Below are 115,343 nucleotides of genomic sequence, written 5' to 3'. Positions count from 1 at the left end.
GTAGGAAATCCTTTTTCTTCATATATAAGACTTTCAGATTTCTTGGCAGATAATAATAGTGAATTTAGTATTTTCAATTCAGGAGTTTATGGATATGATGGTGCAGCTTTAGATGGGTTTACGATTTGGAATCAAGCCTATTCAGATGCCAACCCAACTGCAAAGATTGCTCCAGGACAAGGTTTCCTTTTAGCTTCCAAAGCTGGAGGCGGTACAATTACTTTTGACGCAAATTCTAGAACTACAGGTACAACAGACGATTTTATTGTTGGGCGTAATGCACTAGACAATCTTGCTCACCTTAAATTGCAACTTTCTCGAGAGAATGCACTTTACAAAACAGATGTTTATTTTAATGACAATGCCACTTTAGGTATGGATCCAGGATACGATTCTGGTTTAGTTGGAGGTCAAGCACCTGCATTTGCCATTTATTCTCATTTAGTAGAAAACAACTCTGGTATGGATCTAGGAGTGCAATCTGTACAATATGATGCTGTTAATAATGTTATTATTCCTTTAGGTGTTAATGCCAATCAAGGAGAGCAATTAACAATTAGCATTTTAGAGAATGATGTACCAGATAACGTAGATGTGTATTTAGAAGATACCGTTGACAATACGTTTACATTGTTAAACACATCAGATTTTGTAATTACACCAAGTACTAATCTATCAGGAACAGGACGATTCTTTTTAAGATTTTCTTCGGAAGCGTTATCAACTCAAGAAGCAACTTTCGAAACAGTTCAAATATACACAACAAAGTCTCCTAAATCTTTATTTATAAAAGGTTTACTTGATCAAAATACCACGTTGGAAATTTATGACATTCAAGGTCGAATGATCTTAAAATCTAAATTAGATACCAGAAGCAATTCTAATGAAGTTGATATTTCAGAATTTACAACTGGAGTTTATATTGTGAAACTTAATAATGGTTCACAACAAAAATCTCAAAAAGTGATTATCAACTAAATTACGTTTTAAAATAAATTTGAAAACGCACTATTTCTATAGTGCGTTTTTTTGTTTATATAATGAACATAAGTAAGTCTAATGACAATTTTATTTATTCTAATGAGCTAGAATTTGATTTAAGATTATTGGTTTTAAGCTCTACATTATAAAACCAAATACACGAATATTTCGTTAGTATTATAAGAGCATCTAATTTTTAAAGTGTTGGATTTCATTACTTTTCGACGAAACACCTTAATATTAGTTGTAATAAAATCTCAATATTTCTATGTAATAAATAAATTTTTAGCTTTGCAACCTTATTTTATTTTTTTTTAAAAGCATTAAATAAAAAAAGTGATTTTGATAACCTAAACCTACTACCATATGAAAAAACTATACTTTACAGTGTTATTAACACTTATAACCATTGGCTCAGTACTAAGCCAAACAACATTATACTCTGAAACTTTTACGGGACAAAATGGAAAAGGTGTCATAGGAGGTTTTTTTGGTAGCACAACAGATCTTTCAGGAGTGGACTGGACAGTTGATGTATCTGCTGCCAATTTTAGTGATAGTTTCTTTGGAGGCAACGCAGATTATTTTTTAGTCCTAAACGAAATATTTCAATCTAAAGATACCGATGGTAATGCCTTTTGGATTTCACCATCAATTCCAATATCTGGATATACAAATGTCACTTTTTCACTTGATGCTATTGCTGAAGGCAATGAAACTGGTGATACCTTTGTTACTCAATATAGAGTAAACGGTGGCACATGGACGACTGCTTCAACCAATGGCAATCTAAATGGTAATTTTAATTTGACAGTTAGTCAAGTTGGACTTACGGGAAATAATTTGCAAATTAGAGTAAGAATTAATAGTAGTGCAGATAATGATCTTCATGCTTTTGACAACGTACTGGTAGTGGGCACATTTCCCTGTACGACTACACCTGCTGAAGTTCAAGATTTAACTGCTACTCCAAATTCTCAAGAAGTAGAATTAAACTGGACAAACAGTACTTGTTTTGATGAAGTATTAGTTGTCGCAAAAGAAGGATCTGCGGTTACAGCAATACCTACAGGTGACGGTTCTTCATACAGTGCTAATGCTACTTTTGGTTTTGGTACAACAATAGCAGCAAACGAGTTTGTGGTATATAAAGGAATTGGAAACACTGAAACAGTTACCAATTTACTAAATGGCACACCTTATCATTTTAAAGTATTTACCAGAAAGGGTCCTAACTGGAGCAATGGTGTTTCTATTAGTACAATACCTTTAATAAATGGTTATTGTGATTCTAACAGTGGAGATTCTACTTTTGAGCATATTTCTAGAGTACGTCTTAATACAATTGATAACGCTCCTAGCGATACAGGAGCAAGTTTCTATTCAGATTTTACAATAATTTCGACAGATTTAACAAAACAAACTGAATACACCATAACGATAGATATAGTAAAACAATTTGGAGGTGATCTCGAGTTTTTCTCGGTTTGGATTGATTTTAACGGTGATGCAGATTTTTTAGATCCTGGAGAACAAGTGCTTTTAGAGAGTACAAATGCAACCCAAGTGACTGAAAATTTCACTGTTCCTACTAATTCCATTATAGGAGCTACTAGAATGAGGGTTTCTGTAAAATATAACGAGGCTCCAACGCCTTGTGAAACTGGCTTTGATACTGGCGAAGTTGAAGATTACACAGTTAACATCAATGGATCGGTAATTTACACTTACGATAATGGATGGGATAATGACCCCAATGGTGTTGCAACATCCTTAGATGCTATCAACGTTGTCAATGGAGAAGCGACAATTAACTTGAACACCAAAGGGAATACACTTACAGTTAATCCCTCAGGTTCACTAAGATTAAATAGTGGCACTACATTGCAATTGAGCGAGAGCCTTAATATGGAGTCTGTTTCTAACCAATATTCGAGCCTCATTTCCGAAGGGACCATTTTAGGAACTGTCAATTACCAAAGACATGTTAATACGTTTGCTACAAACGCAACGACCGGGAATAACGACTTAATTTCACCACCCTTAACTAATGCAACCCAAACTTTTGAAGTGTTTAGAAGTAGACCAGAAAACGCAAATATTCCGTCAGGAACTATTGGAGGTGTTCCTTCGTTTTTGTTTGGTCCATTTAACAACAACACCAATGCCTATGTAAATTTTAATGCTACATACGATGCTACTATACTTCAAGCAGGAATTGGTTACCGTACAGCATCAACTGTTGTTAATGGTTCTCCATTAGTGTTTACGGGAGACGTGCTCAGTAATGTGGTTCCCGTGCCTGTTTCCGTAGGTACATTGAGCCAATGGAACTTGATAGGAAATCCATATCCTTCTTATCTCGATAACGAAGCGTTCTTGAACGAGAACATCACTCTTTTTGATCCTTTTGCTGTTGGTATTTATGGTTATGACGGTACTGCACAAAACGGTTGGACCATCATTAATTTAGCTAATGTGGCTTTTGCTAACAATATGGCTCCAGGTCAAGGATTTCTATTTGCTGCTGGAGATTCTGGCACTGTAAACTTTACACCAGCCATGAGACTAAATTCAGGTACTGATGATTTTATAGAAGGAAGATCCAGCAGCAGCAACCATTATCTTAAACTAAAGGTCCAGAATGCGAGCTCAAGCTTTCATACCGATTTCTATTTTAACGACAGCTCTACGCGAAGTCTGGATGTTGGTTATGATGCCAAGTTATTTGATGTCTCTTTACCAAACCTCTATATGTATTCCCATCTTGTGGAAGACAATGACGGTCAAAAAATGGCAATCCAGTCTTTAGCGACTTCAGATTTAAATGATGTAATCATCCCATTAGGGATCAAAGCCAACCAAGGCGAACAAATTACAATCAGTATCCAGGACACAAATATTCCAGAAAGCGTTGATGTGTATTTAGAAGACACAGTGAATAACACATTCACTTTATTGAACACTTCAGATTTTGTAATTACGCCAAGCACCAATCTTTCGGGAACAGGACGTTTCTTTTTAAGATTTTCTTCGGAAGCTCTATCAACTCAAGAGGAAACTTTGGAAACAATTCAAATCTATACAACAAAATCCCCTAAATCTTTATTTATAAAAGGGTTACTGGACCAAAACACAACGTTGGAAATTTACGACATTCAAGGTCGAATAATCTTAAAATCTAAATTAGATAACAGAAGCAACTCAAATGAAGTTGATGTTTCAGGATTTACAACTGGAGTTTATATGGTAAAACTCAATAACGGTTCACAACAAAAATCACAAAAAGTGATTATTAACTAAGAAATTTAATAAGTATTGAAAACAAAAGCACACTTTCACGAGTGTGCTTTTTCTGTTTTATATGTAACGTTTTTGAATTATATAACGTTTAAATAATATTATAAAATACTCTAATTGTTATGTTTTCTTATATTTGCGATCCCTTATTCTATAAGGGCTTAATGGATTTTACGGTTTAACAGATTAATATAACATTTTATCGATATATGAAACATTTATACACATTACTACTATTTATTTTAATTGGAAATTTTGGATTTGGACAAGTGATTGATGACAACTTTGAAGATGGCAATTTAGATGGATGGGGACAAGGGTCCGCTTTTAATTGGATCGTTTCCGATGCTAATCCAATAACTGGAATTAGATCTATGAAGCATAATCTTAATAACACCGCGGGATCAAGTTATATTGGTTTCAATACTTCAGCTTTAGATATTACAACTCAAGATACCTCTTGGCAATTTAATTTGCAAAATGGTGATTGGGATCCGTCGGGCGGAAATAAATTTTGGGTGTATCTAACAGCTAATGAATTTAACATAAACTCGAATGCAGTAGATGGATATGCAGTAGGCGTAAATTTTTCGGGAACTAGTGATTTGATTACTCTCTGGAAAGTTACAAATGGGTCTGTTGACGAAGCAATTGTAACTTCTTCAATCAATTGGAATGCCAATGAAACTATTGGAATAAGAGTAGAAAGAACTGCAATGGGTAATTGGGAGCTATTTGTTGATACTAATGGTGGTTTTGATAATTTAGTATCTGAGGGTACTGGAGTAAATAATGATTACACTTTCAATAATTTTTTTGGTTTAAGTTTTACTTTTAGTAGTACTAGAGCTGGTCTGTTATGGATGGATGATGTTTTGGTCCAAAATGAAGCACCAGCTTCAACCGAAACTCCAGATTTCTGCAACCTACAGTTTCCAGGTTCAGCAACCATAACACAAGGCTCAACATTTACAGCATTTGCTCGAGTATTTGAGCCTGGAGTAACACCAGGAGATGGAGCAGGCGCTACTATTACTGCAGAGTTTGGAATTAGTGCTGTTGATGCTAATAATGTTTCAGATTTTTCATCTTCAGATTGGACATGGACAACCGCTCCTTACTTTGGGGAAGCTGGTAATGACGACGAATATTCTGATGCTTTAGGAGCTACATTGACACCTGGTAATTACTTTTACGTAAGTCGTTTTAGTGTAGATGGTGGTCCTTTTGTTTATGGCGGTATAGATGCAACCGATGGTGATGGAGGTAATTTTTGGGATGGATCCAGCTTTGTCTCTGGAGAATTAACTGTAGAGGTACAAATACCTACAACTGTTGCAACTTTTAATATTAATGGTTGTGGAGATTCAGATACTTATAACGCAGCTTATGATGCAAATACACAAGCTGTAATTTGGATAGAACTTATTTATGATGGCAACTGTTCAGAAATAACATTAGATACAGAATTAACGACTGGAATAGATACTGAAATTGGCCTTTACTCTGCTTTTGGAAACTTAATAAGTAACGATGATGACGGTGGTACAGATACCTTAAGTCTATTGACTGAACAAAACTTACCTGCAGGCACATATTATATTGCAGCAGGTGGGTTTGATACTGCTTTTGGAAATACAGAATTTAATGTAACCTCAACAAACACAACTAATACGGGAACATTATATATCAATGCAAGTACACCAAATATAGTAGATTTTTGTAATCTACAATCTCCAGGTAGTGGTACGATTACACAAGGCAATCCTTTTGATGTTTTTGCTCAAGTTTTTGAAAATGGTGTGACAAATCCTGCTGGACAAGGTGCAAATATTCAAGCATGGATTGGAGTAAGCGAAACAAATGCAGAAACTATTACAGATTTTGAGTCTTTAGACTGGACATGGATTCCTGCATCTTATAATACCGACATTGGTAATAACGATGAATACCAAGCAGAAATTGGATCTGAAAGAGAAATTGGCAATTATTTTTATGTAAGTCGCTTTTCTATAGATAATGGTCCATTTTCTTATGGAGGAATTGATGTCACAGATGGTGATGGAGGTAATTTTTGGGATGGTAACGACTTTGTTTCTGGACAATTAACCGTTAACCCAAAACCAGAACCAACTAATCACGTATTAAATTTCTCAGCAGTTGCCGATTCTAATACTGCAGTGACATTAACATGGAATGATAATGATGGAACGCAAGCTGCAGATGGTTTCTTAATTGTTGGTAAAACTGCTACAGGAGCTTATTTTACACCTGTTGACGGAACAGAACCTGCTGATGATACAGATTTTTCTGATAATGATTTTGAAGTTAATGTTAGCTCTGGAATAGAAACTTATACAGTTACCGGATTAATATCGAGTACACAATACGATTTTCAAATATATCCATATACAAATACTGGTACAGATGTCGATTTTAAAACCGATGGAACGATACCAGAAGTTAGCGCAACGACTTTAGATGGACCTGTCGTGATTGCCATACAAGATTTTGAAACGACTCCTCAAACACCCGTATTCAACTTTAATAATACAAATGGTACTTTCTCAACAGGAACTGGTCCTGTGCCAAATGATAATAATTTTGTCTCAGGTATTAGAGGATGGGAAGCAAATAATCAAACTTCAACACTTACTTTTGAATCCATAAATGTATCGAACTATGAAAATATACGTCTAGACTTTAGATTGGCATCATTCTCCGGAACATCAGGTAATGGTAGTGATGGTCCAGACAATGTACTTGTTGAAGTAAGTACAGATAATGGAGCTACTTATTCAAACGAAATAGAAATTAACGGTAATAATAATGCAAGATGGTCTTTTGATACAGGAACCGGATTGGCGACAACAATCTATGATGGAGATAATAATCAAACCAATTTCGCACCATCTTCTGGAGGAAACATAACTACAGAAGGCTTATCCTTTATATCTATTACTGATTTACCAAATTCTAGTGAATTAGTCATTCGTGTTTCAATGGCTAATAATAGTTCTAACGAATATTGGATCATCGATGACGTTATACTTACAGGAACATTATTACCTGTAACAGATACAGATTCTCAAGCTTACGATTCTGGCTCACAACCAGAAGCTGCGTTTATCAGCTCTCTAGTTGATACAGAATTTGAAGCGGTCGAAGTTTTTGATATTGATCTGGAAGATTTAGGAACTAGTGATGGTCTGGACACTCAAGTTACTAAAATTAGATTATTCCCTCATACAACAAATACAGCAGATTGGACAGACAACATTCAAGGATTGACAGTTGCTGATAATAGTGATGAAATTACAATTACAAGTTTAAATATTACGGATGCGTTTATTGATGTTAATTTTGGAATAGGTGACTTGACTATTGCTGATGGTACCAACAAACCAATTACATTTTCTGTTTATTTAAATACTTCAAATATCGCAGATGGCGAAATATTGTCATTTGCAGTAGATGCAGACAACAATGGTTTTGAAACTGATAGTAGTGGAAGTGCTTTTTCTTCGGATTTTCTTTTAGGAGATTTTAACTCGAATGATTTCACTATTGATGTGGAAACTTCAGAAATAATATTTGCACAACAACCAACAAATACACTATTTAATGTTGCCATGTCACCTCCTGTGACAGTCATCGGTACAGATGAAAATGGGAATGTTGATTTAGATTACGACTTAGACGTAAGCATTACTTCGACAGGTACTTTAGATACAAGTCCTATAACTGTTACTGCAGTTTCTGGCGTTGCTACTTTTAATAACATTGTTCATACTGCTGCTGGTACTGGATTAACACTAACAGCTTCAGATGGCTTATTTACAGATATAATAAGTGATCCTTTTGATATTTCAGCAATTGAAACCATAGTTTTTCAGAGCTTTGGTGTAGATGGTGGTGATTGGAATTATACCACAGAGCCTGAAACATATAATATAAATGATGATACTTGGGATGTTGTTGACGCTTCATTTATAACGTTTTCAAACATGCCTTCTGAAGGTGTTGAATTCTTCGGAATAAGGGATTTAACAAACGATAATGGAGGAGTAGCAACTGTAAGTACTGATAATGATATCATTTTTGAGACCATTGAAGTTGATAATTATGAAAATATCGAAATTTCATTTGATTATCAAGTTGAGGGTTTTGATAATGCAGATAACATAAGCTATGAATTATTTGAGGATGGCATATCCTTAGGGAGAGAAATTTTTGTTGACGGTGAGTTAGCTGGAACTATAGATGGCTCTATAACTATATCTATAACAGATGGTGTGGATGAAATTGGATTAATCATTCATGCTAGACAAAATGGCGGAGACGATTATGCAGGTCTTGATAACTTTAAAATCACAGGTTCAATAAGAGCAATTACAAATTATGTTTTTGATGAATCTAACGGTGGTTGGTCTCCTGCAAACCCTAGTGGTATTTCTAACAGTAACGATAATATTACTATTTTAAATGGAGATGCCAGCGATGACATCGAGAATATTGGAGCAGATACTAGAATTAATAACGTAAGTATAAGCACCGGTTCAAAATTAGTAATTGATAAAAGCGCTTCTTTAATAATGGCGGGCACATTAGATAACGCTGGTGAATTAACAGTTCTATCAGACTCTAACGAGTTTGGAAGTTTAATTGCCAACACTGTTAATAATACTGGAAACCTAATATACTTAAGATACACTAATGGATATACAGGAGATGGTGGTAATGATTTAATTTCAGCGCCATTTACAGGTGACACGTTCGGTAATTTTGCGAATTACCAATTAAATATTGATAATCTTTACTCAAATCCTAGTAATACAGATGTAAAATTATTTGGACCTTTTGACAAAGCAACTGGATCATATTTAACGTTTGACATCACTGTCGATGCTGGAGAAGTAATAAGAGAAGCAGTTGGTTATAGAGCAGCAACTGAAAATACGAATCTTCTTGAATTTAGAGGAGAGATGAATACCGGAGTAGTACCTACGGAAATTGTTAGAACCGAAACCAATTTCCCTGAATGGAATTTAATCGGAAACCCTTACCCTTCCTATATTACTTTATCAGACTTTTTAGCAGAAAATAGCTCTAAATTTGATTCCAATTCATCTGGTGTATATGGTTACACTAACACATCAACTACTTTTACCATTTGGAATCAAGCTTACTCAGATGCTAACCCAGATGCGCTTATTGCTCCAGGACAGGGATTTTTAGTTGCAGCAGGTTCGGCAAGCGAAATTGTAAATTTCACTCCAGTAATGAGATCCCGAGGTAATACAGATGACTTTATTGCAGGTCGTTCATCAAACAGTATAAATACAACAAATGCTTCTGGCAATAATTTAGGATACTTAAAATTACAAGCTACAACTAGTTCTAATTCATATTCGACAAGTTTCTATTTTAACACTAACGCATCCCAAGGTTTGGATAACGGTTATGACAGTAGCGAATTTGGAGATGTAGCACCTAGTAACTTTGCTATATATTCACATTTAGTTCAAGATAACGAAGGTAAGGATTTTGCTATCCAATCACTTGGCTCAACAGATTTAACAAATGTTATAGTGCCAATAGGCATTAATGCAGAAGAAGGTCAACAAATTACTGTAAGCATTCTTGAAAATTCTTTACCAAGTAATACAAAGGTTTTTCTTGATGATACGGTTGAAAACATATCTACACTGCTAAATACAACAGATTATAACTTTACTGCTAATACAACTTTAGAAGGCACCGGTCGTTTCTTCTTACGTTATACTGAAGATGCACTTTCAACTCCAGAAAACAACTTAAACACTTTAGAAGTATATACTACTGCAAACCCTAAAGCTATTTTTGTAAAAGGAGAAATAACAAAAGGCTCAATGATTAATCTTTATGACATACAAGGGCGTGCTATTTTTTCTTCGGAATTGGACTCGACCAAAATATCTAATCAAATTGATGTGTCAAGTATAGCTTCTGGGATTTACATTGTAGAAATAAATTCTAACAATGCCTCTCATTCAGAAAAAGTTATTCTAAAATAAACTATTAATTCTTAATATAAATAAAAGCACATTTTTATAGATGTGCTTTTTTTATTGTCTTCTATTAATGTTATTTATCAACACGAAAACGTTTTCGCTGTTATACCTATCAAAACTTAACATATCTTTACAATTAGATTTTTAGATTCTTTAAATTATTTCTGTCATGATAAAAAAATACACTCTTTTAGCTTTAATATTAAGTATCTTATTTGGCTTAATTTTTACAAGTTCTTCGGAAGCTCAGAGTACTCCTTATACAGTGAGCATGGATGGTGGCACAAATAACGCAGCTGCTTTTGGTGGAGAAGGCACTATAGCTACGTCAGTGACAACATTCTATACACATTGGGACGCAACTTATTTATATATTGGCTGGACTGAGGGTATGACAAATTATTCATCAGACTTATATTATGTTGCAATTGACACAAACCCAAATGTATCTGGAGGCACAAGCAGTACAATAGAAGGTGTAGGTTTTCAAACTGGAAATCGATTACCAGATTATTATATAGTTTTTGAAAATAATTCATCCTTTTACGGAATACCAACATCTAATGGAAATGCCATTGAAGTGTACAATGGTACATCTGGTTCTTGGAATTTTCAATCTAGAACGAATGGAAATGATAACGTAGATTCTAGAGTCAACTTTCAAAATTCTCCTAATGGAGAAGTGCGTATAAGGATAGCATGGTCCCAGTTAAACTTTACTCCTGGAAATGACAAACCTATTGGTTTGACTTATTGGAATAATAATAGTAGTGGTAATTTTATGTTCGCTAGATTTCCGAATGAAAATCCTGAAACTGGGCCAATAACTAAAACATTAACGCATCAAGTGATTTTTAATGCTACTGGTTCAGGTATAAATCCATCTGCTATTGCTTATTCAAATCCATTTTCAGAAAACACAAAATACATATCTAGTAATGATGGTAATTGGAATACTGAAAACAACTGGTTAAATAGAGGAATCCCAACTAATGGTGGTGACGTTACAATTAATAATAATTTAGATTTAAATATCAATGCATCTGTTAATAAAGTCACAGTAAATGCTGGATCTAGCTTAACAGTAAATTCTGGAAGTACTTTATCAACGTCGAATACGATTGATGGTTTAACTTTAGAATCTGTATCAAATAGCTATTCGAGTTTGATTTCTGATGGTATAATTGTTGGAACGGTAAACTATAACCGTCACGTTAATAATGCTGCTGGAACTGGTACATCAACAACTGGAAATGATCTAATAAGTCCGCCATTGGCAGGAATGACTTTTGGAGACTTAAGAAGTACAAATGGCAACATTCTATCGGGAACCATTATGGGAGAGGGACCATTTTATCTTTACGGACCTTTTGACAATAGTGAGAGTGAATACGTGCTTTTTGAAGAAACTGTTGATGACGGAATTATTTTAGATACTGGAGTTGGATACCGCACAGGTTCTACAGATGGAGGGACATTCACGTTTACAGGTACCGCAGAAACCGGTCCTATAATGGAAACTATTACTTTCCCAGGAGGTGGTAGCAAATTTAACTTAATAGGTAACCCTTACCCATCTTATATAAATGCCTCTGCCTTTTTAATGGAAAATTCTAGTGCTCTAGAAAATAGCGCTGTTGCTATTTACGGATATAGCGATGATACCGATACGAACTCCGCAGGAATTTATACTATCATAAATCTTTTTAGCTCTTATAATATTGCTCCTGGTCAAGGCTTCTTTGTAGCATCAAATTCTGCTTCTGAGACAGTCAGTTTTTTACCTAGCATGCGTAACACAAATGGTACAGATGACTTTATTTTAGGTCGTGATACAAATGCTGTAACGAATCTAAAATTAAATTTAACTACTGCAAACAATGAGTTCTTAACAGACATTTACTTTAGTGAATTTTCTACGCTGGGCTTAGACCCTGGTTATGATGCAAGTCTTTTTGGAGGAACTGCACCATCGTTTTCAATTTATTCACATTTAGTCGAAGAAAATAATAACGTCCCTTTTGGTATACAAGCTCTTGGTGAGACAGATTACAATGATGTAACCATACCTATTGGTGTTAATGCGAGCCAAGGTGTGCAATTGACGTTCAGCTTAAGCGATTCCAACATACCAAGCACTATAGATGTTTATTTAGACGATACTGTTGCTAATACATCTACTTTATTAACGAATTCTAATTACGTCTTAACACCTATTATGGCTCTATCTGGAGTTGGGAGATTCTATTTGAGATTCACAGATAATTCATTGAATACTCAAGAAAATAATTTTGAGGATTTAGATATTTATATGTCCTCTAAATCAAAAGAAATTGTAATCAATGGTCAGCTTTTAGAATCCACAAACTGTGATATTTATGATATTCAGGGTAGATTAATTTCTTCAAATAGTCTTAATATTAATAATTTACAAAACCGAATTGATGTATCTAACGTAAGTAATGGTATATATATAATTAATTTAAGGGGAAATCAGCAAAAAACATCTATAAAGGTGATTATTGAATAATATAAGACTAAAATTAAACCAATAACATTTACAAATAATAATTTTTTACTTACTTTTGACCTCTATATATTTAAATTACAATGAAAAGAAATAGTTCTCAAGATCAAATTACTCGTAAGGAAGCCATGAAAAAGATGGGTAAGTACGCTGCGCTTACAGCGATGGGTACATTTCTTATCCTCAATCCTAAGCAGGCTCATGCCTCTTCTCCTCCTGATCCAGGTGGAAATCCTTTTGATTAAAAGCAAAAATTTATATTGAAGGCGAATTTCGCTCCAAAGTACATTCAAAGCATTGGAAATAGTTTTATACTATGGTTTCAAAGCTCAAACACGTATGCTGTAATTTCTGCGGAAGCTTACCGTATTTTAAAAATTTATCTACAATCTAAATCAGTTAAAGAGTTTGGTGAAAGTCTCTGTATTCAAGATCATAACCAAAAAGATAGATATCAAGAACTGTATATAGAATTAACAACTTTTTTAAAGACATCAAATACCGAGGATGAACTTCTAACCGAAGAACATTTTGATGACATTAAGATCCCTGATAAATTAATCTCTCGATCTTATGACTTCGGAAATAAAAAAATTAAATTACTTTTTGGATCTCCAAAAATAGAACAACTCTTCCACCCGCAATTAGCGCATTGTTCAGAAACCAGTGAAACTTCAGAAGGTATCATATTTAGTATTTTTGAGGTTGACGGGTACCTATTACTGTATAAAGATCAAACCTGTATATATAGCTGTCCTGTTAAAGATTATTATTTATTACAAGGGAGATTTGCATTAGAATTAACATCTGTAATTCATAATAAGGATAGTGATAAGTGGCTAGCTACCTTTCATGCTTCTACAGTTTGCAATTCAAATGAGGCTGTAATGTTAATTGGTGATTCAGGAAATGGAAAAAGCACATTATCTGCAATCTTGATGGCTAATGGTTTTGATTTACTTTCAGATGATTTTACACCTTTTTACTTCGAAGATTTGAGCGTTTATAGATATCCAGCTGCGATATCTATTAAAGAAGGGGCTTTCCTTCCTGTTGAAAATAATATCAAAGGTTTTAAATCCCTGCCCACCTACTACAACGGACCAAAAAGAATTAATATTAAATATGTTCCACCCTCAAAGGATTTTAAATCTTCAATAAAAAAATTGCCTTGTAATAAAATTGTATCTGTAAAATATTCTAAAGATTGCCATTCTACTTTTAAAAAAGTTTCCGAAGAAAACATTTTAAGGATTCTTATTCCAGACTCATGGATTTCTCCTAAACAAGAGCATGCTAAACAATTTTTAAATTGGCTTAGTACTATTGAGTTTTATGAACTTAATTACAGTGACAATGATTTTGCCATACAAAGTTTAAGGAGTTTGATGAGTGATTAGAATTTATTGGTGATATTTGTCTAAACTAAGTCTAATTACAATTGCTCAAAAATTCAAACATAGAAACGCATCAACTAATTGCTGATATTTTAAGCTTTGATAATGACAATTCTATCTTAAAAAAGAAGTTAGAAACTTCAAAAATTGATTGGGAGAATATCGTGCAAACTGCTAGTCGCCACCTCGTTCTCACGACTCTATATTGCAGGTTAAACCAAAAAAACCTATTGCATCTTTTACCTCAAGACCTTTCAGACTATTTAAAAGACATCACTTCAATTAATAGAAACAGAAATAAAAAATTAATTGAGGAAGCACAATCACTAACAGCTATGTTACAAAAGCATAATATTGAATTTGTTTTTATTAAAGGGATGGCATTACTTATTGGAGGCTATTTCAAGGATATTGGTGAAAGAATGATTGGAGATATTGATATTTTAGTCTTAGAAAAAGATGCTGAAAGCGCCTTTGATATCCTAAAAAAAGAAGGATATAGTAAGCTTGTAGAATTTAATTATGATAAGTCTAACTTCAGGCATCTCCCAAGGCAAATCAACGAAAAAAAATTAGCAGCAGTAGAAATACATACGCACGTCCTAAACCCGTCACATAGGTATTTGTTGCCCATAGATACTATTTTTGAAAGTAGATTATCTTCTAGTGACTACAGAACACCAAATAGTTATCACCTCAATCTCATCAATATCTTAACATCTCAACTTAATGATAAAAACTATTATTATAATACACTCAACTTTAAGAACTCCTACGACAGTCTCGTATTACGAATATTAAATCACATTGAAAATACTGATTTTAATAAATCTAAATTTGTTTTACACTTTATTAACTTAAATAGTGTTTGGTTTAGAGAACTTAATCTGATCAATGTATCTGGTCATAACACTCTAAGAATGAGAAGCTATGTACTAAAAATAAAATATAAAGAATTTGAAAAGAGCTTAAAATTAATAAAATTTGCAAGTTTTACTGTCATAAACAGACTGAACCTCTTCTTTATGAACAAAAGCTATCGCAATTATTTGTTTAACTCAATAATCTTTAGAAAAAGTTAGAGCCTTTTTACTTTTATTATTTGAACTAATTAGCTATTTTTGACCAAATTTTATATATGAAAAATTTAGTAGTAATTATATTAATGTTTTCTTGCGTTTTTAGTTTTGGTCAATCAAAATCTATGACCAAACGAGATTATAGAAACAGTAGAGATAACTGGGTATTAAGCGCTGGTGTAAATGCACTTGGTAATTTAGGAACCAGAAATCCTTTTGAGAGATTGGACGAATTTTCTCTTAAGCAACCCCTTGCTGTTGCCATAGAGCATAGATGGTCAAGATTTCTTTCTATTGAGCAAGATTTCACCTTTAATGGTTATGATAGTGGTACAACTATAGATAGAGGAACTTTAACGGAAGATGTATTATATTTTTCTACAAGTACAAATCTTAAATATTATTATTCAGATTATTTACTTGACGCAAACTGGTTAGATTTATACGTTGGTGGTGGGTTAGGTGTTTTTTCAATTGATGAGTTAAATACTTCTGCCAATCTTACGCTTGGAGCCTTGTTCTGGGTTAACGCTAATAGAACTATAGGAATCAGAATTCAAGGAGTTGGTAAATTTGCATTTAATGCTGATGACAAAGTTTTTGATAACAATCACTGGCAACACTCTTTACAAATGACCTTTAGATTGTAATTAATATCCCATAAAATTAAAATTCAACATTTCCCTAGTTTTATCATAAATTCTAGGGAATTGCTTTTTAAAGTCACTTGGTGTTTCTATAAATGTCTCAACAATAACCGCTATAAACTCAAACTGATTCGTAAAAGCATAATCCCTTAAAAAATTTGAAGCCACTAGTTTGGATTTCAGGTTGTCATCATCTTCCAGCATATTACTCAACTCCACAAAAGCATCTAAAAAAATTGCTGCACTAGTACTTCTTCTCCTCACTTTTAAATAGTAAAAATGAATGGCATGTGTAAATTCATGTATTGCCAAATTAAGATTATCATCCTCAATTTCATAACCATGTAAAACATCTTTCCAAGAAAACACTAAAGCTTTCAATCCCAAATTGAATTCACCTTTATGATATGCTTTATTAGTTTGAGAATAAAACTCATCTGGATAGATTATAACACGCTCTAAAGACTCTATTTGGTAATCCCTTAACCCAAATGTAAGTTTAACTAAGGTGGCAGAAATGATCACTCTCATCCGATCTGTAATCGCAATATCGTTTCCAATGAATTCAACTCTATCAATAAACTTATACAATCTATGCTCGAAAAAAGACTGGTGCTTTTTCGAGAGTTGTTGATAGAATTTAACCTCGTTTTGAAGAATTTGTTTTTGCGAACGTGATAACCTTTTTCTTCTTATATAAATATGATTAAAAAATAATTGTTTTTTGACATACTCCACATAAGCCATCTCAAAAAAGTAAAAAAGTACTTTAGCTCCAAATACAGCAATTATTACAAGTAAAATTATGGTTAGAATAGCACTAACCCACATCTCAACTAACTTATCTTCTTGCGAATCTAAAAATGTCAATATCAAATACATTATTATCATTCTAAAACTTTATTTTTTTTCTTCGGAAATTTTAATTGCTAAAAAGTCATCGCTTAAAAATACTAAAATCTCAAAATAGCAAAACAATCAAGCTTGACTACATACCCATTACATAAAATAATCAGTAAAGAGCTCTATACATTCTCAGCGGGTTTCTCCCGATTGCTTTTGGGATTAAAAACACTTTATAACGTTTACATTACATTAAGATTTAATTTTACGATATCAAGGGAAAGCTTTACAGGATTGCTAGGTATCTTATAAAACTCCTCTCTAAAAATCAAAAACCTAAGCTTATAAATTCAAGCGAGCTTGATTTAACGCTTAGGTTTTTTTGATTTATTCGTGACCTCGAGAGGATTCGAACCTCCAACCCTCAGAGCCGAAATCTGATATTCTATCCAGTTGAACTACGAGGCCAATTACATCTGCAAAAGCAGGTATCTTATGTTAAGATAATTTCGCTTTTACTATATTAGAAATCGTCTTCCCATCAGCCTGTCCTGCTAATTTTGAATTCACAATGCCCATAACCTTACCCATGTCTTTCATACCTTCTGCACCTGTAGATGCAATAGTTTTCATGACTTCAACAGTTATCTCTTCTTCAGTAAGTTGTGCAGGTAAAAACTTGCTAATAACTTCTGCTTGTGCCAGTTCTGGCTCAGATAAATCCTCACGATTCTGTTCAGCAAAAATAGCAGCACTATCTTTACGCTGCTTTACTAATTTGGATAAAATCTTAATTTCCTGCTCTTCGTTCAATTCTCCTTCTCCAGAGGTTTGAGCAAGCAATAGTTCAGATTTTACTGCTCTTAGAGCAGCCAATGCTGTTTGATCTTTAGCTTTCATGGCTTCTTTCATAGCAGCCATTATGTCCGTTTGTAAACTCATGTTAGATTCTGTTTTATTTAACTGCGAAGATAACAAAACTCAACTTATAATCTGGTGCTAAAATTTCAGTATAAAACATAAAAAACCCAAAAATTATATTTCAAATTTTTGGGTTTAACAAAGTGTGAAACACTAAACTAAATTTGCTACTAATCTACGTTGTCGTGTAAAAATGAATTGTTACTTCTTAATTGAATATCGTCGTTCTCATCACTGGAAACAGAAGTTCTTGAAGCGTTGGTTTCTGATGAATGCTGGGCATCCTGTAAATTCACACCTTGTCTTTTATATGCAGGTTCTTTCTCAATTTCATCAATTTTGGCAGTATTGAACTTGTAGTTGAAATCTTTCATTTTACGTCGTCTCTCATCTGCTCTTTCTTTTAATAAATCTGAAATTGGACTGTTCATAGGATCAATTTCCTCTCCAACATATTCTTCAGTAACTTCAGGCTTTACGGTCTTTTTCTCAAAGACAATCTCTTCTTCAACTTCTGGCTGCTTTTTAGTTTTAGTTTCATTCATTGCAGACTCATAGGTCATAAAATCATCTAGCGCATAACGTTTTTCACCTTCTTCATTAGCTTCAGTAACAGGTATGATCTCTACATGTTCTTTTACTTCTAGATCTTTTACGTCGTCTTCTAAGGTAAAAATTGTTGTATCGTCTTCCTCTTCCTTCGGTTCTTCTGTTTTTTCTTCCGAAGCGCCAAAAGATAATGGTAAGTCGAACGTGAGGGTAATTTGCTCTTCCTCTACTTCCTCTACTACATCTTGCTTTACTTCTTGGACTGGAGTGATGACAAAATCTTCTTCTTTTATTTTATGGTCTAAAACCTCATCATAGACCACGCTCATATTTTTAATAATATCTGTGGTGGTGATCAAATCGGTTTCTACCTTATTGGTAAAAAATTGATTATCCTCATCCTCATCTGTTAAGGTATGAACAACTACTTCTGGAGCTTTTTTCTCTTCCTTTTCAAGAATGATGTCTGGTCGTATAATTGCTGGATCATTATCTTTCACTCTAACATCATCATTTCTATCATCTTCTAAAGCATGAATCACTTTCTTTTGCTCTGTATTGGAAATCTCATGTTGTTGATCTAAATCAAAACCCGTTGCTATGATGGTAACAGAAATTGATTCCTGTAAAGATTCATCTTCTCCAACACCCATAATAATATTAGCTCCATGGCCTGCTTCAACTTGAATATGATCATTTATTTCCCCAATCTCATCAATGGTAATCTCTTGTGAACCAGAAACGATAAGCAACAATACGTTTTTAGCTCCAGTAATTTTATTGTCATTTAGCAACGGAGAGTCTAATGCCTTCATAATCGCTTCCTGCGCTCTTGTTTTGCCAGATGCAGTTGAAGATCCCATAATTGCAGTACCACTGTTACTAAGTACGGTTTTAGCATCACGTAAATCTATATTTTGTGTGTAGTGATGCGTGATTACTTCTGCAATACCGCGAGATGCTGTAGAAAGTACTTCGTCTGCTTTTGAGAAGCCTGCCTTGAAACCTAGATTTCCATAAACTTCACGAAGTTTGTTGTTATTGATAACTACCAATGAGTCTACGTGAGAACGTAATGTTTCTATACCCTTGGCTGCTTGTTCATTTCTTGTCTTACCTTCAAACTGAAATGGCATCGTCACGATACCTACAGTTAAAATATCCAGTTCTTTTGCTAGTTTAGCGATGATTGGTGCTGCTCCAGTTCCTGTTCCGCCACCCATACCCGCAGTAATAAACACCATTTTTGTATTGGTATCTAACATGCGACGTAAATCTTCTAAACTCTCTAGGGCTGCCTGCTCACCTACTTCTGGATTTGCGCCTGCTCCTAAACCTTCGGTCAAGTTAACTCCTAATTGGATTTTGTTTGGTACACCACTATTTTGTAGTGCTTGGGAATCTGTATTACAAATTACAAAATCAACTCCTTTAATCCCTTGTAGAAACATGTGATTAATGGCGTTGCTTCCGCCTCCACCAACTCCAATCACTTTAATGACGTTAGATTGGTTTTTTGGTAAATCAAATGCAATGTTGCCTAATTCATTGTTGTTGCTCATAAACCTACTTTTTTGATTGTATGGTTAAATCTTGACTTTAACCACAACTATTTTTTACTTTATTTGATGGACAAGCCCCAACCTGTCCCTAATTTTAATAATTATTTATTGACGATTCTCGCAATTATTCTGCGTTATCCAAAAAATCCTTAACGCGTTCTGTTAGTTTATCCAAAAATGACTTACGCTCTTTTTTTGGAATCTCTATAACTTCTTCTTCTTGCACAATATTTTCTTCGGAATTTTCTACTGTTACGGTAGACATTTCCTCAACTTCTTTCTCGATACGTTTGCGCTCTTGACGCTTTAAACCATCCATCACCAATCCTACTGCAGTTGCATAAAGCGGACTCGCAATATCCTCGTCACTTCCGCCTGCTAGATGCTCGTTAGGATAGCCTATTCTTGTATCCATACCAGTGATGTATTCAACCAACTGCTTTAAATGTTTTAATTGGCTGCCTCCTCCAGTTAAAACAATACCAGCTATTAACTTTTTCTTCTGCTCCTCGTGACCATAGTTTTTGATCTCAACATAAACTTGCTCTATAATTTCTACAACGCGAGCATGAATAATTTTAGAGAGATTTTTTAAAGTAATCTCTTTTGGCTCGCGACCTCTTAAACCAGGAATAGAAACGATCTCATTGTCTTTATTCTCGCCTGGCCAAGCAGATCCAAATTTTATTTTCAGTAATTCGGCTTGCTTTTCTATAATTGAGCAACCTTCTTTGATATCTTCTGTTACCACATTTCCTCCAAAAGGAATTACAGCAGTATGGCGAATAATACCATCTTTAAAAACCGCTAAATCTGTTGTACCACCACCAATATCAATTAATGCAACACCTGCTTCTTTTTCTTCTTGGCTCAAAACTGCATTGGCAGATGCTAATGGCTCTAATGTAATGCCTTCTAGCTCTAAACCTGAGCTTTTTACACAGCGCCCAATATTTCTAATAGACGATACTTGACCAACTACCACGTGAAAATTCGCCTCAAGTCTTCCACCATACATCCCGATTGGTTCTTTAATCTCTGCCTGACCATCAATTTTATATTCTTGAGGTAACACATGAATAATTTCTTCGCCTGGGAGCATTACCAATTTGTGAACTTGATTGATTAAGCGATCAATATCCTCTTCATCGATAACCACTTCAGAATTTGCTCTTGTGATATAATCACTATGCTGTAAACTTCTAATATGTTGACCTGCTATACCAACAGTAACATCCTCGATTTTCAAACCTGCTTCTGCTTCTGCCTCTTGAACAGCTTGCTGTATAGATTGAATGGTTTGTGTTATATTATTAACCACACCTCTATGCACGCCTAAACTTTTGGATTTTCCTATCCCTAAAATTTCGGCTTTGCCATATTCATTCTTTCGCCCAATCATTGCCACTATCTTGGTGGTTCCGATATCCAGTCCTACTGAAATTTTATTATTCTCCATCTCTTACTTTTTGGTGCAAATTACTTGCTTATCAAACTTTAGATTAACCCGTTTGTAATCATCTAATATGTTGTCTTTCATCGCTTTTTTATAAAAAGCTTTTAAATTGTTAATTTTCTTATCTAGCAACTCTATGGTTCCTAGATGGATATTAAAATCATGATTCCTAAATTTTAAATCAATCGTTTTATCCTCATTTTGATGTATTGCCACAACCCGCTTCACCAAAAAATCATCCTCTTGAATTTTTTTAGCAATAGCGTGTACATTTGCCAAATCATTCTTCTCAATGAACCCAATAATTAGAGGCACGCGTGCAGTATAATTCGTTGACAAAGGCATAAAGGAGCCTGTTTCATCAATGTAATATGATGCATTTGTGCTTACTCTTGCAATAGGTTTTTTTTGTTCAATTTCAGCAGTGACTAAGCCATCTACACTCATAAACACCTGTGCTTGCTTAATCATTGGATTAGAGTTTAGGGCAGATTCTAATTCGTTCAAATCTATAATTTCTTTAGGCTTATCCGTAACACTCTGTTGATTTTGTATTAACAATTTACTAACAGTCCCATGAGTTACGAAAAGGTTATCATCTCCAATAAATTTTATATATGGCGCTTCAACTTTTCTCGTTGCATTTCTTACATTGGAAAACGCATACAGAAAGCCCACTAAAACTAGCAGTAAAACAACTTTTATGTAGTTATAATTAACTCGCAAAACTCAGTGCTTTTTTAATATGTTTGACTTCTTCTCCAATATCGCCAGCTCCAATAGTTAAAATAATGGGTATGTTTTCGTTTTTTATAGCCTCAATCAAATTTGATTTATGAACCAGCCTTTTATTTTTATTTTGTATTTTATCTAATAACCATTGCGATGTTATACCTTCAATAGGCAATTCGCGAGCTGGATAAATATCCAATAGAAAAATGGCATCAAATTGCGAAAGACTTTTAGCAAAATCATCAGCAAAGTCTTTAGTCCTACTGAACAAATGTGGCTGAAAAACCGCCAATACCTCTTTATCTGGATACATTTCCCTTACCGCTTGGTGTACCGCATTGATTTCTTCGGGATGGTGAGCATAATCATCGATATACACTAAATCATCGGTTTTGATCTGGTAGGTAAACCTGCGTTTCACACCTTTGTAAGACGCTAAAGCTTTGGCGAGCTGTGGCTGAGGGAGGCCATATTCTACAGACATCGCCAAGGCTATTAATGCATTAGACAGATTGTGTCTGCCTGGTAGGCTAAATTTAAAATCTTTAAGTAGCTCTTTTGGTGTCTTTACATCAAAAACATAGCTACCATCTATAATTTTTATATTTTCTACGGAATAATCGCTGTCATCCTCGATACCATAGGTAATCCCTTTAATTGGCAATCCGTTTTTGACAAACAGCTTTCCGTTTGGTTGTATTCTTTCTGAAAAATCCTTAAATGATTTTATTAATTCTGAAGCATCGCCATAAATATCCAAATGATCTGCATCCATTGATGTGATACACGCAAAGTCTGGAGACAATGTTAAGAACGAGCGATCAAACTCATCTGCCTCAACCACGGTTACTTCTGTTCCGTTTAATATCAAATTTGAATTATAGTTCTCACTTATTCCGCCAAGAAATGCAGTAACCTCAACATCACACTGCTTCAATAAATGGCCTAAAATGCTTGTTGTGGTTGTTTTTCCGTGGGTACCAGCAACTGCGAGACAAAAGGTTTGCTTTGTAATCTCTCCCAAAACTTGAGATCGTTTCATCACCCCATAACCATTTGAAATAAAATAGTTGAGCTCACTGTGGGTTTTTGGGATAGCTGGTGTGTAAATAATCTGGGTTGTTTTTATATCTAAAAAAGCGTTCTCAATTAGTTCAATATCATCTTCAAAATGAATTGAAACCCCTAAATCTTCCAGCGCATCTGTATTATCACTTTTCGTTTTGTCATAACCACCAACAGTCAATCCTTTAGCTACAAAATAACGAGCCAATGCAGACATACCGATGCCTCCAATACCTATAAAATAAATGTTATTTGCTTTATCTAAATTCATTTGGCTTTCAATAGTTTTTCAACCTGGTCTGCGATATCCTTTGTTGCATTTACCAATGCTAATTTTTTTATGTTGTTACTTAATTCCTCTCTTTTTTCCGAAGAGATCATTAAAGCATCAAATTGAGTTTCAAACTCTGTATTCAATTCGCTTTCTTTTATTAAAATTGCTGCGTTTTTATTTGTAATAGCTTTTGCATTTTTAGTTTGATGGTCTTCTGCTACGTTTGGCGATGGAATAAAAATAACTGGTTTTCCTACCACACACAACTCTGAAACCGAGCTCGCTCCTGCTCTGGAAATAATGATATCTGCAGCTGCATACGCCATGTCCATATTATTTAAAAACGCATGTACTTGTACGTTTTCCATTTCATTGTGGTGTTTATATTGCTGATAATACAATTTGCCACATTGCCAAATTATTTGAATGTTCTGCGATTGAAAATAGTCTAGTTTTTCTTCAATGAGCTGGTTTACGCGTCTAGCGCCTAAACTTCCGCCCAAAACCAAAAGTGTATGTTTGCTGTGGATTAATCCAAAAGCATCTTTACCTTCTATATGTTTGTTTTCTATTCCCAATAGATCTTTACGAATAGGATTACCGGTTAAAATGATTTTTTTCTTCGGAAAAAACTGCTCTAAACCTTCATAAGCCACACAAATTTTATCGACTTCCTTTGACAACAATTTATTGGTAATTCCCGGATAAGAATTTTGTTCTTGTATCAAGCTAGGGATTCCTTTTGAGGTCGCAGATTTTAATAATGGTCCGCTTGCAAATCCGCCAGTTCCAATAGCTACGTCTGGTTTAAATGTGTTTATAATTTTTCTAGATTTTAAAAGACTTGAAATGAGCTTAAAAGGGAACGCTAGGTTTCTTAACGTTAATTTTCTTTGAATTCCCGAAATCCAAAGTCCTTCAATTTGATAACCTGCTTGTGGTACTTTCTCCATTTCCATACGATCTAATGCGCCTACGAATAAAAACTCTGCGTCGGGAAAACGAGATTTCAATTCGTCTGCGATAGCGATTGCAGGATAGATATGTCCTCCTGTTCCGCCTCCAGATAATATGATTTTATAGTTACTCATTACAATGCTTCACTTAAAATTTCTAACGGGTTATCTTCATTAATTTCTTGTTCTTTTATTTGCTCTCGTTTGGCACTTACACTTAAAATAATGCCAACTGCGAGACAGGTCATCCAAATGGATGTTCCTCCACTACTTATTAATGGCAATGTTTGACCAGTAACAGGAAATAATTCTACTGCAACTGCCATGTTTATTAATGCTTGAAATATAATTGGAAGACCTACTCCTAATACGAGCAATTTTCCGAAGATAGTACCCGATTTTTGAGACACAATTACAATTCTAAATAGCAACCAAGAGTACATCACCAATAACACCAAACCGCCTATCAAACCGTATTCCTCAATAATAATTGCGAAAATAAAATCTGACGAGGATTGTGGCAAAATATTCTTTTGAGTACTTTTTCCCGGTCCTTTCCCTTGAATTCCTCCAGAGGCAATCGCAATTTTTGCGTTTTCAATCTGGTAATCTGCTTCGGTATCTTCACCATTTGCAAAATTTTCTATACGACTCATCCAGGTATCGATACGATTTGGCATAACCTCGGGAAATGCTTTCGCAATCAACACAAAAAGAGCCAATGCTAATATTCCAGTACCAATTATGACCGCTATATATTTTATGGGATAACCACCAATAAACGTCAACATCATCACCATTAAAAACATAATGGCAGTTGTAGAAAAATTTGCGGGCAAAATGAGAATGAGTATTATAAAGACCGGAGCCCAAAGTGGCAATAATGTTTCTACGAATTTAACCTCTCTTTCTTGAATTTTTGACAAGTATCTTGCCACGTAGACCATTAATACAACTGCTGCAAGAGTAGAGGTTTGAAATGACATTCCAACAAACGGTATTTGAATCCATCTACTTGCGTTTGCCCCATCAATTGTTGTACCCTGAAGCATAGTAACAATCAACAAAACGATCACAATTGGAATCATTACCATAGATAAACCCCGAAAATAGCGATATGGTATTTTATGAACTCCATACATGATAGCAAAGCCCAAAAACAAGTGCATAAAATGCTTTACAAAAAAGCTGAACGTACTTCCAGAACCTCCAACATATGCTAAATTACTGGCAGCACTATACACAGGAAGAAATGAGAAAATTGCCAGTAATGCAGCAATTGCCCAAATTAACCGATCTCCTTTTATGTTTTTGAATAGTGTTTGCATTTTTTGTCAATCTATCTTACGATGCAGAGGTTATTTTATTGTTATTAATAAGATTTCTGCTTTCGTTTTAATTACTTACAAATTTCTAACTGCATCTTTGAATTGACGACCTCTATCTTCATAGTTTTCGAACAAATCAAAACTTGCACAAGCTGGCGATAATAGTACGTTTTCTCCTGCTTCTGCTATTTTATAAGCAATTTTAACTGCCTCGCTCATATATTCAGTTTCAACAATAATATCTACCATATTACCAAAACTGTCCATCAACTTTTTATTATCAACGCCCAAGCAAATGATTGCTTTTACTTTTTCATTTACAAATTGAAATAACTCTTGATAATCATTCCCTTTGTCAACGCCTCCCACAATCCAAACCGTTGGCGCATCCATACTTTCTAAGGCATAATAGGTTGCATTTACATTTGTTGCTTTTGAGTCATTGATATATTGTACTTTGTTTATCTTAAGTACGTTTTCCAAGCGATGCTCAACACCTTGAAAATTCTCTAAGCTTTCTCTTATGGTTTGCTTTCTAATTTTAAGCAAGTGCGCCACAGTTGAGGCAGCCATTGCATTTTTAATATTGTGTTTACCCTCTAAAGCTAAATTTTTTGTTGGCATAATTATCTGGTTATTATCTATTGTTATTTTTATATTTTCTTTGTCTAAATACGCTCCATTTTCAATGGTTTTTGTCAATGAAAATGGCAATAATGTGGATTGTACAGGATGTGCTTTCAACCACTTTTCAATCACTTCATCATCTGCATCATAAATGAAATAATCTTCTTTGGTCTGGTTTTCGGCAATCCTGAATTTTGAGGCGATATAGTTTTCAAATTGATATTCATATCTATCTAAATGATCTGGAGTGATATTTGTCAAAACCGCAATATGCGGTCTAAAACCTTTGATATCATCCAACTGAAAACTGCTAATCTCCAACACATAGTTTGGATGGTTTTTTTCTAAAATCTGTTTAGCAAAACTATCTCCAATATTGCCTGCCAAACCAACATTCAGCTCCTGTTTTAAGAGATGGTGCGTTAGTGCTGCAGTTGTTGTTTTACCATTGCTACCTGTGATTCCCACAAGCGTTGCATTAGTAAATTTTGATGCAAATTCAATTTCTGAAACAATTTCAATCCCGTTAGCTCTAATCTGTTTTACAAGCGGTGCTTTGTCTGGAATTCCCGGACTTTTCATCACCATCTTAGCAGTTAGAATCTTTTCTTCGGAATGTTTCCCACCCTCAAATTCAATCTCATTATGTATAAGAACTTCTTTGTACTTTTCTTTTATTATTCCTTGATCTGAAACAAAAACATCATAACCCTTTGCCTTTCCTAAAAGCGCAGTTCCCACTCCACTTTCTCCTCCTCCCAGTATAACTAATCTCTCTTTCTTCATTTATATTCCCATTTTGCTCAACTACACAAAATTTATTTTTCTTTTATTTCCGTATCAACTGCGGATTAAAAATTTATCTCAACTTCAATGTCACTATTGATAGAATGGCGAGAAAAATACCCACGATCCAAAAACGTGTCACTATTTTACTTTCATGATATCCAGACTTTTGATAATGGTGATGTAATGGTGACATTTTGAAAATACGTCGTCCTTCACCAAACTTTTTTCTTGTGTACTTAAACCAACTTACCTGTAAAATGACCGATAGGGATTCAGCGAAAAATATTCCGCAGAGCAAAGGAATTAGCAACTCTTTACGTACCGCGATAGCTATTACAGCGATGATACCACCAATTGTTAAACTTCCTGTATCTCCCATAAATACTTGAGCTGGAAAGGTATTGTACCATAAAAACCCAATGAGAGCTCCCACAAATGCTGCTATAAAAACCACCAGTTCTCCCAAACTTGGAATGAACATGACATTGAGATAATCTGAAAAAACGATATTACCTGAGATAAAAGCGAAAATAGCTAGTGCAAAAACGATTATTGCAGAACTTCCTGCTGCGAGACCATCAATACCATCGGTTAAGTTGGCACCATTTGAAACTGCTGTAATAATGAAAATCACAATTGGTATAAAGATGAGCCAGGCATAATTTTGGTAACCATCACCCATCCAGGACATAAGTTTTGAATAATCAAATTCGTTATCCTTTACAAACGGGATTGTTGTTTTTAGAGACCTATTTTCTTCCGCATAAAATTCTCCCGGAGAGTTTTGAGTAATCATCTCGTTAGAAAATTCTGGATTAATTTTTTCTTGTTTAATAGTAACTCCAGGATGAAAATACATCACTGCGCCTACAAAAACACCAAGACCAACTTGACCTAATACTTTAAACTTACCACTAAGGCCTTCTTTATTTTTCTTAAAAACCTTTATGTAATCATCAATGAAACCTATAAGTCCCATCCACAATGTTGTCACTATTAACATCACTACATAAATGTTATCTAATTTTGAAAATAAAAGCACAGGCACCAAGGTCGCGAAAATGATGATAATCCCACCCATTGTTGGTGTACCAGCTTTTTCAACTTGACCAGCTAAGCCTAAATCCCTAACTGTTTCGCCAACTTGTTGACGTTGTAAGAATGCTATGATTTTTCTTCCGAAGATTGTAGAAAGCAACAATGAAAATATGATTGCCAATGACGCTCTAAATGTGATATATTGAAACACACCTGCCCCTGGCAATTGATACTGTTGTTCTAAATATTCGAATAGATAATATAACATTGGTTACTTATTTCTGTAATTGTTTTAAAAACGCTTTAACTATTTTGAAATCGTCAAAATCAAAACGTTCTCCTTTTATTTCTTGATAGGTCTCATGCCCTTTCCCAGCTATTAAAATGATATCATTCGGACTTGCTAATTGACAAGCTGTTTTAATGGCTTGTTTTCTATCCACAATAGACATTGTTTTTTTAAAATTTTGAGGCTCTACTCCTTTTTCAATATCTTCAATTATGGTCTCAGGAACTTCGCTTCTCGGGTTATCACTCGTAAAAATGACCTTTGTACTCATTGCAGATGCGATATGTCCCATTTTTGGACGTTTGGTTTTATCTCTATCACCACCGCAACCCACAACTGTAATTAATTGTTCATTTTTTGTGCGAATACTATTTATGGTTTCCAGTACGTTTTTTAATGCATCTGGTGTATGTGCATAATCAACGATTGCTGTTATTTTTTCTTCGGAAATAAGATACTCAAAGCGACCGCTCACACTTTCTAACTCGCTAATAAGCCTAAGAATCTCCACTTTTTCAAGCCCTAATAAATCTGCTGTACCGTAAATAGCGCTAATGTTATAAGCATTGAAATGACCTATAAGCCTGGTCCATAATTCACTTTCATTTAATTTTAACAACAAGCCACTAAATTCACTTTCCAGTACCTGAGCTTTATAGTCGGCATAGGTTTTTAAAGCATAAGTGTATTTTTTTGCTTCTGTATTTTGAAGCATCACCAATCCATTCTTGTCATCAATGTTAACCAGAGCAAAAGCTTTTTTAGGTAGATTGTCAAAAAATGATTTTTTCACATCTCTATATTCAGCAAAAGTGTCGTGATAATCTAAATGGTCGTGAGAAAGATTTGTAAAAATGCCACCCTCAAATTTTAAACCTTCTGTACGGAATTGGTGAATACCATGAGAACTTACTTCCATAAAACAAAACTCAACGCCTGCTTGATTCATTAACCTTAAATACTTATTTATCGTTAAAGAATCTGGTGTGGTATGTGTTGCTTTATATTCGGTATTATCAACCATAATTCTAACTGTTGATAACAATCCAACTTTGTAGCCTGCCTTTTTAAAGAGCTGGTACAATAGTGTAGCAATGGTTGTCTTTCCGTTAGTTCCTGTCACTCCAACCAAACGTAAGTTTTCCGAAGGATTTCCGAAGACATTTGAAGCCATAAAGGCTAAAGCTTGACTGGTGTTTTCAACTTCTATATAGGTGATTCCATCCTTTAACTCTGCTGGTAAGGTTTCACAAACCACAGCGATAGCACCTTTGTCTAGAGCTGTATCAATAAATTTATGACCATCTACGGTAGCTCCTTTAATAGCAATAAAAACATCGTTCTCTGCTATTTGACGAGAATCAAAATGCAAGTTGTTTACAGTGATGCTGGTACTCCCAGCAACTGCATTAATGGTAACCTTGTACAATATGTCTTTTAACAGTATCACTACGTTCCTAAAACTATGATTTGGTTTGGTTTTACTTTGACGCCTTTATCTATTGATTGCGTCGTCACATTTCCAGCACCTCGAATTTTGACTTTTAAACCCATATTTTCTAATAACGCCAATGCATCCATAGCAGGAAGACCGACGACGTCTGGCATTATCGTTTTGTAGGTTCGAGCTATATCGTAGAATGACTCGTAAGCTTCATCATTTTTTGAATTGACAATTTCTAATGTTTGCACTTCATCGATTAGTGGTGTCTCGGTATAAATTTTTTGAGCTATCCTCTTAAAAACAGGTCCAGAAACATCGGCTCCATAAAAACCAACTTTTGTACTTGGCTCATGGATAACTACTATGCAAGAATATTTTGGATTATCTGCTGGAAAGTAACCTGCAAAAGATGACACGTACTTTCTGTCTTTTTTCCATTCTTCAAAATCGGCGTAGTCTGTTCTTGCGGTACCTGTTTTACCTGCCATGGAAAAATTTTCAGAATACATGCGACTTCCTGTGCCTCTAACCACGACATTCTTTAGTACTTCCTTAATTTCTGCCAACGTTTTATCAGAACACATCTTTTGATTGATCACTTCTTTATCAAAAACCTCAATCTCTCTATCAAACTCTTTTACTGATTTGATGAACCTTGGTCTTACAATTTCGCCACCATTAGCAATACCATTATAAAATGTTAATGTTTGCAATGGTGTCATCCTCAAATTATACCCATAAGCCATAGAAGGCAATGCATTTCTACTCCAGTTTGATTTGCCAGGCTCAGGAATATCTGGAATACCTTCCCCAATTAAAGACACACCTAACGTATCGTTAAGTTTCCATGCCTTAAGACGATTGATAAATTTTTTAGGTTGGCTAGAATAATTATCATCGATTATAGTGGCCAAACCAATATTGGAGGACACTTCTAAAGCTCGTGCTGCAGAAATTTTACCATGACCCTTAGAGTCTCTAATTGTTCTTCCGTAAAAACGTTTAGAACCATTTTGTGTATCTACAACAGTGGAGGTATCAATCATTTTATCCTCTAGAGCAGCCATAAATGCCATAACCTTAAATGTAGATCCAGGTTCGTGACTTTCACCAACTGCATAGTTGAGACGTTCATAATATTTTCCGTTAGTATTGCGTCCCAAATTAGAAATGGCTTTAATCTCACCTGTTTCAACATCCATTACGACTGCACAACCATGATCTGCCTCGTATAACTCTAACTGCCCTAAAAGGGAATGGTGAGCAATATCCTGGATATTAACATCAATTGTCGTGTAAATATCATAGCCATCTTTAGGCTCTACTTGATCGTAATCAACGATAGGCTTCCATTTACCGTTACCTATTTTTTGTTTAAGACGTTTTCCGTTTTTACCTCTCAAATATTTCTTTCCGAAGTAACCATCTATTCCTGGTCTGGTTACATTTCCGTCGTCATCAATTTTCTCATAACCAATGGTACGCTCTGCAATGCCTCCCATTGGATGATCTCTTTTCTCTTCTTGTTGCACTATCAATCCACCACGAATGGCACCAAGGTTCAACATTGGGAAATTTCGAATTCTTATATAATCTGAATAACTAATATCCCTTGCCAATAAAAAGTAACGATTCTTGTCAAGCCTGGCTTGTTTGATCCTTTTTAGATGATAGCTGGATGGCTTGCCCGAAAATTTGGAAAGTGAATCTGCAAGCGATTTTACAAGTTCATTGAAGACCGTTTGCTTAGGTTGGATGGCATCAATTCTAATATCGTACTTTGGGATTGAGGTTGCGAGTAGACTACCATCGGCAGAATATACATTACCTCTGTTTGCAGGAATCTCAACATTTTGGATTGTTCGTTCTTGAGCCATATTTCTATACTCATCCCCTTGAACGAACTGAATGGTGCACAATTTGAAAACCACAGCAAGAGCGAAGACAAACATACTGCCAGCTACGAAATACAATCTGTTTAATATGTTAGTTTCGGTTATTGCCACGTTATCAATTCTGTTTTTTAACTTTTATTTTTTGCGGAGGATTTTCTGAAATAACAATCCCCTTTTCTTTCATTACATTTTCTATATGAGACTCTTTTTTCATTCTCATCAATTTTCCCCTTCCATCAACAAAAGCAGACCTTAACTCTTTTGCTTCATTTTTAAGTCTTGCAATTTCATAGACTTTTTGATCTGCACTATGTGAGCTTGCAATCATTACTATTGCCAAAACCGAAATAAAAATGATCACTCTCCAATTCTTAAAAGAGTCATCACTCACCAAAAATTTACCTCTTAAAATGCTGTAAATATTCTTTTTCATTGTTTCTCTGCAATACGAAGTTTTGCACTTCTTGCTCTGTTATTTATTTTTATTTCTTCGGAAGTTGGAACAACCAAACCACCAACTTTTTTTAGTGGTACTTCAAAATTCCCGAAGACATCTCGCTCTGGTTCTCCTTCAAACAAACCATTTCTTATAAATCTTTTAACCAATCTATCTTCTAAAGAGTGGTAGGAGATCAAACTCAACCTGCCTCCTTTTACCAAAACCTCTGGCGTTTGCTGCAAAAATTCTTTTAGAGCCTCAATTTCTTGATTTACCTCAATTCTAATAGCCTGATAGATTTGCGCCAACACTTTATTTTCTTTCTGGTGATTCAAAAACTTTTTGAGTGCTGTTTTTAGCTGCTCACTAGTTTTAATAATCTCATCTCGACGCGCAGTTACAATTGCACTTGCCATTGCTGGCGCTTGTCTTAATTCTCCATATTGAAAAAGCACTCGTCTTATTTCCTCTTCTTCATAATCGTTGATAACATGGTAGGCAGATAGTTTATCATCTTGATTCATTCTCATATCCAAATCTGCCTCAAAACGTGTTGAAAACCCACGTTCTGCAACATCAAATTGGTGAGATGAGACTCCAAAGTCTGCCAGTATCCCGTCAACTTCTTTCACGCCATAAAATCTGAGAAATCGTTTTACATATCTAAAATTTTCATTTATTAATGTGAAACGATCATCATCAATAGTATTTAAAAGAGCGTCTTTATCCTGATCGAAAGCAAATAGTTTTCCGTTAGGGCCTAAATGCTTTAAAATTTCCTTACTGTGACCACCTCCACCAAAGGTGACATCTACATAAACACCATCAGGCTTAATATTTAAGCCTTCAACCGTTTCTACCAATAAAACCGGGTTATGATATTCCATCGTCATCGTCTTGTCCCATTACTTCTTCTGCTAAATCGGCAAAATCTCCAGTAGCATCATCAATGGCTTTTTCATACTTGTCTTTATCCCAAATCTCAATGATATTTATCGCAGAAGAAACCACGATATCTTTAGAGATTCCTGAAAATGCAACAAGATCTTTTGGTATTAATAATCGTCCAGCAGAATCAACCTCAACTTGTTTTAAACCAGCAGTAAAACGACGAATAAAATCATTGTTTTTCTTTTTAAAACGGTTAAGTTTATTCACTTTCTGCATCAAAACCTCCCATTCACTCATTGGATACAATTCCAAACATGGCTGGAAAACAGCACGCTTAAGCACGAACCCATTTTGGAGCACAGGTAGCAACTGCTTCTTTATGGCAGCAGGCAACATGAGCCTTCCTTTGGCATCCACTTTGCATTCGTATGTTCCTATTAAAGGGTTCAAAATGATTGATTTACTTACACTAACGATTATGAATCAAATATATTGAAAATTTTACCACAATTTACCACTCTACTCCACTTTTGTTGATAAATTTATTTTCCAACGCTAAGTTTTAGGATTGATCTTACATTTTAAGACCTCTAAAAAGTTTAATTTCAAGGAGGTATACAACCTATTTGAAATCCCAAATTGATTGTTAACATCTTAGCATTTGTAAAATCTTTTGATTAGAAATATTATGTTAATATTTTAATTGATTTACCTATATTTGTTTTTAAGCAAAACCCTAACCATTAATGGCGCACCGATTAAAGAAAGAGAAAGACTACAGGTATATTGAAGTTGGAGAAGGCACACCAATTATCGTGCTTCATGGTTTAATGGGAGGATTAAGTAATTTTGATGCAGTAACTAGCTATTTTAGCAATAAAGGCTATAAAGTCTTAATTCCAGAATTACCAATCTACAGCATGTCTCTACTCAAGACAAACGTAAAAAGTTTTGCAAAGTATCTTCATGATTTTATAGAGTACAAAGGATTGAATGATGTTATTTTACTCGGAAATTCGCTGGGAGGACATATTGGTCTCTACCATACAAAATTATACCCAAAAAAAGTTAAGGCATTAATCATTACCGGAAGTTCAGGTTTGTACGAAAGTGCAATGGGTGGAGGCTACACAAAACGTGGCGACTATGAGGTGATCAAGAAAAAAGCACAAGATGTCTTTTACGATCCTGCTGTTGCTACAAAAGAAATTGTGGATGAAGTTTATGAAACTGTAAACGACAGAAACAAGCTTATTAAAACTCTTGCGATCGCTAAAAGTGCTATTCGTCACAACATGGCGAAAGATCTACCAAAAATGACATTGCCTGTTTGCATTATCTGGGGAAAGAATGATACTGTTACACCTCCAGAAGTCGCAGAAGAGTTCAATGAACTGCTGCCAAATTCTGAATTATTTTGGATTGATAAGTGCGGTCATGCTGCTATGATGGAACATCCTCAAGAATTTAACAACATTCTTAACACGTGGTTAGAATCCAATAAATTATAATTTTATTCCTATTTTAAATTAATACCATTATGGTTATTAAAACTGCTGAATTTATTGTAAGTAACTCCGAAGTGGACAAATGTCCAAAAAACGAGATACCAGAGTATGCATTTATTGGCAGAAGTAATGTTGGTAAATCATCTTTAATTAATATGATTACCAATCATAAAAATTTAGCAAAGACTTCTGGAAGACCAGGAAAGACACAACTTATTAATCATTTTTTAATCAATAAAGAATGGTTTCTGGTTGATTTACCAGGCTACGGTTATGCTAAGGTTTCGAAATCTGCAAAAAAGAAATTTCAGAAATTTATAACCAATTATTTTGAAAAACGCCGGCAATTAGTTTCGGCTTTCGTTCTTGTAGATATTAGACATGAGCCACAACCTATTGATTTGGAATTCATGGAATACTTGGGAGTTAGCCAAATACCGTTTACTATAATTTTCACTAAAGCAGATAAGCTTAAACCAAAAGCTATTGAGAGACATGTAGAGGATTATTGCAATAAAATGCTTGAAACCTGGGAAGAAGTCCCCAATCATTTTGTGACCTCATCATCAAAAGCTATTGGACGGGAAGACGTTTTACAATTTATTGATGATACAAATACCGAAATCGGAGCTTTACGATAAACCTTAAATCTTGAAAGTCAATTTTCTTATTATTGGTGCTGCTAAATCAGCCACAACTAGCTTAAGCAATGCTTTAGCTTTACATCCTGAAATTTGCTTTAGCCAACCTAAAGAACCTCAATTTTTCAGTAAGTTAGAATGGAGAGATCATATCGATGAATATCACAAGTTATTTAATTGCGATTCCAAACTTTACGGAGAAGGCTCAACCAATTACACTAAATTTCCTAATTTCAATAAAAACGTTTCTGCAGATATTTTTGAATACAATCCCAACATGAAACTTATCTATATGATGCGAAATCCTATTGATCGCATTATTTCCCACTACACACATACGTACAATAGAGGTTATCAAAAAAATAGTGATATTGATCATGTAATTACTTCTGAAATACAACATATAAATGTTTCAAGGTATGCCATGCAAATTGAACCTTATCTAAACGTATTTGGTAAAGAACAAGTTCTATTATTATTTTTTGAAGATTTTGTGTCGCAACCACAAAAGGTATTAGATACAGTTTACGAATTTTTGAATGTTGGCTCTTTTGAAGTGGATACTTCTAAATTAAACAGTAATAAAAGTTTCAATAGATGGGTGTTGCATTATAAATATGACAACCCTAAAACACTTTGGCAAAAAATTAAAAAAATTGGTTTAATTGCTAAAAATTACTTCAATGCAGACTTTATAGACTCCAAACCTAAAATTTCCGAAGAAACTAAAAAATATATTGTTGATAGTCTCACTGGTGATATTAAAAAAATCGAAAAACTTACCAATCGAGATCTTTCACATTGGTTAAAGTATTAAGATTTCACATCCAAAGCATCTCTCAAAGCATTACCAATGAGCATGAAAGCCATGACCAAAAGCATGATGCATAAACCAGGAATTATGGCTAGATATGGTTTTCCTAAAATGATATAATTATAATGGTCCTTGATCATTGCTCCCCAACTTGCCATTGGAGGTTGTGCTCCTATACCTAGAAAACTTAAACCACTTTCAATTAGAATTGCTGCTGCAAAATTTGCTGCGGAAATAACTATGATTGGTGCCATTATATTTGGTAAAATGTGTTTTGTAATGATTCTAAAATCATTAAATCCCAATGCTCTAGCTGCAGTGACATATTGCATTTCTTTTGCGCTTATTATTTGTCCGCGAACAACTCTAGCGACTTCAACCCACATCGTTAATCCTACTGCAATAAAGACTTGCCAAAAACCTTTGCCCAATGCCAAAGTTATGGCTATTACTAGTAAAAGTGTTGGGATTGACCAGGTAACATTAATGATCCACATGATGAATGCATCAATTTTTCCACCGTAATATCCTGCAATGCTTCCGAAGAAAATACCGATGATCAATGATATAAATACCGCGATAAACCCTATTGAAAATGAAATACGTGAGCCTATCAAGACTCTGCTCAACAAATCTCTTCCGTATTTATCTGTTCCAAAAAAAAAGGTTTTATTTTTGATGAAAGCTTTGTAATCCCTGTCTGGAAAGGCACTTAGATCTATTGTTTTTTCTGCGCCTATTAATCCATCTGAGGCATATTCAGTATATAATAATTGATTGTTCTCTATTTTATATTCTGAAATTGGAATTTCTAGATCGCTATTTTGTTTTCCATAGAACAATTTGGATAACCATGTTTGTTGATTTTGAATTTCCGAAGGTATATTAAGCATTTGCACTTCAAATCCTGGACGTTGAGAATGGATTGAGAGATGCATTTGATTGGCATTTTGTGAATTGTCTGGAGCAATCACATAAGCGAACAATGACATGAGACCGATGGCCACAACGATCCAAAAACTCAAAACGCCCCAAAAGTTTTTTTTGAACTTTCGGAGCGCTAATTGTGATAATGAGTCGCTTGTTTTACTCATTTTAGTTTTTTACTGAAGTCGCAACGTTTTTAATTTTATATGTCATTTTAAGGTCGTTAAGAACATTAATCGCTTCTTCAATGTAAACGTCTTTGCTTAAACTGGTATGCCAACGATCACGTTTTTCTCTTAGAACAGAATCTTTATCCATCAACTTGATTTCGTAAGGTAAGGACTGGAATGAAAGATTCGTTTTGTAATCTGAAATCTTCTCAAAACGCTTAGATTCTTCTTCATTGTTTGCTAACGTCTTTCTGTAATCGTCATAATTAAGTGAATACATTTCTCTATCTCTAATTCTCTTAACCCATTGTGCATTGGCATCGATCAACTTTAATTGTTCATTATTTGCCATACGCTCTTTACTTTTTGAGATTGTCGTATCGTAATCGTAGTAACTTTCCCAAACTTTATAATCTACAGCATCAATTTTATCCCATTCTAAAGGGTTTTCTTGGTCTTTTTCACCAATGTTAATGTAACTGTACCTGTCTGGAACAACCACATCACTCTTAACACCTTCTAATTGCGTAGAACCTCCATTAATTCTATAGAATTTTTGAGTGGTGAATTTTAAGGCTCCCATGTCGCCTTCGCTATTTTGTCTCACCATACGGTTAAGATCTAATACGTTTTGAACAGTACCTTTTCCATAAGTTTGTTTGCTACCTATAACAATTGCTCTTTTGTAATCTTGCATTGCAGCAGCTAAAATCTCTGATGCTGATGCTGACAATTCGTTCACAAGAATCACCAATGGACCATCCCAAACAATAGACTTATCTCTATCCTTTAAAACTTCTTTTGGTTCACCTGCATTTTTAACTTGTACGATAGGACCATCTTCAATAAATAATCCACCCATATCGACCACAGTTTGTAGAGATCCACCGCCATTATTTCTTAAATCTAGGATGATGCCTTCAACACCTTCCGCTTTTAAACGCTCTAATTCGAGTTTAATATCAGACGCTGCATTACGCTTGTTATAATCTTCAAAATCAACATAAAATTTAGGCAGGTTAATCACACCAAATTTCTTATCATCTTTAATGACAGTAGATGATTTTGCATATGTTTCTTCTAATTCAACAATATCTCTTTTTATGGTAATATCTTCAATAGTACCGTCCACTTTTTTCAAAGTCAAGGTTACATTTGTTCCTTTTGGTCCTTTTATAAATTTGATCGCATCGTCTAAACGCATACCAACAATATTTATAGCTTCTTCTTCATCCTCTTGGCGTACTTTCATGATCTGGTCACCAACTTCAAGCTCATTCTGCCTCCAAGCTGGACCTCCACTAATAATCTCGTTCACGATTGTAGCATCCATTTTTTTCTGAAGTCTAGCTCCAATACCTTCAAAATTTCCAGACATAGCGACGTCAAAACGATCTTTATCCTCTGGAGCGAAATAAAATGTATGTGGATCAAATTCTTCAACAATAGCATTGATATAAACCGCAAACCAATCTTTACGTTGTCTATCATCTATAAAATCGTAAAGCTCATCAAGAGATCTTTGAGTTGCACCTCTAGCCTCTTCCTCTAATTCTATATTAGATTTATTTTCTTTTTGTGAATCACTAATACCATCTTCTGAAATATCTGTTTTAGCTATCGTTTCTTGATCTGACACTAAATCATCGTAATTCGCAATTGTTGAAAATTTAAGTTGCTGTCTCCAACGTTCTTTCATTTCCTTTTTCGAGTTTACATAATCTAATTTCTCATAATCTGTTGAAAACTCTTCAGCAGAAGAAAAATCAAAAGGTCTTGAAAGCACATCCTTGTAAATCTCTTTAGATTCTGAAATACGCTTCAATAAACGCTCGTGGGTTAAATTAAAAAATGAAACATCATAAGCCCTAATTTGATCATCTAACTGATCTTTATAGGCTTCAAACTCTTTAATATCAGAAGCATAAAAATAACGTTTAAATGGATCTAGTTGTTCTAAATAATCTGTAAATACTGCTTCGGAAAACCCATCATTAATTTCCTGAGGATTAAAATGTCCCTGCTCTAAAACATAAGTAATAAGCTGAATTAACAACTTATCTTTATTTGGGTCCTGAAATTTTTTCGTCGTAAAACTGCAAGAGGCAAACGCTAATAGCAATACTAAAAGCAGCAGTTTATAATTCCTTTTCATCATATTTTTCATATTTTTCTGTAGTTATAAAACGCATTTTATCAAAACTTAATATTTTGGTAAGGTAAAAAAAACGCAAGATTTTATAATTTTTACTAAAGTAAAAGAAAAAACCATGCCAATAAAATGCCAAGCTAATAAATTTTTGTTAAACCTTTATTTATAGGATATTCAAGGCTCTTTGTGTATTTTTGCAAGTGTACTAAAAAACAAAAACAATAGGTTTATATGTCTAAAAAACCCTTAATATTAGTTACAAATGACGATGGAATTACTGCTCCAGGTATAAGAACCTTAATAGATGTGATGAATACCATTGGAGATGTAGTGGTTGTTGCACCAGACAGTCCTCAAAGTGGGATGGGTCATGCCATAACCATAAACTCAACATTACATATAGAAAAAATAGCAATAGATAACGGTAAACAAGAAGAGTACAGTTGTTCTGGCACACCTGCAGATTGCGTAAAAATAGGTGTTAAACAAATTTTGGATAGACGACCAGATTTGTGCGTATCTGGCATTAACCATGGCTCCAACTCATCAATCAATGTGATTTACTCAGGTACTATGAGTGCTGCCATTGAAGCTGGTGTGGAAGGCATTCCATCAATAGGTTTTTCACTATGCGATTATAATTGGGGCGCAAATTTTGAACATTGTAAAACCTTCGTAAAAACCATAGCAGAAAATGTTTTGAAACATGGTTTGGATAGTGGTACAATTTTAAATGTCAACTTCCCCAACTTAGAGAAAAAAGACATTAAAGGCATAAAAATTTGCAGACAAGCACATGCCAATTGGGAAGAAGAATTTGACAAGCGTCAAAACCCTTTCGGGAAAGATTATTACTGGCTTACAGGCAAATTTGTAAACTTAGACAATGGAGAAGATACCGATGAATGGGCACTTGCAAATGGGTATGTTTCCGTTGTACCTGTTCAGTTCGACTTAACAGCACACCATAGCATCCAGGAATTAAATACGTGGGATTTTAATGAAAAATAAAGACATAATAAAAGGTGTAATCGTAGGCTTAATTTGCAGTATTGTAGGGTTGGTTTTGGCTCTTCTTTTCTTCGGAAAAGGAAACTCCATAAATGATTCATTTCAAATCGCGCTGAGTCAAGGTGTTTTCACTAAATTGGTAAGTATGGGAGCTATTTTAAACCTTGGTGCCTTTTTTCTTTTCTTAAAAAAACAACAAGATTCAAAAGCTCAAGGCGTTTTAATTGCAACAGTAATTGTAGCCATCATAACATTAATTATCAGGTTTATTTAAATGAAATACTACATCATAGCTGGCGAAGCCTCTGGAGATCTTCATGGTTCAAACCTAATGAAAGCATTGCTGCAACAAGACGCAGATGCTAACATTAGATTTTGGGGAGGCGATTTAATGCAAGCTGTTGGTGGCACATTGGTAAAACATTATAAAGAACGCCAATTTATGGGTTTTGCTGAAGTTATTTTTAATCTTCGGAAAATACTCGGACTCATAAAATTCTGTAAAAAGGATATTGAAAAATTTCAGCCAGACGTCATTATTTTTATAGATAACTCTGGCTTCAATCTTAGAATTGCCAAATGGGCAAAAGAGCAAAATTTCAAAACCCATTATTACATCTCTCCCCAGGTTTGGGCATCAAGAGCCAGTCGAGTTGAAAAAATAAAACGGGATATTGATCAAATGTACGTGATACTTCCTTTTGAAAAAGAGTTTTATGCTAAATATGATTATGATGTGCACTTTGTTGGCCACCCTCTAATTGATGGTATTGCAGATAGAACACAGGTAAGCGAATTTGAATTCAGAAAAAAACATAAGTTATCTAAAAAACCAATAATAGCCCTACTTCCCGGAAGCCGAAAACAAGAGATTACAAAAATGCTCAGCGTTATGTTGAGTGTAGTTGATGATTTTCCAGATTATCAATTTGTTATTGCTGGTGCTCCAAGTCAAGATTATGAATTTTATGCACCTTTTATAAAGCAAACTAATGTGGCGTTTATTTCTAATAAAACCTATGATCTATTGAGTGTTTCTAATGCAGCATTAGTCACCTCTGGCACTGCAACTCTAGAAACTGCACTTTTTAAAGTTCCGCAGGTTGTATGCTATAAAGCAAATGCCATTTCTTACCAAATAGCAAAACGCATCATCACATTAAAGTTCATATCTCTCGTTAATTTAATAATGGATCGTGAAGTTGTCACAGAACTCATTCAAGGTGATTTAAATACAAAGAGACTTAAAAAAGAATTAACCCACATTTTGGATGAAGATGAGCGGGTTCAATTTTTTATAGACTATTACGATCTAGAAAAAAAGCTTGGTGGAAAAGGAGCAAGCCAGAAGACTGCTCAACTAATTTTTGAAAGTTGTAAATAACATTGTTAATAACCCAAACGTTATATGCACACTAAACTATCTATAATTTTTAATTTTAGGCTCCAATAGCCCACTTCTTGATGAAAAAAATTATTCTTATTCTTATTTTATGTGTTTGTTTTACAAGTTGTAAATCTTCAAAAGGTGTTGTCACCAAAAAATCGAGGACTACTAAAACCACTAACAACACACCTTCATCACCTTCTGCATCTACTCCTAAAACCGTTGTAAATATTATTGATTATGCCAAAACCTTTGAAGGTACACGTTACAAATATGGTGGCACTACAAAAAAAGGTATGGATTGTTCTGGTTTGGTAGTAACCGCATTTGAAAAGGAAGATATTTCTCTTCCAAGAACTACTGGTGACTTATCAAAGCGTGGTGATTGGATTGATGTTAAAGAAGTTAAAGAGGGTGATCTATTGTTTTTTGCCACTAAGAAAAATAGTCGTCATGTCAATCATGTTGGTATCGTTACCGCTACTAGACCAGGTCATGTAGAATTTATACACTCTACAACAAGCAGAGGTGTTATTGTATCAAATCTTGCCGAAAAATACTGGTTTCTAGCTTACGTTCAAGCAAGAAGAGTGCTGTAACATATTTTTGTTGTAACTTTTGAAAATGAAGTTACTCAACTTTACGATTATAAAGCTTACCATTTGTCTAATCGTGGGCATTTTATTTGCTGAATATTTTAAAATTGCACTACTGTTCTCTGCAGTTTTGTGCTTAGTACTTCTTTTCATTTTAAGTGTATCTTTTATTATTGCTAAACACCAGGATGAACCTTCAGTTTGGTTTGGTATCCTCGCGATTACAACTACTTTTTGCTTGGGGATATTTGTTTACAATATACACGACCAACAAAATTTTGACAATCATTATAGTTTGGAAATTTCCGAAGAAACAATAAAAGAACCCGTTATTTTTAAAGTTAGGGAGCGATTAAAGTCTGGAAATTATTATGATAAATACGTTGTTAATATTCTTAAAATTGGCAATAGAGATGTAAAAGGAAAAGTTTTACTAAATATTAAGAAAGACAGCGTTGTTGATCGTTTTAAAAATGATGCTGTGTTAATGACATTTACGGACTTTCAGGTTTTGACAACACCTCAAAATCCCAATCAATTTGATTACAGGAATTATTTGAAAAAACAATACATCCACCATCAAATTTATACGCAAAACTCGACGCTATTACCTATACAGTATGAAGCGAATACCGTTTTTGGTTTTGCAGATAATATAAGAAGACAAATCAATCTTAAACTTGAAAACTACAATTTTAGACCAGAGGAACTAGCTATCATCAACGCCCTTATTTTAGGGCAACGACAAGATATGAGCAAAGCTATTTATGATAGCTATACAGATGCAGGTGCAATACATATTTTAGCAGTTTCGGGTTTACATGTTGGCTTGATCTTATTGCTTTTAAATTTTTCTTTAAAACCAATTGAGCGCATAAAAAACGGAAAATTAATTAAGGTCATCCTCATCTTATTTTTGCTATGGAGCTTTGCCATTATCGCAGGATTATCTGCTTCTGTGACGAGAGCTGTGACGATGTTTAGTATTGTAGCCATTGCCATGCATCACAAAAAACCAACAAATATTTATAATACACTTGCCATTTCAATGTTTGTATTGTTGCTATTTAAGCCTATGTTTTTATTTGATGTCGGGTTTCAATTGAGCTACATTGCGGTTATAGCCATTGTCACAATACAGCCACTCCTCTACAAACTATGGCGTCCCAAATGGAAAGTGACCGATTATTTCTGGCAGATATTTACAGTTACTGTTGCAGCACAGTTTGGCGTTGTACCGTTGAGTTTGTATTATTTCCATCAGTTCCCAAGTCTGTTTTTTATCTCTAATTTGGCGATAATTCCGTTTTTGGGAGTAATTCTCGCTTTTAGTATTTTGATCATTATCTTGGCGCTTTTAAATGCACTTCCGCAATTTTTAGCAGATTTCTACGGAAATATCATTAGCCTGATGAATTGGATCGTTTCATGGGTATCACAGCAAGAAACCTTTTTGTTCAAGAATGTTTCCTTTAACGAACTTCAGGTATTTGCTTGTTACCTTTTTATTATAAGTCTAACCATTTGGTATCAAAAACCAAACTATAGAAAATTAATTTTTGTAGGCATTGCTATTTTGGGCTTACAAGCCACATGGGTGTCCATATCGTATAAAAATACCAATACTGAGTTCGTGATATTTCATAAAAGCAGAAAGACATTAATTGCTCAAAAAACAAACAGTTCTCTTGTTACAGCTCATAATTTTGATAGTATTTCCTGGTCGAGAGACCGGATTATTAAGAATTATAACGTCGGAAATTTTATAACTTCAAATTCCGTAGACACATTGAAAGCTGTTTATGTTTTTCAGAATAAAACGATTTTACTGATTGATAGTTTAGGAATTTATAACGTAAAGAGCTTTACTCCAGATTACGTTTTGCTCAGAAATTCTCCAAAAATAAACATGGATAGAATGATTGATTCCATACAGCCAAAATTTATCATTGCAGATGGCAGCAACTATAAATCCTACATAAAACGTTGGGAAGAAACTTGCCTAAAACGAAAACTCCCTTTTCACCAAACTAGTGAAAAGGGAGCTTTTATAATCAAGTAAATTTACTCTTGAAATTCTGCTTTGAACGCTTCGTAATACGCGTTAAATTGATCTTGGGTTTTAATGTTCTTGTAATCGTTAGATTGGAACAACTTTAAATATAATTCTAATTGCTGTGGTTTCATATAACCGCTAATGGGCTGTATGACGCTTCCATTCTCATCAAAATAAACGATAGTTGGGTAAGCTCTTATACCTAAATGTCGTGAAAGTTCGTGCACGCTATTTCTTCGGTTTTTTAGTTCTTCCTTGTAACCTGGGTTACTAAATTTTGCACCTTGATAATTTACTGTAGAGTTACCTTCAGCATTGAATTTAACTGCGTAAAAGTTCTTGTTTACATAGTCTACGACATCCTTATTATGGAAGGTGTTTTTATCTAGCATTTTACATGGTCCGCACCAGTTGGTATATACGTCCATCATGATTTTTTTGGGTTTTTTCTTCTGAAGCTCTAGTGCTTCTTCAAAAGTAACCCAATTAATTTCTAAAGATTGCGCTATTGCAGCACTTGACGATATCAAGGCAATTGCAAATAAGATAAGTACTTTTTTCATTTGAGGTTCTAATTATTTTTATTGTCAAAAGGAATGCTCCAAAGAGAAATTTGAAAATTTCAAAATCCAATAAATATGGCTCATTTCGTGATTTGATTTTTTGCAAAAGTTGTTCCGAACTTACAAAAAATGCTCCAAAGCAGGAGCATTTTAGGTTATTTTAACGGATTTTCTCGTTTATCGCACACCGTGCATTAGTTTTTTTAGTAGTGGGTTTAATATTATTGAAATTACTCCAACACTAATTGGAACAAGTGTAAATATTAAAAAGAAAGTACTAATAGAATACTGTTCGCTAATAGAGTCAATCATTCCACCCATTTTACCTGCAGCCTTTTGGCCAACTGCGATAGCCAAGTACCAAATACCAAACATAAAACCGATCATGCGACCAGGAACTAATTTACTTAAGTAAGACAAACCTACTGGAGAAATACATAATTCTCCCATGGTATGAAATAAGAACGCCATAATTAAAAATATCATGCTTACAGAAGCTGTTTTAGCACCTTGAGGCACGTCACCGGTTCCATAAGATAGAAATGCAAATCCAAGACCTAAAAGAACTAAACCGATTCCATATTTCATAGCTGCACTAGGATTGTATTTGCTTTCCCACCATTTAGAGAATAAAGGAGCCAATGTTATTATAAAGAAAGAATTAAGAATTCCAAACCAAGAAGCATCAACCTCATTACCATCTTGAGAAAATTTATCTATCAATCTAAAAATTACTAAAATCCATAAACCAATAAATGCAATAGCGAGAACTAGGTTAGACATCCCTATTTTTTTGTAAGTTTTTTTAGATAATAAAATTAGAACCCAAGTAATAATAACCAATGGCACAGTAGTTAATAATAAATCTACAATTTTAAAAATCATTGCAGAATTTCCTACCAAACTTCTATCTGTATAATCTCTTGCGAACAAAGTCATTGAGCCCAGTGCTTGTTCAAAGAACGCAAAGAAAAACACTGTAAATACACCAAATATAGATACCGCAATAATACGATCTCTAACTATTGGCAAGTAACGTGAAATTCTAGTTACCAATAAAATTAGAAATAAAATCAACGCTGTTAGAACTACAACATTAGAACCACTCACACCTCCGACAGTGAAGGGTAATAAATTAGTATTCTCGATTTTTTCTAATGGGTCATTAAATAAATACAAAAGACCTCCTACAGAAGACAAAACAATTAATATTTTATCAAACAATGTAAACGGATTTAGTTTTTCAGTTTCAGGAATATCTGTTTTATGCTCCTTAGGGTTTCTCTCATTTATATTTTGGGGTAATTCTACTTCGTAGATTCCAGATGGTTTTCCTCCAATATTCCCGAAAAGGTTTTTTGCCAACCAAAATTGAATTAATCCTAATAGCATAAATATTCCTGCTAGACCAAATCCATAACTCCATCCATAGTTTTCTGCTAAATAACCGCATAGCATCATTCCGAAGAAAGCACCTGCATTTACACCCATGTAATAAATGGTGTAGGCTCCATCTTTTTTAGACTCCTTACCTTTATACATATCAGATATCATTGAGGTCATATTTGGCTTAAAAAATCCAGTTCCAGCAATTAAGAGTCCTAATCCTATGTAAAATGAACTTGTAGTTTCTAAAGCCATGGCTGCATGACCCAATGTCATGAGCAAACAGCCTATAACAACAGCTACTCTATATCCCGTATAATTATCTGCTATCCAACCACCAAGAATAGGTGTTAGATATAACAAAGAGCCATATGTACCAATTAGAGATAAAGCATTTTCGCTAGTCCATCCCCAACCTGCATTACTATCTACTAATGGTGCTGTTAGAAATAAAATAAGAAGGATTCGCATTCCGTAGAACGAAAAGCGTTCCCACATTTCAGTAAAAAATATTACGAATAATCCTGCTGGATGGCCAATAACCTTGTCTTTAAATAGATTTTCGATATCTGTACTCATAGATTATAAATTTAGTTGGAAAATAGAAAACCCTTACAAAATTGAATTTGCAAGGGCTTGTTGTTTTTTTATCTTTAATCTTTAATTTCAGGATCTCCTAGTTCATATTTTTCTTGCTCAAATGTCTCATTCTCGTTCATTATCCTTTCATTATCTTCTGCGCCATGAGTAAGTCGTTTTAGAGGTTTCAAAAGTAAAATAACTAAAAGCCCAAAAACCACTGTAAATATTGTAATTCCTGAAAATATAGCATACTCTCCAAACTCTGAGGCAGATTCGCCAATTACTCCTGCTACTTTATTTCCTAATCCTGTCGCAGCGAAATAAACACCCATCATTAAAGAAGCATATTTAACTGGAGCTAGTTTTGTAATAAACGATAAGGCTACTGGTGATGAACATAATTCACCAATGGTATGAAACAAATAAGCTAAAACTAACCATTGCATTCCTGAGCTACCTTCTGCATTAAATTCTGCTGCTGCAAAAATCATAAACACAAAACCTAGACCCATAATCATAGTTCCAACTGCCATTTTAAATAAAGAGGACGCCTCTTTTCCTTTCAGCTTTCGTTTAGCCCAATAACCTGCAACTAAAGTAGCAAAGATTATAATAAAACCTGCGTTCAATCCTTGAAACCAAGTCGCAGGTATTTCCCAACCAAATAACATTCTATCTGTATTTGTCTTGGTATAAATACTCATTAATCCTCCTGCTTGCTCAAATGCTCCCCAAAATACAATTACAATTAAAAAAGAAAGTAATAATACTAAGTAACGGTCTTTTGACACTTGTGTTTCTAGATTTTTATAAATCATCATCATTATTCCTGCTACTACAGCAATAAATATATATAGTGCAGTATAGCCCCAGCTATCCACTCCATCATAAGAAAATCCTGCATATACAGCATAAGCTATGATGATTAAAACAATCCCTAGATTAACCGGTGATTTCATTAAATCACCTATTAATTTGCTTATAGAAACATCATTACTTTTATCTTCTGCTGTTGGTTTATTACCAACGGTTACAAGGTATTTTTGACCGTAGAGATACACAATCAACCCAAGTAACATTGCAATACCTGCAAGACCAAAACCATAGTGCCATCCTATTTTTTCTCCAACATAACCAACAATGAAAGTTGCAAGTAATGACCCTAAATTAATACCAATATAAAAAATACTAAATCCTTTATCTCTTCGAATATCACCTTGCTTGTACAAGCCACCAACCATTGTTGAAATATTGGGCTTTAGAAGTCCAACACCTAAAATAATTAATGCTAATCCCGTATAAAAGGCCCACATTTCATCAAACGCTAAAATACCGTGTCCTGCAACAAGAGTCAATGCTCCATATAATACTGCTTTTTTCTGACCTAAATATTTATCTGCAATCATACCACCTGGAATGGACATCACATAAACTAACATTGTGTACCAGCCATATAGCATTATAGATTCTGAATCTAACCAACCTAAGCCAGGATTATCAGTAGTTGTTTTTTCTACTAAATATAGAGTTAAAAGTGCACGCATTCCGTAATAGGAAAAACGTTCCCACATTTCAGTAAAGAATAAAACATACAAACCTACTGGATGTCCCCAAAGTTCTTTTTGATGCGGTTTAAGTGTTGTCGCTGACATAAATTTTTTTATTAGTTAGTTATTTTATCCTTTAAATTTGATATCTAATTTCTCTTAATTCTTTTCTATCTCTCTATCTTCTCCAAGATTCTCATGGATGAAATTTGTCATTTTTTTGTAGAGATGTAATCTTGTGTTTCCACCGTAGATACCGTGGTTTTTATCTGGATAGATCATCCATTCAAATTGCTTATCGGCTTGAATCAAGGCTTCTACCATGCGCATTGTATTTTGAACATGAACATTATCATCACCTGTACCATGAATCAACAAGAAATCGCCCTCTAATTTATCTACATGGTTAATTGGTGAGTTTTCATCATACCCAGATGCATTTTCCTGAGGAGTTGTCATATAACGCTCCGTATATATAGAATCATAAAATCTCCAGCTCGTAACTGGTGCTACTGCAATTGCCATAGAAAAGATATCGTTGCCTTTAAATAATGCATTACTACTCATGTAACCACCATAGCTCCAACCCCAAATACCAATATTATTCTCATCAATATAAGATCGTTTTGCTAATTGTTTTGCTGCTTCTATTTGATCTTCAAGTTCGTATTTTCCTAATTCGTTTTGAGTTACTTTTTTAAAATCTGCACCTTTAAACCCTGTACCTCTACCATCTACACAAGCAACTATATATCCTTGTTGAGCTAAATGTTGGTACCAATAATCGTTAGCGCTGTTCCATGTATTGGCCACTTCTTGTGAGCCTGGACCAGAATATTGATACATAAATAAAGGATATGTTTTATCGTCATCAAAATCTGCTGGTTTGATCATCCACATATTTAAGTCATTTCCATTAACATTAATGGTACTAAATTCTTTTTCTGAAGTTTTATATTGCCCTAATTTTTCGGATAATTGACTATTATCCTTTATACTTTTTACGAGATTTCCCGTTTTTGAATCGTTTAAAGTATATTCTGGAGGTGTGGTTGCACTGGAGAAGGAATTGATAAAATAAGTAAAGTCTGCACTAAAGGATGCTGAGTTTGTTCCCGTATTTTTTGTTAGACGTTCTTTCTTCTTTCCGTTAAGACCAATAGAATAGACACTTCGGTTGATTGATCCATCTTCGGTTGATTGATAAAAAATGCGTTTCGTTTCTGGGTTGTAACCGTAGTAATCGGTCACTTCCCAATCACCAGAGGTTACTTGGCTTATTAGTTTTCCGTTTTTATCGTAATGGAATATATGGTTCCACCCATTGGTTTCACTTGTCCAGATAAAGCTATTATCTTTTAAAAATGTCAAATTAAAAGTGACATCTATGTAAGCCTTATCTTTTTCAGCTAAAACTAAATTTCCGCTTAAAGTTTCCGCATTGATCATCCATAAATCGAGCTCATTTTGATGTCTGTTCATGTATTGCGCACTTAACACATTGGCATCATTAGTCCATTTAATTCTCGGAATATAAAAATCACTGTAAGCTTTTTCAAGTTTTACTTCCTGTGTGTTTTTGTTAGCCAAATCGTAGATATGCAATGACACTTTGGAATTTACTTCTCCCGCTTTTGGATACTTAAAAACCTGCTGTGTTTGGTATAATTGCTGCCCATAAACATCCATTGAAAATTCTGGCACTTTAGTTTCATCAAAACGAATAAAAGCAATTTTTGTTCCATCTGCATTCCATTCAAAAGCTCTTACGAAACTAAATTCTTCCTCATAAACCCAGTCTGTAATTCCATTAATAATCTCATTCTTTTTACCGTCAATAGTAATTTGACTCGTGTTTCCAGAAGCTAAATCTTTTACATACAAATTATTGTTTAGACCGTAAGCAATCTTTGTTCCGTTGGGAGAAAATGTAGGTTCCTGTATTTTTTCTTCGGAAACTAAAGTCGTTGTCTTCGTTTTTGTATCATACACATAATATTTACCTAATGTTGAGCGTCTAAAAATGGACTCTACATTAGTCGCCAACAACACCTTTGTTTCATCATCGCTAAACGTATAATCTGTAAAATAATCGATATCACTGATATCGCTAGAATTTACAAGAGTATTGACTTTGCTTAATGTTTTATAATCATAGATATCTATTTGGGATGTTCTGTTTTCATAATTTAAAACCGAATACTGCTGCCCATTGTCCATAGAGTGCAAAGCATCCATTCGTTCGGTTCTAAAGGTACCGTTCCATATGTCTTCAAGTGTAATTTCCTTATTTTGTGCTGATGTTAAGGTGGTTACAAATAATGCAAGAAATGCAAAGGATTTTAATATTTTCATGTAGTTATTTTTTTGATAAAATAATGTCAAGTTTACTAAAAATAATGCAAAAAACACTAACTATTGTCGGTTAAATGCTCAATAATATGGTGAGGCATCAATAATAATACCAAGAGTAGTATCTTTGTGTTTTGAAATAGGCACTATATTTTGGTGTCCAATCTTAAACTATAGCAGATGAATAAAACCATTTCGGGTTTCTCCAAACTAACAAAATCAGAAAAAATTGATTGGCTTACCACCACTTATTTTACCAACTCTCAATCGGCAAAAGACATTCTCAAACAATATTGGAATAGCGATAAAAAACTGCAGCAACTTCACGACGAGTTTATTGAAAATACACTCACAAACTACTATTTACCCTTAGGCATTGCGCCAAATTTTTTAATCAATGATAAGGTTTATGCCATCCCAATGGCCATAGAAGAAAGCTCTGTAGTTGCTGCAGCAAGTAAAGCTGCTAAATTCTGGTTTGATCGTGGCGGATTCAAAACCACTGTAATTGCTACCGAAAAAATTGGTCAAGTACATTTTATGTTTAAAGGAGAAAGCAGCAAATTAGAACAGTTTTTCAAAACCTTAAAACCAAAATTGATTGAAAGCGCTAAACCACTCACCAAAAATATGGAAAAGCGTGGAGGTGGTATTTTAGATATTCAGCTAAAAAATAAAACAAGACTTCTCAACAATTACTACCAATTGCACGCAACGTTCGAAACACTGGATGCCATGGGTGCCAATTTCATCAATTCCTGTTTAGAGGATTTTGCTAAAACGCTCAAAGAGGAAGCATTTGATCATAACTTATTTTCTTCGGAAGAAAAAGACATTCAAGTCATTATGTCTATTCTTTCAAATTACGTCCCTAATTGTCTTGTTCGTGCAGAAGTTAGCTGTAAAGTTCAAGAATTAAGCGAAAAGAAAACTACCAACGCAGAAGAGTTTGCCCATAAATTTGTGCAAGCAGTCAACATTGCCGAAGTTGAACCCTACAGAGCTGTAACACATAACAAAGGTATCATGAACGGTATTGATGCTGTAGTTTTAGCAACCGGAAACGATTTTAGAGCGGTTGAAGCTGGAGTTCATGCTTATGCATCTAAAAACGGACAATACTCAAGTCTCACACACGCCAAAGTTGAAAATGGCATCTTTACATTTTGGATGGAAATACCATTGGCGCTTGGCACCGTTGGCGGATTAACAAAATTACACCCACTCGTTAAATGGGCTTTAGAATTACTTGGAGAGCCTACTGCTAAAGAATTAATGCAAATTGTCGCTGTAGCTGGTCTTGCCCAAAATTTCGCAGCGCTTCGTTCTTTAACTACAACAGGAATTCAAGAGGGACACATGAAAATGCACTTGATGAATATTCTAAATCAGTTTGAGGCCACTCATGAAGAAAAAGTTACACTTATTGAGCATTTTAAAACACATACTGTAACTCATAGTTCGGTTGTTGAAGAAATTGAAAAACTGAGACAATAAATGAAAAGTTTCTACGGTCAAGGAAAATTATTATTAACTGCAGAATATGTTGTGCTTGATGGCGCAAAGGCTTTAGCTGTACCCTCAAATTATGGGCAATCATTACAGATTGAAAAAGGAGAAATTGGCAAATTAAAATGGACCAGCTTTGATGAACTTCAAAATGTTTGGTTTGAAAGTGAATTTGGTTTGCAAAATAATGAGATTCTGAAACAAGATAAGAATGACGATCCAGTTTCAAATCGGTTATTGCAAATCTTAAATACAGCAAAGCAACTTAATTCAACATTTTTGGCTGATTTAGATGGATATACTATTACTACAAAATTAAGTTTCCCGAAAAACTGGGGACTTGGTACATCGTCCACTTTAATATCAAATGTTGCGAGTTGGGCTAAAATAAATCCATATCAATTACTTGAGGCTACTTTTGGTGGTAGCGGTTATGATATTGCTTGCGCCAGAGCCCTAAAGAGCTTGACATTTCAGTTAAAGGGTAATGAACAAATTATAAATACTGTAGATTTTAGTCCTGTTTTTAAAGACCATATTTATTTTGTTCATTTAAACCAAAAGCAGAACAGTCGCGATGGGATTAAACAGTATCGCTTAAATACATCGGATTTAAGTTCTACAATTTCTGAAATAAATAATATCACAGATTGTATGATTGAATGTGAATCGCTAATTGATTTCCAGAAGTTGATGGATCAACATGAATTACTCATTTCCGAAGTAATAAAACAGAAACCAGTTAAAAAAATGCTTTTTAGCGATTTTAAAGGTAGTATAAAAAGTCTTGGTGCTTGGGGAGGAGATTTTGTTATGATAGCTAGCGAAGATGACCCTACTACATATTTTAAATCTAAAGGATACCATACCATTTTAACTTTTTCTAAAATGGTCAAAAATTAAAAAAGCTTCGCAATTTGCGAAGCTTTTTTAATTATAATGTGTTGCTAAATCTTAATAGAAATTAGCTCTGTTATCTTCAATATCTGCAGTTTCCTTTAAAGCGTTATACACTTTAGTTTGCGCTGCACTTGAACGAGCGGTACTTAAACGGTTAGCAATAGATTGATAGTTATCAAGTTTTGTTGCTTCTTGAACGTTAGAAACCGATACCATAAATACACCTCTATCGCCATCAATCAATCCAGAAGTCTCACCTTCATTTAAACCAAATGCCACACCAACTACTTTAGGCTCTAATCCAGCTCCTGTTAGCGTAGGGTTTTTCATATTTACAGCAACCGAGTTACCTGTTGGTCTTGATTGGTTTTTAGAAACTTCATCAATTGTTGTGCCTGAGACTTTTTCACGAATCATTTTCGCTTTTTTCTCTTTTCTTATATCACTTAATACTGAAGCTGATGCAGTTTCAGGATCCATAGTTCCTTTTTCACTGATTTTGGTTACTTGAGCCACAACATAGCCTCCGCCAGGAATTGTAAAACGCTTGAAGTCTCCAACTTTAGTTCCATCTTCAAAAGCCCAACGCACTAAAGGTCTTTGGCTTGCTAAACCTGGAATTTGTTCGTCTAAAACTTTAATTCCGTTTACTGGTTTAACTGTAAGATTACGCTCCTTAGCTGCCTCTTGAAAATCACCGTCCTGTATAGCGAGCTCAAATTTTGAAGCTTCAGTAAATACATTATCTATGGTTTCTGTTGATGGTTCAATAGTTCTTGAAATTGTTGCAACTTTTACCGCTTTTGAAGATCCTTTTTGATCTAATATTTCAATAACATGGAAACCAAATTGTGTTTTAACAACACCAATATCCCCAACATTGTTACTAAATTCATATTCACTAAATGGCTTAACCATTTGTGTACTTGGATGAAAATCATAAACACCGCCTTTATCAACACTCCCTTGATCTGATGACAATGCAGTCACTAATTCTGGAAATTTAGAACGATTTGCTTTTACTATTGCCAATGCGCTATCTGCAGTCTTTTTAGCCTGTTCAACTGTCTTTGTAACATCTGCACCTGCACTGGAAGCTCCAATATGAGGAATCAATATATGACGTACTTTAGCTGAATCTGGCATTTGTTTTGTAGCCACCATTCTAGTCAATTTCATCGTATTCCCGTCTTTATACGGACCATATACGTCTCCTACATTTAGATTATACAACGTGTCTGCAACTACTGCTGGTAAAGCTGATTTCTTTACGAAATCGTTTACATAAGGCTGATCTGAAGCTGCTGTATAGCTCACATATGTTTCTAAGTCTGAAGCTTTCACATTTCTAAACGCTCTGATGGTATCATTTTTACCATTTTCAAAAACAGCTTTACCGTTTATGAAACTGTCAAAATCGCTTTTTAGATTATTTTCATCATCTAAACTTGGCTCTTCTTTAAATTCAACATAAACAATATCACGAGATGCGTCTACCTCAAATTTCTTTTTATTATTGTTAATATAATCCTTAATATCCCCTTTAGTAACTTCTACCAAACTATCGTTTATAGTAGAGTAAGGTATTTGTATGTATCTAATGTCTCTAGTAGAATTTTCTAAGAAATAATCAACCTCACCTTCATTCAATGTTGCATTAACTCCAGCTTTAACCATATTATAATATGCTCTCTCTTGAGCACCTACAGCAATAGATTTTTCATTATTAACCCAATCATCATAAGTCAACTGAAAGTTACCTAAAACAGCAGGTTCAGGGTATATCGCTTTTAAGTTTGCCACAAACTCTGTTAATTTGTTTTCATCAAAAAGCCCAGCTTCATTTTGAAATTCTGGATATGATGAAAAACTTTGTTCCAATAAATCTTTCATTTGGTCTTGCTCAACAGTAAGACCTAGTTCGTCAAACTGAGTATTCATGACCTCACGACGCACTTCTTGATCATAAACTCTATTCATTGCCTGTGTAGAAGTCGCATTTGGGCCTAACTGCCTCTGCATGCTTTCTACCCTAGACATAAACTCCTCTCTATTGATGTTTTTACCATTTACAGTAGCAACGACATCTTGTGAAGCTCCAAACAGAGCATCACTATTTCTAAAAAGATCTGTAAGTACAAATGCAAATAACGCCATCGCGATGATGAAGATCAAAAAAAGTGAGCGTTGTCTAATTTTATTTAAAACTGCCATTATATTGTATAATTTATCGAATAATAAGTGGGCGAAAATACCATTTTCTATCAAATAATAAAAGTAGATGTATGTTTTTATTACCGAATTTTAATGGGTTTCATCGAATGTGTATTAAAAGCGAGAAATGTGACCGTAGATCAAACACTACCAGTCACTCAATAACTAGGTTTAATCTAAATCAATAACCTGTAGGATCACAACATCTATTTTTGTAGAAGACACTTCTAGTATTGTGAATTTTATATTTCCAATAATAATTTGATCGTTTACCTGTGGGATTTGCTCTGTTTCGTCAACAATAAGACCACCTAAAGTCTCATAATTTTCGCCATCTGGCAAATTGAGTTTATAAGTTTCGTTTAGGTAGTCAACCTCTAATCTTGCAGAAAACTTATACTTATTAATTTCTAATTTTTCTTCAATTAAAGCTACGCTATCGTGCTCATCCTCAATCTCCCCAACAAGCTCTTCAACAATATCCTCAATGGTCATAATTCCTGCTGTACCTCCATACTCATCAATAACAACAGCCATACTTTTCCGCTTTTTAGTCAAAATATTTAGCACATCCTTGACCAACATAGTAGCTGGCACATATACCACTGGCATCACTATAGATTTAATTGATGTTGGCTTTTTAAAGAGCTCAAATGAATGTACGTAGCCTAAAATATCGTCTATACTTTCTTTGTAAACTAGAATTTTTGATAAACCAGATTCAATAAAAATAGCACTTACATTTTCTATGGAATTTTTTACTTCTACAGCAGTAATCTCTGTTCGCGGTATCATAACTTCACGAGCTTTTACTTCGGAAAATTCTAGCGCATTCTGAAAAATCTGTATTTCGCTATCTACCTCGTCGTGCTCTTCAACAGATTCCATTTGCTCACTAATATAGTTTCCAAGCTCAACTTTAGTCATGGCCAGTTGCACGTCGTCACCTTCAGTTTTAAAAAAACGTTTCAAGATAATATCTGAAATGGTAATTATAAAATAGGACAAGAACCAAAACAGCAAATAGAACATATACGCTGGGAAAGCAAAGATCTTTAAGAATGAATTGGCATAGATTTGAAAGAATACCTTTGGTAGAAATTCCGCAGTAAATAATATAATTATCGTTGAGATAATGGTTTGGGTAAGCAAACTCAAATCGCTTAATAAATACGTTATTATCGTATAATTTGAGGGCAGCATAGATTGAAACCAACTTACCAACACATCTCCCATTACAAAACCATAAATTACCAAAGCTATATTGTTGCCAATTAGCATTGTGGCTATAAATTTGGACGGTTTTGCAGTAAGTCTCGTTAAGATATTAGCTAGAAAATCGCCTTGTTTTTTCTCAATTTCTATGTGGATTTTGTTTGAGGAGACATAAGCGATTTCCATTCCGGAGAAAAAAGCCGAAAGCAATAACATTACAATAATGATTATGATGCTAAAATCCATGTATTAGTTTCTGTTTTCGAATTTATTTCTAAATTTCTTTCTAAAGAAAAACATGAATATTGCTAGACCAGCAAAAACAAATGAGATGATTGACCTATTACCTTCTTCGCCTAAACTGGTAAAACCATCATAAATAAATAAGACTGCGAAAAAAAGATATAAATATTGAAAAATCTTGAGGACTTTCATGTACAAGTTTGAAAATTAAGACACAAAGATAAAGATGTTTTACGAAACTTTAATCTTTTAATATCATATCTCCACGTCCTTCTAAAATTGTGTAGTTTTTAAATTTGGTGTCCGAATCAAAAATATCACCATGACCATTATTTGCTGTTGCCGATTTTAAACGCACTGGTAAATTAGAAAATAGCCATTCGCGCTTTTGGTCGTAATACATTTGCTCTGCAAATAAGCTATCTTTTTGAGGAGTGATTAAAATAACATTTCCTTGAAGATCAATTAAATCTGTTGCATTGTAAACAATACCATAATCTGCCAAAACTATATTTTTTTGATTATTCTCATCATACAATGATAACCGTAATCCATCTGGAAACTCTGAAAATGAAAAATCTCTATTAGAATAATCCAGCATTTTAGGGCTTTCTAGATTTGCAACGATGCGACCTATAGAATCTTCCGCCTCTGTGTATTTAAGGTTGATGTTTTTTGCTTCGCCAATAGGCTGGTTTTGAAGCACACCAATTTGCTGGACCTCTTTAAAGTTGTTATCACATGAAAAAAACATAGTCACAACAAATGTTGTGACTATGTAAGTTTTTATATGTAAACTATTTATTTTCATTTATAGATTTGGCACTTTAACGCTACCACCAATCCAACATCCAATGTTAATTGTTTTTCCAGCCATATTTTGAGAGAAAATCTCAGACTTTGTAGGCGCGTTACCTTCGTATGATGCTGCTGCTTTTGAAGCATTACTTGCTAATCCTGGATCAACTTGACCTGCTCTTCTAGCTTCTTGAGCTGCATACCAGAATACTGCTCTTTTATTAAAACTGTCTGTACCACAATCATTAGCACTTTGTGCATACATAGATGCGATGTATAAGTGTGGAGTACCATCAGATGGATTTAATTTTAATGCTTCTCTATAGTAATTTCTAGCAGAACTGTAGCTTCCTCTCTTTTTCAAATCGTTTGCAGTTCTTTTAGCCATTCTAGCTTTTTTAATAGGATCTGTTTGTAAGTTGTAAGACTCTTTTAAATACTTATCTGCTTCACTGTTGTTTCCTTGGTCACGTAATACAGTGTAAACAAAGTATTTTGATTCTGCAGAAGGGTCTGTTTGATCATAAGCCTTCACCAATTCAACATATAAAGGGTCATCAGTACACTCTTTATTGTACATCTTGCTTACAGCTCTTTTTAACCACTCGCCATCATTTCTGTTGTTCTCAAAATCCTTCTTATATAATGGAATTAGGTTTTCACAATTTGCCAAGTCACCAATGTAAGCATCTAAACTTCCAGATATTTTATCGTTAGCTTCTAACTTAGCTTGGTAGTAAGGCTTGTATTTCCCTTCAGTTTTTGTTAAAGCTGTACCTGCCTCTTCTTTCTCTAGCAACTTATTCAAATCTTTAGCATAACTAGCATTGAGCTCATCCAATCTATCATTAACATCGTCATACGTATTAAACACTTTTTGTAGTTCAAATTCACCCGCTTTAAATAAATCTACCGTTTTTGTAAAATAGACATATAAGCCTTTAGTGCTCTCAAAATCGTCTCTATAGTTTTTGAAAACGTTATCAAAAGCATCATAGATTTGCATATCTGTAAGGCCTAATTCTTTTTGGCTCTCATACATTAATAGCGCTTTTTGCTCTTCTATTTCACCTTTTGAATATTTACTGGAGAAATGTTCTCCAGCCCCATCCAATAACAACATGTAATCATTTATAAAAGCAGTTTTATCTGCTCCGGTTGAATTTTCAATTTTATGATCTAAAATTTTCTCACCATACTTGTAAATAGCGATATTAAATTTAGGGCACTTATTTCTAACCTTCATCCAAGGCTCATAAGCTTCGTCAAATTTTTTGCTCTTAACATAATCGTTCATCAATGTTAAGTTAAGCATACATTCTTCATCTTGCTGAGCAAACCCAAAGTTTGTCACCAATAACAAAGCTGCCATGATTAATGTGAATTTCGTTTTCATCTTGTTTTATTTTACGTTAGTTATATTTTCTTTTTTCAAACCATCTATCATTTAATGATAGACTAAATTGTAATCTGAAAAAGTTTTCTTGAATGAGATTTTGGTTTGTTGTTCCTCTTCTCCCGAACTCAATACCAAGGTTTGCATTTGAAAACATATTCCCGACTGGTAGACCTACTCCAAAAGACATGCCAAACTCTCTTATCGTCTCATTATTGATTTCTAATCCAGTATTCTCCACGTGCAATCCAGCTCTATAGGTTGCTCGTTTCCAATAACTTCCAAAAGAATTATAGTCTGGTATATAAAAACCTCCAATAGATATATTTGAAGCGTTTACAAAATTAGCATTTTCTATTGAAACTATAGGGTTTGAAAATTCACTTGTGTTTTGTCTCGTATATTCTGCACCTAAAAACCATTTTCTCGGAGCTCCAATACCTGCACCAAATGAAAATCTTGATGGCAAGGTCAAATCTGTTTCATCAAGACCTTGTGACTCTAAATCTGCATCAATTTGATTGATTACAAATTCTTGTCCTGTTTGCGCACTGATCACTATTGTAGAGAACGAGCGCTCATTTAAAGATGACAAATCGCTCTTTGGCGAATACGTTAACCCAGCCTGGAGCTCTAATTTTTCATTGATCATCGTTTTATAGTTTAAACCTATATTAAAGTTTAAACCACTTAAATCTGATCTGTTATTTTCTCTAGATTGGTATTGAACTAGATTTCCTTCGGAATCATAAACGAACTCTATGGCGCTGTTTTGGATATTTCCGAAGTTATAATTCATATCAATTCCAGCACTTAGCTTATCTGTAATTCTATAACCAAATCCTGCAAAAGCTCTGTTTACACCTCCTTGACCACTATATCTATTTAAAATCATATCCGCATCAGTGTCTTCCAATTTGTAGCCAACCGAGGTATATGGAACTAAACCAACACCAAAGCCAAACTTGCCCAAAGGCAATGAAAGCGCTAGATAATCAAAAGTTGTGGTGCTTACCTCTGCTTCTCCGGAATTTGCTTTTAAGGTTATGCTATTATTGCTTGCGCCTACCGAGAATTTTACGGGACGGTTTTCGTTATTCCAAATTTTAAGGTTTGAACCAGCGTAAGCAGCAGGATTTCTAAGGTTAACATGTATACTATCTGTATAGATGCTCAATCCACCCATACTTCTGTTTTCAACTGTGCCTTTAAACTTTAAGCTTCCAATTCCGTAGAAAGAATATGGAGAAGCTGTACCCTCTTGCGCGTACGATTGTGTTGCAAAAAAAGCGACTAAAACTATTACAAGTTTTTTTATCATTATTGTGAGTTATATTCTAAAATAAAATTCAAACCTTCTAAAAGAAAATTTGAGTTGGCAAATATGCTATTTTTTAATTGGTTTGACAAGAATTTGGTATCTCCTCCTGTTAAAATAACTGTTAAATCTGAATATTTTTTAACATAATCATCGATCACACCATCCATTTCTTTGAGTACTCCAAAGACAACACCCGAGTGTATTGAGCTTTGGGTAGAATCCCCTAAAATGTTTTTAGGCATTTGCGTCTCCAGTAACGGTAGATTAGCTGTTAAATTATTGAGGGTTCTATAACGTAAGCGAATTCCTGGAGAGATTGCGCCTCCCAAATATTGGTTTTTTGTGTTTACAAAATCATAGGTAATACATGTACCTGCATCAATTATAAGTACATTTTTCTTCGGAAATTGTTCTACAGCAGCACTTACCAAAGCTATACGATCTACTCCCAAAGTTTTTGGTGTGGCATATAAATTATCAAAAGGCAATTTAAGATTGTGCGAAAGTTCAATCACATTAACCCTCTTTCTAAGAGACGTAATTTGTGAAGTTTTCAATTTTCCTACGGAAGAAATAATGGCTTTATCGATTTTAGGGTATTTATTTAAGACCTCATTAGCAGTATCACTGAATACATCATAATTAGCGACAACTCTTTCTTTGAGCTTATCTTTGTCAAACACAGCGAACTTCACATATGTGTTGCCAACATCAATAATTAAATTCATAATAAGGTTTAAAATGTTAAAACTACGAAATGAAGTTTCAAAATAGAATGGCAATTAACCTAATTATAACATAATTTTACTGAAACACAGAGATTTGGCGCCTAATGAAAATAATTATCTAAATTTTTAATATTTATTTTTGTGAATAATAAAAATGACTCTATATTTGCATCCGCTTTATTAAGCAATTGGTGCCTTAGCTCAGTTGGTAGAGCAAAGGACTGAAAATCCTTGTGTCCCTGGTTCGATTCCTGGAGGCACCACCACTAAAAACTCGATTCATTTGAATCGAGTTTTTTGGTTTTTATGGTAAAAAGCATCATCTTAATATTTTCCACTGCTAATAATTTGTGTTTTTAATTTAGTTTTTCAATATTTGAATTAATAATGAATACCTCAATTATTAATATCATTCCTATTTCTATTGTCGCAATTATTTCACGACACTAGGGAATGCTATGATAATTGTAGACATAACTTTTAGCCTTCCTTAAACTGGAAGGCTTTTTTTATTAAAAATTTTAACGCTATTGAACATCATACAAATCAATATGTAGTTTATTGATATTCAATAATTTAATTAACTGTTTACACTATTGAGTTTAGCTATAAACAAAGATTAAAATTAGTTAATATAAGCCAAAAAAGTAATTTAGTTTTAGCAAATACAACTATGAACCAACTAAACAAGTACAGTAAAACCGTTACACAAGATCCATCTCAACCTGCAGCGCAAGCCATGCTTCATGCCATTGGATTAACCAAAGAAGATTTTTACAAACCAATAATAGGCATTGCAAGCACGGGATACGAGGGCAACCCATGTAATATGCACCTTAACGATTTAGCAAAACTGGTTAAGGAAGGCACCAAAAATGAAGATATCGTAGGATTAATTTTTAACACCATTGGCGTAAGTGACGGTATCTCAATGGGAACACCAGGAATGCGCTATTCGCTACCATCTCGTGATATCATTGCAGATTCTATGGAAACTGTCGTGCAAGCCATGAGTTACGATGGACTGATTACAGTTGTTGGTTGCGACAAAAATATGCCAGGTGCTTTAATGGCAATGATAAGGCTAAATAGACCAAGTATTTTAGTTTATGGCGGAACCATAGATTCGGGATGCCACAATGGTAAAAAGTTAGACGTAGTTTCTGCATTTGAAGCTTGGGGAAGCAAAGTTGCTGGTACAATGGACGAAACCGAATACCAGAACATTTTAGAAAAAGCATGTCCTGGAGCTGGAGCTTGTGGTGGCATGTACACTGCTAACACAATGGCTTCTGCAATTGAAGCTTTGGGCATGACCTTACCGTTTAATTCATCAAACCCTGCGTTGAGCGATGCTAAAAAAACAGAATCTGTAAAAGCTGGTGAAGCATTAAGGATCTTATTAGAAAAAGACATAAAACCGTCAGATATAATTACTAGAAAATCATTAGAAAATGCAGTTCGTTTAGTTACAATTCTTGGAGGCTCTACCAATGCAGTATTACATTTTTTGGCAATTGCAAGAGCTGCCCAAATAGATTTCACACTTAAAGATTTTCAGGATATAAGTGACAATACTCCTTTTTTAGCTGATTTAAAACCTAGCGGAAAATATCTAATGGAAGACGTTCACGCTGTTGGCGGAATTCCTGCAGTTTTAAAGTATCTTCTGAAAAAAGGCCTCATTCATGGCGATTGTTTAACCGTTACCGGGAAAACCATAGCTGAAAACTTATTAGATGTCAACGATTTAAAAGAAGGGCAAGACGTTATAAAATCAATCGAAGACCCAATCAAAATCTCAGGGCATCTAAGAATGCTCTACGGAAATTTAGCAACCGAAGGTTCTGTAGCTAAAATAACAGGAAAAGAAGGCTTGCGTTTTCAAGGAAAAGCTAAAGTGTTTGAAGGAGAATATGCTGCAAATGATGGCATTCGTGATGGTAAAGTAGAAAAAGGCGATGTCGTGGTTATTCGCTATGAAGGACCAAAAGGAGGTCCAGGCATGCCAGAAATGCTAAAACCTACCGCAGCCATTATGGGAGCTGGTTTAGGAAAGGATGTGGCATTGATTACAGACGGAAGATTTTCTGGAGGAACCCACGGTTTTGTCGTAGGTCATATTACACCAGAAGCTCAAGAAGGAGGCACAATCGCTCTTGTCAAAGATGGAGACATCATTACTATTGATGCAGATAGCAATACCATTTCGGTTGATATTTCCGAAGAAGAACTAAAAGAAAGAAAAGTAAAATGGAAAGCTCCAGTACTCAAATTTGAACGAGGGGTTCTCTATAAATATGCAAAAACAGTGTCGTCTGCTTCAAAAGGATGTGTTACCGATGAATTTTAATAAGAAAAACGAGTATATGAAAGAAACTCAAACTATAAATAAACAAAAAGAAAAAGAATCCAAAACAGAACGTATTTCTGGTAGTGAAGCCATCATCAAATGTTTGTTGGCAGAAGGTGTCGATATTCTTTATGGATATCCTGGAGGTGCAATTATGCCTGTTTATGATGAGCTTTATAAGTACCGAAATAAAATTCACCATGTGCTTACACGTCATGAGCAAGGCGCAACTCATGCTGCGCAAGGGTATGCAAGAATTTCAGGGAAAGTTGGAGTTGCAATGGCGACTTCGGGTCCTGGAGCCACAAATCTAATTACTGGAATTGCAGATGCTCAAATAGATTCTACACCAATGGTCTGCATTACAGGTCAAGTAGCTTCTCATTTATTGGGCAGCGATGCATTTCAAGAAACCGATATTGTTGGTATCTCAACACCTGTTACTAAATGGAATTGTCAAATTACCGAAGCTTCGCAAATCCCAGAAGCCATAGCTAAAGCGTTTTACATCGCAAAAAGCGGAAGACCAGGTCCTGTTTTGGTTGACATCACAAAAGATGCACAGTTTGAAGAATTTGACTTTAAGTATGAAAAATGTAAAGGCGTAAGAAGTTACAAACCTGTTCCAGATACCGATATAGATTCTCTTAAAGAAGCTGCAGAGCTTATAAACAATGCAAAACAACCAATGATAGTTTGGGGACAAGGCGTTATTTTAAGCGAAGCTGAAGAAGAGTTCAAAGCAGTCGTTGAAAAAGCTGGAATCCCATCTGCATGGACTATCTTGGGAGCTTCTGCTTTACCAACATCTCATGATTTAAATATCGGCATGGTTGGAATGCACGGTAACTATGCGCCAAATGTACTAACCAATCAATGTGATGTATTGATAGCAATTGGGATGCGTTTTGATGATCGTGTTACAGGAAATTTAGCATCATATGCTAAACAAGCTAAAATCATTCACTTTGAGATTGATCCTGCCGAAATAGATAAAAACGTTAAAACAGATGTCGCAGTTCTTGGTGATGCTAAAGCAAGCCTGAAAGCATTATTGCCTTTGTTAAATGAAAACAAACACGAAGCATGGCATCAAAAATTTAAGGATTTATATAAAATTGAATACGAAAAAGTTATCAATAACGACTTAAACCCAACAAAGGAAGGCCTAACTATGGGAGAAGTCTTAAAAGAAATAAACATTCAAACCAAAGGTGAAGCTGCTATAGTAAGTGATGTTGGTCAACACCAAATGATTGCCTGTCGTTATGCAGATTTCAAAAAGAGCAAAAGTAATATTACCTCTGGTGGATTAGGCACTATGGGTTTCGCACTACCTGCAGCTATTGGCGCTAAAATGGCAGCTCCAGATCGAGAAGTCGTCGCTATTATTGGAGATGGTGGCTACCAAATGACCATTCAAGAATTAGGTACTATTTTTCAGCAGAAAGTACCAGTGAAAATCGTGGTTCTAAACAATGAATTTCTTGGGATGGTTCGCCAGTGGCAACAACTATTTTTTGATAAGCGCTATGCTTCTACGGAAATGGTAAATCCAGATTTTGTGGCTATTGCAAAAGGCTATTACATCGATGCCAAAAAAGTGACAGAACGAAAAGATTTAAAAGCTGCTGTTAAAGAAATGATGGATTGTGAAGGTCCTTATTTTTTAGAAGTAAGAGTAGAGAAAGAAGATAATGTTTTCCCAATGATCCCAACAGGAGCAAGTGTTTCAGAAATAAGATTAGAATAATATGAGTCAAGAAAAACAAATATATACGGTATCTATTTATACTGAAAACAACATAGGGTTATTAAACCGTATTTCGGCAATTTTCCAAAGACGACATATTAACATCGAAAGTATTAACTCTTCGGTTTCTGAAATTGAAAATGTGTCTAAATGGACCATTCTCGTCCAACTTTCCGAAGAACGAATGAAAAAAATAATCGGTCAAATAGAGAAACAGGTCGAGGTCATAAAAGCGTTTTACCATACGGAAGATGAGACCATCTATCAAGAATCCTGTATGTTTAAAATTAAGTCAGATTTATTGTTTGACGAGCGTCAAATCCAAAATATCATAAAAGAAAGCAATGCTAGAATTGTTACAGTCAACAAAGAGTTTTTTGTTATTGAAAAGTCTGGCAAAAAAGAAGAAATAGATTTATTACATAGAGAACTAACTGTTTTTGGGATCATGCAATTTACCCGTTCTGGACGTATTGCAGTCACTAAAGATGAAATGAAAATATCAACAATGCTTAAAGCGTTGCAACATTAAAAAGAATATAAAAATGTCAAATTATTTTAACACATTACCATTAAGGGAACAATTAGACCAATTAGGAAAGTGTCGTTTTATGGATGCTTCGGAATTTGAAGATGGCGTGAACGAACTAACCGGAAAGAAAATCGTTATCGTAGGCTGTGGTGCGCAAGGATTAAATCAAGGTCTAAACATGAGGGATTCTGGATTGGATATTTCATACGCTTTACGTCAAGCTGCGATTGGCCAAAAACGTGACTCTTATAAAAACGCTACCGATAACGGGTTTACTGTTGGCACTTATGAGGATTTGATTCCTACTGCAGATTTGGTTCTAAACCTAACACCAGATAAGCAACATACAAATGTTGTAAAATCTGTAATGCCCTTAATGAAAAAAGGCGCAACCTTAAGTTACTCTCATGGATTTAATATTGTTGAAGAAGGAACGAAAATCCGTGAGGATTTAACGGTAATTATGGTAGCGCCAAAATGTCCAGGAACAGAAGTTAGAGAAGAATACAAACGTGGTTTTGGCGTGCCAACCTTAATTGCTGTGCACCCAGAAAATGACCCAGAAAATAAAGGATGGGCTCAGGCAAAAGCATATGCTGCTGCAACGGGTGGACATCGTGCTGGTGTTTTAGAATCGTCATTTATTGCCGAAGTAAAAAGTGATTTAATGGGAGAGCAAACGATACTTTGCGGTTTACTTCAAACAGGTGCAATTCTCTCGTTCGATAAAATGGTCGAGGAAGGGATTGAGGCAGATTATGCAGCAAAACTCATTCAGTACGGTTGGGAAACCATTACTGAGGCTTTAAAGCATGGAGGCATCACCAATATGATGGACCGCTTATCTAATCCAGCTAAAATTGAAGCTTTTCAGCTTTCCGAAGAATTAAAAGATATTATGCGTCCATTATTTGAAAAACATATGGATGATATCATTTCTGGTCATTTCTCAAAAACAATGATGCAAGATTGGGCAAATGACGATGTCAACCTTTTAAAATGGAGAGCTGCAACCGGTGAAACTGCATTTGAGAAAACCGCTCTAACACCTAATCATATTGCTGAACAAGAATATTTTGACCATGGCGTTTTGCTGGTCGCATTCGTGAAATCTGGTGTAGAGTTAGCGTTCGAAACTATGGTAAGTGCAGGAATTATTGAAGATTCTGCTTATTACGAATCACTCCACGAACTGCCATTAATTGCAAACACAATCGCAAGGAAAAAACTCTATGAAATGAACCGCGTCATTTCTGATACTGCGGAGTATGGTTGCTATTTATTTGACCATGCCTGTAAGCCATTGTTGACAGATTTTATGAAAACAGTAGATACAAATAGTATTGGAACCTCTTTTTCTTCGGAAAATGGAGTTGATAATATCGAACTAATTGCTGTAAATGATGCTATTAGAAATCATCCAATAGAAGTTGTAGGCAAACGTTTAAGAGCTGCAATGACAGCCATGAAAGTAATTAAGACTGAAGACGTAAAAGACACTGTTTTAGTATAGTTTGTCATTCCTGCACAAGCAGGAATCCAGAATAATAAAACTTCGCGCAATTATGTCTTTTAAAATATCGTCATACTGTGCGCAGTTAAAATATCCCAATAATAAAATTAAATAAGCAGGAAGAGATTCCTGCCTGCGCAGGAATTCATGAAAGAAACCAAAACCACATACAGGCCAACATTAGATGCTATTGAAGCTGCTGCAGAAAAATTAAAAGGCATTGCTTCTGTAACACCTTTAGCCAAAAACGCTCGGTATTCTAAGCTTTTTGATGCCAATATTTTCTTTAAGAGAGAAGATTTGCAAGAAGTTCGCTCATATAAAATCAGAGGTGCTTACAACAAAATCTCATCTTTAAATGATTCTCAGATTGAAAATGAAATTGTATGTGCAAGTGCAGGAAATCATGCACAAGGGGTTGCCATTTCATGTAAACTTTTAAAAATAAAAGGCACCATATTTATGCCTTCACCAACACCAAACCAAAAAATTGAACAAGTAAAAATGTTTGGTGAAGAATATATAGATGTGGTCCTGGTAGGCGACACATTTGATGATGCTTATGATGCTGCAATGCAACAAAGCGAGCAATTGAATAAAACGTTTGTTCACCCCTTTAACGATGAAAAAGTAATTGAAGGCCAAGCCACCGTTGGCTTAGAAATTATAGACCAAGCAAAGGAGCATCCCATTCACTATGTTTTTGTACCGGTTGGCGGTGGCGGACTGGCTGCAGGTTTATCATCTGTTTTTAAAATACTATCACCTCAAACAAAAATCATAAGTGTAGAACCAAAAGGTGCTCCAGCAATGCTAAATTCTATTAGAAACAATAAGAATATAACATTGAAAACCATAGATAGCTTTGTGGATGGAGCAGCAGTGAAACGCGTTGGTGACTTGAATTTTGCGATTTGTAAAGAAACCTTGCATCGCGTGGTTATAGTAGATGAAGGTAAAATATGCCAGACCATTTTAGACCTGTATAACAAAGATGCTATTATTGTTGAACCTGCTGGCGCTTTAAGTCTTTGTGCGCTAGATCAGTTTTCCGAAGAAATAAAAGGGAAAAACGTAGTTTGCGTTATCAGTGGCAGTAATAATGACATTACACGCACTGCCGAAATTAAAGAACGCGCACTACTCTATTCTAACTTAAAACATTATTTTATTATAAAATTTCCGCAACGTGCTGGAGCTTTAAGGGATTTTGTAGTTGATATTCTTGGTCCAACCGATGATATTACACATTTTGAATACACAAAAAAAGCAAACCGTGAAAATGATGTTGCTGTTGTTGGATTAGAATTAAAATCACCCGATGATCTAGAGCCTTTAATTACCAAAATGAAGTTACATAATTTTTATGGCGATTACCTCAACGACAAACAAGATCTATTTCAGTTTTTGGTATAGACAAAAGTCAACAAAAAAGAGCACTTCCAAAATTATAATTAATTAAAAGTCAAAATATTATGAAATTCATAAAAATTTAAAAAAATATTGACTAATGGCTCTTCTATTCTAAAATAATTTATAGTTTTACTTCATGTTAATTCAAAAAAATAATAAAAGACCCACAAGTTTGCCATTGCGCAAACGACGTCGCTAATGTGCAAATTTGAAGCCAATTAGTTAACCATTTTATTTTTTTACATTGAACAATTCATCACAAATATTTTCCTTTTTAAACATAATTATTGATAGCAATAATAGGACAATTGTGTGTCCAATATCACGTCGTCGCCCTTAGGGTGTACTTCTATTTATTGAACTTAGGTGAGTCCGGTTCTACTTTCAAAAAACAAAATCATTATATTCTTAATTAAAAAATCAATTACAATGGAAATTGTCATTGCTAATAAATCGCATAGCATTTATGCAGATATCATTTGCGAAACTATAGCTGAGGCTGCTCAAGTTAGAGGTACCGGTATTGCAAAGCGCAAACCAGAATACATCATTACAAAAATGGAAAATGGCAACGCTGTAATCGCTTTAGATGGTGATAAATTTGCAGGTTTTTGCTACATCGAACAATGGAGCCACGGAAAATTTGTAGCTAATTCTGGATTAATCGTGCATCCCGATTTTAGAAATATAGGTTTGGCAAAACAGATTAAAAAGAAAATTTTCGAACATTCGAGAACCAAGTTCCCAGATGCCAAAGTATTTAGTATCACCACAGGATTAGCGGTCATGAAAATGAATAGCGAATTGGGCTATAAACCTGTAACATTTTCAGAACTAACAACAGACCAAACCTTTTGGAATGGCTGTCAAACCTGCAAAAACTACGACGTATTGCAGCGTACCGAACAAAAAATGTGCCTGTGTACAGGTATGTTATATGATCCAGATAAGGAAATAAAAAAACCAGACGCGCACAAATACGATAAAAAAGTATGGACGAGATTAAAAAGCATCAAGCAAACCATGTTTCTAAAAAAAGACAAAGATGAAAAATAGTAGAAAATTAGTTATTGCATATAGTGGTGGATTAGACACTTCGTATTGCGCGGTAAGTCTAAGCAAGGCTGGTTATGAGGTTCACGCAGTTAGCGTGAATACTGGCGGTTTTACTTCCGAAGAAATAAAGACTATTGAGACCAACGCCTATAAAATGGGAGTTTCAACCTATAAAAACATCAATGCTATTTCATCATATTATGATAAAGTGATTAAGTTTTTAATCTTCGGAAATGTGCTCAAAAACAACACATATCCATTATCAGTTAGTGCAGAACGTATTATTCAAGCCATCGAAATTGTTGAATATGCAAAAAGTATTGATGCTGAATTTATTGCCCACGGAAGCACGGGAGCTGGAAACGATCAAGTACGTTTTGATATGATTTTTCAAACCTTAGCACCACATATTAAAATTATCACACCTATTAGAGATGGAAAACTAACCAGACAGGAAGAAATTGATTATCTCAAAGAAAACGGAATCGATATGTCTTGGGAAAAGGCAAAATACTCAGTCAACAAAGGCCTTTGGGGAACAAGTGTTGGTGGAGCTGAAACTTTAACTTCAGAAAAATCTTTGCCAGAATCGGCATATCCTTCGCAATTAAAACATTCCGAAGAAGAAAAAGTGACATTAACTTTTTTAAAAGGAGAATTGGTTGCTGTTAATGGAATGCAAGACAGCCCAGAAGTCAACATAGCACTGCTAAAGACATTGGCATCTGCCTATGCAATTGGTCGCGACATTCATGTTGGAGATACCATTGTTGGTATAAAAGGGCGCGTTGGTTTTGAAGCTGCTGCTGCTTTAATCACAATAAAAGCACATCATTTACTGGAAAAACATACGTTGACCAAATGGCAATTACAACACAAAGAGTATTTAGCAAGTTTCTACGGAATGCATTTACACGAAGGTCAATATTTAGATCCCGTTATGCGAAATATGGAAGCGTTTTTACAAAGCAGCCAGGACCAAGTCTCGGGAGATGTTTTTATAACTCTAAAACCATATCATTTCAGTTTAGATGGAATTAAGTCTAAACACGATTTAATGAATGCGAAATTTGGAAGTTATGGCGAAGAGAACAAAGGTTGGACCGCAGATGAAGCAAAGGGATTCATTAAGATCTTGAGCAATCAAAATAAGATTTATCACCAAGTAAATTCAGAAGTATGATACAGGCAGGAATCATTGGAGGAGCAGGATATACAGCTGGTGAATTGATTAGAATTTTAATTGATCACCCAGAAGCAGACATCAATTTTGTATATAGTACATCTAATGCTGGAAATAAAATCAGTAAAGTCCATCAAGATTTAATTGGTAGTACAGATTTAGAATTTACTGATAAAATCAATCCTAATATTGAAATATTATTTTTGTGTTTAGGACATGGAAATTCAAAAGCTTTTTTAGAAAAGAATAGCTTTTCTGACAACACAAAAATCATCGATTTGAGTAATGATTTTAGATTGACAAAGGATGAAGCCTTTAATAATAAAACCTTTATTTATGGCTTACCAGAATTAAACAAGGAAGCCATTAAATGTGCTAGTTACATTGCTAATCCAGGATGCTTTGCAACAGCAATTCAATTAACGCTTTTACCTTTAGCTAAAGCAAATGTTTTACAAAACGATGTACATATTAATGCAGTAACAGGAGCAACTGGAGCTGGAACATCATTGTCTGAAACAACACATTTTACTTGGAGAGATAACAATTTTTCACATTACAAAGCATTTACACATCAGCATTTAGATGAGATCAAGCAGTCAGTAAAATTGTTGCAAAATAACTTTACATCAGATATCAATTTTATGCCAAATAGAGGTAATTTTTCAAGAGGAATTTTTGCCACTATGTACACAGAATTCGATGGTAGTTTAGAAGATGCAAAGACCTTATTTTCCGAATTTTATAAAGATGAAGTATTTACCGTAATTTCAGAAGATGAGATTCATTTAAAACAAGTTGTAAATACCAATAAATGCATTATCCATTTATATAAACACGATAATAAATTACTGGTCACAAGCATCATTGATAATTTATTAAAAGGTGCATCTGGACAAGCGGTTCAAAATATGAATTTAATGTTTGGTTTTGAAGAAACGGTAGGATTACAATTAAAGGCAAATTATTTTTAATGAGTAGTCATTAATGCGCGAGCAGGAATTCAAAAACAAAAAACAACAAATACTTTCCTGCCTTCGCAGGAATTACAGAAAACAATAAGATGAAAATAGCAATCATAGGCACAGGAAATTTAGGAAAGTCCATCGCAAAAGGCTTAATCACTAATAATGCGATTACAACGTTGTACCTCACCAAACGAAATTTAGAAAGTATTCAAGACTTTGATGGTTATAAAAATGTGCATTTAACAACAGATAATTTGGAAGCTGTAAAGTATTCGGATATTTTAATTTTCGCAGTACAACCAGCGCATTTTGAAACTATTTTAAATGAGATAAAACCTCATTTAACCGAAAATCACGTCATTATTTCGACAATTACTGGTTTTTTAATTCCGAAGATAGAATCACAAATCGGAATAGATAAATTCATTATTCGTGCCATGCCAAATACAGCAATTGCTGTTGGCAAATCCATGACCTGTTTATGTAGTAATATTCAAGGTGAAAAGCGAATAAAAGTAGCACAAGCCATTTTTAATAGATTAGGACATACGTTAGCCATTCCTGAAGCTCAAATTCAAGCTGCAACCGTAGTTTGCGCAAGCGGAATTGCCTTTTGGATGCGCTTAATACGTGCCACAACACAAGCAGCAATACAGTTAGGTTTTGATGCAAAAGAGGCACAGGAATTAGCAATGTATACTTGCGAAGGAGCTGCTAATTTATTAATCACGAATGGCGATCATCCAGAAGAAGAAATTGACAGAGTAACCACACCTAAAGGCTGTACGATTGAAGGTTTAAACGAAATGGAACACAAAGGGTTGAGTTCATCACTAATACAAGGTATGGTGGCTTCTTATAACAAGATAAGCAATATTAAAAAAGAGCAGATATGAGTTTGTTTAATGTATATCCATTATTCGATATCACACCTTTAAAGGCAAAAGATGTCTATGTTTTTGATGAAAACAATACCAAATATTTAGATTTATATGGTGGACACGCAGTAATTTCTATTGGTCATTCACACCCCAAATATGTGTTTACCATTTCAGAGCAGGTGTCTAAGTTGGGTTTTTACAGTAATTCAATTCAAAACCCATTACAAGTGGAATTGGCGAATAAATTAGAATTACTTTCTGGTTGTAAAGATTACCAATTATTTTTATGTAATTCTGGTGCAGAAGCCAATGAAAATGCATTAAAACTGGCCTCTTTTCACAATGGAAAACATAAAATTGTGGCTTTCAAAAATTCATTTCATGGACGAACATCTGCAGCAGTTGCAGCTACAGATGACAAAAAAATTATTGCGCCAATCAATGCACAACAAGACGTCGAAATTTTAGAATTAGGCGATTTGGTTTCTTTAGAAAAAGCATTAGAAAAAAACAATGTTTGCGCTGTAATTATCGAGTGTATTCAAGGTGTTGGAGGTTTAGATGAAAGTACTTCAGCGTTTTATGAAGGTATCGATAAATTATGTAAAAAATACAATACTTGTTTTATTGCAGACGAGGTACAGTCTGGTTTTGGAAGGACTGGAGATTTCTTTGCCTTTCAAAAATATAAGGTGACCCCAGATATTATTTCTATTGCAAAAGGCATGGGAAATGGGTTCCCAGTTGGAGGCATTTTAATCCATCCAAATATCAAACCATCATTTGGTTTATTAGGGACCACATTTGGTGGAAATCATTTAGCATGTGCAGCGTCTTTAACTGTTCTAGAAGTAATTGAAGATGAAAATTTAATGCAGAATGCAAAAGAAATGTCTGCTTATTTTATGGAGAAAGCGCAAGATATTTCAGAAATAAAAAAAATAAAAGGACGTGGTTTAATGTTAGGATTGGAATTCGATTTTCCAATTTCAGAATTACGAAAAAACCTGATTTATAAACACCATATATTCACCGGAAGTGCCAAAAACCCTAATTTGATTAGAATTCTTCCGCCTTTGACCATCAAAAAAGAACATATTGATACATTTTTTGAGGCCTTGAAATTAGAATTAGAAACGTAATGTCATTCTGAAGTTGTTTTAGAATCACATATTAGTGAGGAGCTCAATCCCAGGAACTATCGGGACAGCTTGACGAAAAATGAACATTTAATTAATGAGATTCCCACTTTCGTGGGAAATAGATATGAAAAAATACACCGAAATAAAAGATATTTCAAATATAAAGGAAACCATAAAGGACGCCATTTTATTAAAAATGAATCCTTTTGAATTTCAAGACCTAGGTAAACACAAAACTTTAGTGATGCTATTTTTTAATTCCAGTTTACGCACGCGATTAAGTACTGAAAAAGCAGCAAAAAATCTTGGAATGAATGTTATGATCTTAAACGTAAATGATGCTTGGAATCTAGAATTTGAAGACGGAACAATAATGAATGCAAACACATCTGAACACATCAAAGAAGCAGCACAAGTGATTTCGCAATATGCTAATGTGATTGCTGTGAGAGCTTTCCCGAGTTTAACAGATAAGGAAAAAGACGAAAGCGAATTTGTAATGAACAGTTTTATCAAATACGCAACTGTGCCCATTATAAATATGGAAAGCGCGACTGCACATCCATTACAAGCGCTTGCAGATGCGATTACCGTTACAGAATTGACCGAAAAACCAAAGCCCAAAGTCGTATTATCTTGGGCTCCACACCCTAAAGCGCTGCCACAAGCAGTTGCGAATTCATTTGTGGAAATGATGCAACATATGGATGTAAATTTAACGATTACACACCCTGAAGGATATGATTTGAACAAAGCAATCACTAAGGACACACCAATTAATCATAATCAAAAAGACGCTTTAAAAGATGCAGATTTTGTTTATGTAAAAAATTGGAGTAATTATAATGACTACGGAAAAGTGCTTAATCAAGATGAAAACTGGATGATGACAAAAGCTAAATTAGGCAATGCAAAATTCATGCATTGTTTACCAGTAAGACGAAATGTGGTGGTTGAGGATGCAGTTTTAGATGGTGATAATTCAGTAGTGATTCAACAAGCAAACAATAGAACATTTGCAGCGCAGATTGTATTGAAGCAGATTTTGGAAAATTTATAACATCAACGTCATGCTGAATTTATTTCAGCATCACATCAAAAATAATGAGAAGCTGAAACAAGTTCAGCTTCACGATAAATAAGATACTCGCTTTTATAAGCATAAAATGGAAACACTAAAAGTCATAAAAATAGGAGGAAACATTATCGATAGCGACGATGCATTACAAAAATTTTTAAAAGATTTTGCAACTCTAAAAGAACCAAAAGTTTTAGTTCATGGTGGTGGAAAATTAGCAACAAAACTTGCACAACAAATGCAAGTCGAAGTTAAAATGATAGATGGTAGACGCATAACAGATGCTGAGACTTTAGACATTATCACAATGGTATATGCTGGAAAAATCAACAAACATATTGTGGCAAATTTACAGGCCAATAATTGCAATGCCATTGGTTTTACTGGAGCTGATGGAAATACAATTGTTTCAGGTTTAAGACCATCAAAACCCGTAGATTTTGGTTTTGCAGGAGATGTAAAAAAAGTGAATACCGAAACTTTAGAGCTTCTTTTAAACCACAATATCACACCTGTGTTTTGTGCTATTACTCATGACAATAAGGGGCAATTACTAAACACAAATGCAGATACCATTGCATCAGAATTAGCAATTGGTTTATCCACAATTTTCAATGTTGAACTCTATTACTGTTTTGAAAAAAATGGCGTTTTGAAAGATGTCAATGATCACGATTCTGTTATTGAATTGATCACACCAAATAGCATTAAACGTTTAATAGATGACCACATAATATTTGAAGGTATGCTACCAAAAATAAATAATTGCATACATGCAGTTTCTAATAATGTGGATAAGGTTTGTATTGGAAAATCAGATATGCTTTTCAATACAAATAACAAACACACAACCATTTCAAAATGACAGATACACTAACAACCAAAGCCATTGAGCTCTTAAAAAAGTTAATAGAAACGGAATCTTTTTCTTCCGAAGAAGATAAAACCGCAACTCACATTGAACACTGGTTTAACGATCAAAACATCCCTTATAAAAGAACTAAAAATAATATTTGGGCAACTAATAAACATTTTGATGAAACCAAACCAACCTTACTATTAAACTCGCATCACGATACTGTAAAACCAAATAATGGATACACCAAGGATCCATTTAAAGCCATTGTAGAAAACGGGAAACTATTCGGTTTAGGAAGCAATGATGCTGGAGGCTGTTTGGTAAGTTTGTTGGCAACATTCGCCCATTTTTATGACAGAGACAACATCAACTATAATCTGGTAATTGTCGCTTCCGCAGAAGAAGAAAATAGTGGAGAAAATGGTTTGAATAGTATGTTAAGCGTCATTCCAAAAATAGATGTCGCCATTGTTGGTGAGCCTACTTTGATGAATTTAGCTGTCGCCGAAAAAGGCTTGGTCGTATTTGATGCAATCATCAAAGGAACACCAAGTCATGCAGCACATCCTAACAACGATAATGCAATTTACAAGAGCATTCGTGTTTTAGAATGGTTTAAAAATTACACTTTCAAAAACGCGTCAGAAGCATTGGGTGAAGTAAAAATGACAGTCACACAAATCAATGCAGGCAAGCAACATAATGCAGTTCCTGCAGATGTGAAATTGGTGGTTGATGTTCGCGTAAATGATAGATATTCCAACCAACAAATTGTTGACATTCTCCAAAAAGAAGCACCTTGTGACAGGATCATACCAAGAAGTATAAAATTAAATTCGTCATCCATTCCAATCGATCATCCATTAGTGATTGCTGGTATTGAAATTGGAAGAAGCACCTATGGTTCACCAACCTTATCAGATCAAGCAGTTTTGACTTGTCCATCCTTAAAGTTAGGCCCAGGAGATAGTACACGATCGCATTCCGCAGATGAATTTATTTTTATCAATGAAATTGAAGATGGCATTAAAATTTATATAAAATTATTAGAAAAAGTACTTTAATCGTACTGTCATTTCGCAGTTGATGCGGAATTCAAAAAGAGTTTTCTGCCTTCGCAGGAATGAAAAAAACTTAAAAATAAGAATTATGAAGTTGTGGGATAAAGGCATAAGTATAGATAAAAAAATAGAACAATTCACCGTTGGTAATGACAGGGAAATTGACCTGCATATTGCAAAATATGATGTCCAAGCATCACTAGCGCATGCCATCATGTTGGAAGCGATTGGTATTATGTCTTCGGAAGAATTGCAACAACTCAAAAATGGATTACATCTTATTACTGAAACCATAGAAAACGGAACATTCCGCATTGAAGACACTTTTGAAGATGTCCATTCTAAAATTGAATTTGAACTGACTAAAACCTTAGGCGAAGTCGGAAAAAAAATCCATACTGCACGCTCAAGAAATGACCAGGTTTTGGTTGCCTTACAATTGTACTATAAAGAGAACCTAAAAGAAATAAATTCGAAAACTAAAACCTTTTTCGAGACACTTTTAGGGTTAGCAGAAACGCACAAAGACGCTTTGCTTCCTGGTTACACACACTTACAAGTGGCAATGCCATCCTCCTTTGGGTTATGGTTTTCAGCCTATGCAGAAGTATTGATTGACGATGTGTATATACTAAACGCTGCATTGAAAACTGTTGATCAAAATCCGTTAGGTTCTGCAGCAGGTTATGGAAGTTCGTTTCCTATTGATAGGGAATTGACCACAAAAGAATTACACTTTTCAACCCTAAAATATAATGTCGTTGCAGCACAAATGAGCAGAGGGAAAAGTGAACGAACCCTTGCTTTAGCTTTAGGAAGTTTGTGCAATACCTTGGCGCGTTTTGCAATGGATATCTGTGTTTATAATAGTCAGAATTTTGGGTTTATCGCATTTCCAGACGAGTTAACCACTGGAAGCAGTATCATGCCACACAAAAAGAATCCTGATGTGTTTGAGCTTATTAGAGGAAAGGCAAATAAAATTCAGTCGTTGCATACCGAAATGGTATTAATTACCAATAACTTACCAAGTGGCTATCATAGGGATTTTCAGTTATTAAAAGAAAATATGATTGCAGCAATTGAGGACGTCAAAGATCTTTTGGATATTTTCAATTACGCCATAAAACAAGTTATTGTAAGAGACATTGATCTAAACGACTCAAAATACCAATACCTATTTACTGTAGATAACATCAATACTTTGGTGGCTGAGGGGATGTCTTTTAGAGAAGCTTATAAAAAAATTGGAGGCGAAGTAGAAAACGGAACTTATAAACCAGACACTTCTAAAAAACACACACATGTTGGTAGTATTGGTAATTTGTGTTTGAATAAGATAAGAGATAAGTTTCCTGAGTAAATATTTAGCAGCTAATTAAAAAAAGCACTCTTTTTAAAGAATGCTTTTTTCGGTTGCTATTATCAATTTGTTGTTTTTTTAATTTAAACTCTTGGTAAATCACTATCGTCCTTCAATGGCAAATGTGATTCTCCCATTAAATAGGTATCCACATGATGCGCTGCTTGACGTCCTTCGGAAATTGCCCAAACAATTAGAGATTGTCCACGACGTATATCTCCTGCTGCAAAAACACCAGGAACATTGGTCGCGTAGTTTTTTGTAGATGCTTCAATATTTGTCCTAAAATCCATATGTAAACCAAATTGATCTGCAAGGGTTTTTTCAGCTCCTGTAAAACCAAGTGCCAATAACGCCAACTCACATTTCCATTCTTTTTCTGTGCCTTCTATTTCCTTAAGTTGCGGTCGTTCTCCAGGTTTAAAAATCCATTCAACTTCAATCGTTTTCAATCCTTTTAAGTTTCCTTTTGAATCACCAATAAATTCTTTTGTAGAAATACTGAAAAAGCGCTCAACACCTTCGTTGTGTGACGATGTCGTCTTTAGCTTCATAGGCCAGTAAGGCCATGGTTGATGTGCTGGACGACCTTCGGTTGGTTTGCTTAAAATTTCGAAATTTGTTACCGATTTCGCTCCATGACGATTAGAAGTGCCTATGCAATCACTACCTGTATCTCCTCCTCCAATTACTATGACATTTTTATCTTCCGCAGAAATTATGTCTTTAAATTCTACTAAACCATCCACATATTGATTGTTCAACTTCAAAAAATCCATGGCTTGAGTGACACCTTTTAAATCTGCGCCAGCAATGGGGATGTTACGTCTAATGGTTGCTCCACCGCACAAAACAACAGCATCAAAATCTTCTTTTATTTTATGTGCATCGATATTTTCCCCTACGTGTGCATTAGTTATAAAGTTAATACCCTCGTCTTCTAAAACTTTCACACGTCTGTCAATCACGTTTTTCTCCATTTTAAAATCCGGAATCCCGTAACGCAACAATCCACCCACTTTCTCGTCACGTTCAAAAACAGTTACGGTATGTCCTGCTCGATTTAATTGCTGTGCTGCAGCTAAACCCGCAGGACCTGAACCAATGACTGCAACCGTTTTTTCGGTTCTAACTTTTGGCGGTTGCGCAGTAATCCAACCTTCTTTAAAGGCTGTTTCTACTATATTTTTTTCAATATTCTCTATCGTTACAGGGTCTTCATTTATCCCTAAAACGCATGCTTCTTCGCAAGGTGCAGGACATAATCTACCTGTAAATTCGGGGAAATTATTTGTTTTATGTAAAATTTCCGCTGCTTCTTTCCATTTGCCTTTATAGACTTTGTCGTTAAAATCTGGAATAAAATTTCCAAGCGGACACCCACTATGGCAAAACGGAATTCCGCAGTCCATACAGCGTGCACCTTGGTCTTTCAACTTCTCTTCTTTTAACGGAACCGTAAATTCTTTATAATTCTGAATTCGTTTTTTTGGATCTACATAACTCTCGTCTTGACGCTCGTACTCTAAAAATCCTGTTATCTTTCCCATAATCTACACTAATTCTAATTCTTCATTTTCCAATCTCACTAAAGCCTGTCTATATTCTTCTGGCAATACTTTTTTAAACTTCGGAAGGTAATTTTTCCAGTCATCCAAAATGCGCCTTGCCAAAGGACTTCCGGTCGCTATAAAATGATTTTCTATAAGTTGTTCTAACTGTAATTGATCTTCTATGCTTGAAACAGGGTCAATATTTAGATCTTCTGAATTACAATTTTGTTTGAACATCCCTTTTTCATCTAAAACATAGGCAATTCCACCACTCATTCCAGCTCCAAAATTTCGTCCTACTTCACCAAGAATCACTGCAACACCACCTGTCATATATTCACAACCATGATCTCCAATACCTTCAACAACTGCTTTTGCACCAGAATTTCTAACGCAAAAACGCTCTCCTGCTTTTCCATTTATGTACACTTCTCCAGAAGTTGCACCGTATAAAGTTACGTTTCCTGTGATGATATTATCCTCAGGTACGATGGTACATTTTTCTGGTACTTTTATAATTATTTTCGCTCCCGAGAGACCTTTTCCGAGGTAATCGTTAGTGTTCCCATGAACTGTAAACTTTAATCCTTTGGTGGCAAATGCTCCAAAACTTTGTCCCGCAGACCCACTAAATTCAATATCAATCGTATCATCTGGCAAACCATCTGCACCGTAAATCTTGGAAATTTCGTTACTCACAATCGCTCCAACAGCACGATCTACATTAGTGATTGGCATCTCTAAATGTGTTTTTTGTCTTCGGAATAACGCCTGATGTGCTTGCTTGATAATCTTGAAATCTAAATGAACATTAAGGTTATGATCTTGGCAGTACGTGTTGTATAATTTCACGTGATCTGCCACCTCAACTTTATGCAGAATTGGTGATAAATCAATCCCAGAAGATTTGTAATGATCAATGGCTTTATTTCTGTTTAATTTTTGAGATTGACCAACCATTTCATTGATGGTTCTAAACCCAAGTTTCGCCATAATTTCACGTAATTCTTGTGCAACGAAATACATGTAATTCACCACATGCTCTGGTTTTCCTTTAAATTTTTTACGTAATTCTGGATTTTGAGTTGCAATACCAACTGGACAGGTATTTAAATGACACACACGCATCATAATGCAACCAGAGGCTACTAATGGCGCTGTCGCAAAACCAAATTCTTCAGCTCCCAATAAACAGGCAATGGCTACATCTCGACCTGTTTTTAATTGTCCGTCGCATTCTAAAACCACCCGATTTCTAAGATCATTCATTACCAATGTTTGCTGAGCCTCAGCAATACCAAGTTCCCAAGGTAATCCAGCGTGACGCAATGATGTTAATGGTGACGCACCTGTACCTCCATCAAAACCAGATACCAAAATCACATCTGCTTTTGCTTTGGCAACTCCTGCTGCGACTGTACCCACACCAATTTCGGATACTAATTTTACATTAATTCTGGCAGACCTGTTTGCTGATTTTACATCATAAATCAATTGTGATAAATCTTCAATAGAATAAATATCGTGATGTGGTGGTGGTGAGATCAATCCTACGTAAGGCGTCGAGTTCCTGGTTTTAGCAATCTCACGGTTCACTTTTGGCCCAGGTAATTGTCCACCTTCTCCAGGTTTTGCGCCCTGTGCTATTTTTATTTGAATTTCATTTGCGCTTGTCAAATAATTTGACGTTACACCAAACCGACCTGATGCTACTTGCTTTATTGCAGAGTTTTTCCAGTCGCCTTGAGAGGTTTTATAAAAGCGCTCTTGGTCTTCTCCACCTTCGCCAGAGTTTGACTTTCCTCCAATTCTATTCATGGCAACAGCAAGATTTTCGTGCGCTTCTTTACTGATAGAACCGTAAGACATTGCACCTGTTTTGAAGCGTTTTACAATTTCTGTCCAAGGTTCAACCTCATCTATGGGAATTGGATCAAATTGATCAAATTCAAACATCCCTCTAATGGTCATTAGGTTTTTAGATTGGTTGTTTACTAAATCTGAATATTCCTTAAAAGTAGATGCTTTATTTGTACGCACAGATTCTTGAAGTTTTGCAACAGTCAATGGATTGAACATGTGTTTTTCTTGTCCGCGTCTCCATCTATAATCGCCTCCAATTTCGATATCAACATTAGTATCATTTGGCTGAAATGCCTTTTTATGACGTTTTACAATTTCTTGATCTATCTCTCTTAAACCAATGCCTTGAATTCTTGTTGGTGTGTTCGGAAAATATTTTTCAACAGTTGCAGTATTAATTCCAATACACTCAAACAATTGTGATCCACGATAAGAATTTAAGGTTGAAATCCCGATTTTGTTCATCACTTTCAAAATCCCTTTTCCTATCGCCTTATTATAATTTTTGATCGCTGTTAGATATTCTAAATCAGTAACATCCTTATTATTGATTTGCTCTTGCACAATCTCATTTACGATATATGGGTTTACAGCACTTGCCCCATAACCAAAAAGCAGAGCAAAATGGTGCACTTCGCGAGGTTCTGCAGATTCAATGATTAGACTAATTTTTGAACGCTTTTCTAATTTATGAAGTGCATGGTTCACATAAGAGCATGCTAATAGTGCAGGAATTGGAGCGTGATTTTCATCTACATATCTATCTGACAAAATGATGATGTTTGCACCATCATCTATCGCCTTAGATGCTTTAGAGACCAAATTTTCCAGAGCAACCTCAAGTTCGTTCAACCCACGATTTACTTCATAGAGCATTGAAATAGATTCAACTTTAAAATCTGGATTGGTATCGTAATTTCTAATTTTATCCAAGTCATGTTTTGAGATGACCGGATTTTGAATTTTTAGCTTTTTGCAGTGTTCTGCATTAATATCAAATAGATTTACATCACTACCGAGAGTGAGACTAATATCTGTAATTAACTCTTCACGAATTCCGTCTAAAGGTGGATTGGTAACTTGCGCAAACAGCTGTTTAAAATAATTGTAAACCAGTTGTGGCCTTTCTGATAAAATGGCAATTGGCGCATCGCTCCCCATAGATCCTATGGGCTCTTTTCCTAATTGTGCCATAGGGCGAATGATGGTATTCAAATCTTCTTGAGTGTAACCAAAAATAATTTCACGTTTTTTAAGTTCTATTTCATCATACTTAATTGGACCTTTTTTTGCTGAAAGATCTCGCAGATGCACTAGATTTTTATCTAACCATTCTCTGTAAGGATGTTTGGCAGCGATTTCTTCTTTAATTTCTTCGTCATTTACAATTCTACCTTCATTCATGTTTACCAGAAACATTTTTCCTGGCTCTAAACGACCGTGATATTCTACGTTTTCTGGCTTGATGTCAACAACTCCAGTTTCCGAAGACATAATAACATTACCTTTTTTGGTGACTGTGTAGCGTGATGGACGCAAACCGTTTCGATCTAAAACTGCTCCTATATAATTTCCATCTGTAAATGGTATGGAAGCTGGACCATCCCAAGGTTCCATCAAGCAAGAATTATATTCGTAAAATGCTTTTTTAGCATCAGACATATTTGGGTTTTTCTCCCAGGCTTCTGGCACCAACATCATCATGGCTTCTGGCAAAGAACGACCTGTCATTAATAACAACTCGACCACCATATCTAAGGTTGCAGAATCTGATTTTCCTTTTAAGATGGTTGGGATAATTTTTTTAATATCGTCGCCAAACAATGGACTTTTCATGATTTCCTCACGTGAAAACATACGTGAAACGTTACCACGCAATGTGTTTATTTCTCCATTATGACAAATATATCTAAAGGGCTGTGCTAAATCCCAAGTTGGAAAGGTATTGGTGGAGAACCGTTGATGCACTAAAGCTAAACGCGTAACTAATGCTGAATTGAACAAATCGAGATAATACTCATTGATGTGCTCTGGCATTAATAAGCCTTTAAAAATTATGATTTTTGTTGATAAACTTGGGAGGTAAAAGAATTTAGATTCTGATAATTTTGAATCGTAAATGGCATGTTCTGCAATTTTTCTGGCAGCAAATAGTTTTAGGTTGAATTCTCTTTCGGTTTGCTTATCGCTTTCTTTTCCTATAAAGATTTGTTTTACAAAAGGCTCTGTTACCTTTGCAATTTCGCCTAATACGTCACTGTTAACCGGTACATCTCTCCAACCTATCAATTTAAGGCCTTGATTTTCTATTTCTTTTTCAAAAACATCAATACAAAATTGACGTTGGTTTTCCTTTCTTGGCAAGAACACATTACTTACTGCGTATGCTCCAGCTTCTGGCAAATCAAATTCACAAAAGATCTTAAAAAATTTATGTGGAATATCAATTAAAATTCCTGCTCCATCTCCCGTTACACCATCTGAACTCACAGCACCTCGATGTTCTAATTTTACTAAAATCTCAAGTGCTTTATGGATAATGTCATTAGAACGTTTTCCAGTCAAACTACATATAAATCCTGCACCACAATTATCATGTTCAAATTCTGGTAAATAAAGGCCTTGTTTCTTCAGCATAATTCAGAAATATTTAAAGGTTTTCATACCTTATTTTACATCTAAATATAGTCGCAAAAAATTGATTTAAAAAAAAGGGGAATCACTTTTCCCATATCGATAAATAAGAGCAATCTCATTGAAAATTCTTCAATTATTTGAAGATAAACTGCATAATAATCAATTAAGCAAATGAGCTATAACGTTTATTTTTTGCGAAAACGATTGCGACAACCACTATTGACTATTAAATAGTCAAATAAAAATCAAGAAATATGATAATTCTTCAATTTCTGGATTATGAATTTATCATAAAATCAACTCAAAAAAATCTAACCCTAAAATTTATAGGGTATAAAATATAATATTCATAAAAATATATTTATGACCCCTATTTTTTAAAGGGTATAAAATAAAATTATATAGATTTGATTTAAATTTACAGCTAACCATGCAATCTTTATGAAAAAAGTTGAAGCTATAATCAGGAAATCAAAATTTTCCGCAGTAAAAACAGCATTACACGAAGTGGGTGTTAATTTCTTTTCGTATTGGGATGTTACCGGTTTAGGCAATGAAAAGGAAGGGCATGTCTATAGAGGTGTTTCTTATAGCACCAGTGATATCCAACGACGCTATTTATCTATTGTTATTAATGATGATTTTGAGGCAGTAACCATAAAAGCCATTTTAGAAGCTGGCTCCACAGGAGATGTTGGTGATGGTAAAATATTTGTCTCAAACGTCGAGGAAGTTTATAGAATACGAACAGGAGAAAAAGGAGGAAACACTTTAAAATAAAAACAATGGAATTATTTACCATAAATAATGTATGGATGATGATCTGTACAGCACTCGTCTTTTTTATGCACCTAGGTTTTGCATTCTTAGAGATTGGACTCACACGTCAAAAAAATACAATTAATATTTTATTTAAAAACATATTTATCATTACCGTTGGATTGCTTCTGTACTGTGTTATTGGATTCAATTTAATGTACCCTGGAGATTTTAATGGGTTTTTAGGTTTCGCAGGTTTGGGATTAGATGCACGAACCGTCACAGATCCTGAAACCGGAAAAGCTATTCTTGATCTAGCATATAATGAAGGTTATACCTATTGGACAGATTTCTTATTTCAAGGAATGTTTGCAGCAACCGCAGCAACAATTGTTTCTGGAGCTGTTGCTGAGCGCATGAAAATTGGACCATTTATGATTTTTACAATCATTTATGTGGGTTTAGTTTATCCAATTGCAGGTTCTTGGGATTGGGGTGGTGGCTTCTTAGAAACTAGAGACACACCATTCTATGATTTTGCTGGATCAACACTTGTGCACTCTGTTGGAGGATGGGCTGCCTTAGTAGCTGTAATACTTTTAGGAGCCAGAATTGGCAAGTTTAAAGACGGAAAACCTCAAGCTATTCCAGGTCATAACATACCAATAGCAACTGCAGGTGTCATTATTTTATGGCTAGGTTGGTTTGGATTTAATGGAGGTTCTGTTTTATCTGCAGATCCAACATTAACATCATTAACATTAGTGACAACGTGTTTGGCTGCTGCTGCAGGCGGAGTTGTTTCTGCCCTTGTATCTACATTATTATATAAAAATTTAGATTTGACCATGTTTCTTAATGGCATTTTAGGCGGTTTAGTTGGTATTACTGCTGGAGCAGATCAAATGTCTCCAACAGATGCTATAATGATTGGCTCAATAGCTGGAACTATAATTGTTTTTGGAATTTCTTTGATTGATAAACTAAAACTAGATGATCCTGTCGGTGCCATTGCTGTACATTTGATCTGTGGTATTTGGGGAACTTTGGCTGTAGGAATCTTTGGTGGTTTAGCAGGTGTAGACCAATTTATAACGCAACTCGTTGGTGTTGGGTCTATAGCTGTATTTTGTATGGTATCTGCGTTTATCATTCTCTTTACCTTAAAGAAAACAGTCGGTATACGTGTTTCAGAACGCGAAGAATTAGAAGGCCTTGATGCTCATGAGCATGGTATGGATGCCTATCCAGACTTTAGATTAAATGAACGTTAAGATTGTTATTTAATTAGTTAGGGAACAAACCCTCAAGAAGCAAGTTTTGAGGGTTTGTTATTTTCTGTTCTGAAATATGAAGACCAGACTAAAAATCAATTAAAGAAATTTAAGATAGAAATTCAAATAGAAAAGCGCTTGAGATGTTATACCTCAAACGCTTTTTTAAATTATAATGAATTGGTTTTTTTAAGCCGAATTTCTACTCGCATTAATATTTCCGAAGAGAGAACGCGTCACCATTTTTTGGTAAATCTCTATCTCGTCACCAGTTGTGATACCGTCATTTTCTAACTCTTGAATCTTTTTTAATGCATATTGCTGAATAGTCAATAAAGGTAAAACTATAGACTCTCTAACAGCAATTGAAGCCTTTCCTGCTGGCTCTTCTTCCATAAGCTCTTTATATCCAGTAAGTTTTAAAATGAGACGTTTTGAAGTTTCATATTCTTTGAAAATGAGTTTCCAAAAATCTCCATATTCTGGATCATCGCTCATATATTTTGTAAGGTCAAAAAATGATTTTGACAATGACATCATGCTGTTCTCAATAAGTGTCTTAAAGAAATCTGATGTTTGAAACAAGCGCTGTGCCTTATCAAATTGATTGGTATCTTCATAATGTTTTAATGCTGTGCCAACTCCAAAAAATCCTGGAACGTTTTGCTTTAATTGACTCCACGATCCCACAAATGGGATAGCTCTTAAATCTTCAAAAACCAAACCTTCTGCTTTGCCTCGTTTTGAAGGTCGACTTCCAATATTGGTTTTAGCATAGTACTTTAAAGTACTCATGTGCTCTAGATATGGAATGAATTTAGAATGTGCCTTAAAATTTTTATAGGCTTCGTAACTTAATTTAGACAAGTCATCCATGACTATCCTATTATCTGGATGCATACTTAAGTCCTTATCACTTAAGCTATTGTAAATCCCAGAACTTATCAATTGCTCTAAGTTGTATTGCGACGAATCTAAGGTTCCAAAATTTGAAGAAATCGTTTGACCTTGTATGGTTAATTGCACTTCTTTATCTTCAATCGTTGGCCCTAAAGACGCGTAGAAATTATGGGTTTTCCCACCACCACGTGCTGGAGGCCCTCCTCTACCGTCAAAGAAAATCACGGTTACACCATATTTTCTAGACACTGCTGTTAAATTTTCTTTGGCTTTATAAATAGCCCAATTTGCCATTAAATATCCACCATCTTTTGTACCATCACTAAAACCAAGCATAATCGTTTGTCTTTGTCCTCTAGATTTTAGGTGAGCTGCGTACTCTGGGTTTGTGTACAACTCTTCCATTACCTTAGGCGCATTTTCTAAATCTGTAATGGTTTCAAATAGTGGACCAATATCAACAGTTAATTTATCTTGGAACGCCACAAGTTTAAGCATTGCAAATAATTGCATGACATGCAATGTTGTTTGGTTATTACTTATAATATAACGGTTTGCAGCCTTCTCTCCATTTTTTTCCTGAATGGTTCTTAAAGCTGTCATTGTTTCTAATGCCTTTAAAGTTTCGTCATCCTTGATTAATGATAAATCGACTTCTCCCTCAACTTTGGATAGAATGGCAATTTGCTCATTTTCTGGTAGATCGTGATAGTTCTTAGGAAAAATATCGCTCCCACTTTCAATCAAAACATCAACCATATCATTAAAAAACTGTGCATGTTTTCTACTATCTTGACGTATGTCCAGGTTGGCAAAATGAAATCCAAACAAATGAATTTTATTTAAAAGACTATTGACTTCCGTAGCATACAGTGATTGATGCTTTTCTATTACAATTTTTTTAACCTCATCCAATTCACTTTTAAAAAAGTCTAATGTGAGGTTTGATTTTTTATTGATGATTATTTTATAAAGCTCTTTTTCTAAATTACTTATTTTGTCCTCAACACCTTCAAAGGTTAGTTTTCTCCTTAATTTTCTAATGTCTCGATAGTAATTTTTTATAATCGTCTCGTGAAGTCTCTGCGAAACCTTCAATGTGATTTCTGGAGTGACAAATGGATTTCCGTCTCTGTCTCCTCCTGGCCAAAAACCTATGTTAATGATGTCGTTATCTATATGTTTCCCGTCAAATATATTTTGTTGGATGTAGTCATAGATTGTTCCGAAGGATTTATAAAATACATTTTCCAAATACCAGATCAAACTCACTGCTTCATCATAAGGTGTAGGTTTTTTATGTTTAAAAAACGGTGTCTTCCCTAATTGAGCGAGCAAATCATTGATGCGCAGTAAATCATTTTCTTTTACTGCCTCGGTTAAATCTGTAATTATACCCAAAACAGAACCTGGATAAAATTGGGTTGGATGGGCGGTTAAAACGATTCTAACCTTAAACTCTTCAATATATTTTTGAAGTGTCTCCATTTTATTTTCCGCAGTTACAGCTTCTTTCAAACTTCTTAAAGTCCCAATCCCATCCATGTTATTAACTATAGGAAATGCTGCGTCCTCAATAGCATCAAACAGAACGACTTGACGCTCTATATATTGAATAAAACGAAATAATAAATCAATTTGGCTTTTATCTGAGCGTCGTGCTTGGTATTTTTTAAAAAATGTTTCGACTATTGTCGTTGGGTTGTCCCCAGCTTCAAAACCCTTACTGCAAGTTTCATGAAATAAGGGCAATAACGCTCCTGTTTTTGTGATTGTATCAAAAGGCAGTGTCATAAAAATACTATTGTAAATCTGGTATTTTGACAATACGTTTTGGTTGAATCTAGTAAGCTTTGGTTGTGTTGGCATATTTTTTTTGGATAATTCTATTTACTTAAATATACTGAAGAATTTTCAGAATAAATAACTACGCACAATGAATTACACATTTATCTAGAAAATGTGCATAAATCAAGAATACTCTAAGAAAAGTATTAATATTTTAAAGTTTATATATTTAACAATCTAAACTTAAATAATCGTTGATTGACCTAAATGAATATTAGTAAAATTCATGTTGGTGTCGCCAGGATTATTAATAAAATCCTCAATAAAATCTCCTACTTTATTTGTAGTGACGTTATCATATTTTGAATTGATATCTGGTGTTGAGATGTGTAATTTAAGAGATTTCTCGACTGCTAATCTAACTAACTGTGCTTCGGAAAATAACTCAAAATGCTCCAACAACATCGCAGCAGACAAAATAGAGGCAACAGGATTAGCAACCCCTTTGTTGGTTGCCTGCGGAAATGAGCCATGAATAGGTTCAAACATCGCATATTTTTTCCCTACGGAAGCTGAAGCCAACAAACCAATAGAACCGCCAATTACACTTGCCTCATCACTTATGATATCTCCAAACATATTTTCGGTCAAAATAACGTCAAATTGTTTAGGGTTTAAAATCATTTGCATTGCAGCATTATCTACAAATAAGAAATCAAGCTCAACATCATGGTATTGTTTTCCGACTTCTGTTACCATTCTTCTCCAAAGCCTTGAACTCTCCAAAACATTTGCTTTATCAACTAAAGTAACTTTATGTTTTCTATTTTGTGCAGCCTCAAAAGCCAAATGAGCGATACGCTCAATTTCTTCCCTAGAATATTCGCAAAGGTCTGATGCAACGTTACCATCTTCGCTGATTGCTTTTTTTCCGAAGTAAATACCACCCGTCAATTCTCTATAAATACTAATATCCACACCTTTTATGATATGCCTTTTTAAAGGCGATTTATCTAAAAGATCGTCATAAGCCTTTACAGGCCTTATATTGGCAAATAACTCTAACTCTTTTCTCAATTTAAGCAATCCCTGTTCTGGACGCACTTTAGCCGATGGGTCGTTGTCATATTTTGGATGACCAATTGCACCAAACAAAATAGCATCACTTTTTTTGCAAAGATTAAGTGTCGCCTCTGGCAATGGGTCGTTATGGTTATCTATAGCAATGGCGCCAACATCTGCTGTTTTGAATTTAAATGTGTGATCAAATTCTGAAGCTATAGCTTTCAATACTTTTATCGCCTGCTCTGTTACTTCTGGACCAATACCATCTCCTGGTAAAACTGCAATTTGTAATTTCATATATTCCCGCTAAGGCAGGAATCTCTTCCCACTCTCATTTATTAATTAATATGTTTTTTGAGTTTCAAAAGCCTCAATCAATTTTATGTTATTTACAAGATAATCAATGTCATCATACCCATTGATCATACATGTTTTCTTATAAGCATCAATATCAAAATGTGTTGATAAATCTAAATCTTTTGCAGATATAGTTTGGTTCTCAAGATCAACTTCAAGAATCGTTTCTGGATGATTTTCAATTTGAGTTAATAGTTTTTTTAAAAATGCTTCGGAAACCTGAACTGGCAACAACCCGTTGTTAAGCGCATTACCCTTAAAAATATCTGCAAAAAAGCTGGATACAACAACCTTGAAACCAAAATCTGTTATCGCCCAGGCTGCATGCTCTCTACTCGATCCACATCCAAAATTATCGCCAGCAACCAAGATACTACCTTTGTATTTAGGATTGTTGAGCACAAAATCTGTATTAATAGATCCCTCTTTATCATATCTCCAATCTCTAAATACATTATCTCCAAAACCTTGACGATCTGTAGCTTTTAAAAATCGCGCTGGTATAATTTGATCTGTATCGACATTCTCTATATTTAACGGAATGGCTCTAGACTCTAATGTTGTAAACTTCTCCATGCCTTTAATTTAATGTAGTTGAACTGGTGGCTGCCAACTGCTTTGTAATATCAATTATTTTTCCTTCAACAGCTGTTGCAGCTGCAACCAATGGACTCGCCAATATAGTTCTAGAACCTTGACCTTGGCGACCTTCAAAATTTCTATTTGAAGTAGAAACACAATACTCACCTTGCGGAATTTTATCATCATTCATCGCCAAACATGCACTGCATCCTGGTTGTCGCAGCTCAAAACCTGCATTGTCAAAAATATCCTTTAAGCCTTCTTCTATAATTTGAGCTTCTACTTGTTTGCTTCCTGGCACTAACCAAGCAGTAACATTTTGGGCTTTTTGTTTTCCTTTTATATAATTAGCTGCGACTCTAAAATCTTCAATTCTAGAATTTGTGCAACTCCCAATAAATACAAAATTGATGGGTTTATCAATGAGTGATTCACCTTTTTTGAAGTTCATATACTTCAGTGACTTTTCAAAAGAAGCATCATTAGTTTGTGGTATGTGTTCTGAAATTTTTATTCCCATTCCAGGATTTGTCCCGTAGGTAATCATTGGCTCAATATCTTCAGCATTAAAATGATATTCTTTATCAAATTGTGCGTCATCATCTGTTGGCAAGGTTTTCCAATAAGCTACTTTCTTTTCAAATTCTTCTCCTTTTGGAGCAAATTCTCGTCCTTTTACATAATCAAAAGTGGTTTGATCTGGTGCAATCATACCTCCTCTTGCTCCCATTTCGATGCTCATGTTGCAAACGGTCATACGACCTTCCATGCTCATATCTTCAAACACGTTTCCTGCATACTCGCAAAAATATCCAGTACCAGAATTTGTGCCGAGTTTTGAAATCGTATAAAGAATGACGTCTTTTGGTAAGACGCCACTCCTCAACTTGCCATTAATCGTAACTCGTAAACTCTTGGGCTTGGTAAGCAACAAGCATTGGCTAGCAAAAACTTGTGCTACTTGACTGGTTCCTATGCCAAATGCAATGGCTCCGAATGCACCATGTGTTGAGGTGTGACTATCTCCACAAACCATGGTCATACCTGGTTGTGTAACACCTAACTCTGGAGCCATTACATGGACAATTCCGTTATATTTATGCCCTAACTCGTATAATGTGATATTATTTTTTTTGCAATTTTCTGAAAGTTGCGCCAACTGCTTTCTAGATAATTCGTCCTTTATGGGCTGATCTTGATGTTGCGTTGGCGTATTATGATCTGCAGTCGCTAAAATTTGATTCGGTCTAAAAACCGGAATGTTTCGCTCTTCTAGTTCGTTAAACGCTTGCGGACTCGTCACTTCGTGAATCAAATGTTTATCTATATAGAGAATTTGCGGTCCATTTTCAATTGTATTGACCACATGCGCATCCCAGACTTTATCAAATAGTGTTTTTCCCATGTTCTCTTTCCGCGAAAGCGGAAATCTGTTTTATTTTTCCGATGAAAATTAATTATAATTTTTATGCTGAAATTATCTGTTGATACACATTACTGGTCTCAATAATTTGATGAATGTCTGTATCGTTTATTTCTTTTTTTCTATCGGCAAAACTTAAAAAGTTAGCATACACATCATCCAACTGAAGTTTTGTCAATTCATACCCAACATTTTTAGCACGATAGGCTAAAGCTGCTCGACCGCTTCTTGCGGTTAACACAATGGCAGATTCCGTTACACCTACATCTAAAGGATTTATAATTTCGTAAGTTTCTCTATTTTTAATCACACCATCTTGGTGAATTCCAGAGCTATGCGCAAATGCGTTAGCACCAACAATAGCTTTGTTTGGTTGCGTGTAAATACCCATACTATCGCTTACTAATTGGCTAATTCCGTAGAGATGTGTTGTATTTATATTGGTATCTAAATTAAGGTAAGGATGCTGTTTTAAAATCATGACGACTTCCTCTAAAGCAGTATTTCCTGCACGCTCTCCAATGCCATTTATTGTACATTCAATCTGTCTTGCACCATTAATGACACCTTCTATAGAATTTGCAGTTGCCAAACCTAAATCATTGTGACAGTGGCAAGATAAAATGGCTTTTTCGATACCTTTCACATTTTCTTTGAGATATTTCATTTTTGCGCCATATTCACTAGGTAAACAGTATCCTGTTGTATCTGGAATATTTAAAACAGTAGCACCAGCTTTAATAGCGACTTCGCAAACACGAGCTAAAAATTCGTTGTCTGTTCGACCAGCATCTTCAGCATAAAACTCAACATCTTCAACAAAAGATTTTGCATACTTTACTGCATCATAAGCACGTTGCAAAATGGTATTTTGATCGGAATTGAATTTATATTTTATATGAGAGTCTGAAGTCCCGATTCCTGTATGTATTCTTGGGTATTTTGCATATTTTAAGGCTTCCGCAGCAACTTTGATATCATTTTCTACAGCACGTGTTAATCCGCAAACCGTAGCATTTTTAACCAATTTTGAAATTTCTTCTACCGATTTAAAATCACCAGGACTAGAGACAGGAAAACCTGCTTCAATAACATTAACACCCAATTGATCGAGCTGCTCTGCAATGACTAATTTTTGCTTAGTATTTAACTTACAGCCAGGAACTTGCTCACCATCTCTTAGGGTTGTGTCAAAAATTTGAACGCTATTATCAGACATTTATTGAATTTTATTTTTCTGTTGTCTAACGAATTTATACTTTGGTTATTTAATATCGTATCTAATTCCTGAGCTTTTACGATGTTCAGTTAATAATTTTATTGCTATTTAATTGAATATCAAAACTATAAATCAATTTTCATTTGATGACTAAAGACCAAAAAGACAATTTATTTTTATTGGTTAAATCTTTGACAAAATCTGAAAAACGCCAATTTAAACTCTATGTTGGTCGTTTGGATGTTAATCAGGATTCTAAATTTTTAAACCTATTTAATTTTTTAGACAAGGCTTCCTCCTATGATGAAGCGTCAATTTTAAAAACGAAAATTGTAAAAAAACAGCAGCTTGCAAATGTAAAAGCACACTTATACAAACAAATACTCATTAGTTTAAAACTCAACCCTTCACATCAAAATGTACGTTCTCAAATAAGAGAGCAGTTAGATTTTGCTTCTATTTTATACCACAAAGGTCTTTACAGACAAAGTTTGAAGATTTTAGATAAAGCAAAAGATCTGGCCATACTTAACGAGGAGAAAAATTTAGCGTTTGAAATTGTAGAGCTTGAAAAAATTATTGAAGCTCAATTTATAACCCGAAGTATTAGCACAAGAGCAGACGAGCTGACGATACAGGCAAAAGACATTAGTTCATTAAATGTATTAACCAGCAAACTTTCCAATCTTTCGCTCCAATTATACAGTATTATCTTACGCACGGGTTATGTAAAAAGTGAAGAGGAAAGCAAGGAAGTGACAGCATATTTTAAAGCAAGACTACCAAACTACAAAATTAACGATCTAGGCTTTCGTGAAAAGCTCTGGTTATATAATGCGAATCTATGGTATAGTTTTTTGCTTCAGGATTTTAAAAACTGCTATAAATACGCCTTAAAATGGGTAGAGTTATTTGATGAATACCCAAAAATGATTCAACTGAATCCCGTCTTTTTTTTAAAAGGAAACAATTATCTTTTAGAGTCTCTTTTATTTATTAGAAATAAGCCCAAGTTTGTCAATACGCTTTCAAAATTTAAACAGATTGTTGAAGATAGAACATTTCCAAAGGATGAAAACGTAAAAACTCTCGCTTTTTTATATTTCAATTTCCATGATATCAATAAACATTTTATCGATGGTAGTTTTGAGGAGGGTTTAGAATTGATTCCGAAGATTGAAAAAAACCTGATAAAATACCAAAACGGAATCGACGCACACCATAAAATGATCTTTTACTACAAGTTTGCGAGTTTACATTTTGGTGCTGGAAACAATAAAGAGTGCATTACATATCTCAACAAAATAATATCGAACAAATCACTCTCCATGCGTGAGGATTTACTCTGCTTTTCAAGAGTTTTAAATCTCGTTGCACATTATGAAGCAGGTCTAGACTATAATTTGGATACTTTATTGAGAAGCACTTATAAGTTTTTAATTAAAATGAACGATTTGCACGAAGTTCAAAAAGAAATGATAAAATTCATAAAAGGCTTACAGGACATTTACCCTCACGAACTTAAAAATGCGTTTATAAAATTACATGCTACCCTAAAAACATACGAAGACCATCCTTTTGAAAGACGTGCATTCTTATATTTAGATATCATTTCATGGCTCGAAAGTAAAATAGAAAACAAACCTGTTGGTGAGATTATAAAAACCAAATATTTAAAATCCATGTCTTCTTAAATGAAAATAGCCATTCTTATTTTAAGCGCTGGTAGCTCAAAAAGAATGGGTACCGCAAAACAGCTTTTACCAATTGGCAAAACTACCCTTTTAGGATTATGTATTGAAAATGCAATTCACTCAAATGCAGAAAAAACATTTTGTGTTCTAGGCTCAAATGCACAAAAAATAAAACATTCCATTTCTCAATATAATGTTGAGATTATTCTTAATAACAATTACGAAGAAGGCTTAAGCTCTAGTATTATTGAGGGTATTAAATATATTAATTCTGAAAATTTTGACGCTGTTTTAATCATTCTTGGTGATCAACCAAATGTCAATACTAAATACCTCAACTCATTAATTCTTTCTTCGGAAAAATATTCAAGTAAAATTATTGCTTCTAAATATCTAGACAACATTGGCGTACCAGCTATTTTTCCGAAGTCATATTTCGAACAACTCCAACAAATAAAAGGTGACAAAGGCGCAAAATATTTTTTAAATTCAAATACATCCCAGGTAATCTCCATTGAAAGCGATCGATTACTCGATATAGATACAAAAAACGATTACCTCGATTATTTGAAAACGTTATAAAAATCTAATACCAAGTACAAATAAGACAAATATTGGTTAACTTTCACTAAATATATTTTGGCTATGGCAACTTACAATCTAAAAATAAACGGAAAGGCAGTGCGCGTAACTGTTGACGAAGACACACCTCTATTATGGGTGCTTCGTGACGAACTCAATCTTGTAGGCACCAAATTTGGATGTGGAATCGCACAATGCGGTGCCTGCACAGTGCATCTTGACGGTACCGCTGTGAGAAGTTGCTCCATCCCAATTGCAAGTTTAGAAGGTGCTAATATCACAACTATAGAAGGTCTCGCTACCGATAAATTACATCCTGTCCAAGAAGCCTGGAAAGAGCTAGATGTACCGCAATGTGGCTATTGCCAAGCTGGTCAAATCATGACTGCCACGTCATTTCTAACTCGAAATCCAAATCCAAATACCGAGCAAATTAGAAACGCCATGAATGGAAATCTTTGCAGATGCGCCAGTTATAATCGTATAGAAAAAGCAGTGGCTCTGGCTGCAAAAAAAATGTCTTAAGCTAAGAAATCATGGAAAATAAAAACAATAAACTCACTTTTAGCAGACGTAATTTTATTCGCACCTCTGCATTGGCATCTGGCGGATTGTTAATTGGATTCAATTTCTTAACATCGTGTGCAGAAACTGCTACACCTCCAATAGACGTTTCAAAATTAGACTTTAAAGATTTCAATGCATTTATTAAAATTGCTGAAAATGGCTACGTCACCATTTTCTCGCCAAATCCTGAAATTGGTCAAGGTGTAAAAACATCAATGCCAATGATTATTGCTGAAGAACTTGACGTCCCTTGGAAACATGTTTCCGTAGAGCAAGGTGCTTTAGACACCACTAACTTTACAAGACAAGTAGCTGGTGGTAGTCAGTCAATTCGTTTTGGTTGGGATGCTCTTCGTCAAACTGGAGCCACTGCAAAACAAATGCTCATTAATGCTGCAGCTGCGAGATGGAATGTTGATGCTAGTTCGTGCTCAGCTCAAGATGGAATTATAAAAAATGCCAATGGTGATGAACTTGGATATGGCGATGTCGTAAACGAAGCAGCTCACTTGGAAGTGCCAGAAAATGTAGCCCTAAAAGAAATTAAAGATTATAAAATCATAGGTAAAGATGCCATTAATGTTGACATCGATAAAATCATAAAAGGAAAGTCTCTATTTGGTTTGGACTATAAAGTGGAAGGCATGAAATACGTCTCTGTCATGAGACCTCCTGCTTTTGGTCAAAACATAAATTCCTTTGATGCAACTGCTGCCAAAAATATAAACGGAGTTTCCGATGTTGTGCAATTTGGAGATAAAATTGCTGTTTTGGCTTCAAATACTTGGGCAGCAATGAAAGGAAAAAAAGCATTGAATGTGACTTGGAAAGATGATAACAAATTGGAAAGCACATCTAATCATGATACCGAATTGTTTAAAATTTTAGACGGAAAAGGTCTAGAAACAAGACGTGAAGATGGCAATATCAAAGAAGCTTTTGCTAATGCAGACACAATTCTAGAACGCACTTACGAGTCACCATTTTTACCACATAATTGTATGGAACCTATGAATTTCTATGCCAATGTCACCGAGGAAAAAGTGCATTTGGTTGGTCCCATCCAAACACCTGCAGGAACTGCGAGACGTATTTCAGAATTAATAAATCGTAAAGAAGAGGATATTCATTTAGAAATGACACGAATGGGTGGCGGATTTGGAAGACGACTTTACGGTGATTTTGCTCTAGAAGCTGCGGAAATATCTAACCTCACAAAACAGCCAGTACAAGTTATTTTTTCAAGAGAAGACGATATGGCTGCTGGCATTTATAGACCTGCAATAAAATATAGAATTGCTGCCTCTGTAAAAGATAAAAAAGTGACCGGTTACCATTTAAAAGAAGCTGCGATCAACTCTAATATGTATGGTTTGATTCCGCACTTTTTTCCCGCTGGAGCTATTAAAAACTACAAGGTAGAATCTGGCAATTACCAAAGTAATATCACAACAGGCGCATGGCGAGCGCCTTATACCAACTTTTTAGCCTTTGCAGAACAAAGCTTTTTTGATGAACTCGCAGAAGCTTGTGAACAAGACCCTATTCAATTACGATTAGATTTGCTTAAAAATGTAAAGGATGGCGAAGATCCTAATATTCAATATTCCGCAAAGCGAATGACAGACACTATAAAACTAGCTGTAGAAAAAAGCAATTGGGGAAATACAAAAGAAGGTGTTCATCAAGGATTTTCTGCATATTACAGCCATAACACCCATGTTGCAGAAGTGGTGGATATCACTTTAAAAAACGGATTACCAATGGTTGAAAAAGTAACCGTTGCGGTAGATTGTGGGATTGTTGTAAATCCTACAGGTGCAAAAAATCAAATTGAAGGTGGTGTTATTGACGGAATTGGACATGCAATGTATGGCGATTTTTCTTTTGAAAACGGAAAACCTCAAGATGTGAATTTCAATACTTATCGTTTAATTAGAATGAACGAAACGCCTATTGTAAATACCTATTTTGTTGAAAATGACCTATCGCCTACAGGATTGGGAGAACCTGGTTTACCACCAGCAGGAGGTGCTCTGGCAAATGCCATCAAAGCTGCAACTGGACAAATTTTGAGCAAACAACCTTTTGCTAAATCTCTAATAAAACATGAGGCAAGTTTGAAGGTTTAAAATTTCCGAAGTACTAAAATTTTACTCTAAAACACGCTGCCAGCATTTTATAAAGTTCGGGATGTTTGCGTTTCATTAGTTTTGGACTTTCAAAAAAATACTCTGAGGCCACTGCGAAAAACTCCGATTGTTTGGTGCCTCCATAAGCTCTAATATCTGACTTGTCGTTATTAATCGCCTCCATTTCATCATGCATTAATTTTAGCCAAGGAATTGAATTAGAGTTTTGCATCAAAACCTCTGGAATGCCATCTACATTTTCGTCCATTTTATCAATGAGGTGGACAAACTCATGGATTGCAGTATTTTTTTTATCGCCATGATTTCTAAACCCACTATACAATGCCTTTCTAGACAAAATCATTTGCTTTTCCAATCTCCCTGTTCCAACAACTCCAGCAATACGTCGAGATTCACTTTTTTCTGAAAATTCAAAATCATCGTTAAAATTATCTGGATATATGATCACTCCGCTTAGCGTTGGATAAAACCACTCTTTAAAAGCAAACACTGGTATTACAGCACTTGCAGCAATTAATATCTTGTCCAGTTCTTCAATTTCGAAATCTACGCTGTCAATGTAAACCTCACTTAGAAACTGCATAACTCTATTTTGAAATCGCTTTTGTTCTTTAGGTTGTAAATTTTTATAGAATACAACCTCTTTCAATAGTATATCATGCCAATGGGCAGGAAATTGTTCTATTCTTTTTGAATATTTATTATAGAATACATAAATGACGAAGATTAAAAGTGCGATAAATATAATTATGTATACCATAAATGATTTTTGATTTAAAAGTGGCTAATCTAATGATTTTCTAGCTTTACGGATATTGAGATATAAAAAAAAAGGACATGGCTTTCACCACGTCCTAATCTAATCAATCAATCAACTTATTATTTTATTTCTTGGTCATCAAAACAGTATCAATGACATACACAATACCATTAGATGCATCTACGTTTCCTTGAATAACTTGAGCTTTTTTACCACTTTCATCCATGATTACAAATTGGTCACCACTCATCATAGCGGTCAATTCTTCACCTTTTACGGTTTTAAATTTATATTTTCCGTTAGCTCCTTTAATTGACTCAGCAAACTTATCTGAAGTCATTTTACCAGACACTACATGGTATTGAAGAACACCTTGTAATTTTTCTTTGTTTTCTGGTTTCAATAAACTTTCAACAGTTCCTTTTGGCAACTTTGAAAAGGCTTGATTTGAAGGTGCAAAAACTGTGTATTCACCAGGCTCAGATAACATTGTCGCTAAATCTGCTGTTTGCAACGCAGTAACCAACGTTGTAAGATTCTCATTTGTCATAGCTTTACCAGCAATACTATTGGTCATAGCCTCTTCTTTCATCATTTGCTCTTTTTTCGCATTTTCTTCCATCATCATTCTCTCTTGCTCTGCAGCTTCCATTTCAACTTTTTCAGCTTCCATTTTAGCTTCTTGCTCTTTCTTCTTCCCATCTTCACAAGCGGTTAGAACTACTAGAAGCATACATGCTGTAATACCTAAAAATCTATTCATTTTAATTTTCATAATTAATGTGTTAAGTGTTTATAATATATATACGAGTAAAATGGCTTTTAGATTTTTATAATAAGAGGTTTAATAAATATTTAACAATAATGGATTTTATTTTTCTTCGGAAGACCTATCAATTGCAATAATTTTGCATAACTTTAAATCTCATAACCAACTATAAATGAGCAAGTCATACATAGATATTCATTGCCATCCATCGCTTAAACCTTATGGTAAGAGTTTTAAATACGAACCGCCAAAACAAAATAATTTAAATAGTGGACGCAAAAACTCGATATGGCATTATAGTCCGCCAAATTTTATCGAGAGGCAATTCAATAAATTACTAACACTTACCAAATTCACTCAAACAGATCTCACAGCTCTTGCTAAAGCCAATTGCAATACAGTAGTCATTTCTTTATACCCTTTTGAAAAACATTTTCTAAAAGAGAAAATGCTGGGCTTCAAATTTGTATCAGACATATTAGTCAATCTTGCAGCAGGTGTGAGCCAAAAACGCATAGATAGCCTCAGAAACCATAATAGTTATTTTCAGGATTTAAATGATGAATACAATTATTATATGCAACTCAATAATTTTGCACAGGTTATTGATGATGTTACTTATACTTACCGTTTAGTGAATAGTTATGCGGAAATATCAACCAATATAACCACCTCAACCTCTAAACGGAAAATAATTAGCCTAGTCCCAAGTATAGAAGGTGCACATGCATTTGAAACCGGTTTAAACAAGGATGTAAATACTGCAGACGAAACCACGGTTTTAAGCAATATAGACACTGTAAAAAACTGGGATCATAAACCTTTTTTCATAACACTTGCCCACCATTTTTATAATGAAATTTGTGGGCATGCAAGGAGTATTAATATTGGTTTGATAAAAAAGAACCAAAATAGAGGTTTAGATACTGGTATTACAGATTTAGGGTTTAAGGTCATTGCTAAATTACTGGACAGCACTAACAATAAACGCATCCTCATTGATATCAAACACATGAGTCGCGCTTCTAGAACAAGATATTATGAACTTCTGGATACCGTTTATGCTAACGAGAATATCCCGATTATCGTAAGTCATGGTGCTGCAAATGGCAGAAAATCAATTGAGGAACCTACAATTTCAAGTGGTGAGCAAAACCAATATTTTAATGAAGAAGATATTAATTTATATGATAATGAAATTTTACGTATCGCGAAATCAAAAGGTATTTTTGGCTTGCAATTAGATGAGCGTCGCATTGCCAATACAAAAGCAATACGAGCATCAAGAATCTATTGGCCAAGTAAGAAAAGGCGATATGTAAATAAATCTGATTTGATCTGGAGACAAATTCGTCACATTGGAGAGCTTTTAAATAACAACAATTTATTTGCTTGGGGAACGGTAGCAATAGGTTCAGATTTTGATGGGATTGTCAATCCAATCAAAGGACTTTGGACAGCAGAAAACATTAAAGACATAAAACCCTATTTAATCGAAAAGGCCCAAGACTATCTAACTAATCATAAATCGCAATTGCTCCCGCAAAATCAAATTTCCGCAGAAGAAATTATAGATCGCGTTCTGTATTTAAATGCAGATGCATTCTTAAAATCAAATTTCAATTAAAAATCCTCTTTCCAAGCGTTAAAATTATGTGGCAAGAGTGTTAATATTAATGGCAATCGTGACAATTATAATACATTTGATGTTTTATATTTGACCCTTGGAAAGCCCTGAAAACATAGATAACGAATCTCAAAAAAGCAAAAAATATCGCTGGTTGCGAAGAACCTTGCGAGTGTTGTTAGGTATTCTAATTTTTCTATTTTTAATCGTACTTTTTATAAGAAGTCCTTGGGGACAGGATATCATTGTTAATCAAGTTGTTGATTACGTTTCAAATAAAACCAATACCAAGGTTGAAATAGATAAGTTGTTTATCACTTTTGATGGCGATGTACAATTAGATGGGTTATTTCTTGAAGACAAGAAAGGAGATACTTTGGTGTATTCAAAATCTTTAGAAGCCGATATCCCACTTTGGAAAATGATCAATGGTGAAGCTGTTGGCGTAGAAGAACTGGATTGGGATGGTTTACGAGCAAATATCATTAGAAAAGATTCTGTTTCTGGTTATAATTTTCAGTTTTTAATTGATGCCTTTGCAGCTACAGATACCACGACTGTTGCGACAGATACCACTTCTACTCCATTGAATTTGATCATTGGGAATTTAAATCTCAAAAATATTGATCTCGTTTTTAATGATGCAGTTGTAGGTATTGATTCCAGGTTTAAAGTTGGCGAACTCAAAGCCAATATGGAAAAAACAGATATTGAAAACATGATTTTCAATGCTTCAACAATTGAACTTGCAAACTCAAACATAAAATTTATCCAGAAACCCGTTACCATTGACACGACCACTTCTGAAATACCTTTACCTAAATTTTCTTCGGAAAATATAAAACTCAAAAACGTTGTCGCCTATTATGAATCTCAACCAGACCGTATTATTGCAGATCTTGATATTGATGAATTTTCTAGTGATACACCATCCATTAATTTAGCTGAAAGTGATTTCAGCTTAAATAAAATTACGCTTAAAAATTCAAAAATAAAGTTAGTTACAGAGGCAGAGATCAATGGATTAACCGAACAAATCAAAACCATTAAAGATGATGCCAAAGCAGATATCCAAACGTTTGAATGGCCTCAAATAAAAGTCAATGTAGCATCTATAGATCTTGAAAATAACGAATTGGATTACCGAGTTGGTAATGCTTCACCAAGTGAAACGGTATTTAACCCAAACGCGATTTCTTTAAATAATCTCACGCTCAAGGCTCAGGATTTACTTATTAAAGATAAAAAAGCTACAATTAACATAAATCAATTTAACTTTAATGAAAGTTCTGGTCTCAATTTAAAACAACTTGCGGTTGATTTTGAGGCAACAGATCAAGAAATGCTGTTTGATAATTTGGACTTTAAATTAAATAACAACAGTATTATTGGTTATGCGCAGTTGCAATATAACTCGCTTTCCCAATTAATCGAGAAACCTGAGACTACGAGAGTGGATGTTAACCTACCGTCTTTTAGTGTGTCACTTTCTGAAATTTTCAAATTTCAGCCAGATCTTAAAAACAACGCCTATCTCCAGACTTTAAGTAAAAAACAACTTACAGGTCGCATCAATGCTGCTGGTACTTTATCATCGGTCAATTTACCAAATGCAGTCGTAAATTGGGGAAATACGACACGAATTTCCGCTAGCGGAACGCTTAAAAATGTAACCAATCCAGATTTGGTTCAGTTTGATATTCCGCAGTTTTCCGCAGAAACAAAACGTTCAGATCTTATACAATTTGTGAGTGAAAAAGATCTAGGGGTTAATTTACCAGAAAATGTAAAGCTTGCTGGAAGATTAAATGGAAATCCACAGGATATTTCCGCGAAAGCGAAATTAACAACAACACAGGGTATCGCTACCATTGACGGAAGTTTCCAAAACACAAACACTATTGCTTACGATGCTAAAATTACGATCGAGGATTACAAAATGAATGAGCTACTTGGGAATCCGCAATTTGGAGCATTGAGTTTAACTGTAGATTCTCAAGGTAGCGGTTCTACCATTAATACGTTGGATGCTACTTTGGATGCTACGATTAGCGAATTTCAGCTTAATAATTATGCCATTAAAGACCTTAATCTCAATGGGAAAATCAAAAATGGAACGGGTCACATTCTTTCAGATTATAAGGATGAGAACCTCAACATTAAACTTGATGCATTGGTTGTTTTAGATTCTATTGCACCAGAAGCCACTGCGGAAATTAACGTTATTGGAGCAGATTTACAAGGTCTTGGTGTTATGCAGCGAAATGTAAAAACCGGTATGAATATCTACGCAGATTTTAAAGGTAATACTGAAGGTTACAACGCTTCGGCAATTGTTGATAATGGTGTTTTTGTCTACGATAACAAAACCTATTTGCTGGGTGATTTAAATGCACTTGCGCATGTGCGGAGTGATACAACTTCGGTTTCGATAAAAAATAAAATTGTTGATGTTTTATTAAAGTCAAATACAGACCCACAAACGTTTAGCAAAGCCATACAACGACATATTTCCAGCTATTTTTATAGAGATGAAACAATTCCAGATACGATTACCAATCCTGTAAACCTTAAACTTGAGGGTAAAATCTCAGAATCTCCTTTACTTAATGATGTTTTTTTGGTAAATGTAAAGGATTTGGACACTATTAATATTTCTGTAGATTTTAACGAAAAAGAAAGACAATTAAAAGCGAATATCACTGCGCCTCACATCAATTATAGTGGTAACGAATTGGATAGTTTGGCCTTTTCAATGGATACAGATAAAGAGAATTTCAATTTCAATCTAGGCTTTAAAAACATAATTGCTGGGCCTTTGGATATTCCCAAAACGGTCATAACCGGAAATCAGACCAACAATGAACTATCCCTTAATTTTTTAGGGTATCATGATGGCGAGCGTCTTTTGAATGTGAATACAAAAATCACAGGTAACCGGGAACGTCTTTCGTTTACCGTTAATCCTGATAGCCTGATACTCAACAAAACTGAATGGACCATTCCAGATACAAATGAGATTGTCTTTACAGACAACAATTTAGAGTTTAATAATTTTAAGATTACTAAGAATAATCAGTCTGTTGAGATTACCGATAAACTCTCTAAGATCACAAAAACACACGCAGCCATAGATTTTGAAAATTTTAAAATAAGTGAAGTGTTCAATTATTTAAATCCAAATTCTCAAATTGCAAAAGGTGAGCTAAACGGTGATTTTATTTTAGAAGAACCTTTTGGTGACACTGGTATTATTGCAGACTTGAGTATTTCTAATTTTGAGATGCTAAAAACCAATCTAGGCACATTAAGCCTAAATGGTAACTCTCTTGATGGCAACAATTACGCATTTAATATAGGGCTTAAAGGTGGAGATGTTAATCTTGATTTGGTTGGTGACTACGAAGCCAATAGCACTGCTGCAAATCTAAATCTCGACTTAAATATTAATGAGTTTAAAATGAAAGCCCTTAACACACTTTCTTTGGGTGAGATTAAAGAAGGTGATGGTAGTTTTAAAGGAAAATTTAAAGTTACTGGCACCACAGCAGATCCTCAATACGATGGATCCATCACATTTAATAATGCAGAATTTAACATCGCAAAACTTAACACCAAATTCACCATGGTCAACGAAACGTTGAATATGAATAATGATGGAGTTTCCATGTCTAATTTTACTATTCGCGACGTTAATAATAACGAATTAGTATTGTCTGGAGATATTGGTACAGAAAGTTTTTTAAATCCAACATTTGATCTTGATTTAAAAGCCAACAATTTTCAAGTACTTGACGCAACTCAAGAAGATAATGAATTATTCTACGGAAAAGCATCATTTGACGCCAATGCAAAACTAACTGGAGATTTACAAATCCCTAAGTTAGATGCACAAGTCACATTAGGGTCTGATACTGACGTGACCTATGTCATGCCTTCAACCGTTGCCAATATTGAAGAACGTGACGGTGTCGTACAATTTGTAAATCGTGAAAATCCCGACGCCATTCTTACCCAAACTGAAGAACAAACCGCAACCATTAAAGGTTTTGATATTTCCACATTTATTAAAGTGGGTAAGGAAGCAGCTGTAACCATAATTATCGATGAAGAAACCGGTGATAATTTCAAAGTCTCTGGAGAGGGAGAATTCGATTTTAAAATGGCACCAAACGGACGCTTAAATCTCGTTGGAACTTATGAAATCTCAGATGGTCACTACGAGCTCAATCTTTATAGCCTAGTAAACAGAAAATTTCTTATTGCTTCTGGCAGTCGTGTCACCTGGTCTGGAGATCCCTTTGATGCCAAGTTAGATGTTCGTGCTATTTACAATCTCGAAACGTCAGCATCATCGTTGATGGCTCCGCAAATTTCTGGGGCAGATCCTTCAGTAAAAACAAAATACAGACAAGTATTGCCTTTTGATGTGTATCTTAATATTGATGGGGAATTGCTACAACCTAAAATATCGTTTCAATTAGATATGCCAGAAGAAGAGCAAGGTGCTATTGGAGGACAAGTTTACGGTCGTGTGCAACAAGTTAACCAACAAGAAAGCGAACTTAATAGGCAAGTGTTTTCCTTATTGGTGCTTAATCGTTTCTATCCAGATCCAGGAAGTGATGGTAGTACAGGTGGTTTTGCAACCATTGCAAGAGATAACCTTAATGACGCAGTATCTGAGCAGCTTAATGCGTTCTCAGACAAACTATTGGGAGATTCTGGTATAGAATTGGATTTTGGTCTGGACAGTTATACCGACTATCAAGGTGATGCTCCTACCGAAAGAACCCAACTGGATATCGCTGCGCAAAAAAAATTATTTGATGATCGCTTGATAGTTAGAGTCGGTAGTGAAGTAGATATACAGGGCAGCAGTTCTACTGGAGAAGCGACACCTCTAATTGGCAATGTGAGTTTAGAATATATTTTGACCGAAGATGGCAGATATCGATTAAAAGGATTTAGAAGAAGTGAGTTTGAAAATGTGATTGATGGTCAAACTATCGTTAGTGGCATCGGACTTATATTTACTCAAGAATTCAATCAGTTTAACGAACTTTGGGATGCCATTTTTAGGTCACAAAGTGAAAAGAAAGCAAAACTTGAAGCCGACAAAAAAGCTGCAGAAGAAAAACTAAACGCTAAAGAAGAGGCTACAGATGAAAGTATGGATAAGAAAAAGAATTAGTATTGAACAATAAATTTACATATATCGCATTTCTTATGTTCTTCGGAATGTATCTCAACTCATGCAGTATTAAAAAATACATCCCAGAAGGAGAACGATTATATACTGGAGCAACCATAGAAATAACTGCAGATTCTACAGTTAAAAATGTAGATAAATTAAAGACGCAATTAGAATCTGTTTTAAGGCCAGAACCAAATTCAGGATTTTTGGGTATGCGACCAGGACTTTATTATTATTACAAGACTCAAAAAGAAAAACCTGGATTTTTAAACAGGTGGCTATATAAACAAATTGGTGAAAAGCCAGTGTACCAATCTGATGTTGAAAATTTTGAAGTTGAAGATATCCTTAGAAACCGCTTAGAAAACAATGGGTTTTTCTATAGTGTGGTGACTTCAGCTTTTGAGGAACAAGAGACAGAAGCCTCTGTAAAATATGATCTCAAAATACCAACGCCTTATAGAATGGAGAAGTTTCAACTAGACTCAATGCCATCTCCCATTTATGAAGACGTAAAACAAGCCATATCAAGCACGAATTTCAATAAAAACATGAGATTTGATTTGGGTAATATGAAATTTGAACGCCAAAGAATTGATTCAGAATTAAAGAATAAAGGATATTACAATCTCAATTCAGACTTTTTTATTTTTGAAGCAGACACTAATCAATACACAAATAAAAGATTTGATTTATTTTTAAAGCTTAAGGCAGAAGTGCCGAAAAAAGCAACTGTTCCATATCAAATAAAGAAAGTAAATGTTTATCCAGATCATGATTTACAAGACTCCACGTATGTAGGCAAAGACCGTTTTAACAATAAAAATTATTTTCAGGATTCTGTGTTTATTAAGCCAAAATATCTTGACAAATTCATCACTATAGAAGAAAACAGTTATTACAATCCGCAAACCTCTAAAAACACAGCTAGGCGTTTATCAACAATTGGAGCGTACAAATATGTAAATATTCAATATAAAGAAATAGACTCTCTTTTTACAGATAGCCTAGGTACTCTCGAAGCCAACATTTATTTATCACCTTTAACAAAGCGAGCAATACGAGCAGAGTTGCAAGCAGTCACCAAATCCAACAACTTTGCTGGACCAAATCTCGCATTGACCTATAGCAACCGTAATCTTTTTAAAGGAGGTGAAACACTAAATATTAGCACTAACATTGGTTATGAAACCCAATTTGCAAGTGGTAGCAATGCAGGATTGAGTAGTATTGAAATTGGTGCGAAAGGTGAGCTCATTTTCCCTCGTGTTATCTCTCCATTTAATATAAATGACGAGTTTTTTGAATATTCCATTCCGAAGACAAAAACAAGTTTAGGAGTGAATTATCTAAGCAGAAGCAAGCTATACACGTTACTTTCGGGAAGTGGACTCTTTGGTTACTCATGGAATGCCAACAGGTTTATAACCTATGATTTTAATCCTATTTCTATAAGCTATACAAGATTGTCCAGCACGACAGAGGCGTTTCAGGAAATTTTAGATGAAAATCCTTTTTTACAACGCAGCTTTGACCAAGAATTTATTTCGGGCATGACCTTTTCGTTCACTTATAATGGGATGGTTGACGCAAATAAATCCAGTCAATTCTATTTAAATACCACTTTAGACGTAGCAGGAAACTCTATTTCTTTACTTGGCAAAGAGGCTGAGCCCAACGAGCCAAAACAATTTTTAGGATTGGAATACGCGCAATATGCTAAAGCAGATGTAGATGCTCGTTTTCATTATAACTTCGGAAAAAACAAACAGCAAACATTAGCAACACGAGTGTATGCAGGCTACGGGTTGGCATATGGCAATTCTGATGTAGTCCCATATGTAAAACAGTATTTTTCTGGAGGACCATATAGTGTAAGAGCTTTTAGAATTAGATCTTTGGGACCGGGAACCTACAATGAAAATAGCGATCCAAATAGTGACGGTACCTTTTTTGACCAAACTGGAAACATTAGATTAGAAGCCAATATAGAATATCGTTTTCCTATCGTTTCATTTTTTAAAGGCGCTGTATTTGCAGATGCTGGAAACGTTTGGAATTCTAAAGCAAACCCAGCGTTTGAAGTTGATGGAGTAGCAACAGATAAATTCACCTCTAATTTTATAAGTGAATTAGGCATGGGAACTGGAGTGGGTTTACGAGTCGATATTCAAGGTTTTGTGATACGGTTTGATTTGGCAGCACCGTTTCATGATCCTTCAGAACCAGAAGGCCAGCGTTTCGATTTTAAATTAGATGAGCCTGTACTAAATTTTGCCATAGGATATTCGTTTTAAAATGATCCAATCAACCCTTTTAATTTCTAATTTAATATCTTGTGTTAAAATACAAATCCAACTCAAAATTCATATATGACAGATAACGAAAAATTCATGAAAGAAGCAGTAAACGCTGCTCTAAAAGGAATGAATAATAATGAAGGTGGACCTTTTGGTTGCGTCATCGTAAAAGATGGAAAAATTGTAGGACGAGGCAACAATAAAGTCACCTCAACCAACGATCCAACAGCACATGGCGAAGTGATGGCAATTCGTGATGCCTGCAAAAATTTAAATAGTTTTCAACTAGATGGTTGTGAGCTTTACACCTCATGTGAACCTTGCCCTATGTGCCTTGGCGCTATTTATTGGTCTCGTGTAGAAAAAGTGTACTACGGAAGCACCCAAGTAGACGCTGCAAATATTGGCTTTGACGATCAATTTATTTATGACGAAATTCCTTTGCCATATAAAGAAAGAAAAATCCCGTTTATACAATTGGCGCATGATATTGCCATGGAACCTTTCAATAAATGGAGCAATAAAGAAGATAGAAAAGAGTACTAATACATATTCAAATTTTTCTTCGGAATATAGAAGACTTTTGAAATTAGATTATTCTTAAAATATAGGATCACAAATTATCCAACGCGTCTTTCGTTATGATTTTATATTCTGAAATATTATAATGTGCAACAATGTCATCGAGAAGATAATCACGCACTACCAAAATTAAATAGTGTTTTCCAGAATCTAAAAATTTAGAAATTAAAATTTCTGTTGAAGCATGTAAACCTTCGTTTTTAAGTTCTAGTTTTCCTAATTCGTCTAAAATTAGATAGTAGTTTTTAGGTTCCGAAGAAAAGGTTTTTAAAAAACTATTTGCTTTTTCAAATGAAGATTTTAAAAAATGAAACCGCCCAATGTTTATCGTCTTTTCAGATTTGAATTCAACTTCAAACTCAATTTCCTCCCGTGATTTAATTTTTAGAAAAAAACGCTTTCCATTGTCATCATCTGGAGATAGTAATCCATCAACATCCATTCTTTGCTCTACCCAATCCTTGATTGTTGTAGTTTTTCCTGATCTTATGGGTCCCGTGAGGATGTAAATCATTCCGAAGACATTTTAAAATGAATGCAATTGGAAATACTATTAGCAATAAAATATTTGAATCTCGTATAACCTTTGAGGTGTTTTGTTTCTTGCCAAGTAAATGAAATAATCTGTATAAAATAGGGGAACAAATCCATCGCATTAGTGATATCCTCTTTGTACTGCGATTCTTTTTTATTGAGATATTTTCGAATTAATTTCAATAACAAAGGACCAATAATTAAATACCAAAGCATCAAAATTAAAAAGCTTCGTAGCATAATATAAATCCCTTTTTTCCATCCTAATAAATCGCCTCCAAAAAAAGTGAATGCCAAAACAATCACAGCGACAGTGATTAACCAAACCCATATAATTTTTGATTTAAATGATGTTGTTCTTGGTTTTTTTTCTGAACCTGGACTATCAGGCTCGATGTAAAAATCGGTTTCCTTTTTGTTGGATATAATGTTAATTATGCTTTTGATGAATAATCCAGCTAAAATTCCGCAAATGCCATAAACCACAAGATATGTTGTTACTAAAACAGATGATGTGGAAGTTTCAGAAATAAAATTTAATTTTTCTTGTACCCATACACCATACATATTGATGGCTTTCCAAAGACCTTCTCCATAAACAATGGTGAGTATCAGTAATTTTTGAAGTGCAGATTCTAAAAATGTGACAATCCCTAAAATGATCAATGTGGCTCCTTTCCATGAGAAATTAGAAAACAAAAACGCTCCAAACAGCGCTTGAAAACTAACCGCAACATAAGCTCCAAAAGGAGAATAAGGACTCACTGCCATTTTAATAATCAACACAATTAACAATGCTTTTATGATGGCTTGCCATTTATTTTCAGCATAAAAAGCAATTAAACTAATGAGTAAAATAGAAACTCCACCAACAATCAATCCCGTAAAAGGGGTATTGAAAACATGTAAAAAACCACCAAGCCCAGACTCGTTTAATGCCCAAAGTGCGGTTAGTTTATCAATTATGGATTTGTTACTTTTCATAGTATTTCCCGTGAAAACGGGAATCTCTTTATTATTTATTTAATGGTTGTTTTCACAAGCACTTCGACAGCGCTCAGTGTGACATTTTGAATTACACTACCTATTTCTTATAATGCACTTGTAGCAATTGCGCCACAACACTTATTGCAATTTCTTTTGGTGTATCTCCACCAATTGGCAATCCAATTGGGCAAATAACATTATCCATGCCTTCCTCAATATTCATTTCATTAATGAGCATCTTATGAAAACGTGCTTTTTTTGTTTTGCTTCCAATTAAACCCAAATATTTGGTTTCCTCTTTTAGAGCCATGGATATGACATCGAAATCTATAGCATGATTGTGCGTCAACACTAAAACATAACAGCCTCTTCCCCAACGCACAACATCCCTAAATGTTTTAAAATCAATTTCACTTACTTCACAAGGGTTGATACTTGGATCTAAATCCTTATCCTTGAACCAATTGTCTCGAGAATCAATAAGGTTGACTTTAAAAGGTGTGCCAACTAAGAGTTTAACAATTTCTTGACCAATGTGTCCTGCTCCAAATAAAAATAATTCTGGTGATTGATTCATAGGTTCTATAATAAATTCTACTTTTCCTCCACAACACTGCTCAAACTCTGGTCCTAAGGTATATCCAGATTCAATAATTTTATTTTCATGAAGTGCCTCTAAAGCTTTTTCTATGGCCAGAAATTCTAATTTTCCACCTCCAATCGTACCAAAAAGTTCTTTATTTTCAGTAATTATCATTCTAGATCCAAGCACGCAAGGTGTTGATCCATAACATTTTGTTACTGTAACGAGCGCAACAGGTTCTCGCTTTTCTTTAAAGCTTGATAATACGTCAATCCAATTCTTCATGTTTCACTTAAAGAGTTTTTAAAAGTACTACTTTTTTCATGTAAGGCATATTTCAAATTAAACCAAAAAAATAAATTAGTATTGTCATATATTTTCTGTTAAGTTTGATATTTATTATCGACAAAACTAGACATCTATTTTTTACGTAAATATTTTAAACCCTTGAAATTTTAAACATGTCAAAAACATATTACGACCCAGCAGACCTAAGAAAATTCAGTAAAATTACAGAATGGGGTGAAGAATTAGGAAACAAGTTCTTTGAATACTACGGAAAAGTTTTTGAAGAAGGTGCCCTCACAGCCCGTGAAAAATCGTTGATTGCATTGGCTGTTGCCCATACAGAGCAGTGCCCTTATTGCATTGATGCCTACACCAAAGACGGTTTACAGCGAGGTGTTACAAAAGAAGAAATGATGGAAGCCATTCATGTTGGAGCTGCTATAAAGAGTGGAGCTACATTGGTACATGGCGTTCAAATGATGAATAAAGTTAATAAACTAGACGGTTAGTATTTGGGCGTTACCACAAGGGTCAGGCTCTCGGCAGTCGCTCTCTAAGAGGAGCTCCAACAATGCCTCCACCCTAACGCAGATAGTAATCACCAGTAAATCTAGTTCTAAAAATTAATATGACGAAAGTAAAAACACAATCCCTACATAAAAAAGGAAGCGATTTAGCACAAAGTAACAGACAGCTCGAAATTTTATCTAACGGGATTTTCCAAAACGGAGAATTACCAACATTTAAAGCTAAAATTTCTGAGACAAGTCAATTTCCACTAAAAGCTAAAAAATTAGAAATACTACAAATCAATGTGGGTTACATGTGTAACCAAGTTTGTGAGCATTGCCACGTAGATGCAGGTCCAGACCGAAAGGAAATTATGACTCGCGAGACGATGAGACAATGTTTGGAAGTTATTAAGAACTCTGGTGCGCATACCTTAGATTTAACAGGTGGTGCTCCAGAGATGAATCCAGATTTTAGATGGTTTGTAGAAGAAGCAGCAAAAGTTGGAATCAAAGATTTTATCGTGCGTTCTAACTTAACAATCATTCGTGCGAACAAAAAATATTACGATTTACCAGAATTTTTTAAAAAACATAATGTTCACGTCGTAAGTTCAATGCCACACTGGACCAAGGGAAAAACCGATAAACAACGTGGTGACGGTGTTTTTGCTAAGTCTATAAAAGCCTTGCAAGAATTGAATGCTGTTGGCTACGGAATGCCAGATAGTGAATTGCGATTGGATTTAGTTTATAACCCATCTGGTGCTTTTTTACCAGGCGATCAAGCTGCCATGGAAAAAGATTTCAAAAAAGCGTTGATGGAAGATTTTGGCATTCAATTCCATAATCTTTTTGCGATCACCAATTTACCAATAGCGCGTTTTCTTGATTATTTAATAGCATCAGAAAACTACGAAGATTATATGTACCAATTGGTAGAGGCTTATAATCCTGCTGCTGTACAAAACGTAATGTGCACAAATACACTCTCGATTAGTTGGGATGGCTACTTGTTTGATTGCGATTTTAATCAAATGCTAGAATTGCCAGTGAATAGTAAATCCAAGCATATTTCAGAATTTAACGAAGAATTATTAGAAGGACGAAATATCGTGATTTCACAACATTGTTACGGTTGTACTGCAGGCGCAGGAAGTAGCTGCCAAGGTAGTGTTGCATAAATTCCTGCGAGGGCAGGAATCTCACAGTTAAAAAAAGACGATTGACCTACAAGGCTTTAAAAAGCTTGCAGGAAAAAACAGAAAATGAGATCTCCACTTTCGTGAAGACTAAAGATGAAAAACAACCAAACAGCCATATTAATATTTGCAAATTCTGCTGAGTTCGAAGCGATTCAAAAACCGTTTCAATCTTCGCAATTATTATTTGACGCACTTAATTTACAAACCCTTAAGGTTGTTAAAAAGACAGGTATACCCTATTTTTTATCTTCGGAAAAAAATCAAACCGGAAATTCCTTTGGTGAGCGTTTTACGAATGCCATACAATCTGTTTATGACAAAGGGTTTGAAAATGTGATTACTATTGGTAATGACACGCCTCATTTACAATCACAGCATATCTTAAAAGCAGTTGAAAACTTAAAACAAAACGATATTGTTTTAGGGCCTTCAAAAGATGGTGGTTTTTATTTAATGGGATTAAAAAAGTCCCATTTTAATGTTGAAACGTTTTTAAAACTCCCATGGCAAACGTCTGCTTTAAGCCGAAGTATTTCGAAGGCAGTCCAATCTCAAAGGATCAAATTATCGTATTTGGAATTTCTTTCAGATATTGATACCCTTTTAGACGCCAAACATAATATTGATAGCTTTAAGAAGCTTTCAAGAGCTATTAAGGATAACTTAATTAGTTATATTTCCGTAGAAAAAGAAATTATATCTTCTTATTTTATTTCTATTGAAAATTTCTCACAAACACTTCTTTTTAATAAAGGTTCACCTGTTTTACTGCACGTTTAACGAACCAAAAAACCTGCGAGTTTAATTCCTTAAACTATTAATCATAGTTAAAGTCTCGAAAGGATAATCACATTTTTTAATTAAAAGATACCCACTTACGTGGGCAGTTTATGAAGCAAATCTATGTTTGCATATTGCTATTATTTTCAGGTTTTAGCTATGCACAAATTACAGTAACTGGTACTATTACTAGTGAAATTGACAACCAACCATTAGCTTATGTCAATATTTCCTCAACATCTGGGAGTGGTACAATTTCCGACGATGATGGAACATACACCATCGAAATCAAAGATGCATCAACAGTTCTAACCTTTTCATATTTAGGTTATAAAACACAAAAAATCACAGTTGGTGAGCAAACCATTATCAATGTAAAATTACAAGAAGACGAGTCTGCACTTGATGAAGTTGTCATCACTGCATTAGGCTTAGAACGTGAAACCAAGGAGTTGGGTTACGTTGTTCAGGCTCTCGATTCTGAAAGTTTAACCGAAGTTAAAACCGTCAATTTTCTTGATAATATTGCTGGAAAACTAGCAGGTGTAACCGT

Annotated in this window: 85 protein-coding genes and 2 tRNA genes (2 of these 87 cut by a window edge); 47 read left to right on the top strand and 40 right to left on the bottom strand. The window is 34.7% G+C overall.

The genetic code is table 11. The features are described from left to right. The 8 genes from GQ40_RS16565 to GQ40_RS16535 form a co-directional block, all read left to right on the top strand. On the top strand, window positions 1-978 hold the 3' portion of the coding sequence (locus tag GQ40_RS16565) for a T9SS type A sorting domain-containing protein (protein ID WP_047550987.1). Its footprint begins 2,562 nt before the window's first position; 978 of the gene's 3,540 nt are visible here — the last part of the coding sequence; the start codon falls outside the window, past its left edge; its stop codon occupies window positions 976-978. Between the two features lie 369 nt (window positions 979-1,347). Then, window positions 1,348-4,284, top strand: a complete 2,937-nt coding sequence (locus GQ40_RS16560; protein ID WP_047550984.1) for a GEVED domain-containing protein — start codon at window positions 1,348-1,350, stop codon at window positions 4,282-4,284. 206 nt (window positions 4,285-4,490) lie between these two features. Beyond that, window positions 4,491-10,337 carry a T9SS type A sorting domain-containing protein gene (locus GQ40_RS16555; protein WP_047550982.1) on the top strand — a complete coding sequence of 1,949 codons (5,847 nt, stop codon included), beginning with the start codon at window positions 4,491-4,493 and terminating at the stop codon, window positions 10,335-10,337. A gap of 166 nt (window positions 10,338-10,503) precedes the next feature. Continuing rightward, window positions 10,504-12,864, top strand: a complete 2,361-nt coding sequence (locus GQ40_RS16550) for a T9SS type A sorting domain-containing protein (RefSeq protein WP_047550979.1) — start codon at window positions 10,504-10,506, stop codon at window positions 12,862-12,864. Between the two features lie 80 nt (window positions 12,865-12,944). Further along, on the top strand, window positions 12,945-13,106 hold the full coding sequence (locus GQ40_RS17780) for a hypothetical protein (protein ID WP_197052691.1): 162 nt from the start codon (window positions 12,945-12,947) through the stop codon (window positions 13,104-13,106). Between the two features lie 15 nt (window positions 13,107-13,121). After that, complete coding sequence (locus tag GQ40_RS16545; protein WP_047550976.1) at window positions 13,122-14,261, top strand: hypothetical protein; 1,140 nt, start codon at window positions 13,122-13,124, stop codon at window positions 14,259-14,261. Between the two features lie 41 nt (window positions 14,262-14,302). Next, window positions 14,303-15,340: a nucleotidyltransferase family protein gene (locus tag GQ40_RS16540; protein ID WP_047550973.1), complete on the top strand. Its 1,038-nt coding sequence runs from the start codon at window positions 14,303-14,305 to the stop codon at window positions 15,338-15,340. A gap of 56 nt (window positions 15,341-15,396) precedes the next feature. Continuing rightward, window positions 15,397-15,987 (top strand): hypothetical protein, encoded by a 591-nt coding sequence (locus tag GQ40_RS16535; protein ID WP_047550970.1) that lies wholly within the window; start codon window positions 15,397-15,399, stop codon window positions 15,985-15,987. Here GQ40_RS16535 and GQ40_RS16530 read toward each other — a convergent pair whose 3' ends face one another. The 16 genes from GQ40_RS16530 to mraZ all read right to left on the bottom strand — a co-directional run bounded on the left by GQ40_RS16530 (window position 15,988) and on the right by mraZ (window position 33,532). Further along, the gene (locus GQ40_RS16530; RefSeq protein ID WP_081990237.1) at window positions 15,988-16,875 is read right to left on the bottom strand and encodes a zinc-dependent peptidase; all 888 of its coding nucleotides are present in this window, start codon (window positions 16,873-16,875) and stop codon (window positions 15,988-15,990) included. A 346-nt stretch (window positions 16,876-17,221) separates the two neighbouring features. Next, window positions 17,222-17,295, bottom strand: a tRNA-Arg gene (locus GQ40_RS16525). Window positions 17,296-17,325: 30 nt separating this feature from the next. Next, the gene (locus tag GQ40_RS16520) at window positions 17,326-17,769 is read right to left on the bottom strand and encodes a GatB/YqeY domain-containing protein (RefSeq protein WP_047550967.1); all 444 of its coding nucleotides are present in this window, start codon (window positions 17,767-17,769) and stop codon (window positions 17,326-17,328) included. Window positions 17,770-17,918: 149 nt separating this feature from the next. After that, a complete protein-coding gene (ftsZ, locus tag GQ40_RS16515; RefSeq protein WP_047550964.1) occupies window positions 17,919-19,859 on the bottom strand; it encodes a cell division protein FtsZ in 1,941 nt (646 codons plus the stop codon). Window positions 19,860-19,983: 124 nt separating this feature from the next. Next, a complete protein-coding gene (ftsA, locus tag GQ40_RS16510) occupies window positions 19,984-21,318 on the bottom strand; it encodes a cell division protein FtsA (RefSeq protein WP_047550962.1) in 1,335 nt (444 codons plus the stop codon). Between the two features lie 3 nt (window positions 21,319-21,321). After that, complete coding sequence (locus GQ40_RS16505) at window positions 21,322-22,041, bottom strand: cell division protein FtsQ/DivIB (RefSeq protein ID WP_047550958.1); 720 nt, start codon at window positions 22,039-22,041, stop codon at window positions 21,322-21,324. Then, complete coding sequence (gene murC / locus GQ40_RS16500) at window positions 22,031-23,383, bottom strand: UDP-N-acetylmuramate--L-alanine ligase (RefSeq protein WP_047550955.1); 1,353 nt, start codon at window positions 23,381-23,383, stop codon at window positions 22,031-22,033. Before murC ends, GQ40_RS16505 begins: the two co-directional genes overlap by 11 nt. Then, window positions 23,380-24,477 carry an undecaprenyldiphospho-muramoylpentapeptide beta-N-acetylglucosaminyltransferase gene (gene murG, locus GQ40_RS16495; RefSeq protein WP_047550951.1) on the bottom strand — a complete coding sequence of 366 codons (1,098 nt, stop codon included), beginning with the start codon at window positions 24,475-24,477 and terminating at the stop codon, window positions 23,380-23,382. Before murG ends, murC begins: the two co-directional genes overlap by 4 nt. Further along, window positions 24,477-25,670 carry an FtsW/RodA/SpoVE family cell cycle protein gene (locus GQ40_RS16490; protein ID WP_047550948.1) on the bottom strand — a complete coding sequence of 398 codons (1,194 nt, stop codon included), beginning with the start codon at window positions 25,668-25,670 and terminating at the stop codon, window positions 24,477-24,479. The genes murG and GQ40_RS16490 overlap by 1 nt, the downstream gene beginning before the upstream one ends. 75 nt (window positions 25,671-25,745) lie before the next feature. Next, window positions 25,746-27,083: a UDP-N-acetylmuramoyl-L-alanine--D-glutamate ligase gene (gene murD / locus GQ40_RS16485; protein WP_047550945.1), complete on the bottom strand. Its 1,338-nt coding sequence runs from the start codon at window positions 27,081-27,083 to the stop codon at window positions 25,746-25,748. 73 nt (window positions 27,084-27,156) lie between these two features. Continuing rightward, window positions 27,157-28,392, bottom strand: a complete 1,236-nt coding sequence (gene mraY / locus GQ40_RS16480) for a phospho-N-acetylmuramoyl-pentapeptide-transferase (RefSeq protein ID WP_047550942.1) — start codon at window positions 28,390-28,392, stop codon at window positions 27,157-27,159. Window positions 28,393-28,399: 7 nt separating this feature from the next. Further along, a complete protein-coding gene (locus GQ40_RS16475) occupies window positions 28,400-29,863 on the bottom strand; it encodes a UDP-N-acetylmuramoyl-L-alanyl-D-glutamate--2,6-diaminopimelate ligase (RefSeq protein ID WP_047550939.1) in 1,464 nt (487 codons plus the stop codon). Continuing rightward, window positions 29,863-31,809, bottom strand: coding sequence for a penicillin-binding protein (locus GQ40_RS16470; RefSeq protein ID WP_052184302.1), 1,947 nt, complete (start codon window positions 31,807-31,809; stop codon window positions 29,863-29,865). The genes GQ40_RS16475 and GQ40_RS16470 overlap by 1 nt, the downstream gene beginning before the upstream one ends. 58 nt (window positions 31,810-31,867) lie before the next feature. Continuing rightward, entirely contained in the window at window positions 31,868-32,185 is a 318-nt protein-coding gene (locus tag GQ40_RS16465; protein WP_047550933.1) for an FtsL-like putative cell division protein, read from the bottom strand. Then, complete coding sequence (rsmH, locus tag GQ40_RS16460) at window positions 32,182-33,078, bottom strand: 16S rRNA (cytosine(1402)-N(4))-methyltransferase RsmH (RefSeq protein ID WP_047552116.1); 897 nt, start codon at window positions 33,076-33,078, stop codon at window positions 32,182-32,184. The genes GQ40_RS16465 and rsmH overlap by 4 nt, the downstream gene beginning before the upstream one ends. After that, on the bottom strand, window positions 33,065-33,532 hold the full coding sequence (gene mraZ / locus GQ40_RS16455) for a division/cell wall cluster transcriptional repressor MraZ (protein ID WP_047550930.1): 468 nt from the start codon (window positions 33,530-33,532) through the stop codon (window positions 33,065-33,067). Before mraZ ends, rsmH begins: the two co-directional genes overlap by 14 nt. A 296-nt stretch (window positions 33,533-33,828) precedes the next feature. Between mraZ and GQ40_RS16450 the strand changes: the two genes are divergently transcribed. The 3 genes from GQ40_RS16450 to GQ40_RS16440 are packed head-to-tail and all read left to right on the top strand — an operon-like array spanning window position 33,829 to window position 36,048. After that, entirely contained in the window at window positions 33,829-34,593 is a 765-nt protein-coding gene (locus tag GQ40_RS16450; protein WP_047550927.1) for an alpha/beta fold hydrolase, read from the top strand. A gap of 29 nt (window positions 34,594-34,622) precedes the next feature. Next, entirely contained in the window at window positions 34,623-35,231 is a 609-nt protein-coding gene (yihA, locus tag GQ40_RS16445) for a ribosome biogenesis GTP-binding protein YihA/YsxC (protein WP_047550924.1), read from the top strand. Window positions 35,232-35,241: 10 nt separating this feature from the next. Beyond that, window positions 35,242-36,048, top strand: coding sequence for a sulfotransferase family protein (locus GQ40_RS16440; RefSeq protein ID WP_052184301.1), 807 nt, complete (start codon window positions 35,242-35,244; stop codon window positions 36,046-36,048). On the opposite strand, the gene GQ40_RS16435 is transcribed toward GQ40_RS16440, so the two are convergent. Both GQ40_RS16435 and GQ40_RS16430 read right to left on the bottom strand, forming a co-directional pair. Next, window positions 36,045-37,139 carry an ABC transporter permease gene (locus GQ40_RS16435; protein WP_047550920.1) on the bottom strand — a complete coding sequence of 365 codons (1,095 nt, stop codon included), beginning with the start codon at window positions 37,137-37,139 and terminating at the stop codon, window positions 36,045-36,047. The genes GQ40_RS16440 and GQ40_RS16435 overlap by 4 nt on opposite strands. A 1-nt stretch (window position 37,140) precedes the next feature. Further along, window positions 37,141-39,297, bottom strand: a complete 2,157-nt coding sequence (locus GQ40_RS16430; protein ID WP_047552113.1) for a carboxy terminal-processing peptidase — start codon at window positions 39,295-39,297, stop codon at window positions 37,141-37,143. A gap of 228 nt (window positions 39,298-39,525) precedes the next feature. Here GQ40_RS16430 and surE point away from each other — a divergent pair, with 228 nt between their 5' ends. The 5 genes from surE (at window position 39,526) to GQ40_RS16405 (ending at window position 44,350) form a co-directional block, all read left to right on the top strand. Further along, window positions 39,526-40,305: a 5'/3'-nucleotidase SurE gene (gene surE / locus GQ40_RS16425; RefSeq protein WP_047550917.1), complete on the top strand. Its 780-nt coding sequence runs from the start codon at window positions 39,526-39,528 to the stop codon at window positions 40,303-40,305. Beyond that, the gene (locus tag GQ40_RS16420; RefSeq protein ID WP_047550914.1) at window positions 40,295-40,579 is read left to right on the top strand and encodes a hypothetical protein; all 285 of its coding nucleotides are present in this window, start codon (window positions 40,295-40,297) and stop codon (window positions 40,577-40,579) included. Before surE ends, GQ40_RS16420 begins: the two co-directional genes overlap by 11 nt. Then, window positions 40,580-41,689, top strand: coding sequence for a lipid-A-disaccharide synthase (gene lpxB / locus GQ40_RS16415; protein WP_047550911.1), 1,110 nt, complete (start codon window positions 40,580-40,582; stop codon window positions 41,687-41,689). Between the two features lie 80 nt (window positions 41,690-41,769). Further along, the gene (locus tag GQ40_RS16410; protein WP_047550909.1) at window positions 41,770-42,291 is read left to right on the top strand and encodes a C40 family peptidase; all 522 of its coding nucleotides are present in this window, start codon (window positions 41,770-41,772) and stop codon (window positions 42,289-42,291) included. A gap of 25 nt (window positions 42,292-42,316) precedes the next feature. Beyond that, window positions 42,317-44,350, top strand: coding sequence for a ComEC/Rec2 family competence protein (locus GQ40_RS16405; protein ID WP_047550906.1), 2,034 nt, complete (start codon window positions 42,317-42,319; stop codon window positions 44,348-44,350). Window positions 44,351-44,352: 2 nt separating this feature from the next. On the opposite strand, the gene GQ40_RS16400 is transcribed toward GQ40_RS16405, so the two are convergent. The 4 genes from GQ40_RS16400 to GQ40_RS16385 all read right to left on the bottom strand — a co-directional run bounded on the left by GQ40_RS16400 (window position 44,353) and on the right by GQ40_RS16385 (window position 50,777). Continuing rightward, a complete protein-coding gene (locus GQ40_RS16400; protein ID WP_047550904.1) occupies window positions 44,353-44,907 on the bottom strand; it encodes a thioredoxin family protein in 555 nt (184 codons plus the stop codon). 177 nt (window positions 44,908-45,084) lie between these two features. Beyond that, entirely contained in the window at window positions 45,085-46,872 is a 1,788-nt protein-coding gene (locus tag GQ40_RS16395; protein ID WP_047550901.1) for a peptide MFS transporter, read from the bottom strand. 74 nt (window positions 46,873-46,946) lie between these two features. Beyond that, window positions 46,947-48,527, bottom strand: a complete 1,581-nt coding sequence (locus GQ40_RS16390) for a peptide MFS transporter (RefSeq protein WP_047550897.1) — start codon at window positions 48,525-48,527, stop codon at window positions 46,947-46,949. Between the two features lie 54 nt (window positions 48,528-48,581). Further along, window positions 48,582-50,777, bottom strand: coding sequence for a S9 family peptidase (locus GQ40_RS16385; protein ID WP_047552111.1), 2,196 nt, complete (start codon window positions 50,775-50,777; stop codon window positions 48,582-48,584). 177 nt (window positions 50,778-50,954) lie between these two features. On the opposite strand from GQ40_RS16385, the gene GQ40_RS16380 reads away from it, so the two are divergent. Further along, window positions 50,955-52,271 (top strand): hydroxymethylglutaryl-CoA reductase, degradative, encoded by a 1,317-nt coding sequence (locus tag GQ40_RS16380; RefSeq protein ID WP_047550894.1) that lies wholly within the window; start codon window positions 50,955-50,957, stop codon window positions 52,269-52,271. Further along, on the top strand, window positions 52,272-53,186 hold the full coding sequence (locus GQ40_RS16375) for a GYDIA family GHMP kinase (RefSeq protein WP_047550891.1): 915 nt from the start codon (window positions 52,272-52,274) through the stop codon (window positions 53,184-53,186). It abuts the gene before it with no gap. 51 nt (window positions 53,187-53,237) lie between these two features. Here the strand turns inward: GQ40_RS16375 and GQ40_RS16370 are convergent, their stop codons facing one another. The 6 genes from GQ40_RS16370 to GQ40_RS16340 form a co-directional block, all read right to left on the bottom strand. Further along, the gene (locus tag GQ40_RS16370; protein ID WP_047550887.1) at window positions 53,238-55,397 is read right to left on the bottom strand and encodes a SurA N-terminal domain-containing protein; all 2,160 of its coding nucleotides are present in this window, start codon (window positions 55,395-55,397) and stop codon (window positions 53,238-53,240) included. Window positions 55,398-55,568: 171 nt separating this feature from the next. Further along, window positions 55,569-56,858 carry a hemolysin family protein gene (locus GQ40_RS16365; protein WP_047550884.1) on the bottom strand — a complete coding sequence of 430 codons (1,290 nt, stop codon included), beginning with the start codon at window positions 56,856-56,858 and terminating at the stop codon, window positions 55,569-55,571. Between the two features lie 238 nt (window positions 56,859-57,096). After that, window positions 57,097-57,666, bottom strand: a complete 570-nt coding sequence (gene lptC / locus GQ40_RS16355) for an LPS export ABC transporter periplasmic protein LptC (protein ID WP_047550878.1) — start codon at window positions 57,664-57,666, stop codon at window positions 57,097-57,099. Next, the gene (locus GQ40_RS16350) at window positions 57,667-59,049 is read right to left on the bottom strand and encodes a tetratricopeptide repeat protein (protein WP_047550876.1); all 1,383 of its coding nucleotides are present in this window, start codon (window positions 59,047-59,049) and stop codon (window positions 57,667-57,669) included. Window positions 59,050-59,065: 16 nt separating this feature from the next. Further along, window positions 59,066-60,370, bottom strand: a complete 1,305-nt coding sequence (locus GQ40_RS16345) for an outer membrane protein transport protein (protein ID WP_047550873.1) — start codon at window positions 60,368-60,370, stop codon at window positions 59,066-59,068. Beyond that, on the bottom strand, window positions 60,370-61,098 hold the full coding sequence (locus tag GQ40_RS16340) for a type III pantothenate kinase (protein WP_047550870.1): 729 nt from the start codon (window positions 61,096-61,098) through the stop codon (window positions 60,370-60,372). Before GQ40_RS16340 ends, GQ40_RS16345 begins: the two co-directional genes overlap by 1 nt. Before the next feature lie 190 nt (window positions 61,099-61,288). Between GQ40_RS16340 and GQ40_RS16335 the strand changes: the two genes are divergently transcribed. The 15 genes from GQ40_RS16335 (at window position 61,289) to argH (ending at window position 78,253) form a co-directional block, all read left to right on the top strand. Next, window positions 61,289-61,364 (top strand) — tRNA-Phe (locus tag GQ40_RS16335). 407 nt (window positions 61,365-61,771) lie between these two features. Then, complete coding sequence (ilvD, locus tag GQ40_RS16330; protein WP_047550867.1) at window positions 61,772-63,451, top strand: dihydroxy-acid dehydratase; 1,680 nt, start codon at window positions 61,772-61,774, stop codon at window positions 63,449-63,451. Between the two features lie 16 nt (window positions 63,452-63,467). Then, window positions 63,468-65,204, top strand: a complete 1,737-nt coding sequence (gene ilvB / locus GQ40_RS16325) for a biosynthetic-type acetolactate synthase large subunit (RefSeq protein ID WP_047552109.1) — start codon at window positions 63,468-63,470, stop codon at window positions 65,202-65,204. 1 nt (window position 65,205) lies between these two features. Next, window positions 65,206-65,736, top strand: coding sequence for an acetolactate synthase small subunit (gene ilvN, locus GQ40_RS16320; RefSeq protein ID WP_047550862.1), 531 nt, complete (start codon window positions 65,206-65,208; stop codon window positions 65,734-65,736). A gap of 13 nt (window positions 65,737-65,749) precedes the next feature. After that, window positions 65,750-67,249: a ketol-acid reductoisomerase gene (gene ilvC / locus GQ40_RS16315; protein ID WP_047550860.1), complete on the top strand. Its 1,500-nt coding sequence runs from the start codon at window positions 65,750-65,752 to the stop codon at window positions 67,247-67,249. A gap of 147 nt (window positions 67,250-67,396) precedes the next feature. Beyond that, entirely contained in the window at window positions 67,397-68,665 is a 1,269-nt protein-coding gene (gene ilvA, locus GQ40_RS16310; protein WP_047550857.1) for a threonine ammonia-lyase, read from the top strand. Between the two features lie 426 nt (window positions 68,666-69,091). Next, window positions 69,092-69,718, top strand: coding sequence for a GNAT family N-acetyltransferase (locus GQ40_RS16305; RefSeq protein WP_047550854.1), 627 nt, complete (start codon window positions 69,092-69,094; stop codon window positions 69,716-69,718). Then, on the top strand, window positions 69,708-70,901 hold the full coding sequence (locus tag GQ40_RS16300) for an argininosuccinate synthase (RefSeq protein WP_047550851.1): 1,194 nt from the start codon (window positions 69,708-69,710) through the stop codon (window positions 70,899-70,901). The genes GQ40_RS16305 and GQ40_RS16300 overlap by 11 nt, the downstream gene beginning before the upstream one ends. Continuing rightward, window positions 70,898-71,875: an N-acetyl-gamma-glutamyl-phosphate reductase gene (gene argC, locus GQ40_RS16295; RefSeq protein WP_047550848.1), complete on the top strand. Its 978-nt coding sequence runs from the start codon at window positions 70,898-70,900 to the stop codon at window positions 71,873-71,875. The genes GQ40_RS16300 and argC overlap by 4 nt, the downstream gene beginning before the upstream one ends. An 89-nt stretch (window positions 71,876-71,964) precedes the next feature. After that, window positions 71,965-72,765 (top strand): pyrroline-5-carboxylate reductase, encoded by an 801-nt coding sequence (gene proC, locus GQ40_RS16290; RefSeq protein WP_047550845.1) that lies wholly within the window; start codon window positions 71,965-71,967, stop codon window positions 72,763-72,765. Beyond that, window positions 72,762-73,892: an aspartate aminotransferase family protein gene (locus tag GQ40_RS16285; RefSeq protein WP_047550841.1), complete on the top strand. Its 1,131-nt coding sequence runs from the start codon at window positions 72,762-72,764 to the stop codon at window positions 73,890-73,892. The genes proC and GQ40_RS16285 overlap by 4 nt, the downstream gene beginning before the upstream one ends. A 124-nt stretch (window positions 73,893-74,016) precedes the next feature. Then, a complete protein-coding gene (locus GQ40_RS16280) occupies window positions 74,017-74,952 on the top strand; it encodes an acetylornithine carbamoyltransferase (protein ID WP_047550838.1) in 936 nt (311 codons plus the stop codon). 106 nt (window positions 74,953-75,058) lie between these two features. After that, window positions 75,059-75,835, top strand: a complete 777-nt coding sequence (gene argB, locus GQ40_RS16275; RefSeq protein ID WP_047550835.1) for an acetylglutamate kinase — start codon at window positions 75,059-75,061, stop codon at window positions 75,833-75,835. Then, a complete protein-coding gene (locus GQ40_RS16270; protein WP_047550832.1) occupies window positions 75,832-76,893 on the top strand; it encodes a M20 family metallo-hydrolase in 1,062 nt (353 codons plus the stop codon). The genes argB and GQ40_RS16270 overlap by 4 nt, the downstream gene beginning before the upstream one ends. An 85-nt stretch (window positions 76,894-76,978) precedes the next feature. Beyond that, window positions 76,979-78,253: an argininosuccinate lyase gene (gene argH, locus GQ40_RS16265; protein ID WP_047550829.1), complete on the top strand. Its 1,275-nt coding sequence runs from the start codon at window positions 76,979-76,981 to the stop codon at window positions 78,251-78,253. A gap of 83 nt (window positions 78,254-78,336) precedes the next feature. Here the strand turns inward: argH and GQ40_RS16260 are convergent, their stop codons facing one another. Together GQ40_RS16260 and gltB are read right to left on the bottom strand one after the other, a co-directional pair. Beyond that, window positions 78,337-79,803 carry a glutamate synthase subunit beta gene (locus GQ40_RS16260; RefSeq protein ID WP_047550826.1) on the bottom strand — a complete coding sequence of 489 codons (1,467 nt, stop codon included), beginning with the start codon at window positions 79,801-79,803 and terminating at the stop codon, window positions 78,337-78,339. Window positions 79,804-79,806: 3 nt separating this feature from the next. Then, on the bottom strand, window positions 79,807-84,306 hold the full coding sequence (gene gltB, locus GQ40_RS16255) for a glutamate synthase large subunit (RefSeq protein WP_047550823.1): 4,500 nt from the start codon (window positions 84,304-84,306) through the stop codon (window positions 79,807-79,809). A gap of 441 nt (window positions 84,307-84,747) precedes the next feature. Between gltB and GQ40_RS16250 the strand changes: the two genes are divergently transcribed. Together GQ40_RS16250 and GQ40_RS16245 are read left to right on the top strand one after the other, a co-directional pair. Then, window positions 84,748-85,086: a P-II family nitrogen regulator gene (locus GQ40_RS16250; protein ID WP_047550820.1), complete on the top strand. Its 339-nt coding sequence runs from the start codon at window positions 84,748-84,750 to the stop codon at window positions 85,084-85,086. 5 nt (window positions 85,087-85,091) lie between these two features. Beyond that, on the top strand, window positions 85,092-86,339 hold the full coding sequence (locus GQ40_RS16245; RefSeq protein ID WP_047550818.1) for an ammonium transporter: 1,248 nt from the start codon (window positions 85,092-85,094) through the stop codon (window positions 86,337-86,339). Between the two features lie 189 nt (window positions 86,340-86,528). On the opposite strand, the gene GQ40_RS16240 is transcribed toward GQ40_RS16245, so the two are convergent. The 5 genes from GQ40_RS16240 to GQ40_RS16220 form a co-directional block, all read right to left on the bottom strand. Next, window positions 86,529-89,108, bottom strand: coding sequence for a phosphoenolpyruvate carboxylase (locus GQ40_RS16240; RefSeq protein ID WP_047550815.1), 2,580 nt, complete (start codon window positions 89,106-89,108; stop codon window positions 86,529-86,531). A gap of 162 nt (window positions 89,109-89,270) precedes the next feature. Beyond that, a complete protein-coding gene (leuB, locus tag GQ40_RS16235) occupies window positions 89,271-90,389 on the bottom strand; it encodes a 3-isopropylmalate dehydrogenase (RefSeq protein WP_047550812.1) in 1,119 nt (372 codons plus the stop codon). A 45-nt stretch (window positions 90,390-90,434) separates the two neighbouring features. Then, on the bottom strand, window positions 90,435-91,025 hold the full coding sequence (leuD, locus tag GQ40_RS16230) for a 3-isopropylmalate dehydratase small subunit (RefSeq protein WP_047550809.1): 591 nt from the start codon (window positions 91,023-91,025) through the stop codon (window positions 90,435-90,437). Between the two features lie 4 nt (window positions 91,026-91,029). Further along, entirely contained in the window at window positions 91,030-92,436 is a 1,407-nt protein-coding gene (leuC, locus tag GQ40_RS16225; RefSeq protein ID WP_047550806.1) for a 3-isopropylmalate dehydratase large subunit, read from the bottom strand. A 61-nt stretch (window positions 92,437-92,497) separates the two neighbouring features. Further along, complete coding sequence (locus tag GQ40_RS16220; protein WP_081990235.1) at window positions 92,498-93,673, bottom strand: 2-isopropylmalate synthase; 1,176 nt, start codon at window positions 93,671-93,673, stop codon at window positions 92,498-92,500. Window positions 93,674-93,819: 146 nt separating this feature from the next. On the opposite strand from GQ40_RS16220, the gene GQ40_RS16215 reads away from it, so the two are divergent. The 4 genes from GQ40_RS16215 to GQ40_RS16200 all read left to right on the top strand — a co-directional run bounded on the left by GQ40_RS16215 (window position 93,820) and on the right by GQ40_RS16200 (window position 98,648). After that, a complete protein-coding gene (locus tag GQ40_RS16215) occupies window positions 93,820-95,367 on the top strand; it encodes a hypothetical protein (protein WP_047550803.1) in 1,548 nt (515 codons plus the stop codon). Continuing rightward, the gene (locus tag GQ40_RS16210) at window positions 95,368-95,949 is read left to right on the top strand and encodes an NTP transferase domain-containing protein (RefSeq protein ID WP_047550800.1); all 582 of its coding nucleotides are present in this window, start codon (window positions 95,368-95,370) and stop codon (window positions 95,947-95,949) included. 63 nt (window positions 95,950-96,012) lie between these two features. After that, entirely contained in the window at window positions 96,013-96,474 is a 462-nt protein-coding gene (locus GQ40_RS16205) for a (2Fe-2S)-binding protein (RefSeq protein ID WP_047550797.1), read from the top strand. 11 nt (window positions 96,475-96,485) lie between these two features. Beyond that, the gene (locus tag GQ40_RS16200; protein ID WP_047550794.1) at window positions 96,486-98,648 is read left to right on the top strand and encodes a xanthine dehydrogenase family protein molybdopterin-binding subunit; all 2,163 of its coding nucleotides are present in this window, start codon (window positions 96,486-96,488) and stop codon (window positions 98,646-98,648) included. Between the two features lie 13 nt (window positions 98,649-98,661). On the opposite strand, the gene GQ40_RS16195 is transcribed toward GQ40_RS16200, so the two are convergent. Next, window positions 98,662-99,429: a zinc-dependent peptidase gene (locus GQ40_RS16195; protein WP_047550791.1), complete on the bottom strand. Its 768-nt coding sequence runs from the start codon at window positions 99,427-99,429 to the stop codon at window positions 98,662-98,664. A 124-nt stretch (window positions 99,430-99,553) separates the two neighbouring features. Next, on the bottom strand, window positions 99,554-100,204 hold the full coding sequence (locus tag GQ40_RS16190; RefSeq protein WP_081990234.1) for a fasciclin domain-containing protein: 651 nt from the start codon (window positions 100,202-100,204) through the stop codon (window positions 99,554-99,556). 166 nt (window positions 100,205-100,370) lie between these two features. Here GQ40_RS16190 and GQ40_RS16185 point away from each other — a divergent pair, with 166 nt between their 5' ends. The 4 genes from GQ40_RS16185 (at window position 100,371) to GQ40_RS16170 (ending at window position 109,868) form a co-directional block, all read left to right on the top strand. After that, entirely contained in the window at window positions 100,371-101,825 is a 1,455-nt protein-coding gene (locus GQ40_RS16185; protein WP_052184299.1) for a membrane dipeptidase, read from the top strand. Between the two features lie 97 nt (window positions 101,826-101,922). Then, the gene (locus GQ40_RS16180; protein ID WP_231565595.1) at window positions 101,923-107,019 is read left to right on the top strand and encodes a translocation/assembly module TamB; all 5,097 of its coding nucleotides are present in this window, start codon (window positions 101,923-101,925) and stop codon (window positions 107,017-107,019) included. A 35-nt stretch (window positions 107,020-107,054) separates the two neighbouring features. Then, window positions 107,055-109,319: a BamA/TamA family outer membrane protein gene (locus GQ40_RS16175; protein WP_047550788.1), complete on the top strand. Its 2,265-nt coding sequence runs from the start codon at window positions 107,055-107,057 to the stop codon at window positions 109,317-109,319. Between the two features lie 75 nt (window positions 109,320-109,394). After that, a complete protein-coding gene (locus tag GQ40_RS16170; protein WP_047550785.1) occupies window positions 109,395-109,868 on the top strand; it encodes a nucleoside deaminase in 474 nt (157 codons plus the stop codon). 67 nt (window positions 109,869-109,935) lie between these two features. Here the strand turns inward: GQ40_RS16170 and GQ40_RS16165 are convergent, their stop codons facing one another. The 3 genes from GQ40_RS16165 to xdhC form a co-directional block, all read right to left on the bottom strand. Next, complete coding sequence (locus tag GQ40_RS16165) at window positions 109,936-110,418, bottom strand: nucleoside-triphosphatase (RefSeq protein WP_047550782.1); 483 nt, start codon at window positions 110,416-110,418, stop codon at window positions 109,936-109,938. Further along, window positions 110,415-111,422, bottom strand: coding sequence for a hypothetical protein (locus GQ40_RS16160; protein ID WP_047550779.1), 1,008 nt, complete (start codon window positions 111,420-111,422; stop codon window positions 110,415-110,417). The genes GQ40_RS16165 and GQ40_RS16160 overlap by 4 nt, the downstream gene beginning before the upstream one ends. Window positions 111,423-111,522: 100 nt before the next feature. Beyond that, complete coding sequence (xdhC, locus tag GQ40_RS16155; RefSeq protein ID WP_052184298.1) at window positions 111,523-112,293, bottom strand: xanthine dehydrogenase accessory protein XdhC; 771 nt, start codon at window positions 112,291-112,293, stop codon at window positions 111,523-111,525. A gap of 176 nt (window positions 112,294-112,469) precedes the next feature. On the opposite strand from xdhC, the gene GQ40_RS16150 reads away from it, so the two are divergent. From GQ40_RS16150 to GQ40_RS16135, 4 genes are all read left to right on the top strand, one after another. After that, a complete protein-coding gene (locus GQ40_RS16150) occupies window positions 112,470-112,805 on the top strand; it encodes an arsenosugar biosynthesis-associated peroxidase-like protein (RefSeq protein WP_047550776.1) in 336 nt (111 codons plus the stop codon). Between the two features lie 119 nt (window positions 112,806-112,924). Then, the gene (gene arsS, locus GQ40_RS16145; protein WP_047550773.1) at window positions 112,925-113,989 is read left to right on the top strand and encodes an arsenosugar biosynthesis radical SAM (seleno)protein ArsS; all 1,065 of its coding nucleotides are present in this window, start codon (window positions 112,925-112,927) and stop codon (window positions 113,987-113,989) included. 114 nt (window positions 113,990-114,103) lie between these two features. Continuing rightward, a complete protein-coding gene (locus tag GQ40_RS16140; protein ID WP_047550770.1) occupies window positions 114,104-114,790 on the top strand; it encodes a DUF2064 domain-containing protein in 687 nt (228 codons plus the stop codon). A 110-nt stretch (window positions 114,791-114,900) separates the two neighbouring features. Beyond that, a protein-coding gene (locus tag GQ40_RS16135) for a SusC/RagA family TonB-linked outer membrane protein (protein WP_047550768.1) crosses the window boundary here: on the top strand, window positions 114,901-115,343 show its start. It continues 2,752 nt past the right edge of the window; the window shows 443 of its 3,195 coding nt (coding positions 1-443); its start codon is at window positions 114,901-114,903; the stop codon falls past the right edge of the window.

The organism is Psychroserpens sp. Hel_I_66, from assembly GCF_000799465.1.
GTDB lineage: Bacteria > Bacteroidota > Bacteroidia > Flavobacteriales > Flavobacteriaceae > Psychroserpens.
The sequence above is the reverse complement of the archived record's forward strand: the minus strand, read 5'-3'. Positions and strand labels throughout refer to the sequence as shown.

Coding starts and splice junctions, on each gene's coding strand:
- argB (WP_047550835.1), top strand. CDS start 75,059: ATGGAAACACTAAAAGTCATAAAAATAGGAGGAAACATTATCGATAGC.
- murD (WP_047550945.1), bottom strand. CDS start 27,083: ATGAAGAAAGAGAGATTAGTTATACTGGGAGGAGGAGAAAGTGGAGTG.
- GQ40_RS16160 (WP_047550779.1), bottom strand. CDS start 111,422: ATGAAAAGTAACAAATCCATAATTGATAAACTAACCGCACTTTGGGCA.
- arsS (WP_047550773.1), top strand. CDS start 112,925: ATGACGAAAGTAAAAACACAATCCCTACATAAAAAAGGAAGCGATTTA.
- GQ40_RS16210 (WP_047550800.1), top strand. CDS start 95,368: ATGAAAATAGCCATTCTTATTTTAAGCGCTGGTAGCTCAAAAAGAATG.
- lpxB (WP_047550911.1), top strand. CDS start 40,580: ATGAAATACTACATCATAGCTGGCGAAGCCTCTGGAGATCTTCATGGT.
- proC (WP_047550845.1), top strand. CDS start 71,965: ATGAAAATAGCAATCATAGGCACAGGAAATTTAGGAAAGTCCATCGCA.
- xdhC (WP_052184298.1), bottom strand. CDS start 112,293: ATGAAGAATTGGATTGACGTATTATCAAGCTTTAAAGAAAAGCGAGAA.
- GQ40_RS17780 (WP_197052691.1), top strand. CDS start 12,945: ATGAAAAGAAATAGTTCTCAAGATCAAATTACTCGTAAGGAAGCCATG.
- argH (WP_047550829.1), top strand. CDS start 76,979: ATGAAGTTGTGGGATAAAGGCATAAGTATAGATAAAAAAATAGAACAA.
- GQ40_RS16170 (WP_047550785.1), top strand. CDS start 109,395: ATGACAGATAACGAAAAATTCATGAAAGAAGCAGTAAACGCTGCTCTA.
- GQ40_RS16305 (WP_047550854.1), top strand. CDS start 69,092: ATGGAAATTGTCATTGCTAATAAATCGCATAGCATTTATGCAGATATC.
- leuD (WP_047550809.1), bottom strand. CDS start 91,025: ATGGAGAAGTTTACAACATTAGAGTCTAGAGCCATTCCGTTAAATATA.
- GQ40_RS16385 (WP_047552111.1), bottom strand. CDS start 50,777: ATGAAAATATTAAAATCCTTTGCATTTCTTGCATTATTTGTAACCACC.
- GQ40_RS16220 (WP_081990235.1), bottom strand. CDS start 93,673: ATGTCTGATAATAGCGTTCAAATTTTTGACACAACCCTAAGAGATGGT.
- GQ40_RS16550 (WP_047550979.1), top strand. CDS start 10,504: ATGATAAAAAAATACACTCTTTTAGCTTTAATATTAAGTATCTTATTT.
- GQ40_RS16270 (WP_047550832.1), top strand. CDS start 75,832: ATGACAGATACACTAACAACCAAAGCCATTGAGCTCTTAAAAAAGTTA.
- ilvC (WP_047550860.1), top strand. CDS start 65,750: ATGTCAAATTATTTTAACACATTACCATTAAGGGAACAATTAGACCAA.
- GQ40_RS16190 (WP_081990234.1), bottom strand. CDS start 100,204: ATGAAAATTAAAATGAATAGATTTTTAGGTATTACAGCATGTATGCTT.
- ilvA (WP_047550857.1), top strand. CDS start 67,397: ATGAAAGAAACCAAAACCACATACAGGCCAACATTAGATGCTATTGAA.
- GQ40_RS16350 (WP_047550876.1), bottom strand. CDS start 59,049: ATGAAAACGAAATTCACATTAATCATGGCAGCTTTGTTATTGGTGACA.
- GQ40_RS16300 (WP_047550851.1), top strand. CDS start 69,708: ATGAAAAATAGTAGAAAATTAGTTATTGCATATAGTGGTGGATTAGAC.
- ilvD (WP_047550867.1), top strand. CDS start 61,772: ATGAACCAACTAAACAAGTACAGTAAAACCGTTACACAAGATCCATCT.
- ftsA (WP_047550962.1), bottom strand. CDS start 21,318: ATGGAGAATAATAAAATTTCAGTAGGACTGGATATCGGAACCACCAAG.
- murG (WP_047550951.1), bottom strand. CDS start 24,477: ATGAGTAACTATAAAATCATATTATCTGGAGGCGGAACAGGAGGACAT.
- GQ40_RS16430 (WP_047552113.1), bottom strand. CDS start 39,297: ATGAAAAGGAATTATAAACTGCTGCTTTTAGTATTGCTATTAGCGTTT.
- argC (WP_047550848.1), top strand. CDS start 70,898: ATGATACAGGCAGGAATCATTGGAGGAGCAGGATATACAGCTGGTGAA.
- GQ40_RS16195 (WP_047550791.1), bottom strand. CDS start 99,429: ATGGTATACATAATTATATTTATCGCACTTTTAATCTTCGTCATTTAT.
- GQ40_RS16285 (WP_047550841.1), top strand. CDS start 72,762: ATGAGTTTGTTTAATGTATATCCATTATTCGATATCACACCTTTAAAG.
- GQ40_RS16250 (WP_047550820.1), top strand. CDS start 84,748: ATGAAAAAAGTTGAAGCTATAATCAGGAAATCAAAATTTTCCGCAGTA.
- GQ40_RS16365 (WP_047550884.1), bottom strand. CDS start 56,858: ATGGATTTTAGCATCATAATCATTATTGTAATGTTATTGCTTTCGGCT.
- GQ40_RS16240 (WP_047550815.1), bottom strand. CDS start 89,108: ATGCCAACACAACCAAAGCTTACTAGATTCAACCAAAACGTATTGTCA.
- leuC (WP_047550806.1), bottom strand. CDS start 92,436: ATGGGAAAAACACTATTTGATAAAGTCTGGGATGCGCATGTGGTCAAT.
- GQ40_RS16555 (WP_047550982.1), top strand. CDS start 4,491: ATGAAACATTTATACACATTACTACTATTTATTTTAATTGGAAATTTT.
- GQ40_RS16205 (WP_047550797.1), top strand. CDS start 96,013: ATGGCAACTTACAATCTAAAAATAAACGGAAAGGCAGTGCGCGTAACT.
- GQ40_RS16140 (WP_047550770.1), top strand. CDS start 114,104: ATGAAAAACAACCAAACAGCCATATTAATATTTGCAAATTCTGCTGAG.
- GQ40_RS16470 (WP_052184302.1), bottom strand. CDS start 31,809: ATGTTTGTCTTCGCTCTTGCTGTGGTTTTCAAATTGTGCACCATTCAG.
- GQ40_RS16420 (WP_047550914.1), top strand. CDS start 40,295: ATGAAAAATAAAGACATAATAAAAGGTGTAATCGTAGGCTTAATTTGC.
- GQ40_RS16395 (WP_047550901.1), bottom strand. CDS start 46,872: ATGAGTACAGATATCGAAAATCTATTTAAAGACAAGGTTATTGGCCAT.
- GQ40_RS16260 (WP_047550826.1), bottom strand. CDS start 79,803: ATGGGAAAGATAACAGGATTTTTAGAGTACGAGCGTCAAGACGAGAGT.
- GQ40_RS16280 (WP_047550838.1), top strand. CDS start 74,017: ATGAAAAAATACACCGAAATAAAAGATATTTCAAATATAAAGGAAACC.
- yihA (WP_047550924.1), top strand. CDS start 34,623: ATGGTTATTAAAACTGCTGAATTTATTGTAAGTAACTCCGAAGTGGAC.
- GQ40_RS16200 (WP_047550794.1), top strand. CDS start 96,486: ATGGAAAATAAAAACAATAAACTCACTTTTAGCAGACGTAATTTTATT.
- ilvN (WP_047550862.1), top strand. CDS start 65,206: ATGAGTCAAGAAAAACAAATATATACGGTATCTATTTATACTGAAAAC.
- GQ40_RS16400 (WP_047550904.1), bottom strand. CDS start 44,907: ATGAAAAAAGTACTTATCTTATTTGCAATTGCCTTGATATCGTCAAGT.
- GQ40_RS16185 (WP_052184299.1), top strand. CDS start 100,371: ATGAGCAAGTCATACATAGATATTCATTGCCATCCATCGCTTAAACCT.
- GQ40_RS16375 (WP_047550891.1), top strand. CDS start 52,272: ATGAAAAGTTTCTACGGTCAAGGAAAATTATTATTAACTGCAGAATAT.
- GQ40_RS16405 (WP_047550906.1), top strand. CDS start 42,317: ATGAAGTTACTCAACTTTACGATTATAAAGCTTACCATTTGTCTAATC.
- GQ40_RS16150 (WP_047550776.1), top strand. CDS start 112,470: ATGTCAAAAACATATTACGACCCAGCAGACCTAAGAAAATTCAGTAAA.
- GQ40_RS16560 (WP_047550984.1), top strand. CDS start 1,348: ATGAAAAAACTATACTTTACAGTGTTATTAACACTTATAACCATTGGC.
- GQ40_RS16340 (WP_047550870.1), bottom strand. CDS start 61,098: ATGAATTTAATTATTGATGTTGGCAACACATATGTGAAGTTCGCTGTG.
- GQ40_RS16245 (WP_047550818.1), top strand. CDS start 85,092: ATGGAATTATTTACCATAAATAATGTATGGATGATGATCTGTACAGCA.
- gltB (WP_047550823.1), bottom strand. CDS start 84,306: ATGCTGAAGAAACAAGGCCTTTATTTACCAGAATTTGAACATGATAAT.
- GQ40_RS16435 (WP_047550920.1), bottom strand. CDS start 37,139: ATGAGTAAAACAAGCGACTCATTATCACAATTAGCGCTCCGAAAGTTC.
- GQ40_RS16520 (WP_047550967.1), bottom strand. CDS start 17,769: ATGAGTTTACAAACGGACATAATGGCTGCTATGAAAGAAGCCATGAAA.
- GQ40_RS16530 (WP_081990237.1), bottom strand. CDS start 16,875: ATGATAATAATGTATTTGATATTGACATTTTTAGATTCGCAAGAAGAT.
- lptC (WP_047550878.1), bottom strand. CDS start 57,666: ATGAAAATAAATAGTTTACATATAAAAACTTACATAGTCACAACATTT.
- GQ40_RS16390 (WP_047550897.1), bottom strand. CDS start 48,527: ATGTCAGCGACAACACTTAAACCGCATCAAAAAGAACTTTGGGGACAT.
- GQ40_RS16465 (WP_047550933.1), bottom strand. CDS start 32,185: ATGAAAAAGAATATTTACAGCATTTTAAGAGGTAAATTTTTGGTGAGT.
- GQ40_RS16345 (WP_047550873.1), bottom strand. CDS start 60,370: ATGATAAAAAAACTTGTAATAGTTTTAGTCGCTTTTTTTGCAACACAA.
- rsmH (WP_047552116.1), bottom strand. CDS start 33,078: ATGGAATATCATAACCCGGTTTTATTGGTAGAAACGGTTGAAGGCTTA.
- GQ40_RS16490 (WP_047550948.1), bottom strand. CDS start 25,670: ATGCAAACACTATTCAAAAACATAAAAGGAGATCGGTTAATTTGGGCA.
- GQ40_RS16450 (WP_047550927.1), top strand. CDS start 33,829: ATGGCGCACCGATTAAAGAAAGAGAAAGACTACAGGTATATTGAAGTT.
- GQ40_RS16535 (WP_047550970.1), top strand. CDS start 15,397: ATGAAAAATTTAGTAGTAATTATATTAATGTTTTCTTGCGTTTTTAGT.
- GQ40_RS16175 (WP_047550788.1), top strand. CDS start 107,055: ATGTTCTTCGGAATGTATCTCAACTCATGCAGTATTAAAAAATACATC.
- GQ40_RS16215 (WP_047550803.1), top strand. CDS start 93,820: ATGACTAAAGACCAAAAAGACAATTTATTTTTATTGGTTAAATCTTTG.
- GQ40_RS16380 (WP_047550894.1), top strand. CDS start 50,955: ATGAATAAAACCATTTCGGGTTTCTCCAAACTAACAAAATCAGAAAAA.
- murC (WP_047550955.1), bottom strand. CDS start 23,383: ATGAATTTAGATAAAGCAAATAACATTTATTTTATAGGTATTGGAGGC.
- GQ40_RS16370 (WP_047550887.1), bottom strand. CDS start 55,397: ATGGCAGTTTTAAATAAAATTAGACAACGCTCACTTTTTTTGATCTTC.
- mraY (WP_047550942.1), bottom strand. CDS start 28,392: ATGTTATATTATCTATTCGAATATTTAGAACAACAGTATCAATTGCCA.
- GQ40_RS16410 (WP_047550909.1), top strand. CDS start 41,770: ATGAAAAAAATTATTCTTATTCTTATTTTATGTGTTTGTTTTACAAGT.
- ftsZ (WP_047550964.1), bottom strand. CDS start 19,859: ATGAGCAACAACAATGAATTAGGCAACATTGCATTTGATTTACCAAAA.
- ilvB (WP_047552109.1), top strand. CDS start 63,468: ATGAAAGAAACTCAAACTATAAATAAACAAAAAGAAAAAGAATCCAAA.
- leuB (WP_047550812.1), bottom strand. CDS start 90,389: ATGAAATTACAAATTGCAGTTTTACCAGGAGATGGTATTGGTCCAGAA.
- surE (WP_047550917.1), top strand. CDS start 39,526: ATGTCTAAAAAACCCTTAATATTAGTTACAAATGACGATGGAATTACT.
- GQ40_RS16165 (WP_047550782.1), bottom strand. CDS start 110,418: ATGATTTACATCCTCACGGGACCCATAAGATCAGGAAAAACTACAACA.